The 115,343-nt window shown below is 64.2% G+C and carries 107 protein-coding genes (1 of these 107 running past the window's edge); 62 read left to right on the top strand and 45 right to left on the bottom strand.

Annotated features, from left to right (window positions below; all coding sequences use genetic code 11):
* The 12 genes from CD928_RS20490 to CD928_RS20435 all read left to right on the top strand — a co-directional run.
* On the top strand, positions 1–1,121 hold the 3' portion of the coding sequence (locus CD928_RS20490; protein ID WP_095388939.1) for an MBL fold metallo-hydrolase RNA specificity domain-containing protein. It extends 319 nt beyond the left edge of the window; only the last 1,121 of its 1,440 coding nucleotides appear in the window; its start codon lies beyond the left edge, outside the window; it ends in the stop codon at positions 1,119–1,121.
* Positions 1,118–2,662 carry a thymidine phosphorylase family protein gene (locus CD928_RS20485; RefSeq protein WP_095388938.1) on the top strand — a complete coding sequence of 515 codons (1,545 nt, stop codon included), beginning with the start codon at positions 1,118–1,120 and terminating at the stop codon, positions 2,660–2,662. The genes CD928_RS20490 and CD928_RS20485 overlap by 4 nt, the downstream gene beginning before the upstream one ends.
* On the top strand, positions 2,659–3,585 hold the full coding sequence (locus CD928_RS20480) for a ribose-phosphate pyrophosphokinase (protein WP_095388937.1): 927 nt from the start codon (positions 2,659–2,661) through the stop codon (positions 3,583–3,585). Before CD928_RS20485 ends, CD928_RS20480 begins: the two co-directional genes overlap by 4 nt.
* Complete coding sequence (locus CD928_RS20475; protein ID WP_095388936.1) at positions 3,578–3,790, top strand: DUF2933 domain-containing protein; 213 nt, start codon at positions 3,578–3,580, stop codon at positions 3,788–3,790. The genes CD928_RS20480 and CD928_RS20475 overlap by 8 nt, the downstream gene beginning before the upstream one ends.
* Entirely contained in the window at positions 3,787–4,449 is a 663-nt protein-coding gene (locus tag CD928_RS20470; protein WP_095388935.1) for an isoprenylcysteine carboxylmethyltransferase family protein, read from the top strand. The genes CD928_RS20475 and CD928_RS20470 overlap by 4 nt, the downstream gene beginning before the upstream one ends.
* A 24-nt stretch (positions 4,450–4,473) precedes the next feature.
* Positions 4,474–4,803: a YHS domain-containing protein gene (locus CD928_RS20465; protein ID WP_095388934.1), complete on the top strand. Its 330-nt coding sequence runs from the start codon at positions 4,474–4,476 to the stop codon at positions 4,801–4,803.
* Entirely contained in the window at positions 4,793–5,074 is a 282-nt protein-coding gene (locus CD928_RS20460; RefSeq protein WP_095388933.1) for a DUF5676 family membrane protein, read from the top strand. The genes CD928_RS20465 and CD928_RS20460 overlap by 11 nt, the downstream gene beginning before the upstream one ends.
* Positions 5,075–5,170: 96 nt before the next feature.
* The gene (locus tag CD928_RS20455; protein WP_095388932.1) at positions 5,171–5,527 is read left to right on the top strand and encodes a hypothetical protein; all 357 of its coding nucleotides are present in this window, start codon (positions 5,171–5,173) and stop codon (positions 5,525–5,527) included.
* 15 nt (positions 5,528–5,542) lie between these two features.
* Positions 5,543–6,490, top strand: coding sequence for an HlyD family secretion protein (locus CD928_RS20450; RefSeq protein ID WP_176473655.1), 948 nt, complete (start codon positions 5,543–5,545; stop codon positions 6,488–6,490).
* A 7-nt stretch (positions 6,491–6,497) separates the two neighbouring features.
* Positions 6,498–8,186: an ATP-binding cassette domain-containing protein gene (locus tag CD928_RS20445; RefSeq protein WP_095389079.1), complete on the top strand. Its 1,689-nt coding sequence runs from the start codon at positions 6,498–6,500 to the stop codon at positions 8,184–8,186.
* Positions 8,183–9,280 (top strand): ABC transporter permease, encoded by a 1,098-nt coding sequence (locus tag CD928_RS20440; RefSeq protein ID WP_095388930.1) that lies wholly within the window; start codon positions 8,183–8,185, stop codon positions 9,278–9,280. The genes CD928_RS20445 and CD928_RS20440 overlap by 4 nt, the downstream gene beginning before the upstream one ends.
* Positions 9,280–10,383, top strand: coding sequence for an ABC transporter permease (locus tag CD928_RS20435; protein WP_095388929.1), 1,104 nt, complete (start codon positions 9,280–9,282; stop codon positions 10,381–10,383). Before CD928_RS20440 ends, CD928_RS20435 begins: the two co-directional genes overlap by 1 nt.
* 116 nt (positions 10,384–10,499) lie before the next feature.
* Here the strand turns inward: CD928_RS20435 and CD928_RS20430 are convergent, their stop codons facing one another.
* The 11 genes from CD928_RS20430 to CD928_RS20385 all read right to left on the bottom strand — a co-directional run bounded on the left by CD928_RS20430 (position 10,500) and on the right by CD928_RS20385 (position 22,562).
* The gene (locus CD928_RS20430) at positions 10,500–10,823 is read right to left on the bottom strand and encodes a DNA-binding protein (protein WP_095388928.1); all 324 of its coding nucleotides are present in this window, start codon (positions 10,821–10,823) and stop codon (positions 10,500–10,502) included.
* 4 nt (positions 10,824–10,827) lie between these two features.
* Positions 10,828–11,166: a type II toxin-antitoxin system RelE/ParE family toxin gene (locus CD928_RS20425; RefSeq protein ID WP_095388927.1), complete on the bottom strand. Its 339-nt coding sequence runs from the start codon at positions 11,164–11,166 to the stop codon at positions 10,828–10,830.
* 61 nt (positions 11,167–11,227) lie between these two features.
* On the bottom strand, positions 11,228–12,493 hold the full coding sequence (locus tag CD928_RS20420; RefSeq protein WP_095388926.1) for a site-specific integrase: 1,266 nt from the start codon (positions 12,491–12,493) through the stop codon (positions 11,228–11,230).
* Positions 12,494–13,456: 963 nt separating this feature from the next.
* The gene (locus CD928_RS20410; protein ID WP_095388924.1) at positions 13,457–16,684 is read right to left on the bottom strand and encodes an efflux RND transporter permease subunit; all 3,228 of its coding nucleotides are present in this window, start codon (positions 16,682–16,684) and stop codon (positions 13,457–13,459) included.
* Between the two features lie 3 nt (positions 16,685–16,687).
* Positions 16,688–17,836 carry an efflux RND transporter periplasmic adaptor subunit gene (locus CD928_RS20405; protein ID WP_095388923.1) on the bottom strand — a complete coding sequence of 383 codons (1,149 nt, stop codon included), beginning with the start codon at positions 17,834–17,836 and terminating at the stop codon, positions 16,688–16,690.
* Between the two features lie 4 nt (positions 17,837–17,840).
* Positions 17,841–19,112, bottom strand: a complete 1,272-nt coding sequence (locus CD928_RS20400; RefSeq protein WP_095388922.1) for a TolC family protein — start codon at positions 19,110–19,112, stop codon at positions 17,841–17,843.
* Between the two features lie 62 nt (positions 19,113–19,174).
* Positions 19,175–19,483, bottom strand: a complete 309-nt coding sequence (locus tag CD928_RS23155; protein ID WP_141237216.1) for a hypothetical protein — start codon at positions 19,481–19,483, stop codon at positions 19,175–19,177.
* 20 nt (positions 19,484–19,503) lie between these two features.
* The gene (locus CD928_RS23935; protein WP_255247277.1) at positions 19,504–19,638 is read right to left on the bottom strand and encodes a DUF3703 domain-containing protein; all 135 of its coding nucleotides are present in this window, start codon (positions 19,636–19,638) and stop codon (positions 19,504–19,506) included.
* Positions 19,601–19,804 (bottom strand): DUF3703 domain-containing protein, encoded by a 204-nt coding sequence (locus tag CD928_RS23930; RefSeq protein ID WP_255247287.1) that lies wholly within the window; start codon positions 19,802–19,804, stop codon positions 19,601–19,603. The genes CD928_RS23935 and CD928_RS23930 overlap by 38 nt, the downstream gene beginning before the upstream one ends.
* A gap of 155 nt (positions 19,805–19,959) precedes the next feature.
* Entirely contained in the window at positions 19,960–21,903 is a 1,944-nt protein-coding gene (locus CD928_RS20390) for a cytochrome c/FTR1 family iron permease (RefSeq protein ID WP_095388921.1), read from the bottom strand.
* A gap of 5 nt (positions 21,904–21,908) precedes the next feature.
* Positions 21,909–22,562, bottom strand: a complete 654-nt coding sequence (locus CD928_RS20385) for a cation transporter (protein WP_095388920.1) — start codon at positions 22,560–22,562, stop codon at positions 21,909–21,911.
* A gap of 104 nt (positions 22,563–22,666) precedes the next feature.
* Between CD928_RS20385 and CD928_RS20380 the strand changes: the two genes are divergently transcribed.
* Positions 22,667–23,089 (top strand): helix-turn-helix domain-containing protein, encoded by a 423-nt coding sequence (locus CD928_RS20380; protein ID WP_095388919.1) that lies wholly within the window; start codon positions 22,667–22,669, stop codon positions 23,087–23,089.
* Positions 23,090–23,174: 85 nt separating this feature from the next.
* Here CD928_RS20380 and CD928_RS20375 read toward each other — a convergent pair whose 3' ends face one another.
* The 12 genes from CD928_RS20375 to copC form a co-directional block, all read right to left on the bottom strand.
* Positions 23,175–23,543 carry a copper-binding protein gene (locus tag CD928_RS20375; protein WP_011542714.1) on the bottom strand — a complete coding sequence of 123 codons (369 nt, stop codon included), beginning with the start codon at positions 23,541–23,543 and terminating at the stop codon, positions 23,175–23,177.
* Positions 23,540–26,674, bottom strand: a complete 3,135-nt coding sequence (locus CD928_RS20370; protein ID WP_095388918.1) for an efflux RND transporter permease subunit — start codon at positions 26,672–26,674, stop codon at positions 23,540–23,542. Before CD928_RS20370 ends, CD928_RS20375 begins: the two co-directional genes overlap by 4 nt.
* Positions 26,671–27,900 (bottom strand): efflux RND transporter periplasmic adaptor subunit, encoded by a 1,230-nt coding sequence (locus CD928_RS20365; protein WP_095388917.1) that lies wholly within the window; start codon positions 27,898–27,900, stop codon positions 26,671–26,673. The genes CD928_RS20370 and CD928_RS20365 overlap by 4 nt, the downstream gene beginning before the upstream one ends.
* Positions 27,897–29,123 (bottom strand): TolC family protein, encoded by a 1,227-nt coding sequence (locus CD928_RS20360; RefSeq protein ID WP_095388916.1) that lies wholly within the window; start codon positions 29,121–29,123, stop codon positions 27,897–27,899. Before CD928_RS20360 ends, CD928_RS20365 begins: the two co-directional genes overlap by 4 nt.
* 66 nt (positions 29,124–29,189) lie before the next feature.
* Complete coding sequence (locus CD928_RS20355) at positions 29,190–29,456, bottom strand: hypothetical protein (protein ID WP_095388915.1); 267 nt, start codon at positions 29,454–29,456, stop codon at positions 29,190–29,192.
* Between the two features lie 65 nt (positions 29,457–29,521).
* Positions 29,522–29,887, bottom strand: a complete 366-nt coding sequence (locus CD928_RS20350; protein WP_095388914.1) for a hypothetical protein — start codon at positions 29,885–29,887, stop codon at positions 29,522–29,524.
* A 156-nt stretch (positions 29,888–30,043) separates the two neighbouring features.
* Positions 30,044–30,502, bottom strand: a complete 459-nt coding sequence (locus CD928_RS20345; protein WP_095388913.1) for a DUF4440 domain-containing protein — start codon at positions 30,500–30,502, stop codon at positions 30,044–30,046.
* Positions 30,503–30,557: 55 nt separating this feature from the next.
* Complete coding sequence (locus CD928_RS20340; protein WP_255247276.1) at positions 30,558–32,885, bottom strand: heavy metal translocating P-type ATPase; 2,328 nt, start codon at positions 32,883–32,885, stop codon at positions 30,558–30,560.
* 156 nt (positions 32,886–33,041) lie between these two features.
* Positions 33,042–33,719, bottom strand: coding sequence for a class I SAM-dependent methyltransferase (locus CD928_RS20335; protein ID WP_095388912.1), 678 nt, complete (start codon positions 33,717–33,719; stop codon positions 33,042–33,044).
* Positions 33,720–33,849: 130 nt separating this feature from the next.
* The gene (locus CD928_RS23925; protein WP_255247286.1) at positions 33,850–34,071 is read right to left on the bottom strand and encodes a helix-turn-helix domain-containing protein; all 222 of its coding nucleotides are present in this window, start codon (positions 34,069–34,071) and stop codon (positions 33,850–33,852) included.
* Positions 34,072–34,573: 502 nt separating this feature from the next.
* Positions 34,574–35,542 carry a copper homeostasis membrane protein CopD gene (gene copD / locus CD928_RS20325; protein ID WP_095388911.1) on the bottom strand — a complete coding sequence of 323 codons (969 nt, stop codon included), beginning with the start codon at positions 35,540–35,542 and terminating at the stop codon, positions 34,574–34,576.
* A 6-nt stretch (positions 35,543–35,548) separates the two neighbouring features.
* Positions 35,549–35,932: a copper homeostasis periplasmic binding protein CopC gene (gene copC / locus CD928_RS20320; RefSeq protein WP_067186769.1), complete on the bottom strand. Its 384-nt coding sequence runs from the start codon at positions 35,930–35,932 to the stop codon at positions 35,549–35,551.
* Positions 35,933–36,062: 130 nt separating this feature from the next.
* Between copC and CD928_RS20315 the strand changes: the two genes are divergently transcribed.
* The 9 genes from CD928_RS20315 (at position 36,063) to CD928_RS20280 (ending at position 44,709) form a co-directional block, all read left to right on the top strand.
* Positions 36,063–36,329, top strand: a complete 267-nt coding sequence (locus tag CD928_RS20315; protein WP_062767653.1) for a hypothetical protein — start codon at positions 36,063–36,065, stop codon at positions 36,327–36,329.
* A 2-nt stretch (positions 36,330–36,331) separates the two neighbouring features.
* A complete protein-coding gene (locus tag CD928_RS20310; RefSeq protein WP_095388910.1) occupies positions 36,332–36,769 on the top strand; it encodes a periplasmic heavy metal sensor in 438 nt (145 codons plus the stop codon).
* Entirely contained in the window at positions 36,766–37,350 is a 585-nt protein-coding gene (locus CD928_RS20305) for an RNA polymerase sigma factor (RefSeq protein ID WP_095388909.1), read from the top strand. Before CD928_RS20310 ends, CD928_RS20305 begins: the two co-directional genes overlap by 4 nt.
* 113 nt (positions 37,351–37,463) lie before the next feature.
* Positions 37,464–39,314, top strand: a complete 1,851-nt coding sequence (locus CD928_RS20300; protein ID WP_095388908.1) for a copper resistance system multicopper oxidase — start codon at positions 37,464–37,466, stop codon at positions 39,312–39,314.
* A complete protein-coding gene (locus CD928_RS20295; RefSeq protein WP_095388907.1) occupies positions 39,311–40,528 on the top strand; it encodes a copper resistance protein B in 1,218 nt (405 codons plus the stop codon). Before CD928_RS20300 ends, CD928_RS20295 begins: the two co-directional genes overlap by 4 nt.
* A gap of 92 nt (positions 40,529–40,620) precedes the next feature.
* A complete protein-coding gene (locus tag CD928_RS20290) occupies positions 40,621–41,010 on the top strand; it encodes a DUF305 domain-containing protein (protein ID WP_255247285.1) in 390 nt (129 codons plus the stop codon).
* A gap of 1 nt (position 41,011) precedes the next feature.
* Positions 41,012–41,536: a DUF411 domain-containing protein gene (locus CD928_RS20285; RefSeq protein WP_095388905.1), complete on the top strand. Its 525-nt coding sequence runs from the start codon at positions 41,012–41,014 to the stop codon at positions 41,534–41,536.
* A gap of 28 nt (positions 41,537–41,564) precedes the next feature.
* The gene (locus tag CD928_RS23150) at positions 41,565–41,897 is read left to right on the top strand and encodes a hypothetical protein (protein ID WP_141237215.1); all 333 of its coding nucleotides are present in this window, start codon (positions 41,565–41,567) and stop codon (positions 41,895–41,897) included.
* A 340-nt stretch (positions 41,898–42,237) separates the two neighbouring features.
* On the top strand, positions 42,238–44,709 hold the full coding sequence (locus tag CD928_RS20280) for a TonB-dependent siderophore receptor (protein ID WP_095389077.1): 2,472 nt from the start codon (positions 42,238–42,240) through the stop codon (positions 44,707–44,709).
* 36 nt (positions 44,710–44,745) lie between these two features.
* On the opposite strand, the gene CD928_RS20275 is transcribed toward CD928_RS20280, so the two are convergent.
* Positions 44,746–45,651, bottom strand: coding sequence for a LysR substrate-binding domain-containing protein (locus CD928_RS20275; RefSeq protein WP_095388904.1), 906 nt, complete (start codon positions 45,649–45,651; stop codon positions 44,746–44,748).
* Between the two features lie 55 nt (positions 45,652–45,706).
* Here CD928_RS20275 and CD928_RS20270 point away from each other — a divergent pair, with 55 nt between their 5' ends.
* The 7 genes from CD928_RS20270 (at position 45,707) to CD928_RS20240 (ending at position 55,389) form a co-directional block, all read left to right on the top strand.
* The gene (locus CD928_RS20270; RefSeq protein ID WP_255247275.1) at positions 45,707–46,777 is read left to right on the top strand and encodes an amino acid ABC transporter substrate-binding protein; all 1,071 of its coding nucleotides are present in this window, start codon (positions 45,707–45,709) and stop codon (positions 46,775–46,777) included.
* Positions 46,774–48,966 (top strand): ABC transporter permease subunit, encoded by a 2,193-nt coding sequence (locus CD928_RS20265; RefSeq protein WP_095388902.1) that lies wholly within the window; start codon positions 46,774–46,776, stop codon positions 48,964–48,966. The genes CD928_RS20270 and CD928_RS20265 overlap by 4 nt, the downstream gene beginning before the upstream one ends.
* Positions 48,956–50,203 carry a cystathionine beta-lyase gene (gene metC / locus CD928_RS20260; RefSeq protein ID WP_095388901.1) on the top strand — a complete coding sequence of 416 codons (1,248 nt, stop codon included), beginning with the start codon at positions 48,956–48,958 and terminating at the stop codon, positions 50,201–50,203. The genes CD928_RS20265 and metC overlap by 11 nt, the downstream gene beginning before the upstream one ends.
* Positions 50,200–50,952, top strand: a complete 753-nt coding sequence (locus tag CD928_RS20255; RefSeq protein WP_095388900.1) for an amino acid ABC transporter ATP-binding protein — start codon at positions 50,200–50,202, stop codon at positions 50,950–50,952. The genes metC and CD928_RS20255 overlap by 4 nt, the downstream gene beginning before the upstream one ends.
* A gap of 284 nt (positions 50,953–51,236) precedes the next feature.
* Positions 51,237–53,942 (top strand): TonB-dependent receptor, encoded by a 2,706-nt coding sequence (locus tag CD928_RS20250; RefSeq protein WP_095388899.1) that lies wholly within the window; start codon positions 51,237–51,239, stop codon positions 53,940–53,942.
* 11 nt (positions 53,943–53,953) lie between these two features.
* Positions 53,954–54,658, top strand: coding sequence for a PepSY domain-containing protein (locus CD928_RS20245; protein WP_095388898.1), 705 nt, complete (start codon positions 53,954–53,956; stop codon positions 54,656–54,658).
* On the top strand, positions 54,655–55,389 hold the full coding sequence (locus CD928_RS20240; protein WP_095388897.1) for a PepSY domain-containing protein: 735 nt from the start codon (positions 54,655–54,657) through the stop codon (positions 55,387–55,389). Before CD928_RS20245 ends, CD928_RS20240 begins: the two co-directional genes overlap by 4 nt.
* An 11-nt stretch (positions 55,390–55,400) precedes the next feature.
* Here CD928_RS20240 and hutC read toward each other — a convergent pair whose 3' ends face one another.
* The 11 genes from hutC to CD928_RS20185 form a co-directional block, all read right to left on the bottom strand.
* Complete coding sequence (hutC, locus tag CD928_RS20235) at positions 55,401–56,237, bottom strand: histidine utilization repressor (RefSeq protein WP_255247274.1); 837 nt, start codon at positions 56,235–56,237, stop codon at positions 55,401–55,403.
* A gap of 57 nt (positions 56,238–56,294) precedes the next feature.
* Entirely contained in the window at positions 56,295–57,050 is a 756-nt protein-coding gene (gene arsH / locus CD928_RS20230; RefSeq protein WP_095388895.1) for an arsenical resistance protein ArsH, read from the bottom strand.
* Positions 57,051–57,055: 5 nt separating this feature from the next.
* Positions 57,056–58,123, bottom strand: a complete 1,068-nt coding sequence (gene arsB / locus CD928_RS20225) for an ACR3 family arsenite efflux transporter (protein WP_095388894.1) — start codon at positions 58,121–58,123, stop codon at positions 57,056–57,058.
* Between the two features lie 10 nt (positions 58,124–58,133).
* Positions 58,134–58,562: an arsenate reductase (glutaredoxin) gene (gene arsC, locus CD928_RS20220; protein ID WP_095388893.1), complete on the bottom strand. Its 429-nt coding sequence runs from the start codon at positions 58,560–58,562 to the stop codon at positions 58,134–58,136.
* Positions 58,563–58,575: 13 nt separating this feature from the next.
* Entirely contained in the window at positions 58,576–58,905 is a 330-nt protein-coding gene (locus tag CD928_RS20215) for a helix-turn-helix transcriptional regulator (protein WP_095388892.1), read from the bottom strand.
* 55 nt (positions 58,906–58,960) lie between these two features.
* Complete coding sequence (locus CD928_RS20210; protein WP_095388891.1) at positions 58,961–59,557, bottom strand: cation transporter; 597 nt, start codon at positions 59,555–59,557, stop codon at positions 58,961–58,963.
* 117 nt (positions 59,558–59,674) lie between these two features.
* A complete protein-coding gene (locus CD928_RS20205; protein WP_095389076.1) occupies positions 59,675–62,836 on the bottom strand; it encodes an efflux RND transporter permease subunit in 3,162 nt (1,053 codons plus the stop codon).
* 17 nt (positions 62,837–62,853) lie between these two features.
* Positions 62,854–64,116, bottom strand: a complete 1,263-nt coding sequence (locus CD928_RS20200; RefSeq protein WP_095388890.1) for an efflux RND transporter periplasmic adaptor subunit — start codon at positions 64,114–64,116, stop codon at positions 62,854–62,856.
* A complete protein-coding gene (locus CD928_RS20195) occupies positions 64,113–65,348 on the bottom strand; it encodes a TolC family protein (RefSeq protein WP_095388889.1) in 1,236 nt (411 codons plus the stop codon). The genes CD928_RS20200 and CD928_RS20195 overlap by 4 nt, the downstream gene beginning before the upstream one ends.
* A gap of 65 nt (positions 65,349–65,413) precedes the next feature.
* A complete protein-coding gene (locus tag CD928_RS20190; protein WP_058802268.1) occupies positions 65,414–65,752 on the bottom strand; it encodes a hypothetical protein in 339 nt (112 codons plus the stop codon).
* A 49-nt stretch (positions 65,753–65,801) separates the two neighbouring features.
* Positions 65,802–66,335, bottom strand: a complete 534-nt coding sequence (locus CD928_RS20185) for a DUF3703 domain-containing protein (protein ID WP_255247273.1) — start codon at positions 66,333–66,335, stop codon at positions 65,802–65,804.
* A gap of 286 nt (positions 66,336–66,621) precedes the next feature.
* Between CD928_RS20185 and CD928_RS20180 the strand changes: the two genes are divergently transcribed.
* The 13 genes from CD928_RS20180 (at position 66,622) to CD928_RS20120 (ending at position 82,296) form a co-directional block, all read left to right on the top strand.
* Positions 66,622–66,984, top strand: coding sequence for a hypothetical protein (locus CD928_RS20180; RefSeq protein WP_054731791.1), 363 nt, complete (start codon positions 66,622–66,624; stop codon positions 66,982–66,984).
* Positions 66,985–67,172: 188 nt separating this feature from the next.
* Entirely contained in the window at positions 67,173–68,357 is a 1,185-nt protein-coding gene (locus CD928_RS20175) for a TolC family protein (protein ID WP_255247272.1), read from the top strand.
* A 109-nt stretch (positions 68,358–68,466) separates the two neighbouring features.
* The gene (locus CD928_RS20170) at positions 68,467–69,636 is read left to right on the top strand and encodes an efflux RND transporter periplasmic adaptor subunit (protein WP_095388886.1); all 1,170 of its coding nucleotides are present in this window, start codon (positions 68,467–68,469) and stop codon (positions 69,634–69,636) included.
* 3 nt (positions 69,637–69,639) lie between these two features.
* Complete coding sequence (locus CD928_RS20165) at positions 69,640–72,882, top strand: efflux RND transporter permease subunit (protein WP_095388885.1); 3,243 nt, start codon at positions 69,640–69,642, stop codon at positions 72,880–72,882.
* 12 nt (positions 72,883–72,894) lie between these two features.
* Positions 72,895–73,239: a DUF190 domain-containing protein gene (locus tag CD928_RS20160; RefSeq protein ID WP_095388884.1), complete on the top strand. Its 345-nt coding sequence runs from the start codon at positions 72,895–72,897 to the stop codon at positions 73,237–73,239.
* 81 nt (positions 73,240–73,320) lie between these two features.
* Complete coding sequence (locus tag CD928_RS20155; protein ID WP_095388883.1) at positions 73,321–73,791, top strand: SRPBCC family protein; 471 nt, start codon at positions 73,321–73,323, stop codon at positions 73,789–73,791.
* 190 nt (positions 73,792–73,981) lie between these two features.
* The gene (locus CD928_RS20150; RefSeq protein WP_095388882.1) at positions 73,982–76,522 is read left to right on the top strand and encodes a heavy metal translocating P-type ATPase; all 2,541 of its coding nucleotides are present in this window, start codon (positions 73,982–73,984) and stop codon (positions 76,520–76,522) included.
* Positions 76,523–76,566: 44 nt separating this feature from the next.
* Positions 76,567–79,746 carry an efflux RND transporter permease subunit gene (locus tag CD928_RS20145; protein ID WP_095388881.1) on the top strand — a complete coding sequence of 1,060 codons (3,180 nt, stop codon included), beginning with the start codon at positions 76,567–76,569 and terminating at the stop codon, positions 79,744–79,746.
* A 13-nt stretch (positions 79,747–79,759) separates the two neighbouring features.
* Positions 79,760–80,245 carry an SRPBCC family protein gene (locus tag CD928_RS20140; protein ID WP_095388880.1) on the top strand — a complete coding sequence of 162 codons (486 nt, stop codon included), beginning with the start codon at positions 79,760–79,762 and terminating at the stop codon, positions 80,243–80,245.
* Positions 80,242–80,676: a disulfide bond formation protein B gene (locus CD928_RS20135; protein ID WP_095388879.1), complete on the top strand. Its 435-nt coding sequence runs from the start codon at positions 80,242–80,244 to the stop codon at positions 80,674–80,676. The genes CD928_RS20140 and CD928_RS20135 overlap by 4 nt, the downstream gene beginning before the upstream one ends.
* On the top strand, positions 80,673–81,317 hold the full coding sequence (locus CD928_RS20130; protein ID WP_095388878.1) for a thioredoxin domain-containing protein: 645 nt from the start codon (positions 80,673–80,675) through the stop codon (positions 81,315–81,317). Before CD928_RS20135 ends, CD928_RS20130 begins: the two co-directional genes overlap by 4 nt.
* Positions 81,318–81,507: 190 nt before the next feature.
* Positions 81,508–81,813: a hypothetical protein gene (locus CD928_RS20125; RefSeq protein WP_095388877.1), complete on the top strand. Its 306-nt coding sequence runs from the start codon at positions 81,508–81,510 to the stop codon at positions 81,811–81,813.
* Positions 81,814–81,882: 69 nt separating this feature from the next.
* Positions 81,883–82,296 carry a hypothetical protein gene (locus CD928_RS20120; protein ID WP_217983793.1) on the top strand — a complete coding sequence of 138 codons (414 nt, stop codon included), beginning with the start codon at positions 81,883–81,885 and terminating at the stop codon, positions 82,294–82,296.
* Between the two features lie 26 nt (positions 82,297–82,322).
* Here CD928_RS20120 and CD928_RS20115 read toward each other — a convergent pair whose 3' ends face one another.
* Together CD928_RS20115 and CD928_RS20110 are read right to left on the bottom strand one after the other, a co-directional pair.
* Positions 82,323–82,982 (bottom strand): class I SAM-dependent methyltransferase, encoded by a 660-nt coding sequence (locus CD928_RS20115; protein WP_095388875.1) that lies wholly within the window; start codon positions 82,980–82,982, stop codon positions 82,323–82,325.
* 46 nt (positions 82,983–83,028) lie between these two features.
* Positions 83,029–83,718 carry an AraC family transcriptional regulator gene (locus tag CD928_RS20110; RefSeq protein WP_095388874.1) on the bottom strand — a complete coding sequence of 230 codons (690 nt, stop codon included), beginning with the start codon at positions 83,716–83,718 and terminating at the stop codon, positions 83,029–83,031.
* 180 nt (positions 83,719–83,898) lie between these two features.
* On the opposite strand from CD928_RS20110, the gene CD928_RS20105 reads away from it, so the two are divergent.
* From CD928_RS20105 to CD928_RS20045, 15 genes are all read left to right on the top strand, one after another.
* Entirely contained in the window at positions 83,899–86,016 is a 2,118-nt protein-coding gene (locus tag CD928_RS20105; RefSeq protein WP_095388873.1) for a ParB/RepB/Spo0J family partition protein, read from the top strand.
* Positions 86,013–86,171 (top strand): hypothetical protein, encoded by a 159-nt coding sequence (locus CD928_RS23520; RefSeq protein WP_176473654.1) that lies wholly within the window; start codon positions 86,013–86,015, stop codon positions 86,169–86,171. Before CD928_RS20105 ends, CD928_RS23520 begins: the two co-directional genes overlap by 4 nt.
* Complete coding sequence (locus CD928_RS20100; protein WP_095388872.1) at positions 86,164–86,655, top strand: hypothetical protein; 492 nt, start codon at positions 86,164–86,166, stop codon at positions 86,653–86,655. The genes CD928_RS23520 and CD928_RS20100 overlap by 8 nt, the downstream gene beginning before the upstream one ends.
* Positions 86,648–87,157, top strand: a complete 510-nt coding sequence (locus tag CD928_RS20095) for a hypothetical protein (protein WP_095388871.1) — start codon at positions 86,648–86,650, stop codon at positions 87,155–87,157. Before CD928_RS20100 ends, CD928_RS20095 begins: the two co-directional genes overlap by 8 nt.
* 64 nt (positions 87,158–87,221) lie before the next feature.
* On the top strand, positions 87,222–87,866 hold the full coding sequence (locus CD928_RS20090; protein ID WP_095388870.1) for an antitoxin of toxin-antitoxin stability system: 645 nt from the start codon (positions 87,222–87,224) through the stop codon (positions 87,864–87,866).
* 93 nt (positions 87,867–87,959) lie between these two features.
* Positions 87,960–92,315, top strand: a complete 4,356-nt coding sequence (locus CD928_RS20085) for a strawberry notch-like NTP hydrolase domain-containing protein (RefSeq protein WP_095388869.1) — start codon at positions 87,960–87,962, stop codon at positions 92,313–92,315.
* An 11-nt stretch (positions 92,316–92,326) separates the two neighbouring features.
* The gene (locus tag CD928_RS20080) at positions 92,327–93,358 is read left to right on the top strand and encodes a toprim domain-containing protein (protein WP_095388868.1); all 1,032 of its coding nucleotides are present in this window, start codon (positions 92,327–92,329) and stop codon (positions 93,356–93,358) included.
* Positions 93,359–93,668: 310 nt separating this feature from the next.
* Positions 93,669–94,601 (top strand): DUF2493 domain-containing protein, encoded by a 933-nt coding sequence (locus tag CD928_RS20075; RefSeq protein ID WP_095388867.1) that lies wholly within the window; start codon positions 93,669–93,671, stop codon positions 94,599–94,601.
* Between the two features lie 243 nt (positions 94,602–94,844).
* Entirely contained in the window at positions 94,845–95,588 is a 744-nt protein-coding gene (locus CD928_RS20070) for a LuxR family transcriptional regulator (RefSeq protein ID WP_052208764.1), read from the top strand.
* Between the two features lie 91 nt (positions 95,589–95,679).
* Positions 95,680–96,297 carry an acyl-homoserine-lactone synthase gene (locus CD928_RS20065; protein WP_095388866.1) on the top strand — a complete coding sequence of 206 codons (618 nt, stop codon included), beginning with the start codon at positions 95,680–95,682 and terminating at the stop codon, positions 96,295–96,297.
* Between the two features lie 13 nt (positions 96,298–96,310).
* Positions 96,311–97,222, top strand: a complete 912-nt coding sequence (locus tag CD928_RS20060) for a phytanoyl-CoA dioxygenase family protein (RefSeq protein ID WP_095388865.1) — start codon at positions 96,311–96,313, stop codon at positions 97,220–97,222.
* A 14-nt stretch (positions 97,223–97,236) separates the two neighbouring features.
* Complete coding sequence (locus CD928_RS20055; RefSeq protein ID WP_176473653.1) at positions 97,237–97,842, top strand: GntR family transcriptional regulator; 606 nt, start codon at positions 97,237–97,239, stop codon at positions 97,840–97,842.
* 97 nt (positions 97,843–97,939) lie between these two features.
* Positions 97,940–98,074: a hypothetical protein gene (locus CD928_RS23920; RefSeq protein WP_255247271.1), complete on the top strand. Its 135-nt coding sequence runs from the start codon at positions 97,940–97,942 to the stop codon at positions 98,072–98,074.
* A 45-nt stretch (positions 98,075–98,119) separates the two neighbouring features.
* Entirely contained in the window at positions 98,120–98,779 is a 660-nt protein-coding gene (locus CD928_RS20050) for a lasso peptide biosynthesis B2 protein (RefSeq protein ID WP_095388863.1), read from the top strand.
* Positions 98,776–100,476 (top strand): asparagine synthase C-terminal domain-containing protein, encoded by a 1,701-nt coding sequence (locus CD928_RS20045; RefSeq protein ID WP_095388862.1) that lies wholly within the window; start codon positions 98,776–98,778, stop codon positions 100,474–100,476. Before CD928_RS20050 ends, CD928_RS20045 begins: the two co-directional genes overlap by 4 nt.
* Before the next feature lie 81 nt (positions 100,477–100,557).
* Here CD928_RS20045 and CD928_RS20040 read toward each other — a convergent pair whose 3' ends face one another.
* From CD928_RS20040 to CD928_RS20010, 7 genes are all read right to left on the bottom strand, one after another.
* Entirely contained in the window at positions 100,558–102,534 is a 1,977-nt protein-coding gene (locus CD928_RS20040) for an Atxe2 family lasso peptide isopeptidase (protein ID WP_095388861.1), read from the bottom strand.
* Positions 102,528–105,452: a TonB-dependent receptor gene (locus CD928_RS20035; protein WP_095388860.1), complete on the bottom strand. Its 2,925-nt coding sequence runs from the start codon at positions 105,450–105,452 to the stop codon at positions 102,528–102,530. The genes CD928_RS20040 and CD928_RS20035 overlap by 7 nt, the downstream gene beginning before the upstream one ends.
* Before the next feature lie 87 nt (positions 105,453–105,539).
* Complete coding sequence (locus CD928_RS20030; protein WP_095388859.1) at positions 105,540–106,460, bottom strand: FecR family protein; 921 nt, start codon at positions 106,458–106,460, stop codon at positions 105,540–105,542.
* Positions 106,457–107,101: an RNA polymerase sigma factor gene (locus CD928_RS20025; protein ID WP_141237213.1), complete on the bottom strand. Its 645-nt coding sequence runs from the start codon at positions 107,099–107,101 to the stop codon at positions 106,457–106,459. Before CD928_RS20025 ends, CD928_RS20030 begins: the two co-directional genes overlap by 4 nt.
* A gap of 233 nt (positions 107,102–107,334) precedes the next feature.
* Complete coding sequence (locus CD928_RS20020; protein WP_095388857.1) at positions 107,335–108,147, bottom strand: TerC family protein; 813 nt, start codon at positions 108,145–108,147, stop codon at positions 107,335–107,337.
* Positions 108,148–108,361: 214 nt separating this feature from the next.
* The gene (locus CD928_RS20015; RefSeq protein WP_095388856.1) at positions 108,362–109,288 is read right to left on the bottom strand and encodes a lipid kinase; all 927 of its coding nucleotides are present in this window, start codon (positions 109,286–109,288) and stop codon (positions 108,362–108,364) included.
* 176 nt (positions 109,289–109,464) lie between these two features.
* On the bottom strand, positions 109,465–110,304 hold the full coding sequence (locus CD928_RS20010) for a cation transporter (protein ID WP_095388855.1): 840 nt from the start codon (positions 110,302–110,304) through the stop codon (positions 109,465–109,467).
* Positions 110,305–110,315: 11 nt separating this feature from the next.
* On the opposite strand from CD928_RS20010, the gene CD928_RS20005 reads away from it, so the two are divergent.
* From CD928_RS20005 to CD928_RS19995, 3 genes are all read left to right on the top strand, one after another.
* Positions 110,316–110,780, top strand: coding sequence for a helix-turn-helix domain-containing protein (locus tag CD928_RS20005; protein ID WP_255247270.1), 465 nt, complete (start codon positions 110,316–110,318; stop codon positions 110,778–110,780).
* 305 nt (positions 110,781–111,085) lie between these two features.
* Entirely contained in the window at positions 111,086–111,409 is a 324-nt protein-coding gene (locus CD928_RS20000; RefSeq protein WP_095388854.1) for a DUF736 family protein, read from the top strand.
* Positions 111,410–111,492: 83 nt separating this feature from the next.
* Entirely contained in the window at positions 111,493–112,422 is a 930-nt protein-coding gene (locus tag CD928_RS19995; protein WP_095388853.1) for a HEPN domain-containing protein, read from the top strand.
* 6 nt (positions 112,423–112,428) lie between these two features.
* Here the strand turns inward: CD928_RS19995 and CD928_RS19990 are convergent, their stop codons facing one another.
* Positions 112,429–112,659, bottom strand: coding sequence for an EexN family lipoprotein (locus tag CD928_RS19990; RefSeq protein ID WP_037553321.1), 231 nt, complete (start codon positions 112,657–112,659; stop codon positions 112,429–112,431).
* 209 nt (positions 112,660–112,868) lie between these two features.
* On the opposite strand from CD928_RS19990, the gene CD928_RS19985 reads away from it, so the two are divergent.
* Both CD928_RS19985 and CD928_RS19980 read left to right on the top strand, forming a co-directional pair.
* On the top strand, positions 112,869–113,945 hold the full coding sequence (locus CD928_RS19985; protein ID WP_062767690.1) for a PIN domain-containing protein: 1,077 nt from the start codon (positions 112,869–112,871) through the stop codon (positions 113,943–113,945).
* A gap of 163 nt (positions 113,946–114,108) precedes the next feature.
* A complete protein-coding gene (locus CD928_RS19980) occupies positions 114,109–115,278 on the top strand; it encodes a MarR family transcriptional regulator (protein ID WP_141237212.1) in 1,170 nt (389 codons plus the stop codon).
* Positions 115,279–115,343 lie beyond the last annotated feature (65 nt).

Genomic DNA, 115,343 nt, shown 5'->3' with positions numbered 1-115,343 from the left:
GGCAGGTTTTCTGTACGGATGCAACGGCGGATCTGTGCCGGTTGTTGCTGCCCGACAGCGGCTACCTGCAAGAAAAGGATGCCGACTACTCAAATCGCCGCCGGAGTTCGCGTCACCATCCGGCCCTGCCGCTTTACACCGAGGACGACGCCTGGTCGGCGCTTGAGCATTTTTCGCCGGTTTCTCCGGGAGACGACGTCGAACTCAGCGATAACCTGCGCTTCCGCTTCCGCAGGGCCGGCCATATCCTTGGCGCCTCGTTCCTCGAACTGACGGCAGGCGGGACGAAGATCACGTTCTCGGGTGATCTGGGGCGTTACGACGATCCGGTCATGTGCGATCCCGAGATTCCCGGCGCCACCGACTATCTGGTCGTGGAATCGACCTATGGTGATCGTCTTCACGAGAAGGTCGATCCGCAGGAGATACTGGGCGAACTCATTGAAAAATGCACAGGTCGCGGCGGAACGGTCGTCATTCCGGCATTTGCCGTCGGCCGTGCCCAGACACTGCTGTATCACCTGTCGCGCCTCAAGGCAGCGGGGCGGTTGTCGAACGTGCCGGTCTATCTCGACAGCCCGATGGCGATTGATGCCAGCGAGATCATGTGCAGCCACCGATCGGAACACCGGCTTGGTCCCGAGCAATGCAGGGCCGCCTGCAACGTCGCGCATTACATTCGCGAGGTTGAGGAGTCGAAGCAGATCTCGCGCGATCCGATGCCGAAGGTCATCGTGTCGGCCAGCGGCATGGCGACTGGCGGACGGGTGGTGCATCATCTCATGCAATATGCGCCCGATCCCCGTAGCCTGGTGCTCTTTGCCGGGTATCAGGCGGCCGGAACGAGGGGTGCGGCCATGTTGGGCGGAGCTCCCACCATCAGGATCTACGGCGAGACAATCCCGGTGCGCGCCGAAGTCGCAAGCTTGCCCATGCTCTCGGGACACGCCGATGCGAATGAAATCATGCGCTGGCTTCGCGGGTTTCCGCAACCGCCCCGGATGACCTTCGTGACGCATGGCGAGCCGGAATCATCCGAAGCGCTCCGCCAGAGGATCGCAGAGGAACTGGGTTGGGCCTGCAAGGTGCCACTTCAGGGCCAGAAAATGTTTCTGGCATGACGGCTGACGCACCACTCGCGATGCCGGCTTCCGAGTCGATGCATCAGCATCGGCTGCATGCCAGGCGGATGGGAATTACCACTACCCAACACGAGCCGGTTGTCTTCATGCGGGAAGACTGCTTCCTCTGCCGATCCGAAGGGCTGACCTCGCGTCCGGAAATCCTGGTGGTGGCGGACGGGCGCGAAATTGTCGCAAGTGTCTTTCGTACGTCAGGCGACGTGTTGGCCGAAGACGAGATCGGAATGTCCAAGGCGGCTTGGGACAGGCTTGGTGTGGAAGCCGGACAATTGGTAGCGGTACGGCACTCGCCACCGGCCGGATCGCTCAGTGCCCTGCGCAGCCGGGTTTACGGCAACCGGCTCGACGATGCCGCCTTCCACGCCATTATCACTGACATCGTCGCCGGGCGTTACAATGACGTGCATCTGTCCTCGTTCGTCACGGCCTGTTCGGCCCTGCCGCTCGATCATACTGAAATGGCGGGACTGACGCGTGCCATGGTCGATGCCGGCGATCGTCTTGCATGGGGCGATGGTCCGATTGTCGACAAGCACAGCGTCGGCGGATTGCCGGGTAACCGGACAACCCCGATCATCGTGGCGATCGTTGCAGCCAACGGTCTCGTCATGCCCAAGACGTCATCGCGCGCGATCACCTCGCCGGCGGGCACCGCTGATACCATGGAGACGCTTGCCCCGGTGGACCTCAACCTTGCCGCCATCCGCCGGGTCGTGGAGCAGGAAGGCGGGTGCATCGCCTGGGGCGGTTCGGTGCGGCTCAGTCCCGCCGATGACACCATCATCGGTATCGAACGTGTCCTCGATCTCGATGCAGTCGGGCAGATGGTGGCTTCGATCCTTTCGAAAAAGGTCGCCGCCGGATCGACGCATCTGGTCATTGACCTTCCGGTCGGCCCGACCGCCAAAGTCCGCACAGCACAAGCCGCAGCCACTCTGTCCGATGCCCTCGTCTCGGTCGGAAATGCATTCGGGCTGCAAACCCGTGTGCTCGAAGGATCTGGACTACAGCCGATCGGCCGTGGCATCGGGCCGGCGCTGGAAGCGCGTGATGTGCTTGCTGTGCTCCAACAGCAGGACGGCCCGCAAGATCTGGGCGAACGCGCTGTCCAGTTGGCTGGCGCCATTCTCGAACTCGGCGGGAGGTCTGCTGCAGGCCAGGGCGAAGCGCTGGCGCGCGAGACGCTCGTCGAGGGGCGCGCCTGGGCGAAATTCCAGCGCATCTGCGAAGCCCAGGGCGGTATGCGCGTGCCGCCAGTGGCCGCTTGGCGCCACACGCTTGTCGCTCCGCACGCCGGTCGGCTCAGCGCGCTCGACAATCGACGCCTGGCCAAGCTTGCCAAGTTGGCCGGTGCACCAGCGGCACCGGCTGCCGGGGTCGAGATGCATGCGCGGCTGGGCGATCAGCTTGAGGCTGGAGCGCCTCTATGCACAGTTCACGCGGAGAGCCGCAGCGAACTTAGCTACGCACTCGATTATGTGGCCGCCGGAGGCGCGATCTTCGCGCTGGGCCAGCAATGACAGAGGCGATTGTCCTGTCGCTGCCGGACGACGCAGCATTCGGCCAAGCGCTTGCGGGTGCGCTGGGCGTCGAACACGGCGAGTTGTTGTGGCGCCATTTCCCCGATGGCGAGAGCCACATCGCGCTGCCGGAGAGCCTGGCAGGACGACGGGTCGTCATCAACTGCACTCTCGCGCGTCCCGACCCGAAACTCGCTCCCCTGCTGTTCGTCGCGGATGCCGCGCGCGATTTCGGAGCGACGCAGGTCGGCCTTGTTGCTCCCTACCTTGCCTATATGCGCCAGGACCGCCGCTTTCACGCCGGGGAAGCTGTCACCTCGCGGACCTTCGCCCGCGTGTTGTCGTCCGCCTTCGACTGGCTCGCGACTGTCGATCCGCACCTGCATCGCTATGCCTCGCTCGACGAGATCTATGCCATTCCCTCGCGGGTCGTACACGCAGCGCCGCTTCTCGGATGCTGGATCGCGGAAAACGTTGGCAATCCGCTCATTCTCGGGCCCGATGCCGAAAGCGAGCAGTGGGTTTCCGAGGTCGCGGCCGGCATCGATGCGCCCTATGCCGTGTTCACCAAGACGAGGCTCGGTGACCGGCAGGTGCGGATCGATCCTCCCGATCTTAGCCGCTACGCTGGACGCCAGCCCGTGCTTGTCGATGATATCGTGTCGTCAGGACGAACGCTGATCGAGGCGGCACGGCTTCTCGATATCGCGGGCTTCGCCAAACCTGTGTGCGCCGTGACGCACGCGCTATTTAGCCAGAATGCCCATGCCGATCTCACGAGATCGGTTGCTTCGATCGTGAGCAGCGACACGGTTCCCCATCCGACCAATGCCATCAGCGTGGTGCAGGAACTGGGGTTTGCCGTGCAGTCGCTGCAGAGTTCCGAAAGCTCATTATCAACGGGGGGACGTGACCATGCCTGACCATTCCGGGAACCGTGGCGAGGTGCCGCGCTGGCGAGCCAATATCGTTCTGATCGGCTTTATGCTGGTGGCGGGCTTTTACCTCATCACCGAGCATCGCGCCCATCTTCTGGGCTTTCTGCCCTTCGGAATTCTCCTGCTTTGCCCGCTCATGCACTTCTTCATGCACGGCGGGCACAAGCACGGCGCAGGAGACGGCAAATGAACCACAACGATGCACCGGCATATGGCCTCTGGGGCCTGGCCCTGGTCAACGCCGCAATCTTCATTTTCTTCGCCTTCAGCTTTTTCAAGCCGGAGACGAAGCGGGATTGGCGCAGCTTCAGTGCGTTCAGCGCCTTTCTTGTTGCGCTATTTGTCGAGATGTATGGATTCCCCCTGACGATCTACCTGTTGTCAGGCTGGCTGCAGAGCCGGTTCCCGGGGATCGACTGGTTCTCGCATGACGCGGGGCACTTGCTTGAGATGATGTTCGGCTGGAAGGTTAATCCGCATTTCGGACCCTTCCACATCGCCAGCTTCGTCTTCATCGGCGGCGGCTTCCTTCTGATCTCTTCGGGATGGAAGGCGCTCCACGCAGCCCAGCAGAAGCGCCAGCTGGTCACGACCGGGCTCTACGCCCGGATGCGCCATCCCCAATATGTCGGGTTCATCGCGGTGATGTTTGGCTTCCTCCTGCAATGGCCGACGCTTCTGACGCTCGCGATGTTCCCGGTGCTGGTGGTGATGTACGTTCGTCTCGCCCGCCATGAAGAACAGGATGCGATCAAGGAATTCGGGGATGAATACCGCCGATACATGGCGCGTGTGCCCGGGTTCATCCCGAAACTTGGCGGCCCCGATCGAAACCCAGGCTGTCATTAGTCTAATAGCTGAGAGGAGGTTGTCATGGAGACCGTTGCCTATCTTTTGTTCTGGGCTCTCTTGTTCATGTTCATGATGCGCTTTGGATGCGGCGCTCATGTCATGGGTCATCGCCACCATGGGCATCATAGCGAGAGCGGCGGTGGAAGCGACCGGCTATCCCAGCCGGCGCAGGCCGTCGATCCGGTCTGCGGCATGACCGTGGCGACAGCAGGTGCCAAGAGCACCATCTTCGAGGGCAGAGCGTGGTATTTCTGCTCCGCTTCATGCCGCGACAAGTTCGAAGCGGCTCCGCAGCAATATGCCAAGGCAGACGCCGCGCATTCAACAGGAGAACCGCACCATGCCGCATGATCCGCACCGTCCGGCACTCATACCGGTCGTCACCCTGGGCCTTGCGCTCAGTCTGTTCCTGACATTTTCCTATGTCCTGTGCATCCTGGGATATCTGTTGCTGCCGGGGATGCCCGTCCAGCATTCCGCTCTCTCGATCTTTCTGCCCGGCTTCGAGCTGCTGAGCTGGCGCACCTTCTTCCTCGGTCTTGGCGAGAGCTTCGGCTGGGGCTGGTACATCGCGCTGGTCTTCGGACCACTCTACAACTTCCTCGTCTCGCGCCGGGCGTAACCCGGGAACTTGAGGGGCTCGCGATCGCCCTGCGTATGACTGAGGAAGAGTCGAAGATTCCCGCCCTGACCGAAGGGCTCAAGTAAGGAGGATCCCATGAAGTTCATTTTGCCGCTCGTGGCCATTGCCGCTTTCGCCGCCGTGCCGGTTCAGGCGCAGACCAAAACCGCCGATCCTCACCAGCATGCCGCTGGCGAAGCAGCGGCCGGCCAGCCGGCCACGCCTCCTGCCCCGAAGTCCGGTACGGCCCAACCAGGTCATGATCACGCAGCCGGACCGGCAGCCGGCGGCCAAGGCAACCAGATGATGGACGGCAAATGCTGCTGCGATGAGGCAAAGATGCGGCAGATGATGAGTGAGATGATGCCCCAGATGATGCGTCAAATGATGGGCCACGGCGCTCAAGGCGGCGCGGGGCAGCAAACCGGTCACGCCGACCCCGCCAAGCCGTAACCAGGTATGAGGCGGGTGGGGCTAATCGCGGTCATTCTGACGCTGCTCGCGGCGCTGTCCTGGTTTGCCTATCTCCGCCTCCAGCCTGAACCACCGCCGGCACAGGTTGTCTACGGCAGTGGACGCATCGAGGTCGACGAGGTGCGGTTAGCCCCGCAGTTTGGCGGCCGACTGCTGGATAATCTCGCCATCGAGGGGACGACCGTTGCCTCGGGAACGGTCGTCGCCCGTGTCGATCCTGCCGACTACAAGCTCCACGCCGAACAGGCGGATGCCCAGCGCACCGCCACCCAGATCGCGGTTTCGCAGTTCGACGCCCAGATCAGTCTAGCCCAGCACCACGCCCGGACCGCACTGACGGACCTGAGGCGCTTTGAGTCCCTGAAGTCGAATGGCTGGATTACGGCCCGCCAACTCGACACTGCGAGAAATTCCTATGAGGCCGCAGCGAGTCAGGTTTCCGTCCTGATACGCCAGCGCGCCGAAGCGAATGCACAATCCCAGGCGGCGGGCAAATCCGCCGCGCTCGCCCGGTCGCGCGTCACCAATACGCAGGTTATCGCGCCTCTGACGGGCGCTGTGCTCGAACGCCTGGCCGAGCCGGGAGAGATCGTCGCCTCCGGACAGCCTGTGGCAATTCTCGCCAATCTCGGTCGCGTGCGGTTGAAGATATTCATTCCGGAGACCGACCTCGGAAAGATTCGGCTAGGCGCACCCGCGCGCCTCAAGGTCGATGCTTTTCCCGATAGAACTTTCGCCGCACGTGTGTCGCAAGTGGACGCACAGGCGCAGTTCACGCCACGCGACGTCCATCTCCAGGAAGAACGGAGCCGCACGGTCTATGGGGTGACGCTGGAAGCGGAGAACCCGAGCGGCCTGCTCAAACCCGGAATGCCCGCTGACGCCTGGATTCTCTGGGATGCCGGCAAAGGCTGGCCCGCGCGGCTGCGCGTGCCCGAGTAGCAGGGACGTGGCGCCCGAGCCAATCGTGGAGACGAGCGCCCTTGGCCGGAGCTTCCATGGGCGGCCCGTTCTGCAGGATATAAGTCTGACGTTGCGCGAGGGCGAGTTGCTCGGGATTGTCGGTCCCGACGGTGCCGGCAAGACCACCCTGCTGCAGATGATCGCCGCAATACTGCGACCGTCCACCGGCGAGTGCAGGGTTTTTGGATCCGACGTTGTTCGGGAGGCAGCGCAGATCCAGGCACAGGTCGGCTACATGTCGCAGGGCTTTTCCCTGTATGACAAGCTGAGCGTTGCCGAAAATCTCGCTTTCGCCGCCGACATACGCGATGTCCCGGAGGAGTCGTTCGAGGAACGAAAGGCGGAGTTGCTTGCAATGGCGGGCCTCGGACGCTTCGAGAATCGTCAAGAAGGCGACCTGTCGGGGGGAATGCGCAAGAAACTCGCGCTCTGCACGATCCTCATCCACGAAACCCGCCTGCTGATTCTCGATGAACCAAGCCTCGGGGTGGACCCGCTCTCGCGCCGCGAATTGTGGAACATCCTCGATCGGGCGCGGGCACAGGGAAAATCGGTTATCTTCGCAACGTCCTACATGGATGAGGCCGACGCCAGCGACCAGGTGTTGCTGCTGCGCGAAGGGCGTCCACTGGCGATGGGAACACCGGCCGAATTGCGTCGGCGTGCGCAGGGCAAGGTCTATCAGCTGGCTGCCGGCACCGGCTTTTCGGAGCGGGCGCTCGAAGCATCGGACGATGTAATCAGCTTTCAGAAAGTGGCGGTCCGGGAATACCGGGTTCAGACGCTGACGGCCCAATCTCCGGTGATAGTCAACGCTGACGTTTCACCCACCGACCCGACAATGGAGGATGTTTTCACCGTCGAATCGACCAGCAATATAGATCAGGGCGAGGGTGTATCGGCCGTCCGGCCCGCCCTGACGGATGACATCAGCGTAAAAAGCGTGGGCGTTACCCGCAGGTTCGGCAAGTTCGTGGCCGTTGACGCGGTCGATATGGCCATCCGCAAAGGCGAGATCATCGGACTGCTTGGCCCCAATGGCGCCGGCAAGACCACTCTGATCCGTATCCTGTGCGGATTGCTGCCGCCATCGGAGGGCCATGCGACATTGGCAGGTTTCGATGTCGCGAGGCAAAGCCATGAGGTCCGCAGCCGGATTGGCTATGTCTCCCAACGCTTTTCGCTGTTCACCGACATGACGCCGATGGAGAACTTGCGCTTTTTCGCGCGCGCTTACGGCGTGCCTCGATCGCAAATGGAAGAACGCATAACCTCGGCGGCACGCCGGGCCGGACTTGACGCACTCAGCGAGCGCCTTGTCGGCAGCCTGTCGAGCGCTCTGCGCCAGCGCCTCGCGCTGGCCTGCGCGATCGTCCACCGGCCGCTCGTCCTATTTCTCGACGAACCGACATCTGGCGTCGATCCTCTTTCCCGCTTCCGCTTCTGGCGCCTCATTTCGGCGCTGGCGGCCGAAGGCGTCAGCATCATCGTTTCGACCCATTATCTCGAGGAGGCGACCTACTGTGATCGCCTGGGGTTGATGATGGACGGTCGGCTGATCGCCATGGGCACGTTGGAGGAGCTACGGTCCCGACTTGGCTTGGAAGATGCCCGGGTAGAGGATGTGTTCCTCGGCTTCATCGCGCGCGAGCGCGCGCTGGAGAAGAAGTCATGAAACTCCGGCGAATGCGGGCTTTTGTACGCAAGGAAATGCTCGAGATCGCGCGCGATCCGATCACGATAGGCGTGGCTCTGCTCATGCCGATGGTGATGCTCTTCCTGTTCGGTTACGCGCTCACTTTCGACGTCGAGAATGCGCCGCTGGTTATCGTCGATCACGACAAGTCGGTGGCCAGCAGAGCGCTTTCACACCAGTTCCTGAATTCCGGCTATTTCAGGCTCGACAGCGCCCCAGAGAGCGAAGCGGTCGCAGAACACGCGGTGATGACTGGGAAGGTACGTGCCTTTCTCTATATTCCGCGCGACTTCGGTCGCCGGCTCGCCTCCGGGCGCAGCGCTCCCGTCGAATTCGTGGTCGATGGCACCTATGCTTCCACGGCCGCGGTCGTTTCGGCTTATGGACGGGCGATCCTCTATGCCTTTCCCTCTGGAAGGCTGGACATGCCCATCCAGCCTGAAGTGCGAGTCTGGTACAACCCCCAATTGCGTAGCCGCGATTTCATTGTGCCTGGCCTCTTCGCAGTGATCCTGATGGCCTTCCCGCCTCTGCTAACGGCGCTCGCCGTCGCACGCGAAAAGGAACTGGGGACGATCATGCAGATATATGCGTCTCCGCTTACGAAGGTCGAGTTCATCATCGGCAAGTTGCTGCCCTACGGATTGATCGCCTTTGTCGAGATGGCAGTCGTCTTCGCTGCCGCGTTCCTTTGGTTCGACATACCGATGCACGGCTCCATGCTGCTGCTGATCCTGCTGGGTGTGGTCTATGTCCTGTGCACGGTGGCGGTGGGCCTGCTCGTCTCGATCATCGTGCGCACGCAGCTTGCAGCCATGCTCGTCGCCCTGATCATGACCCTGATGCCTTCATTCCTGTTTTCGGGACTGATCTACCCGGTGGCAACGATGCCGCCATTCTTCCAGGCCTATTCTGCCAAAATCCCGACAATGTACTTCGTCAACATCTCTCGCGGAATCGTCATGCGCGGCGCTGGCCTCGACGAGCTCTGGTATGAAGTCGTGGTCCTGATCGCCTACACTCTGATCGTACTTGCGGCGGGTATTCTCCTGTTCAGGAAGCGGATCGGCTGATGCTACGGCGCTTGCACGGCCTGTTCGTCAAGGAATTCGCGCAGATGCTGCGCGATCCGGTGGTCCTCTTCCTGGTGTTCTGGCTCTACTCGGCGGAATTGGTCATGTGCACAATGGCGCTGGGCTTCGACGTCAAGAACCTGCGGCTCGGCGTGGTCGATAACGATCGGACCGTCGTGAGCCGCGGGCTCATCGAAGAACTGACATCTGCCGACACGTTTATCCTCAGCGGCCAGTATGCCTCGTTCGCGGCCGCAGGCGCAGAACTGCGCAAGGGGCGATTGGACGCCGTCCTCGAGATTCCGCCAAATCTCGGTGCAAGACTGCAAAGCGGAAGGCGCACCACTCTGGGGGCAGTTGTGGATGGTTCGAACGCCACCGTCGCGACGCGCGCGCGCGCCTATTTCATCGAGCTCGTTGCGCGTTACACGGCTCGGCACGCTCACAAGGAGGGACGAGCCAGGCCCGGTGTCGAGGCATCGGTGCGCATCTGGTACAATCCGGATCTGACCAATACGCGTTTCATGGCGCTTGGCATGCTGGCCCAGGCAGGCTTCATGCTGGCGGTGGTCCTGCCGGCTGCGGCGATGGTGCGCGAAAAGCAGAACGGGACGATGGAGCAGATCCGCGTCACACCGATCCGGGCGCACGAACTGTTCCTGGCCAAGGTCGTGCCGACCATCGTGCTCTCCGAAGGCGCGCTGTTCCCGGCATTGGTTGTCACCAGGCTCATCGGCGTGCCCATGGAAGGAAACCTGGGAACGCTGCTTGTGCTTAACGTGATCTTCCTGCTTAGCGCGGTTGCCATCGGCGTCTTCGTTGCCTGCATCACCCGTACTCTCCAGCAGTCGATGCTTGTCAGCTTCTTCAGCCTGTTCCCCCTCCTGTTCCTTTCGGGGAGCGTGGCTCCGGTGGAGAGCATGCCCAAGGCTCTCCAAGCCGCGAGCCTGGGGAGTCCGCTGAGGCATTTCACGGAGATCGTCAGCGGGCTGTTCCTCAAGGGCTCGGGGATTGCCGAACTCTGGCTGCACGCAGCCGCCCTCGGTTTCATCAGTGTGCTTATGTTTTCGGGAGCATGGCTCATATTCAGGCGCAGCTGGTAGGCGATGCCAATCCGGGTGGGTGTAGTAAATTCCGGCGCTACCTGCCGTCCAATGCGTCCTCGCAGATTAGCAAGTTCAGAATGAGTGAGCGCCAGTGCGGTCGATAATACCGGGCGTCAGCCAGCCTCAACCGCATGGGCCTCGAAATCCACACCTAGCCGCTTGCGGACCGCGCCAAAGATCGCAGCAAGATTGTCCATGCTTGGGTTGCCCTTCTCCGAGAGCATGCGGTGGAGGCTCTTGCTGGGCCGGTTGGTCTCGGCGGCCAGGTGCTCGAAGCCCACTGAGGCGTTGACCAGGTCGCGCAGGATCAGACGCGCGACATGGGGCTCGCCATTGAGGAAAGCGGTCGCGGCTTCGTCAAGCATGGCTTTGGCAAAGGCGGGATCGCGCGCCGCGCGTTCCTTCACTGTCTCCTTGAAATCCCGTGTCAGTACCACTTCGCTATCTCCTGGCCTTCTTTGCCTTGGCCTTTCGGCCCTTGTATTCGGCAAGCAGCGCGCTCGCCTGATTGATATCGGTCTGTTGCCGCTTCTTGGTTCCGCCCACGAAGAGGATGATCAGCTGATCCCCGTCCTGGGTGAGGTAGAGCCGGTATCCCGGCCCCCAGTCGATCCGGTATTCGCCAAGACCACCGCCGATCCATTTGACGTTCGACAGATTGCCCAGTTCCAGCCGGACGATGGACGTCGCTACCTTGGCCGCAGCCTGGACATCGAGATCATCGAACCAGCCCCGGAACGGGCAGGAGCCATCCTCGCAAATATACTCCTCAACAATCATACTGCGCCACTTTGGGTAACATATTCGTTACCTTCTGTCGAGGGATTCAGTTTCAGCACGATCAGGCCGCAAGGCTAGGGCGCAGGCCGGCCGCCCCCTCGTCAAGCAGGCGGGCGATCTCGTCCGAGGTGCGCCGCACTGCGAGTTTCAGCGCCTCGTCGATATGAATGTAGTCCTGCGTCACATTCTGCGATGCGTGGCCCAGCATGGCGCGGATGGTCAGCTCGGTGAAGCCGAGTTCGCCAGCGATGCTGGCGAAGGTGTGACGCAACGTGTGCAGCGTTGCGCCCTCGATCCCGGCCAACCGGCAGACGCGAATGAAGCATGCGCTGGAGGCCTGATAGGGGCCGGCGCCGGTCAACGACGGAAAGACATGGGGATTGCCGGCGACCTCTACCTGCGCGAGCACAACCCGGAGTGCCTCCGGTCCGATCGCGCGCACCTGGGCGTCGGTCTTGGTGTCGGGGAAGGCGACAAACCCGCCTTCGGCATGGACCCAGGCGCGCTTCATCGCCTGGCCTTCCTCTCGCCGAAAACCGGTCAGCACCAGGAGTCGGACAACCGCAAGTGCGGTCAGGTTTTCTCCATTGCGCTCGGCATAGGCCATCGCCTTGCCCAGTGCGCCGATCTCGACGGAACTAAGTCGCCGGGTCTTCTTGTTGGTGGCCAGCTTCTTGGCGCCCCGCGTCGGATGCTCTGCCAGCAACCCCTTGTGCTTGGCATGGCCCAGGATCGCCTGAAGCGTGCCAAGGCAGCGCGCCGCGACGCCCGGGCCGCCTGCCGCCTTGCCGCCGCGCCCGCCGCCACGCACCTTGGCGGTCTTGCCGTCCCGCACGTCGGACTGCATTTGCTCAACTTCGGCGATGGTCAGGTGCTTGGCGTGTCGCTTGCCCAGCAAAGGCTTGATATGCGTGTTGATCCGGCTCTCGTCCATCTTGAGCGAGGATTCCTTGATCGGCCGGTTCTTGCGCCCGAGAATATTCCCGGCGCGCGCCTCGGTCAGATACCAGTCGCACATCTGGGCAACCGTCATTCCCTTGCGGGCCTCGTGCACGGCGACTGCCGGGTCATCGCCTGCAGCCACTTCGCCGAGCTTGATCTTTGCCAGGTCGCGCGCGCGTTCGACCGTGATGACGCCGTACCGACCGAGGTTGATCCGCCGCTTGATGCCCTCGGCATTGCGGTACTGAACGATGAACGTCTTCAGCCCTGATGGCAGCGCACGGACGCCGAAGCCCCGAATCTCGCTATCCCACAGAACTGCCTGCGCCTGTCCGTCCGCGCTGAAGGCATCGACCGAGCGCTTGTTGATCTTTGCAGTCGGCATCGTTACCACTCCATTTGGAGACAAAGCCGAAATCGGGGCCTTCTGTCTCCATATTGTCTCCAGATTTTGCCGTTTCGTGGCGAAAACAAGAGTAAGGTGGCGCGGCATGGACTGCAACAACTATCGGATTTACCGTGCTATTTCGTAGATTCGGCTACAATGGCGAAACTACCTGAATCGTTTTGCCAAGGTTGGGGTCGAGGGTTCGAATCCCTTCGCCCGCTCCAATTTTCCGGCTAATTTCAGCCACTTACGCTAAAGGGCGGCGTAATATGCCGCGTTACGTCGAGGCGCATTTCGTCTCGCGTAATAAGGGCGTAATATGATGACGGCGAGCCGACGGGTGTCTCTAGGAAAGGATTGGCGCTTAGCGTGCCGCAACTACCGGATCGGGGCGCAAGCGCGCAGCAGGATGCGTCGGTCCCTCCGATCGGCTGAAATGCGTTAAAATTGCTGGAGTGGAACGCCAACGGCGTGACCCCTTCGGAAATGGCTGCCCGGCCAAGGCGGAAGAGGACGTTGTCATATTCTCCGGCAGCGATTCCCACTCATTCCAACCAAGCGGTTGCGGAGCAGATCGATGTTCAAACCGGTATAGGTACGCCGAACCGGGCCAAAATGTCTAACGCGCGGGGAAATCGGACAGGTCTAGCGCGCGTCTGCGATAATCGACTCGCTTCCACCGACGATGTCGGCGGAAGCGTGAAGATGCCCGCAGTGTACGACACTGCTCGTCCCGGCTCGTTGGGCGCTTCCGGTGACGAGCACCTCATCCGTTCCGGGCTGGACCTGGATCCAGATTTTTAGAATTCTGATCCCTTACGATGTGAATCACCAGGCAATGTGGCAACATGTTCACGAAGTCGTCGAGGATCGGCGCCCGGGCGCCAGCGGGCAGCATGGTTGCCCGCCGGTCCAAAAGAACCGCAGCCTTGCGCGCCGCGCGTCTTGTCGTGCTGATCATCAGGGGGTGCTCGCAGGTAGGCTGTCGTCGTACTGCAAATGATCTTCCCGCAGGTCCGCTTCCCGGCTGCCATAGCGGGCATAGAGGGTCGGAAGTACGAAGAGCGTCAGCAGGGTCGCCGAGATCAGCCCGCCGATCACCACAGTTGCGAGCGGCTTCTGGACTTCCGCGCCCGCACCGGTCGCAAGTGCCATCGGCACGAAGCCGAGGCTGGCGACGAGTGCGGTCATCACCACAGGGCGAAGGCGCATGAGCGCGCCTTGCCTTGCGGCTTCGGCCCGCGCCATGCCCGAGCGCATCAGCTCCTGGATCGAGGACACCATCACGAGCCCGTTGAGCACGGCGATGCCCGACAGCGCGATGAACCCGACCGCCGCCGATATGGAGAAATCCATGCCCCGGAGGAACAGCGCGAGCACGCCGCCGATCAGTGCCAGCGGCACGCCCGTGAATACGATCGCCGCATCGCGCGACGATCGAAGCGCGCCATAGAGCAGCAACAGAATTAGCACGAAACAGGCCGGGACGACGAGCTGGAGCCGATCGCGTGCGGAGGCGAGGTTCTCGAACTGGCCGCCCCATTCGAGATAGCTGCCGGCGGGCAAGCGAACATCGTTCGCGATGCCGGCCTTTGCATCGGCCACGACGTCGGAGATGGCACGCCCGCGGACATTGGCCTGTACGACGACGCGCCTCTTCCCGTTTTCGCGGCTGATCTGGTTCGGTCCCTCGACGATACGGATATCGGCGACGCTCGCCAGCGGCACGAAGGCGCCGCCCGCCACCGGGACCTGTACCTGTTCGAGCACCGACAGGTCAGCGCGCTGCGCGTCGGACAGCCGGATGACGATCGGGAAGCGCCGGTCGCCTTCGAAGATCGTGCCGGCCTCGCGGCCGCCGATCGTTGCGGTGACGACATCCTGCACGTCACGCGCGCTGACGCCGAGCCGCGCCATCGCGTCGCGGTTCGCCCGAATGTCGAGCATCGAGAGACCTTCGGTCTCTTCGACGCGCACGTCGCTCGCGCCTTCGGTCTTCCGCAAGATTGCGGCGACTTGCTGCGCGGTCGCGTTCATCGCGTCGAAGTCGTCGCCATAGACCTTGATCGCAATGTCACCGCGCACGCCCGCAATCAGCTCGTTGAAGCGCATCTGGATCGGCTGAGTGATCTCATAGGCATTGCCCGGGATCTTGTTCAGTTCCTTCTCCAGCCGCTCGACGAGTTCGGCCTTGGGGAGGCTTGGGTCCGGCCATTCTTTCCGAGGCTTGAGGATCACGAAATTGTCGGTCGCGTTGGGCGGCATCGGATCGGACGCAAGGTCCGCCGTGCCGGTCTTCGAGAAGACAATCGCGACTTCGGGCTGCCTTGCGAGCATTTTCTCGATTGGCACTTGCATGGCCTGGCTCTGTTCGACGGACGTCGAGGGCACGCGAAACGCCTGGATCAGGAGATCGCCCTCGTCGAGCTGCGGCAGGAACACCTGGCCGAGCGAGAAGAAGGCGAGGATCGCAACAAGGAACCCCCCGATGCCCGCGCCGAGCGTGACCTTGGGCTTGCTCATAGCGCGGTCGAGACCGGGCTCGTAGCGTTGCTTCAGCCAGCTCATGATGCGGCCCTCTTTCTCCTCGACCCGCTTCGACAGCCAGATGGCGATCGCGGCGGGGACGAAGGTGAGCGAGAGGATGAAGGCGAAAGCGAGGGCGATGATCACGGTCAGCGCCATCGGGATGAAGGTCTTGCCCTCGACCCCGCTGAGCGTGAGCAGCGGCACATAGACGAGGATGATGATCGCCTGCCCATAGACTGACGGGCGCACCATCTCGCGCGCCGCCGATGCGACGGTTGCGAGACGCTCTTGGACGGTCAGGATGCGGCCGTGGCGATGCTGGAGGTCGGCCATGCGCCGCAGCGCATTCTCGACGATGATGACGGCGCCATCGACGATGAGGCCGAAGTCGAGTGCGCCGAGGCTCATCAGGTTCGCCGAGACGCCGGCGCGCAGCATGCCGAAGCTGGTGAGCAGCATTGTGATCGGGATGACGAGCGCCGCGATCAGCGCCGCGCGGAAATTGCCGAGCAGCAGGAAAAGCACGACAATGACGAGCAGCGCACCCTCGGTCAGGTTCTTGCCGACCGTCCAGATCGTCGAATTGACGAGCTTGGTACGATCGAGCGCGGGCTCGATAACGACATCGGGCGGCAGCGAGGCGTTTACCTCCTTCAGCCGGTCTGCGACCGCGGTCGCGACCGTCCGGCTGTTCTCGCCGATGCGCATGACCGCGGTGCCGACGACGACTTCGGTGCCATTTTCAGAGGCTGAACCCATGCGAACCGCCTGGCCGGTGCGGACCGTCGCCACCTGGTCGAGCGTGATCGGAACGCCCGCGCGCGTTGCGACGACGGTGCGCGCCAGCTCGGCGGTGTCGCGGACCAGCGCGTCCGAACGAACGGCGAGCCCTTCGCCATTGCGCTCGACGACGCCGCCGCCGACCGCGCTATTGTTCCGTTCGAGGGCTTCGGCGAGCTCGGTGAGGCTGAGGTCGAGCGCGGCGAGGCGCTGCACGTCGGGAACGACCAGATACTGCTTCGAATAGCCGCCGATCGCATCGACGCCCGCGACGCCGGGAACCGTCCGGACGAGCGGCGTGACGATCCAGTCCTGCGTCGTGCGAAGATAGGTCGACTTGTCGGCCTCGGTGACGAGCCGTTCGCCTTCGGGGGTCACATAGCTGCCGTCGGGTTGCAGGCCGGGCTCGCCGGCCTTGTGCGCATCGTCCTTGCGGTGCGCGAGGCGGACCGTCCACATATAGACGTCGCCGAGACCCGTCGCGATCGGCCCCATCTCGGGGCGAACCCCGTCGGGCATATTCTCGGTTGCCTCGTTGAGGCGTTCGCCCACCTGCTGGCGCGCGAAATAAATGTCGGTCGAATCGTCGAAGACCGCGGTGACCTGCGCGAAGCCGTTGCGGCTCAGCGACCTTGTGTGATCGAGGCCGGGGATCCCCGCGAGCGCGGTCTCGATCGGGAAGGCGACCTGCTTCTCGACGAGTTCGGGCGACAGCGCGGGGGCGCGGACGTTGATCTGGATCTGGTTGTTGGTGATGTCGGGAACCGCGTCGATCGGCAGGCGCGACAATGCTGTCGCTCCGATTATGGCGGCGATGGCGGTGAGCAGGACGACAAGCCAGCGCTTCTCGACCGCCCAGGTAACGATACGAGCGATCATGGCTTAGTCCTCATCGCCTGCTTCGCCCTTGCCGATCTCGGCCTTGAGCGAAAAGCTGTTGGTGATGGCGATCTGCTCGGTGCCCTTGAGCCCGGAGCGGACGATGACATTGGCTCCCGCGCGGTCGCCGAGCACCACGGGGACAGCCTCGAACCCGTCCTTGGTACGCACGAACACGACGCTCTTGCCCTCGACGGTCTGGATCGCGGTCGCGGGAACGCTGATCGAGCCGTCGCCGCCGCTCGCAGCCAGCGCGACCGAGGCGGTCACGGCTTCGCCAACGCGCCATTGGCCGGCGCGATTGTCGAGGATCGCGATTGCGGGCACGAGCTTCGTGGCCGGATCGAGCGCGGGCGAGACGAAGCTGATCTTGCCGGTCGCCTGGCGTCCGGGTGCGCTTACCGAGACGGTGGCGCCGGGCCGGATACGACCGGCGTCGGCGGGCTGGAGGTTCAGCGAGAGCGAAACGCTCGAGAGGTTGGCGATGCGATAGAGTTCTGCATCGGCGGGGACCGTCTGACCGAGCACCACGCTGCGCGCGATTACCTGGCCCGAAATCGGCGCGGTAATGGCAATCCGGTTGAGCTGGCCGCCGCCGCCGCCTGCGGCGGATACCTGCTGCTGTGCGAGTTGATAGGCGATCCTGGCTTCGGTCGCGGCGGTGCGTGCCGCAATCACATCCTGCTCGGGCGACACGCGCTGTGCGAACAGCCGTTCCTCGCGCGCGAGATTGGAGTTGGCGAGTGCGAGCCGAGCGCGCGTCGCCTGCACCTCGCCCTGGAGCTGCGCGGCCTCGCGGCTTTCGATGATCGCGAGCGTCTGTCCGCGCCCGACGCTCTGCCCGAGATTGCGATTGAGCGCGACGACGCGCCCGCCGATCGCCGCCGACACGGCCTGCGTTCCTTGCGGATCGCCTTCGATCGTCGCGGGCAGTTGCAGCGCACCGGCGTTGCCGACGGTCGGACGGCCGAGCGCAATCCCGGCGATCTTGATCTGCTCGTTGGTGAGGGTGATCTTGCCCTCGTCGGCATGGCCTGCCTCTTCTTCGCCATGCTCGTCGGCGGGCTTGGCACTCTCGCCGCCACCGCAGGCGGCGAGGAACAGCGGCAGCGTCGCGGCGAGCAGCAGCTTTCGGTTTATAGTGATGGTCATGGGATCAATTTCCTTCGAGCGGCGCGGGAGCCGTGAGGCGTTCCAACCGGGCCTTGGCGAGTTGATAGGAGGCGAGGGCATCGATCGACGCGGAGCGCATCTCGGTCAGCGTCCGTTCGGCATCGAGCAGTTCGAGCTGTCCGAATTTGCCCTCGCGGTAGCCGATGCGCGCGATCCGCGCGGCCTCCATCGCGGAGGACAGAGCGGGGCCGCTGGCCACGCGTGCCGCGGCCGCCGCGTTGGCGGCCTCGACTTCGGCGTCGCTGATCTGTTGCTCGACATCGAGCGCGGTGACGCGGCGCTCGGCATCGGCGCGCCGCCGTTCGGCATTCGCCTGGTCGACCGCGGCGCGGCCGTTGTTGAACAGCGGCAGCGGCACCGAGACGCTGAACACCGCCGCGACATCATTGGTCGCCTCCAGCCGGCGAATGCCCGGGCCGACGGTGAGATCGGGCACGCGCTGCGAACGTGCCAGCTCGACGCCGGCATCGGCGGTGGCGAGGTCGACGTCGGCCGCCGCCAGCGCGAGCGTTCCCGCCGCCGAGGTCGGCCGCGGTGGCCCCATCGTCCCGGCGCCGGGTCCGCCGAGCACCGCGATATCGAGCGGGCCGGCGATCGGGCGGCCGATGCGGCGCGCGAGATTGCCGCGCGCGGCATCGGCGAGCCGGCGTGCTTTCTTGGCCTCGGCTTCCGCCGTCAGGCGCGCGACTTCGGCGCGTTCCTGTTCGAGCGGTGAGGCGCGCCCGGCCTGCACTCTTATGGTAGCGGCGCGCGCCGTATCCCCGGCAATACGATATTGGTCCTCGGCAATCGCGACGCGCACTTCGGCGGCTGAGGCCTGGATATAAAGCTCGGTCACCTGCAAGCGGATGTCGGCCTCTGCGATTGCCTGTGCGATTTGCGCACGGAGCGCCGCCGCATCGGCGACCGCGATCCGGGCTTGCCGCTTGCCGCCGAGTTCGAGCGGGATGGCGATGCTGGCCGTCACATCGGCGCCCTTGACGCCATTATAGGGGCCAGTGCCGACGAAATTCTCGACTTCGACCGAGAGAGCGGGGTTTGGCCTGAGACCCGCTACGCGCCGCGCGGCATTCGCGGCATCGACATTCGCCGCCGCCGCTTCCGCCGCGGGCGCGCTACCACCCGCGAGCGCGACCGCCTCGTCGAGCGTCAGGAGCGGGCCTGATATCTGCCGGCTTTCGGTGCCGGCCTCCTGTGCATGCGCGATTGCGACGCACGATGTGGCTGCCACGAGGGCAGCAACGTACCTGAACATAAAGATCCATCCTCGATTGATCGGAGAGATCGCCGCGGGAAAGCGGCGAGTGCGTCAAGGGGTCAGGCGAGAGGTGGATCGAGCAAGGGAGGCAGCACCCGCGACGGTCGTTGCACGACCGTCGCTGAAAATGGCGGTTCGCTGGCCGGAGCAAGCTGAGCCGTGCTGGCGACTTGGTGCTGGTCCGATGCAATGCAACAATGATCGTGACCGCTATGGGCGACCTTTTTCGCCGGCTCGCTTGGCCGTCGCTCATCGCTGTCCTGACCCAGCGAATAGGCGGCGCCTTGATCGGCAGTGTGGGCGGACGCGGGCTCGCAGAATTGCAACGTACAAAGCAGCACGCCCACAATCACCAGCAATCGCATCATTGCACCAGCCATAAAGTCCCTTACCGGCTCTTAAGCCGATCGTCGCCGCATGACATCGCGGCGGCCAGATCGGATGGAATTGCCATGGGCAAGAACGCGCTGACCCGGGCCCGCCCCCTATTTCCCGCAGGCAGTCGGCCCGTAAGCGAACCCATGGGGACCAGGGCGAGCATCGAAAAGCTGACCCGCCACCTCGCGCCAATCTCGGAGCACCAAGGCGAAGAGAGCCCTCCACCATTCCGTGACCAGATGGGGCGCAAAGTAGGGCTGGGCGATGATATGCGCGCGCTCCAGCGCACGCCACCCGGACGGCTGGTCCATCGCCTGCTTGGCGAAACGAAACCGATCCGTTTCAAAGGCAAGCAGAATCTCGGGCCGTTGACGTCTTGCCGAAGTCATCGAGTCCCTTACGAGCGCGCAATGCCTGACGCCGACACGTCTCCTTGTGATGGCATTTGCTGACGATTGCCGCACCGTTATCCATGCGCCGCCTCGTTCTGCCGGTGCTTTCGGCTGTTGTAGCGATAACCAGCCCAGAGAATCGTCAACGACAAAAACTGCAGCAAAAGGGATTCCATCGTTGGAAAAACCCCAAGCGTCGGGAGCCGGGGAACAAGGGCGAGCGGCGTAACGCCGAGGAGACCAGCTTCCTGCAGCGCGCCCGCGCCCTTGCCAGCCAGGATGACTGCCAGGATCGCGATCAGCGCAGAACTATAAGCGAAAAATTTCCCGATCGGCAGGACCCGGCTGTACCGAAGCATGACCCATGCGATTGCTGCGAGGATTACCAATGCGGTTCCAGCTCCGGCGGCGATTGCGCCGCGGCTTCCTTGCGCGGCAAGCGCCGCGAAAAACAGGATGGTCTCAAAGACTTCCCGATAGACCACCAGGAAGGCGAGCCCGAATAGAAACCAGGCTGAGCGGCGCGAAAGCGCCTTGCCCATCGCTTCGCGAATATAGCGCTGCCAGCTCTCCGCATGGGACTTGCCGTGCATCCAGATGCCAACCCAGACCAGAACCACCGCGGCGAAGAGCGAGCCGAACCCTTCGGTCAACTCGCGGTTCGCGCCGCTGATCGAGATCGCATAGGTCGCGACCGCCCAGGTTGCGCCGCCGGCCGCCAGGGCGGCGATCCAGCCGCCATGAACATAGGACAGGACGTCGGGTCGTTCAGCTTTTCGCAAGAAGGCGATCATCGCCACGATGATCAGAAGGGCTTCGAGACCTTCGCGCAGCAAGATGGTCAGCGCCCCGACAAAGGTCGACGCGTCGCTGGCTGCATCTGGAGACAGAGCGGCTTCTGCGTCGGTGAAAAGGGCTTCGACTGCGGCGGCTTTACCCGCGACCGCATCGACCGGCATTCCTCGCGTGATGGAGACGCGGTAATCGGACATCGCGGATTCGATTTGCGCCATAAGGGCCGAATCTCGCGTCGTCAGAATCGGCTCGACTGGTTCAAAACCATCAAGATAGGCGGACAACGCCAGACGCGCTGCTTCGCTCCGATTTCCCTTGCGGTAGGCGGCCAGGCTTTGCGCCAGTTTAGCCCGTGCAACCGCGAGCGTTGCGGGCGAGGCGGTGCTCAATGCCTTGGGATCGGAGCGCAAATAGGCTGTGAGCGCATCAGCCTTCTCGGGGTCGAGCATACGCCCAAGCGCTTCCGGGCTGAGGCTCGTCAAGGCCTGCAGGTCGGGGACCATTTCGCGAGCGGCGGGAGTCTGGTTCCAGAATTTCTGACCGGCCGCGATGTCGCGAAAGGCAAACCCACCAGCATAGGCTGCCACCGCCCAGCGATCGTCCGATGGCAAATTGGCAAAGCTGGGCATGGAGGTGCCCTCGAGCCCTTGGCCTATGACCTGGTAGAGAGCGAACAGGCTGCGCTTGCGAGCACGTGCGGCATCGGTGAAATCGATGGGTGCGGGGTCCAGCCCCTTAGCCTGAGGTCCGTTGCCATCGCCTCGTACCCCGTGACAGCTGGCGCAATTCTCGAGATAGATTTGGGCTCCGCGCCGGGGATCGGGAGCGTTGCGCGGGGCGAGAGGCACCGGATAGGCGGCAAGCAGGTCCGCCGCGAGTGCGCGTGCTTGGCCGGCAACCTTGCCGGGCTCGGTCTTCGACGCGATCGCCGCTTCGAGTTGCCCCGCTTCGGCAACCAGGCGAGCCCGCGCCGGTGATACCGGGAGAGCGGCGATACCTTTGCGAACAGTGGCCGCGAACTCCGTCATCTCGGCATATTCGACTGTGCTAGTTACCTCCCCATTCGCGACGGCCCCGCCATAATCGACGGCAATATAGTCCAGCAGGCGCCAGACGGTCTGGACTTCATCGGCATCGCTGCGCGCCTGCGCACCCTGCGCGGCGAGGCTGCCAATGGCGGCAAGCAAGACCAGCAAGAAGCGAAGGCCGCGAGTGGGTGGCATCGGTCCTATTGCCCGGTCACAGTCGACAATTCGCGCAGTTCGGTCCGGGCACTGCGCAGAATCTCATAGGCTGAATGAAGGAAAAGCGCTGCAATGATGGCGGCGACTGCAAGGTCGGGCCAGGCCTGGCCGGTCCATGCGACGAGGCCCGCAGCGATGATTACCGCGACATTAGCGACCGCGTCATTGCGGCTGAACAGCCAAACAGCGCGGACATTGGCGTCGCCTTCGCGAAACCGCGAGAGGACCGCCGCCGAGGTGAGATTGACGAGCAGTGCAACGAAGCCGATGCCGCCCATCAGCTCGGCTTCGGGCGGAACCGCTGTCAGGGCGCGCCACAGCGCGACGCCGATGACGCCGAGCCCGAGCGTCAGCAGGAACAGGCCTTGGGCAAGAGCGATGCGGGTGCGGGCGAGCGCCGTCCAGCCGATCGCGACGAGGCCGGCCAGCGTGATCGTGCCGTCGCCGATGAAGTCGAGCGAGTCGGCCTTCAGCGCCTGGCTGTTGGCGATGAATCCGCCGACGATCTCGATAGCGCCGAAGCCGAGATTTAGGATAACCACGATCCAGAGGGCACGGCGATAGGCGGGGTCCTTTTCCGCGCGCACCGGGTCTCCCGTGCATCCGCAGCCGTCACCGCTCTCGGATCCCTCCGCCATCGCGTCTTCACTCCATGGTGGCGGCGCGCTCTTCGCTTTGCCGCCTTCAACTTCGTACAGGGCGCGCCTATACATCCTCCAGTCACTGGAGGATCAAGCATAATATGACCAAGCGGCTCGCGATCGGCGACCTTGCCCGGGAGACCGGGACCAAGGTCAACACCATCCGCTTCTATGAAGAGATCGGGCTGCTGCCCGAAGCCCTGCGCACCGCTTCGGGACGGCGAAGCTATGATGCGGCCGACCTTCGGCGGCTCGCCTTCGTCCGCCACGGCCGGCAGCTCGGTTTTTCGATCCCCGAAATCCGCTCGCTGCTGGCGCTTTCGGATCAGCCCGACCGCGATTGCGGCGCGGCCGCGGCGATCGCGCGCGCGCATCTTGCCGATATCGGCATCCGCATCGCGCGGCTCGAAACCTTGCGCTCGGCGCTGACCGAAGTCGCGACCTCCTGCGAGGGCGGCCGGGCCGCCGAATGCCGGGTGATCGAGGCGATCGCGGGCACCGAACTCGCGCTCCAGACCGATTGATCGATCCGACCGGACGCATCCGGGTTCGGGGAAGGAAGGGGCTGGCGCGCGCGACGACTGGCTTCGCCGCGCGCGCCGGCGGATCTTACGGCGCCTTGTCGAGCTTGGTGATCGTCCCGGCCTTGCCGTTCCAGTCGAGCTCGAACGCGACCTTGTCGCCGACCTTGATGTCCTTCAGCAGCTCGGGCTTTGCGGCGAAGCCCATCGTCATCGGCGGCCATTCGAGTTCGGCGATCGCGCCATGATCGAGCGTGACCTGTCCCTTCGCGCTATCGATTGCGGTCACGGTCGCCGTGCCCTTGCCATGTTTGGTTTCGGCGGGCATCGCCATGGTTCCGGCGTCATCGGCCATCGCGGCCTTTTCTTCGGTCTTCGGCGCTTCGCCCTGCTTGCCGCAGCCGGCAAGTCCTGCGCTGAGCGCGATGCCCAGTGCGATGGCGGTCAAATTCTTCATGTCATTTCTCCTTCGGGTTGAACGGGATGGGCCGCGCGCCTGCGCATCAGCAGATAGGCGGCGGGAATGATGAGCATCGAGAGCAGCGGCGCGGTCAGCATGCCGCCGATCATCGGCGCGGCGATGCGGCTCATCACTTCGGAGCCGGTGCCGGTCCCGACGAGGATCGGGAACAGGCCCGCGAGGATCACCGCGACGGTCATCGCCTTCGGCCGGACGCGAAGCAGCGCGCCCTCGCGAACCGCGGCCAATATGTCGCCATCGCCGCGATCGGCGAGCGCATGCTTGAGGTAGATGAGCATGACGACCCCGAACTCGGCGGCGACGCCGGCGAGAGCGATGAACCCGACCGCGCTCGCGACCGACTGGTTGTAACCGAGCAGATAGAGCAGCCAGAGCCCGCCGGTGAGTGCAAAGGGCAAGGTCGCCATGATGAGCAGCGCCTCGTCCCAGCGGCGGAAGGTGAGGTAGAGCAGGATGAAGATGATCGCGAGCGTGACCGGCACGACCACCTTCATCCGCTCGGTCGCACGAACGAGGAACTCGAACTGCCCGGTGTAGGAGATGCTGACGCCGGGGGGCAGCTCGACATCGCGCGCGATCGCCCGCTGGATGTCGTGCACCAGACCCTGCAAATCGCGGCCGCGGCTGTCGACATAGATCCAGGTCACCGGGCGGCCATTCTCGCTGCGCAGCATCGGCGGCCCGTCGCTGACCTTGACGCTCGCCACCGTCCCGAGCGTGATCTGCTGGCGCGACGGCGTCAGGATCGGAAGGGCCGCGAGCTTGCCGATGCTGTCGCGCAGCTCGCGTGGATAGCGGACGCTGATCGGATAGCGCGCGAGCCCCTCGACCGTCTGGCCGATCGTCTCGCCGCCGATCGCGCCCGCGACGATCGCCTGCACGTCGGCGACGTTGAGACCATAGCGCGCCGCGGCGGCGCGATCGATGTCGACGTCGATATAACGGCCGCCAGTCAGGCGCTCGGCCAGCGCCGAGGCGACGCCGGGGACGGTCCTGACTACGCCCTCGATGCGCTTCGCGGTGCGGTCGATCTCGGCAAGATCCGAGCCCGCGACCTTGATGCCGACCGGGCTTTTGATCCCGGTCGCAAGCATGTCGATCCGGTTGCGGATCGGCGGAATCCAGAAATTGGCGAGCCCGGGAACCCGGACCCGCGCATCGAGCTCCTCGATCAGCTTCTCCTCGGTCATGCCGGGGCGCCACTGGTCCTTCGGCTTGAAGCGGATCGTCGTCTCGAACATCTCGAGGGGCGCGGGGTCGGTCGCACTGTCGGCGCGGCCGGCCTTGCCGAACACGCTTTCGACCTCTGGCACCGTCTTGATCAGCCGATCGGTCTGCTGGAGCAGGCTCGACGCCCGCGCTGCTGAGATGCCGGGAAGCGCTGAGGGCATGTAGAGGAGATCGCCCTCATGCATCTGCGGCATGAACTCGCCGCCGATCTGGGTCATCGGCCAGAGGCTGGTGGCGAAGACGAGGCCGGCGATGAGGAGCGCCTTTTTCGGCCGTTCGAGCACCCAGTCGAGTGCCGGGCGATAGATGCGGGTCAGCCAGCGGTTGACCGGATTGGCCTGTTCGGCGGGGATCTTTCCGCGGATCAGCCAGCCCATCAGCACGGGGATGAGCGTGATCGAGAGGATCGCGGCGGCCGCCATCGCATAGGTTTTGGTGAAGGCGAGCGGCGAGAAGAGCCGCCCTTCCTGGCCTTCGAGCGTGAAGATCGGCAAGAAGGAGAAGGTGATGATGAGGAGGCTGAGGAACAGCGCCGGACCGACCTCTGCGGCGGCGTCGGTGATGACGCGCCAGCGCACGGCGCCTTTCAGCTCCTCGCCAGGATGATCGCGTTCCCAATGTTCGAGATGCTTGTGGGCATTTTCGATCATCACCACGGCCGCATCGACCATCGCGCCGACCGCGATCGCGATGCCGCCGAGCGACAATATATTGGCGTTGAGCCCCTGCAGCCGCATGACGATGAAGGCGATGAGGATGCCGAGCGGGAGGGTCAGGATCGCGACCAGCGCCGACCGGGCGTGCCAGAGGAACAGTGCGCAGACGAGCCCGACGATGATGAACTCCTCGACGAGCTTCGAGGTCAGATTGTCGACCGCGCGGTCGATCAGCCCCGAGCGATCATAGGTGGTGACGATCTCGACACCGGGCGGCAGGCTGCGCTTGAGCTCGGCGAGCTTGGCGCGGACGCCGTCGATGACCTCGCGGGCATTCTTGCCTTCGCGCATGACGATCACGCCGCCCGCAACTTCGCCCTCGCCATTGAGTTCGGCGATGCCGCGCCTTGTGTCGGGGCCGATCTGGACCGTCGCGACATCGCCGACCGTCACCGGGAGTCCGCCGCCGGCGGTGCGGACGGGGACCGAACGGAAGTCGTCGAGCGACTTCAGATAGCCGCTCGCGCGGACGATATATTCGGCCTCGGCGAGTTCGAGGGAGCCGCCGCCGCTCTCCTGGTTGGCGCGCTTGAGGGCATCTGCCACCTCGGTTGCGGTCACGTCGAAGGCGGCAAGCTTCTGCGGATCGACGATGATCTGATACTGGCGCACCATGCCGCCGATGCTCGCGACCTCGGCGACGCCGGGAACCGACTTGAGTTCGAAGCGCAGGAACCAGTCCTGGAGGCTGCGCAGCTCGGCAAGATCGTGGCGGCCGCTCTTGTCGACCAGCGCATATTCATAGATCCAGCCGACCCCGGTCGCGTCGGGGCCGAGGCTTGCGCGTGCGTCCTCGGGGAGACGGCTTTGCACCTGGCTCAGATATTCGAGCACGCGGCTACGCGCCCAATAGGGATCGGTGCCGTCGTCGAACAGCACGTAGACGAAGCTGTCGCCGACGAAGCTATAGCCGCGGACCACACGCGCGCCTGGCACCGAGAGCATCGTCGTCGTGATCGGGTAGGTGACCTGGTCCTCGACGATCCGCGGCGCTTGGCCCGCATAAGTCGTGCGGATGATGACCTGGACGTCCGACAGGTCGGGCAGGGCATCGACCGGCGTCGTGCGTACCGCGGCGATCCCGAGCAACGTGAGGATCAGTGCCGCCGCGACGACAAGTCCGCGCGCCGCGACCGAGGCGCGAATGATCTTCGCGATCATTGCGCCGCCTCCAGCGGGCGGACGGTGAGGCCGGTCAGGCTCGCTTCGGAATCGAGCAGGAACTGACCCGACGCGACGACCTTCTCGCCGGGAGCGAGACCCTGCAATATCTCGGTCTTGCCGCCGCCTTCGCGTCCGGCGACCACCTCGGCGGGATGGTACCGTCCGTCGCCCTTTTCGAGCATCACGATGCTGCGCGTGCCGGTGCGGATCACCGCTTCGCTCGGCACCAGCAGCGCAGGCTTGGCGTCGCCGCCGAGCGCGACCACCGCGAACATGCCGGGGCGGAGGCGCCCGCCGCGATTGGCGAGCTCGACGCGCACCGTCAGCGTCCGGCTGTCGGCCGATGCGGTCGGCAGGATGGCGATGACCCTGCCGGTGAATGTTTCGCCGGGAAAGGCGGTGAGGGTCGCGCTCGCCCGCTGGCCGATCTTTACGAGTCCGGCTTGCGCCTCGGGAAGCGCGGCGTTGAGCCATACCGTGCCGAGCCCCGAGATTTCGGCAAGGGTCTGGCCGGCGGCGAGCGTCACACCCGCGCGCGCATTGAGCGTCTGGACAACCCCGCCGATCGGCGCGCGCACCGTCAGTCTGCCGCCGGTGCGCCCGGTCCGGTCGACCTCGGTTATCACGCCTTCGGGCATGCCCATCAGCCGCAGCCGCAGCCGCGCCGCCGCGGTGAGGTCGGGTTTGCCGAGCTTTTTGACGCTCAGATATTCGGTCTGGGCGCTGCCCCATTCGGGCAATTGCAGGTCGGCGATTGGCGTGCCGGACCCGATCACGTCGCCCGGCGCGAGACGATAGACGCGCTCAACGAAACCGCCCGAGCGCGCCTGGACGATCGCGACGTCGCGCTGGTTGAAATCGATACTGCCGTTGACGTCGAAGGTCGCCGCGAGGCTTCCCATTTCGGCCGCGACCACCCTTATGCCGAGGCTCTGCCTTGCGGCCGGATCGACCGACACGCCCGGTGCGATGCCGCTGCCGTCGTCGGCATATTTGGGCTCGAGCTGCATATCCATGAAGGGCGACTTGCCGGGCTTGTCGAACTTCTGGTTCGGGAACATCGGATCATAATAATAGAGGATCTTGCGCCCGCCGCTGCCGGCCGCCTCGGTTGGCGCATCGCCCTGGCCGCTCTGTCCGAGCCAGTAACCGCCGCCGCCCGCGATCAGCACCGCGGCCAATATTCCGGCGCGCCAACGCGCCGCTGATGTTGCATCGGTCATCGACCTGCCTCCCCATAAACATAATTGATCCGGATCGCGTCGCGCGCGACCTCGGCTTCGCGCGCCAGCGCATCGACTTCGGCCTCGGCGAGCGCGAGGGTCGACAGCAGTGCGGTCCCGAGGTCGAGCTTTCCGGCGGCGTAACTTGCAAGATCGAGCTCGGCGCGCTTCTTCGCGAGCGGCACGAGCCGCGTGCGCGCATTGGCGAGCTGCTCATGATGCATGCGGTGATCGGCGAGATCGGCGTCGAGCGCCGCCGCGATGTCGCGCTTGGCCGCCTCGCGGTCGAGCCGCGCGCGCGCCGCTTCGCTGGCGCGCGCGGCAATCTTCGGGTCCTGCCGTTTCTTCGAGAAGAAGGGCAGGTCGACGGTAACCCCGACCGTGACGAGGTCGCCAAAATTGGGTTCGCGCCGCCCATAGGCCGCATTGACGCTCCAGTCGGGGCGCTTGTCGGCGCGCGCGAGACCGGTCTCGGCATCGGCCGCGAGCGCGCGGGCGTCGAGCGCGCGTAGCCTTGGCAGGGCGTCGATCCCGGCGCGCAATCCTTGCTCGTCGATCATCTGCGGCGGCAAATCGCCGAGCGTATCGGCGGCGGGGTCGCCGGTAAAGCGGGCGAGCTGTGCGCGGGCTCGGGCGATCTCGGCGGCGAGCGCGCTGCGGCGATCGGCGATCGCGGCGCGAAGCTGGTCGGGCTCGAGCGCGTGCGCCGGGCGCGCCGCGCCGCTGGCGAGCCGCGCGGTCACCGTCGCTTGAAGGTCTTCGAGGCCGGTATCGAGCAGGTCGAGTTCCTTGAGGCGCTTCTTGGCGTAGAAGAGATCGACCCAGGCGAGCGCGGTCGCGAGCCTGATGTCCTGCGCAGTGACCGCCTCGTCGGCGCGGGCGATTCCGATATCGGCCTGCGCGCGCGTTGCGCGCGCGCGGCGCTTGGCGGGGTTCGGAAAATCCTGGCTGACGCCGATGACCTGCATCGTGAAATCGTCGCGATTGAACCGGCCCGCATCGGGCCCGGTCACCGGGAAGTCCTGCAGGACGATATTGAGTTTCGGGTCGGGCAGCCGGTCGGCGGCGATCGCCGCCGATTGGGCGGCGTCGATGCCGGCTTCGCGAGCTTGCAGTTCCGGCGCGCGCGTCGCTGCCAGCCCAAGCGCCGTGTCGAGCGTCATCGGCTCGGCGTGAAGGGCCGTGGGCAGCGCGAGCAAGGCTGCCGTAAAGAATAGGCGCATGATGTCCCCCTGTTGTGGACTGGACGAATGCCTCCCCGGCGGATGTACGCCGGGGAGGAAAGACCGTCACCCTTGTGGGGGCATCTTATGGTCGCCGGACATTTTCTTCATGCAGTCAGCCGGACTCACCTTCATCATGTCGCAGTCGCAATGTGCCATCTGTCCCGGCTTGTCTTTGACCCAGACGCGGAATCGCGAGTTGGTATTGGACTTGTTCGGTCCCGGCACCTGGCGGGTCTGCCATTCATAATGGCCGCCCGATTGCTCTTGAGCGAAAACGGGAGCTGCAAGGGTTGCTGCCGCGAACGCGGCAACGGCAAAAAACGGTTTCATGTTGAATTCCTCAGTTGAAAAGGCAGGAAACGCGCGCCGGAACGGGCCAGCGCGCGTCGCGCAATTCAGCCGAGAATTAGCGGTGGATCGGGCTCGGGGCCGAATGTCCGGCCATCCAGTCGCTGGATCGGAAGCGGATCGAGCAAGCCCGGCACGTGAGTCGCTGCCGCTATCATCATTGGCGGCGATACGACGATGGGCGGGAGCGCACAGCCCATCTTGGCGATGCAGTCGAACGTCAGGCCCTTGCAGGGCACGCCGTCCCCGGATTTGTCGATGCCCATCATTTCCGCGCATTCATCGCTCATCGCTGGCGCTGCGATCGTCATGCCGGACGCCGGGATTGCCGGAGCAGACGCGAACGCGGCCTCTTGGCCCAAAAGGCCCAGTACGGCTCCGAAAAGCAGCAGGAAGGAAAGCCAGCGTTTCACGGTTGAAGCATGATCCTTGTCAAACTTGGCGTCAATTCGAAACTGGAACTGCGGGCCTATTCGCCGACAGGCCCGCCGCGGTTACATCCGAACCCGACCTTCTATGACCCACGGTCCTGACCGCGGCGCGAACAGTATCCCGCGCCGCCAACGCGCTCAAGCCTTCGGCTTGCGCGAGGAGCTATGCAGGCTGATGATCTGCCATTTGTCGCCCATCCATTTGAGGACGCTCGTCGCGACGCCGTCGCGCGCGATGGTCTCGCCGTTCGGGAGGACGATCGTGTAGGAATAGGTCTCTGTGGCAATCGCGACCTCGCCTTCGCCGCGCACCGCGACTTTATAGTCGCGAAATGCGAAAGATTTGAAAGCCTTGAGCTCGGGCGCGAGATGATGGTCGCGGTAATGCGCAAAATTGCCCTCGATGCCGCCCGACTCGAAGATCTGAGCGCCAGGCGCAAACAGCGCTTCGACGCCCGACAGGTCTCGCTTCTCGATCGCCTGCTTATATTGCGCCAGCGTCGCGGTCGCCGTTTCATAATCCGGAGCCTCGGCAGCATGGGCGGGAATCGCCATGACCAGCGCCAGCCCGATTGCCGCCATTGTGAAACCTCTCATCCTCATTCTCCCTTTTTGTGATCGCCGCGACCCAAAGGCTGCGGCAGTGCTTTGATCAGATTTTCACGAACCGCAGGCGCAGCGAATTGGCGATGACGCTGACCGAGGAAAGCGCCATCGCGGCGGCGGCGATGATCGGCGACAGCAGCAGCCCGAAGACCGGGTAGAGCACGCCCGCCGCCACCGGAATGCCCGCGACATTATAGGCAAAGGCGAAAAAGAGATTCTGGCGGATGTTCGCCATCGTCGCATGGCTGAGGTGCCGTGCCCGCACGATACCCATAAGGTCGCCGCGCAACAGCGTGACGCCCGCGCTTTCGATGGCGACGTCGGTTCCCGAACCCATCGCGATCCCGACATCGGCGGCGGCGAGCGCAGGGGCGTCATTGACCCCGTCGCCCGCCATCGCGACCACCCGCCCCTGCTCGCGCAGCCGCTGCACGACGGCGCTCTTCTGGTCGGGAAGGACGTCAGCCTCAACATCGGTGATGCCGAGCCGCCGGGCGATCGCCTCGGCGGTAACACGATTGTCGCCGGTCAGCATGATGACGCTGATTCCCGCGTCGCGCAGTGCCGCGAGCGCTGCACCCGTCGTCTCCTTGACCGGGTCGGCGATCGCAATGACGCCGGCCGCCGTCCCGTTGACGGCGATGTAGATCGCCGTCGCGCCGTCCGCACGCAGCCGGTCGGCCGCCTCGCCGAGCGCGCCGGGATCGACATCATATTCTTCGAGGAAGCCGGCGTTGCCGAGGACGATGGCCTTGTCGTCGACCGCCCCGACGATGCCCTTGCCGACCGGCTGGTCGACCCCCGACGGCTCGACGAGCGCGAGGCCCCGATCTTCGGCGGCCTTGACGATCGCGGCCGCGAGCGGATGCTCGCTGCTGCGCTCGAGGCTGGCGGCGATCCGGAGGAGGTCTGTCTCATCAAATCCGTCCGCGACCTCGATCGCCACGACCGAGGGCCTGCCTTCGGTCAGGGTTCCAGTCTTGTCGACGACAAGCGTATCGACCTTCTCCATCCGTTCGAGGGCTTCGGCATTCTTGATCAGCACGCCGGCTTCGGCGCCGCGCCCGACCCCGACCATGATCGACATGGGCGTCGCAAGGCCGAGCGCGCACGGGCAGGCGATGATCAGCACCGAGACCGCCGCGATCAGGCCATAGGCCATGGCGGGAGAAGGGCCGACAAGCGACCAGATGATGAAGGCGATGACGGCGACGACGATGACGCTGGGTACGAACCAGCCCGAAACCGTATCGGCAAGCCGCTGGATCGGTGCGCGGCTCCGCTGCGCATCGGCGACCATCTGAACGATGCGCGCCAGCATCGTGTCGCGGCCGACCTTCTCGCTGCGCATCAGCAGCCCGCCGGTCTGGTTGATCGTGCCGCCGATGAGCGCCGCGCCTGCTTCCTTGGTGACCGGCATCGATTCGCCCGTGACCATTGACTCATCGACCGTGCCGCGGCCTTCGAGCACGACCCCGTCGACGGGAACCTTCTCGCCCGGGCGGATGCGCAGCACGTCGCCGACGGCAACTGCCTCGAGTGCGACTTCTTCGTCGCTTCCATCGCCCCGGACGCGCCGCGCGAGCTTGGGCGTCAGGTCGAGAAGGGCGCGGATCGCTCCGCTTGTCGTCTCGCGCGCCCTCAGCTCGAGCACCTGTCCGAGCAGGACCAACACCGTGATGACCGCCGCGGCCTCGAAATAGACCGCGACCGACCCGTCGGCCGCGCGGAACGCGTCCGGGAAAATCTGCGGTGCGAGCGCCGCGATCATGCTGTAGCCCCAGGCGACGCCCGTCCCCATCGCGATGAGGGTGAACATGTTGAGGCTCTTGTTACGGATCGAGAGCCATGCTCGCTCGAAAAAGGGCCAGCCTGCCCACAGCACAACCGGAGTGGCGAGCAGCATCTGGATCCAGTTGCTCGTCTGGCGGCCGAGGATCTCGTGAAGGCCCGTCATATGGCCGCCCATCTCGAGCGCGAAAACCGGAAGGGCGAGCAGGAGCCCGACCCAGAAGCGTCGCCGCATGTCGCGATATTCTTCGCTCGGACCGCTTGTCGCCTCGGGCATGAGGGGCTCGAGCGCCATGCCGCAAATCGGACAGCTTCCGGGCCCTGGGCGCTGGATCTCGGGATGCATCGGACAGGTCCAGATCGCGCCCTCGACCGCTTTGGCCTCGGTCGGCTCACGCCCGGTAATGTAGCGCCCTGGGTCGGCCTCGAATTTCGCGAGGCAGCCCGCGCTACAGAAATAATGATGCGCGCCGTCATGCGTCGCGACATGCGGCGTGGTCGCGGGGTCGACCGTCATGCCGCAGACCGGATCGGTCGTGTTGTCGCTGCCTTCTCCTGCGTCCTGATGATCGTGCACCGCCATCGCTCCTGTCGCTGCCTCGGCGTGGCCGGGAAAGGTCGCGCGCGGGCTTGCCGGTCGGGCTTCCCGACCGTGGCCATCGTTGCGGCAGCAGAATGAGGCCGCTCCTATCGATACGCAAGGCAAGCCGTTGCCCCTTGGATTTTCTTGGCGGTGCCGTCAGGCTACGCGCTTTCTGGCGCGCAGAATGCCGATGGCGCCGGTGGGCGTCCGAAAATTCTCGAGTTCGCGAATATCGTCAAAACCGGCTTCGCGCATGAGGACTGGCAGCAAGCCATCGGCGTTGGGCCGGGTATCGTGGACACCATCGAGCTGCTGGATCGTCAAGCGGAACAGACAGCGCATCAGGCGGCTGCGCTGTTCGCCATAGTCGGCGATATAGAGCGCGCCGCCAGGGGCGAGCTTGTGCCAGGCCTCGCGCAGCAGCCGGGCCTTTTCCTCCATTCCCACCTGGTGGAGGACGAGACAGATTGCGATCGTCGACGGGGGCGGCCAGTCCGCGACCGCTGGCGCCGAGAAAAAGCCGACGCGAAACTCAGGCAGGGGATCAAGCTGCGCCGTCTTGGTTCGGGCAATGCGCGTCGCGGCCTCATCGGGGTCGATGCCGAGATAGCGCACGCCGTCAGTGCGCCGGGCAATCGCCAGCGCGAGATTCCCCGTTCCCGAGCCGATATCGAGAAGGATCTCGCCCTTGGCTAGCGCCATATGGTGAACGAGATGGTCACGCCACAGGCGTTCGCGCGTTGTGACGGCGACGCCGAAATCATAGAGCGGCGTCAGAAAATGATAGCCGGCCGCCGGCGTGTAGCTTCGGTCAGCGCCTGCGGGTTCGGGCATCGTTCCACTCCTCCCTGCTGCTTGACTCGCTGCGTTATGCCGCCGATGCCAGCATGGATAAGCCGCATAGAAGCCGGTCACGGCTCCGGTCTTGAACGTTTCGCCGGGGCAGCGCTGCGGGTGCCGCCGCTCAGGGGACGATTTCGAAAGCGAACGCCGCGAGGCCTGCCGAAGGCGTCACCCCGAGCCATTGCGCACAGCGGCGGGTGAAGTGCGACTGGTCGGCAAAGCCGCCCGCCGCGGCCGCGTCGGCGAGGCCGCCGCCGCCGCCGACAAGCGCGCGCAGCGCCCGCTGAAGCTGGAGCCATTGCAACAATTTCGCTGGCGGCACGCCGAAGTCCCGGCCGACGATTTCGCGCAGGCGCGAAGGCGAGAGACAGGCGACATCGGCGAGCGCGCGGGCGGTCGACAGATCGCCGGGGTTCGCGAGCGCCGAGGACAGGCGCGAATCGATCCGATCTCCGGACGTCCGGTCGAGATGGGAGGAGGCCCAGCACTTCGCATGTCACCATTGGCGATCGCGCCGAGGCCGGCCGTTTCCGCCGGTGGCAGCAGCCTGGGTGCCGATCCGGCCGACATCCGCGCACCGGCGCGAAAGAGCGGGTCGAGATAGAAAGACCGCACCATTGCGCCCTGCGGCCCCAGATGGTGCGGAACATGCGACGCGAAAACGACCGCCTGTCCGGCCGGGACCGTCATGTCGACGTCGCCGGAAATCTTGAGATCCTGTTCGACCGCGAGGCTGATCTGATGCGCCAGATGGCTATGGGGGCGGCTGGTTCCGATGCGGGCATCGATCAAAGCCCAGCCGGCCCCGAGCGTGATCGAACCCGACCAGGGCGCGGTGCCGGCGGTCAAGCCGCGTCGGCGCCGACAAATGGTTCGAGCGTGCCGAACCACGCGACCAGCGCGAGAATGGCGAGGGCGGCCAGCGCTTCGATGATCAGGCTCCTGCGCATGGCCGCGAGCGCAGCGTCTGGATCGGTATCGATGTCTTCGGCATCGCCGCCCGCCACCGCAGCGGCGAGCGCCGGCGTGAGGCGCCAGCGATTGGCGGCGGCGAGGGCCAGCATCAGTCCGAACAGCGCCAGCTTGGCAAGGAGCAATTGTCCATAGGGCGAGCCGAGCGACCGGCCGATGTTCTCGGCGCCGACGATGAGCTGGCTGTTGATGAGCCCGGTCACGGCAATGATGAGGACGCAGACCGTACCGACCAGGGAAAATCGATCGAGGCTGCGTGCGGCAACAGCGAGCCCGTCCGGCCAGTCGCGGACGCGTCGCGGCGAAATCAGGAGAAGAAAGGCGCCGATCGCGCCAACCCAGACCGCGGCCGCGATCATATGCAATATATCGCTGATCCGGTGGATGGTGCCCGCGGTGCCTTCGGTCGCGCCGGCGTGGCCGGACCAGACCAGACTCGCGACGGCCACCGAGCCTGCGCCCGCGAGTACGGCGGCCGAAGTGGTCGGCCAGCGGACCATCCAGATCGCGACTGCCAGCGCGAGCAGCAGCGCTGCGCTCCGGTAGACCCAGGCTGTGCCGACGTCGGTCTCGCGAACAAGGTCCCAGAATGGCTGGAATTCCAGGGAGAGGATGCCCACGCCCTGCATCGAGGCCGCGAGCACGCCCATTCCGAGGGTGGAGACGAGGAGCCCGATGGTGCAGAGCCACCGTTCTGCGCGCCAGATCGCGGCCATCATCGGCTGCGGCGCAAGGCGTTCGCTCCGTGTCAGCGCAAAAAGCGGGAACGCACCAAGACCGGCGATGAGCATCAGGTCCGCATAGAGTGCGAACCTGATGCCGATCAGAACGGGGTCCCCCACCGTCTTTTACTTTACGGTGAAGCTGAATTCGCTGCCCATGCGGTGGGTATCAGCGCCCGCCGCCGACCATGTGACCTTGTAGGTTCCGGCTGTCAGCGGCCGCTTGAGCATCAGCATCGCCGACTTGCCCTCTTTGCCCATCATCGACGAGTAAGGCACCTTCATCGGTGCATGATTGGCCATGCCGGGCATGCCGGTCATGACCAGCTCGGTCTTGAGGGTCGAGGCGACGATCTTTTCGTTGAACTGCAGATTGACCGACGTGACCTTCGAAACGGTCGAATTGGCGGCCGGCGTCGAGCTGACGAGCTTGGTGTGGGCGCTCGCTGCGACCGGCGTGATAAGCAGTGCGAAAGCCGCGGCTGCAGAGGGGAGAAGAGACTTGAACATGAACACCTCCAATTGCGTGTCTGTCCTGCTAATACGCAGGATATCGGCATGGCCCTCAAATATTCCGGTGTGAGGGGTGAAGCGTTTCGGCGCGTATGTACAATGATGGAAAGGTTTGAAGAGACGATCGATGGATGAGGAGCTTCGCATTTTGAACAGGATCGATCTGCCCGCAGCGCTCGACGCGCTCGACGATCGCATCATGGGTGCATTGGCGATCCGCCGGCGCGAAGCGGTTGCGACGCGCCGCCTGATGGCGCTCGCGGCCTTTGTCTCGCTTGGCGGCGGTATTTTTGCGGGGAGCGCGATTTCCCAGCCGGCGGTCGCGGCAAGTCCGCTTACCCCGTTCGGTCCGCCTAGCGCATTGGCGCCTTCCACCTTGCTGGATGTGCAGTAGCAATGCCGTCGCGCCGTCTTCTTCTCTTAGGGCTCATTGCTTTCGCCGCCGCGATTGCCGGCGTGTTCATCGGCCGTCTGGTGGCCGATGCGCCCAGAGCCAGCGAAACCGAACTTCATGCGCTTCTCCACGGTCAACTCGACCTGACCCCGGAGCAGGAAGTGAAACTCGAGCGGATCGAAGCCGACTTCGCCGGTCGCCGCCAGGCGCTCGAACTCGAGATGCGCGCCGCCAACGTCCGGCTTGCGCAGGCGATCGAAGCCGAACATGGCTATGGACCGCGCGTCACCGAGGCGATCGACGAGACGCATGAGGTGATGGGGACATTGCAGAAGGAAACGCTCCAGCATCTCTTCGCGATGCGAGGGGTTCTCAACCCCGATCAAGCGGAAATGTTCGACAAGAGCGTGGTCAAGGCGCTGACCGCCGATGCGCGGTGAGCGCCGACCTATCGCAATATAGCGACCAGGATTTAGCGACGTTTGCGCGCGCGCACCGCGAGGACGCCTATCGCGAGTTGCTGCGCCGTTACAAAACGGGCGTATACCGGCTCATCGCAAAGCAGATCGGCGATACCGACGAGGCGATGGATTTAACGCAGGAGACCTTCGTCTCCGGTTTTTCTGCGCTTGATCGCTATGATGGCGATCGGCCCTTTCGTACCTGGATCGCGCGTATCGCGCTCAACAAATGTCGCGACTGGGCACGACGGCGAAAGGTTCGGGCCTTTTTCTCCCGCGCGCTCCCACTCGAGAGCGCGCATCACATAGCGAGCGATGGTCCTGCGCCCGATTCCGCTGCGACCGACAGGCGAGAGCTTGCCAGGGTTCGCGGGGCGATCGACCAGCTGCCACAGAATTTGCGCGAGGTGTTGCTCCTCCGCGGTGTCGACGAGGTCAGCCAGGCCGAAACCGCGGTGATTTTGCGCGTCAGCGAGAAAACGGTCGAAACCCGTCTCTATCGAGCGCGGACCAGGCTCCGGGAATTGCTCGCGGGAACATCCGCGAGCGCCGAGGGTTGAGGGTTCGACTGCTCGTTCAGGCGGCATCTCCTCATCGTCCGGCATTTTTATTGAGGGGCAGCGGTGCCGCCTGCGTATAGCTTTAGGAACAGTCAGTAACGGTCGGAAAGAATATGCAGATGGAAAGGCGCCGGTTCGTCAGTGGAGCTTTGGGCGGAGGGGCGGCTGCGGCGATGGCCGCATGGTTCCCGGCCTGGGCCCAGCCGGTGTCGTCGGGCATCACCGCGCCTCTTCCGACCGTATCCGGCAATGACATCACGCTGCGCATCGCGCGCCAGACTATGCGCATCGACGGCAAGGTCAGCCGTGCGATCGGGATCAACGGCACCGTGCCCGCGCCGCTCGTCCGGCTGAAGGAAGGACAGACCGCGCGCCTGACCGTCGTCAACGATCTCGACGAGGACAGCTCGATTCACTGGCACGGCCTGATCCTGCCGTTCCAGATGGACGGCGTGCCGGGCGTCAGCTTTCCGGGGATCAAACCGCGCTCTCAATTCGTCTATGAATTCCCGGTCGTCCAGTCGGGGACCTACTGGTATCACAGTCACTCGGGTCTCCAGGAGCAGCTCGGCCACTATGGCCCGATCGTCATCGATCCTGCTGGCGCCGACCCGATCGGTTATGATCGCGAGCATGTCGTCGTCCTGTCCGACCACAGTCAATTGTCGCCCGAGGCGATCTTCCGCAAGCTCAAGGTCAATCCCGGCCATTTCAACATGCAGCGCCAGACGCTGAGCGGTCTCCTTGCCGGTAAGGACCAGCCGCTGAAGGACCGGATCGAGTGGGGCGCGATGCGGATGGACCCGACCGACGTCGCCGACGTCAATGGTTCAACCTACACTTTCCTCGTCAACGGCCACGGCCCGCGCGATAACTGGACCGCGCTCTTCAAGCCGGGGGAGCGCGTGCGGCTGCGTATCGTCAATGCGTCGGCGATGACGATCTTCAACGTCCGCATCCCGGGCCTCAGGATGACCGTGGTGCAGGCCGACGGCCTCAATGTCGTGCCGACCGAGATCGACGAGTTCCAGATCGCGGTTGCCGAGACCTACGACGTCATCGTGACCCCGGTCGAGGACCGAGCTTATACGCTCGTTGCCGAGGCCAATGACCGCTCGGGCATGGGGCGCGCGACGCTCGCACCGCGCGCCGGCATTGTCGCCGAGGTGCCGCCGCTCCGCGAGCGGCCACTCGCGACGATGAAGGACATGGGCATGGGCGACATGGATATGTCGGGCGGCTCGATGGCGGGCATGGACCATTCGGGCGGCGGCGATATGGGCGCCATGCCCATGCCGGCGAGCGATCCTTCCTGTCCCCCTGAACATGCCAAGATGGGCCATTGCACGCCAGCGGGAGAAAGCGGCGCGATGGCGGGCATGGATCATGGATCGGGCGGAGGCATGCAGCACAGCATGCGCGACTTCAGTGTCGCGCCGCAGGTCAAGCGCGACCCGAGCGTCCAGACGATCTCGCCGATGCCGATGGATCGCATGGGCGAGCCAGGACAGGGACTTGAAGACGTCGGGCACAAGGTGCTGACCTACCACGATCTGGTGGCGCTCGAGCGCAATCCTGACGTGCGCGCCGCCTCGCGCTCGCTCGACATCCATCTGACAGGCAACATGGAACGCTTCATGTGGTCGTTCGACGGCGTGAAGATGTCCGATCATCACGAACCCATCCCCTTCATCGAGGGCGAGCGGGTGCGTGTGAACCTCATCAACGATTCGATGATGAGCCACCCCATCCACCTGCACGGCCATTTTTTCGAGCTGGTCACGGGGAGGGGCGACCGGTCGCCGCGCAAGCATACGGTGCTGGTCCAGCCGGGCGGGACCGCGAGTTTCGACTTCACCGCCGACGCGCTCGGCGACTGGGCGTTCCATTGCCACCTTCTCTATCACATGCACGCGGGGATGATGCGCGTCGTCAGCGTCCGTCCGAAGGGAGACGGCGAATGACCCGGGTCGCGCTTCTCCTCGCGGGTATCGCCCCGCTGACATTTGCTGTGCCCGCTGCCGCGCAGTCCATGAATCATTCGATGCATGGCGCGGCGCCCGCGCCGACACCCGTTCCCTCGCCAACGCCAGCGCCAGCGCCGGTAGCGCAGCCCGCGCCCGAAGCGCCCGCCGAAGGGTCGATGGAGCAGATGGACCATGGGAACATGCAGGGCATGGACATGGAACCCGAGGCTTCAAGCTGCCCGCCCGAACATGCGGCGATGGGTCATTGTACGCCTGAGGCGGAGGCTCCAGACAAGGGCGCTTCGGACATGGGCGCGATGGATCATGGCGCACCGCAGCCGTCCGATCCCGATTGCCCGCCCGAACATGCCAAAATGGGCCATTGCACCCCGAAGGGCGGATATGCGGACCCCGTGGCGGGAATGGAAGGCATGGCGACCACGACCAGCGCTAGCGGCACCGATTTGCCGCCGGGAGATGCTACCGCGCCTGCGCCTCCCGGCGACTGGTATGCCGATCGCATCTACCCCAAAGCCGAAATGGAGCATTCGCGCCACGACATGATGAAAGAGAATGGCGCGCAGACCATCGCTTTCATCAGCTTCAACCTTGCCGAATTTCAGGCGCGCAAGGGCCGCGACGGGTTCCGCTGGGACGGTGAGGCCTGGTACGGCGGCGACATCAACCGGCTGACGATCAAGAGCGAAGGCGAGGGCGTGTTCGGCGAAGGCATCGAAGGCGCCGAGGTACAGGCGCTGTACAGCCGGGCGATCGGACCCTATTTCAACGCGCAGGCGGGTATCAGGCAGGATCTCGGACTCGGCCCCGATCGCACCTATGCGACGATCGGTTTCGAGGGGCTCGCGCCCTATTGGTTCGAAGTCGAGGGCGCTCTGTTCCTTTCGAACAAGGGTGACCTGCTCGCCCGGCTCGAAGGCTATTACGACCAGCGCATCACGCAGAAGCTGATCCTGCAGCCGATGGCGGAGGTCAATTTTGCGCTCCAGGATGTCCCCGAGACCGGCGTTGGCTCGGGCCTCTCCGACTTCGAGCTCGGGCTTCGCCTGCGTTACGAGGTCGTGAAGGAGTTCGCGCCTTATGTCGGCGTCGAATGGGCCGGCAAGGTCGGCGATACCGCGCGTTTCGCCCGCGCCGCTGGCGAGGATGCGAGCGGTGTCAGTTTCGTGATGGGGGTGCGGGCCTGGTTCTAGAAGTTTCGCGGGGTGGCGACACGTCGAGGAGAAATGCCGTGAAACCAGCCTATCGCAGCCTCGCGCTGCAGACAATCATCAGCGGCGTCATCATGTATCTGGTGATGTTCGTCATGATCGACCGCCTCTCGAGCTTCTACAATAATCTCAACATGCTCTACATGACGCTGATGATGGTTTCGCCGATGGTCGTACTGATGATCGTCGCGATGCCTGACATGTTCCCGTCGAAACGCCTTAACACGCTCCTGCTGCTGGGATCGGCAGTCGCCTTCTTCGGAAGCTTCGCGCTGATTCGGACTCAGACGACCATCGGCGACACGGCCTTCTTGCGTTCGATGATCCCGCATCATTCGGGCGCGATCCTCATGTGCGAACAGGCTTCCCTCAGGGATGCCGAAATACGCGAACTTTGCCGCGGCATCATCGCAGGGCAGGCGGCCGAAATCGAACAGATGAAATCCATTCTCGCGAGGAAATGACATGAAAAGTCCGATGACGCGCCGTCACCTTCTCGGTCTGATTGCCGTCGGCTCGGGGATGGGGCTTGCGGCATGCAATTCTTCCCCGGGACCGGCGGCAACCAGCGACAAAGACGGCGGGGCTCGCGAGCCTCGCGCCGATGCGGCGAACATCCGGCAGATGCTCGTCTATCGCGATCCCGAATGCGGATGCTGTGAAGCCTGGGCGGATATTGCGCGCGCGGCGGGCTATGCGGTGACCGTTGAGAACCGTTCCGACATGCCTGCCGTAAAGGCGCGATATGGTGTGCCCGACGAGCTAGCTTCGTGTCACACCGCGATCGTCGGTGGCTATGCCATCGAAGGCCATGTGCCGATGCCACATGTCGCGAAGCTGCTTCGCGACAAGCCGCGCGACATTCGCGGGATCGCCGTGCCTGGCATGCCGCGCGGATCTCCGGGCATGGAAATGCCGGATGGAAGAACCGACGCCTTCGAAGTGATGGCGTTCGCTGGCGACGGCAAGGTTGCGCAATTTCGCGCATGAGCTGTCGCAACGACAAGTGGAGATTGATATGACGAGATATATTCCCCTCGCGAGCGCCGCAGCGCTGATGGTCGCACTGGCGGGATGCGGCGCGGAGTCTGCGCAGAAGAGCGACACGGCGCCGGAACAAAGCGAAGTCCCTGCCGGTGAGGCCCCGGCAATGGTCGAGACCACGCCGGCTGCCGACGAGACGCCAACAGCCCCTGAAGCGGCACCGACAGAAGCAGCAAGGCCGGCGGAGAATTCCAAACTTGCCGCAAAACCTGCTGTTCCGCCGCGGGCTAAGGCCGCGCCGGAAGCGCCGAAGCCCGTAGAAACCGAGCCCGATCCGCACGCCGGGCACGATATGGATAAAAAGTAAGAGATCATTTGCCGATGAGGCTTGTCGGCCGGCCACCCAAGGACAGCCGGCATGAAGCGCCCGCCGGGACTGGTAATCACCCGCGGGACCGGCCGCCTGTTCGCCGCAATGGCGGGCGGCCCCCGCAGATCACGCTGTTCGCGCCGAAGCCCGTCCGGGAGAATGGAACGGCGAGGCCGGGTTGGGCGCGGCGCGCCGCCGTGCGGCACGGAGCGAGAGATATAACTATATGGAATAACCATCTCGTTTTTAGCGATGAGTCGTGATTATTTCTGGTCATGCCACGGTCACAGAGATAGCTCGGTGGCGAAGCCGAGAGCTTTCGCAAATGGAGGGGACCATGAGGAAATTGCTTCGCACGAGTGGCTCGATTATCGCCGTCCTGGCAGGATTGTCGGCCGCCGCCGCCTTCGCGCAGGATAACGCCAAAGAGGCGCCGCAGTCAGGCGCGTCGCAGGGCGAAATCGTCGTGACGGGCACGCGGCGGAACGATCTCAAGGCGGCCGATTCCGCTCAGCCGATCGACATCATCTCCGGCGCCGAACTGCTCGAAAAGGGCACGGCCGACATGAACGATCTCCTCCGCACCGAGGTCCCGTCGCTCAACGTCCAGCGCCTCGTAAGCAACGACGGCGCCGTCTTCACCCGGCCTTTCTCGCTCCGCGGCCTGCCGCCGGACCAGACGCTGGTGCTCGTGAACGGCAAGCGGCGCCATCGCGGCGCAACGGTCCAGTTCACCAATGTTCCCTATATCCGAGGATCGCAGGGACCCGATCTTTCGGCGATCCCGTCGATCGCGATCGGCCAGCTCGAGGTTCTGCGTGACGGCGCGTCGGCGCTCTATGGATCCGATGCGATCGCGGGCGTACTCAATTTCGGTCTGCGCCGCGACCGCGAGGGCGGATTGCTGATCGCCCGCTATGGCCAATTCTACAAGGGCGACGGCGAGGATTTCCTCGTTCAGGGCAATGTCGGGCTTCCCTTCACCGACGCGGGTTTCGTCAACATCAGCGGCGAATATGTGAACGCCAGCACGACGTCGCGCGGTATCCAGCGTCCCGACGCGCAGGCGCTCATCGATGCCGGCGTTCAGGATGTCCCGGTCCCGGCGCAGCGCTGGGGAAATCCCGAATCCGAGGCGGCGCGCATCTTCGTCAACGCAGGCATCGAACTGTCGGACGAGATGGAATTCTACACCTTCGGCAACTATAGCTGGAGCCGCGGCACGACGGCCTTCTTCTACCGCAACCCCAATGCCAGCTTCATTTCCACCTCGATTCCGCTCACCAATACGCCCGGAGGACAGCGGTTCAGCTTCCGCCAGCTCTTTCCCGGCGGCTTTACCCCGGATTTCGGCGCGACGGTAACCGATGCCGCGCTTGCGGCCGGCCTCAAGGGCGAATTCTCCTCGGGCCTGACCTATGATCTCAGCGCTTCCTATGGTCAGAACCATGCTTCCTACCGGATCGACAATACGGTCAATCCGTCGCTTGGCCTCACGTCGCCGACGTCGTTCAAGCCGGGGCAACTCAAGCAGCGCGAACTCGCTTTCAATCTCGATCTCACTTACCCCATCGCGATCGGCACCTCCGATCCGCTGACGCTTGCCGGCGGTCTTGAGTATCGGCGCGAGACATATGAGATCACGGCTGGCGACATCGCATCGTGGCAGGTTGGGCCTTTCGCGTCGGTTATCGATCCCGATACCGGGAACCGCGTCGGACTGCCGGTCGGCTCGAACGGCTTCCCGGGCTTCAGTCCCATCCAGGCAGGTGAGTTCGCGCGCAGCAATTGGGCTGCCTATGCGTCGATCGAGGGCAATCTCACCGACGCGCTCCAGTTCGGCCTTGCCGGCCGCTACGAGAATTATTCGGACTTCGGCTCGAAATTCACCTGGAAGGTCAACGGGCGATATGATTTCTCGGACGTCTTCGCGGTGCGCGGATCGGTCAACACCGGCTTTCGTGCGCCGACGCCGGGCCAGTCGAACGCCTCGCAGGTCCAGACCAACATCGACTCGATAACCGGGGCGCCGCTGACCGCAGGCATTATCGCGCCCAACAATCCGGTCGCGCAATTCTTCGGCGCGACGCCGCTCAAGCCCGAGAATTCGTTCAACTTCACCGGTGGCATCGTGGTGAAACCTTCTAATCGGGTCACCCTCACCATCGACTATTTCAACATCAAGGTCGAAGACCGGATCGCCGTTTCGGGCAACTTCAACCTCACCCCGGCGCAGCGCGCGCAGCTCGCGGCGCTTGGCATTCCCGGTGGGGATTCCTTCCAGCAGGTGAGCTTCTTCACCAACTCCTTCGACAGCCGCACCCAGGGCGTCGATGCAGTGCTCACCGTGGGCTTCGACCTCGGCGGCGGCAAGGCCACGCTCGGTCTCAACGGCAACTATACCAAAACCGATGTCATCAAGGCCTCGCCGGTGATCACTGCGGACCGCGAGCGGCTGCTCGAACTCGAGGGCTTCGTTCCGAAGTGGAAGGGCAATGCGTCCTTCACCTATGCGGGTGAGCGCTTCGGCTTCGTCGCGCGTGCAAATTATTACGGCAAATGGACCGACTATGGCGCCGCACCGGCTGCCGACCAGACGGGCGCCGCCGAACTGCTGGTCGATCTCGAGCTGTCCTACAAGGTCAGCGACATGCTCAAGCTTGCGGTCGGCGGCGAGAATATCTTCGACAATTACCCCGACGTCGAGGCGCGGCAATCCCAGATCAACAACGGGATCCGATATCTCCGCTTCGCGCCGACCGGGTTCAACGGAGGCTTCTGGTACGTCCGTGCGACCGCCTCCTTCTGATCGGTGGCCGTGAAGGCCGTGCGGCGACCTGTGTCTTCAGCTGGCGTCGGAGCCGAACATCGCGTCTCGGTGGGATTCGAGCACCGCTATAAAGGCCGCAGCGACTTGGGACATCGGCCTCAACTTCGGCGTGAAGAGCATATATTCGAAATGGACCTCCGGCGCGAAATCACGGACCGTAAGGCCCCGCTCGGCATAATCCGCTGCGGTCACGGGGTTGAGAATCGAACATCCGACCCCCTGCATGACAAGCGCGCAGATGGTCATCGCATATTGGGTTTCGATGACCATCTCGCGGTGGACGCCTGCGTCTTCGAAAATGCGGTCGATGCGGTGACGCACACCGTCCTCGAGCGCGAGCGAAATGAAGGGCTCGCCCTCGAGATCGGCCGGCCGGATGACGTCCTTGACAGCCAGCCGGTGGCCGGCGGGGAGAACGCAGGCGCCGGGGCAGCGCAGGAAGCGCTCCATCCTTATGCCTGGCAGTTCGCGCGCCGGCGTTGCGAGGCCGATGTCGAACTGCTGGTTCGCCATCCATTGCCGCACCGTCGAGGAGCTGCGGGTCTGGAGCTGAACGGTGACGCCGGAATGTGTCTCGCGAAAGGCCGCGATCACGCGCGGCAGGAAACTGACCGCGAGCGCCGGGAGGGCCGCGATCCGGAGCGTACCGGTCGCCATGTTGCGAATGTCTTCCGCTACCCGCTTCAGGGCCGCAATGCCCGAGAAACTCCGCTCGACTTCGTAGAAAAAGGCGTCGGCTTCGGGCGTCACAGTGAGCGCGCTGCCGCGCGAGCGCAGGAAGAGCTGAAAGCCCAGCTGATGCTCGAGCTCGGCAAGCATCTTGCTCACTGCGGGTTGCGACAGGTTGAGCGACTGTGCGGCCTGAGTAACCGATCCGGAGAGCATTACGGCTCTGAAGGCTTCGAGGTGACGCAGGTTCATTGGACATCGCTCCCTATAGCTATTTCTTATGGCGCTAGCATCGAAAGCCTCGTTCATGAATAGGTCGCACGCACCGCGCCGCTGGCTTCCGGCGCTGCTCGCCGCCGGCGCCCTGCTTCTTGGCGGCTGCGACCGCGAGCCGGCCGGCACCGGCGGATATGAGATTGCCGCGGCGAAGGGATCTACGCTCGCGCGGATTCGTGCGCGCGGAACGCTCAATTGCGCCATTCATACGGGGCAGCTCGGTATGTCCTATCTCGACAAGCGCGGGCGCTGGCAAGGGTTCTTCGTCGATTATTGCCGGGCGCTCGCCGCCGCGGTCCTCGGCGATGCCCGCAAGGTCCGGTTCATGCCGGTCGCCTCGAACAAGCGCTTCACGATCGTGCAGACGGGCGAGGCCGACGTCCTGTCGCGGACGACGACATGGACGCTGACGCGCGACACCGACCTCGGGGTGAATTTCGTCGGCACCATGTATTATGACGGGCAGAGTTTTCTGGTGCCGCGTCGGTCGGGCGTGCGGCTGCCCGCAGATCTTGACGGCGCGTCGATCTGCATCACCAAGGGAACGACTTCTGAACTCAACACCGCCGAATATTTCGAGCGCAAGGGGCTGCGCTTCCAGTCGGTCGTGTTCGAGAATCCCGAGGAAGCCAAGCTCGCCTTCTTTGCCGGGCGGTGCGACGCGATGACCACCGATGCCTTCACGCTGACCGTGATCCGTCTCGCCGATACCGCGCATCCGGACGATTATGTTGTGCTGCCCGAACGACTCACCAAGGAGCCGGTAGGTCCCGTCGTGCGCAGCGACGACGAGCAATGGTATGAGATCAACAAATGGGTGCTGAACGCGCTCTTTGCTGCCGAGGAAATGGGGGTCACCCGCGCGAATGCAGCGCGCATGCGCGTGGCCTCGCGTGACCCCGAAGTGCGCAAGATGCTCGGCGGCCTGCCCGGATTCGGCAAGTCGCTCGGCCTCGACGATGACTGGGCGTATCGGGCGATCGAGGCGACGGGCAATTATGGCGAAATCTTCGACCGGCACATTACGCCGCTCGGCGTCGAGCGCGGGCAAAATAAGCTCTATCGGGACGGCGGGCTGATCTACCCGTTGCCGATGCGATGACTCATAAACACAGGCGGCTTGCCATCGCTGCGTTGCCCTGGCTGCTGATCGCGGGCGGGCTAGTGGTCGCCTACGGCCTCTTTGCGACATTGGCGGACAATCTCGCGGACCGAAACATCCGGACGGGGTTCGGTTTCCTGTTCGACCGGGCGGGTTTCGCAATCGGCGAAACGCTGATCGCATACGCGCCGGGCGACTCCTATGTCGCGGCGCTGGCGGTGGGTCTTCTCAACACGCTTCTGATATCGGCGCTCGGTATTATCTTCTCGACCTTGCTCGGCCTCGCGGTCTGCATGGCGCGCCTGTCGTCCAACTGGCTGCTTGCGAGGCTCTCCGGCCTTTACATCGAACTTGTTCGCAACATTCCGCTGCTGCTCCAGATGTTCGTCTGGTACGCGGTCCTGCTTTTCGGTCTACCCGGCCCCGGTCCGGACGCCATCGGTGCGTTCGACCTCGACAATCGGGGCTTGCACATCCCCGCGCTCACCCTGGCCGGTCCGGGAAGGGCGGCCCTGCTCATCGCTATCGTTGCCTGTGCGATCCTGCTGGGTGCCGTGCGGCGAGGAGCCGTTCGCACACGCACCGCGCTGGCCTTCGCCGGCATCTCCCTGGCTCCGCTCCTGCTGTGGGGCGGGATCGATCTGCCGCGGGCGGGGCGCTTCGGAACCGTGGGCGGGCTGTCGCTCTCCACAGAGTTTCTGACGCTGGTCGCCAGCCTTTCGGTCTATGCCTCGGCCTATCTGGCCGAGATATTCCGCGGCGCGATCCTCGCCGTTCCTGCAGGGCAGAGCGAGGCCGCCAAAGCGCTCGGCCTGTCAACCGCGCAAACGATGAGACGGATCGTGATTCCGCAAGCGCTGCGCATTGCCATCCCGCCGATGACGAGCTGGCATCTCAACACGATCAAGAACAGCTCCCTGGGGGTAGCGATCGGTTATCCCGAGTTTGTCTCGGTAGTCGATACCGTTATCAGCCAGACAGGGCAGGCGATCGAAGGTGTTGGTCTGATCGTCGCGACTTTCCTCCTGCTCTCGCTGTCCTTGTCGTTCGTTACCGGCCGCTATGCCCGCCGGTTGGGCTGGAACGTTGCCGGGCAGCCCGGCCGGAGCATCCCGTCGGCGCCCCTCGAACCCTTTCCGCTGCGCTCGGTAGTCGCCTGGCCGTCGTGGATGCGGCGCAATCTCTTCGGGGGAGGGCGCCAGTCAATATTGACCATCGCGATCCTCGCCATGACCGCGGCTCTTGCCGGCAAGGCACTCTCGTGGCTGCTGTTCGACGCGACCTTCGCCGGGGGCGCGGCCGATTGCCGTTTGGCCAGCGGTGCCTGCTGGCCATTCCTCCGCGAAAATGTGCGGCTTATATTGTTCGGGACCTATCCCGAAGCCGAGCAGTGGCGGTCCGCAGCAGCGGCGGCGGCGCTGCTTTCCTGCCTCGCGTTCTCCTTCGTTCCGCGATTTTGGCGTAGCCGCCTCGGCCTAGCCTGGCTCGGCGCGATCGCGGTGGCGGTACTTCTGCTGCGCGGCGGGTTCGCGGGCCTTTCCTATGTGCCGATGGAGAAGTGGAGCGGCCTGCCGGTCACATTGCTGCTCGCGAGCCTAGCGGTGGTCGGCGCGTTTCCGCTGGCCATACTCCTCGCATTCGGCCGCAGGTCGTCGCGGCGCGGGATTAGCTGGCCGAGCATCGCCTTCATCGAGCTGGTTCGTGGAACGCCGCTGATCGGCGTGCTCTTCCTCGCCGCGGTCCTGTTCCCGCTGTTCGTGCCCTCTTATCTCTCGATCGACAGCCTGCCGCGCGTCCAGCTCGCGCTCATATTCTTCACCGCCGCCTATATGGCGGAGGTCATCCGGGGCGGCCTGCTGGCGGTTCCCGCGGGGCAGGCCGAGGCCGCGCAGGCTCTTGGCCTCGCCAAATGGCAGGCGCGGCGCCACATCCTGTTGCCGCAGGCCCTGAAAGTCAGCGTACCCGGACTGGTCAACACTTCGATCAGCGAGGTGAAGAACACGACGCTCGTCCTCATCGTCGGCGTCTTCGATTTGTTGCAGACGACCCGCCTCTCCTACGTCGAGGCGCAATGGCGACCCTATTTCGCCGAAGCCTATCTTTTTACCGGGACAATCTTCTTCCTCCTCTGTTTTTCCCTGTCCCGGCTCAGCATGAAGATCGAACGGAAACTAAACTATGCAGGATAATCACGACAGAAAATGGCCCGGGGAGCCGGCAAGCCCGAAAGGGCACGCCTGGCAGGACCCGACGCGTGCCGTTCACGGCGGTCCCCGCCCGCGCGATCAGCGGGGCCTCATCAATCCGCCCGTCGATCGAGCCTCCACCATTATCTACGGCAGCGTCGAGGCCTATATGGACCGGCACCAGGGTCTCTACGATGAGGTCATCTATGGCCTGTACGGAACGCGAACGACCTTTGCGCTCGCCGAGGCCGTCAGCGAACTCGAAGGCGGCTGCGCCACCGTCATCACCTCGTCTGGAACCAGCGCGATCGCGCTAGCCCTCACGGCTTTCGTGGCCGGGGGCGATCATCTGCTCGTTGCGGATTGCGTCTATGGGCCGACCCGCAAGTTTCTGACCGACGTTCTCGCGCGCTTCGGGGTCGAGGTGGAGTATTTCCGGCCCGATATCGGAGCGGAGATTGCCGGGCTGTGCCGCAGCAACACCCGGCTCATCTACATCGAGACCCCGGGCTCGCAGACATTCGATATGATCGACGTCCCCGCGATCACGGCGGTTGCACGCAGCCGGGGCATATTGACCGCTCTCGACAACACCTGGGCGACGCCGCTTTTCTTCAAACCCTTGGCCCATGGGGTCGACATCTCGCTTGCTTCGGCAACCAAATATCTCTCGGGGCACTCCGACTGTCTGCTCGGCACGATGACCGCCGCCAGCGATGCCGTCTACCGCCAGCTCAAGGATGCGGCGGCGCGCTGGGGCAACTGCGCGAGTCCCGACAATTGTTATCTCGTCCACCGGGGCATCAGGACGCTCGATGCCCGCCTTGAACGCCACCAGCGTACCGCAGCGACGCTGATCGAATGGTTCGCCCAGCAACCCGAAGTGGTCGCGGTCCGCTATCCGGCCCATCCCGCCGATCCCGGCCATGCGATCTGGAAGCGGGATTTCACCGGAGCGTCCGGATTGTTCGGTGTTCAGCTCGATGGTCTTACCCCTCCGGAAACCAGCGCCTTTTTCAACGAATTCTCGCTGTTCCAGCTCGGTTCGAGTTGGGGCGGCTTCGAAAGCCTCGCGGTTCCGGCGTGGCCCGCTCCGATCCGCGACTTTCCCAATGGCGAGGCAGATGGGGCGCTGATCCGTATTCACGCCGGCCTCGAAGCGCCGCAGGATCTGATCGCCGACCTCGCCGCAGCCTTCGCGCGGGTACGGGCGCTACGCGGCCGGGGGCAGGCGTCATGACCGACGCCTCGGGCCACGCGGCCGTCAGCTTGCGGCAGGTCGACAAATATTATGGCGCCTATCATGCCCTCCGCTCGATCGACCTCGAAATCGCCCCGCGCGAGCGGATCGTGATTTGCGGCCCTTCAGGCTCCGGCAAATCGACGCTCATTCGCTGCATGAACAGGCTCGAAGTGCCCGACTCCGGTGCCGTTTTGATCGAGGGAACCAAGATAACCGACGCGTCGCGGGAGGCCGTTGCGGCGCTCCGCGCCGTCGGCATGGTCTTTCAACTGTTCAATCTGTTCCCGCACAAGACGGTGCTGGAGAATTGCACCCTCGCGCCTGTCCTGCTCGGCGGCTTGTCTCTTCCGGAGGCGGAGGCGCGGGCCATATCCTATTTGGACAAAGTGAGGATTGCCGACCAGGCGGACAAATATCCGGGGCAGCTCTCGGGAGGGCAGCAACAGCGGGCCGCGATCGCCCGCGCTCTGACGATGGAACCCCGGATTTTTCTCTTCGACGAGCCGACATCGGCGCTCGATCCCGAAATGATCAAGGAGGTACTAGATGTGATGACGGCCCTTGCCGGCGAAGGACGGACGATGGTGTGCGTGACGCACGAAATGGGATTCGCGCGCGAGGCGGCCGATCGCATTCTTTTCATGGATCAGGGCCAGATCATCGAAGACGCGAGGCCGGCCGATTTTTTCGCGGCGCCGAAAAGCGAGCGCGCACGGACCTTTCTCGAACAGATAATTTCGCATTGAACGGCTCATGTCGGTCGCCCCAAGCGGTGCCGACCTACTTAATCATGTCATTTCATGAGCAAGCCGAGGGAGAGACCAGCCGGCTCCTTGCGCCAATAGGCTCGGGCCAGCAAAAAAATTTCAAAATCGATGAGGGGTAGAGCTTTGGGGTGCGTATCTAATAGGTATCATGCGCCCGGAATTTCCTTCATAACTAATTGATATGATTCAATAAATTCCTATTGACCTGTATATACATTTGATGCTCTCTGAGGGGAATCAGCTAACCATCAGGGGGTTTCGCTATGATGACCAGGACAATTTTGCTCGCGAGCGCCGCAGCGGTCGCCACCTTTGCAACGCCAGCGCTCGCGCAGAGCGATGCAGCGACGCAGTCACCCGCTGCGGAGGATGCTCCGAACGGATCGGACATCGTCGTGACCGGCTCGCGCATTCGTCGCCAGGACCTCGCGGGCGTGGGGCCTGCGACGGTGGTATCCGCCGAACAGATAGAAAATACCGGTGTCGTCAATATCGAGACGGTGCTGCAGCGCCTGCCGGCCAACGCCGGTTTCGCGGGCAACCAGACCTCGGCCTATTGGGCGAACAATGGCTATGGGACGGCGCAGGTGAACCTGCGCGGCCTCGGTATCAAGCGCACCCTTGTGCTGCTCAACGGCCGCCGTCTCGTCGCGGGTGGCACCGGGGCGAACTCGTCGCCCGACCTCAACATGATCCCGGTCGCCGCACTCGCGCGCACCGATGTGCTGAAGGACGGCGCCTCGGCGATCTATGGCGCCGATGCGATGGCGGGTGTCGTCAACCTTGTAACGCGCACCGACTATGAAGGCCTCGGCCTCAGCGTCCGGCAGGGGATCACCGAAAAGGGCGATGGGTCGGATTTCACCGCCGATCTCCTCTGGGGTATCCGCAACGACCGTGGCGGCTTCATGGCAGCCGTCACCTACCAGAAGACGAAGGCCGTCAACATGGCCTCGCGAGCGCCCTGTTCGCTCGCGGAAACGACGCCGGGATCGCTGAGCTGCGTCAACAGCGCTTCGACCATCGGTGGGCGTGCGGTGCTGCCCAACGGTCAGCAGATCAACTTCAACCAGGTGCCGGGCGGCAACGGCAATTTCTTCGAGCCGTACAGCGCTGCGAAGCACAACTTCAACTCGAACCCGTTCCTGAACGCGGTCAGCCCGGTCGAGCGTGTCAGCACGGCCTTCTTCGCCGATTATGACCTGACCGACAATATCGAGACGTTTGGCGAGTTCCTCTACACCTTCCGCAAATCGAACCAGATCGCGACGCCGGGAACGCTGCGCAACCTGTCGATCGCGGCGAGCAATCCGACCAACCCGACCGGACAGAATATCGTCCTCATCCAGCGCCGCCTCGCCGAGCCCGGCCCGCGTCAGTTCTTCCAGGAAACCGATACCTGGCAGGGCACCTTCGGCCTCCGCGGCAAGCTGTCGAACAATTGGGGATGGGAAGTCGCGGGCGCGTTCGGGCGTAACACCGCGGTCGATGGTTCGACCAACATCGCCAACCTCGAGCGCGTCGGCAACACGCTCGATACGACCAAGTGCAGCCTCGCGGCGGGGGCTTCGATTCCCTGCGCCGACTATCTGGGGTTCGGCGACCTGACGCCCGAAGTTCTCGACTATATCCTGTTCACCTCGCGCGATCGTGGCGGTAACGAACTGGCGACGGTCACGGCAGACATCAACGGCGACCTGTTCAAGCTGCCCGCAGGGCCCGTCTCCTTCGCGGCGGGCGTCGTCTATCGCAAGGAGAAGGGCTGGCGCGATCCCGATCCGCTGACCGTGCTCGGCATCGCCAACACCAACCAGCAAAGCCCGATTTCGGGAACGAGCATCGCCAAGGAAGCCTATCTCGAACTGTCGGTGCCGATCCTCGCCGACAAGCCCTTCTTCCAGTCGCTTACGCTCGATGGTGCGGTTCGCTACTCGAACTACGACCTGTTCGGCAGCGACTGGAACTACAAGGGTAGCGTTGACTGGGTCATCAATGACAGCTTCCGCCTGCGCGGGACCTACGGCACCGGTTTCCGCATTCCGAACGTCCCCGAACTGTTCGGGGGTGTGTCGGAGGGCAATCTGACGACGACCGATCCTTGCTCGCGCTACGCGACCAGCGGCAATGCGACGCTGATCGCGAACTGCCAGGCATCGGGCGTGCCCGCCAACTATGTCCAGCTCGGCACCACGATCCTCACCACGGTGGGCGGGAACGAGAATCTCCAGCCCGAAAGCTCGACCACCTGGACGGTCGGCACCGTGATCTCGCCGAAGGGGCTGGTCCCCGGCCTGTCGCTCACCGCCGACTGGTTCGATATCAAGATCAAGGACGCGATCCGCGCGATTCCGGGGTCCACGAAGCTGTCGATCTGCTACGCGAGTACGAACCTGTCGCATCCCTTCTGCGATGATTTCACGCGCAGCCCGCTGACCGGCGAAGTGACATTCCTCTCCGCGCAGCCGATCAACACCGGCCGCGAGGAAATGAACGGGCTCGATCTCGGTCTCGTTTACGCGGGTGGCATCGGCAGTGTGAACATCTCGCTCGACGTCAATCTCACCTATCTCAATAAATATGTCGTCCTGCCCTTCCCGGGCGGCGCGCCGATCGATTTCGACGGCTTCATCGGCGGCGGCAACGGCGGCTATTCGAAGTGGCGCGGCTATGGCGTACTGACCGCCGAGAAGGACGGCATCAGCGCGACCTGGTCGACCCAGTGGATCGGCAAGGCGACCGACTTCAATGCGTCGCCCGGCGAAATCGGTTATCGCACGCCGAACGTCTTCTATCATAATCTCCAGCTCGCCTTTGAGATCGACGAGAAGACCCGCTTCCAATTCGGGGTCGACAACCTCTTCGATCGCAAGGCGCCGTACATCCAGAGCTTCACCGATGCGAACACCGACACGATGACCTACGACCTGCTCGGCCGGCGCTTCTATGTCGGCTTCCGCACCGCCTTCTGAGGAATTGGGAGATGGCGATACGTTGGCCGCTGCTCGTTCGGCGAACGCATAAATGGCTGGCGCTGGTCGTGGGCGTCCAGGCTTTGCTCTGGACGTTGACCGGCTTCTACATGGTGGTCGTTCACATTGACACCATCCACGGCGATCATCTGGTGCGCTCCCCGGTGGCCCAGCCCTTCGACCTCGACGGCCTCGCAGCGCCGTCGAAGGTCGTCGCGGCCACGCCGGGGGTGTCCGAAATCCGTCTCCAGCGCTTTTCTGGCCAACCGGTCTGGCGCGCCGAGACTCCTGAAGGCGCGCGCTTGTTCGACGCGCGTTCGGGTGCGCCGCTGCCTGCCCTGACCGAGTCCCAGGTCCGAGAACAGGCACGGCGCCTCTACACCGGTGACGGCAAGATCGTCTCAGTGCGACTTTTGACCGAGGCACCTCAGGAAATGCAGGCGCGCAAGCCACCCTATTGGCAGGTCGAGTTCGAAGGCTGGAACCGCCCGACGCTCTATCTGTCGCCGACGACCGGTGAGCTTATCTCGCGCCGCCACGCATTGTGGCGCGTGTTCGACTTCGCGTGGATGCTCCACATCATGGACTATGATGAGCGCACGGACGTCAACAACCCGTTGCTCCGCGTCGCGACCTGGAGCGCCTTTGCGATGGCGCTGACCGGTGCGTGGTTGCTGATCTGGTCCTTCAAACGCCGCAAGAGGAAGCAGGCATGAAGAAGATCCGCCTGACGCCGCTTTTCTTCCGGCGCATCCACAAATGGGTCGGCCTGATCCTCGGGCTCCAGTTCCTGCTCTGGGCGCTCAGCGGCTCGGTGATGGCCCTTCTCGACAAGGACAAGGTCGGCGGCCACGGCGGCGGCATGTCGCACGGGCATCCGCTGCCTCCGGGGGAATATTTCGACGTTGCGGCCTTGCCGCGGGGCGAGCCCGTCACCGGCGTAATACTCCGCGATCTCGGAACCCGGCCGGTCTACGAGGTGCGCTCCGCGAAGGGCGTCCGCCTCGTCGATGCGACGAGCGGCGAGACTATTCGCGTCGATGAAGCCATGGCGCGCGAAGTCGCGTCGATGATGAACGAGGCGCCGATCCGGGAGGTGAGCGTGATCGCCAAGCCGAACCTCGAATCGCGCGATCATGAGGGTGCCATGTGGCGCGTCGATTTCGCCGATGCCGAGAACAGCAGCGCCTATGTCTCGCTCGACACCGCGCGTTTTCTTGTCATGCGCGGCGACACGTGGCGAACGTGGGACTTCTTCTGGATGCTTCACAATATGGACTATGTGAACCGGAAGAGCTTCAATCACCCGTTGATCATTTTCGTCGCGTTCGGGGTGCTCTGGTTGTCCGGGACCGGCTTCTACCTTTTGTTCAAGAGCTTCAGTCGCGCCGATTTTCGCTGGCTGCGGCGCCGCCGCAAGCCCGTCGTGATCCGCCGCACAGCCTGACGCGCCCGCGGTCAGTCGTCGATCGAGAAGGCGGCCGACAGTTCGAAGCGCGAGCCCGGATGCGTCAGCCATGCGTGGCTGACGAGCCGCGAGTGGCTCCAGGTCCGACGGGTCATCCGCAGTACCGGTTCGCCATCCGACAGGCCCAACATGCTGTGAGTCTGCGCGTCGGGCACTTCGGCGCGAACGCGATGCTCGACCCGCTCCAACGGTGCCGTGCGCGTCAGATATTCGTTCGGCGTCATTTGCGTGAAGTCGATCTTGCCATAGTCGGGCGCGGCCGACGCCAGCACGAAACGCTCCTCGAGCTGAATCGGGAACTCGGCTTCGTGATGCACGATGATCGAGTGGAACAACTTCGTGCCGACCGGAACCTGAAGAAGGGCCGCGGTTTCAGCGTTTGCCCGTATCTCGTCATTCTGGACAACGCGGGCGCGATAGACATGGCCGCGATCGCGGATTTCCTCGGCGATATTCCGTATTTCGATCATCTGGCCGATCGGCTTCGGTTCCGCGACGAAAGAACCGCTGCCAGCCCGGCGGACGAGGACACCCGCGGCCTGAAGCTCGCGAAGCGCCCGGTTCGCGGTCATTCGCGAGACATCGAATTGCTCGACGAGTTCGGCCTCGGATGGCACGCGATCGCCCGGTTTCAGTTGACCGTCGCGCACGGCATCGCAAATGCTCTGCTTGATTGCGGCATAGCGGCGGGGAGGCTGGTTCTCCTTCTCATCGGGGCTGGGGCGCCGCGCCGGTGTGGACTGGTTTGAAGGCCGGGACCCGTTGCCCGAGGTGCGAGAGGGAAAATCCATAACCCGTCTATACAGGTTGGCCTCGGTCTTTTCCAAGCGTTCGGAAATAAAAATTGCGCGACGCCGGATAGCGGAAGGTTTGCAACGAGGCGGCTAGGCTCCGGGTAGTTTGGCGAGCTCGGCGGGCGTGATGACCGGCTCTTTCCGATCCTTCCGTTCCGAATAGCGATCGACGAGCTGGTCGGCATGGACGCGCGTGAGCACGGTGAATCGCACCAGTTCCTCGGCGACATCGACGATGCGATCATAATAGCTCGACCGGATCATGCGCCCCGATTCGTCGAATTCCTGATAGGCTTTGGCGACGCTCGACTGGTTGGGAATGGTGATCATCCGCATCCAGCGGCCGAGGATGCGCAGCGTGTTGACGCTGTTGAACGATTGCGATCCTGCCGACACCTGCATCACCGCGAGGGTCCGGCCCTGCGTGGGACGAAGACCCTTATAGGCGAGGGGAAGATGATCGACCTGCGCCTTCATGATGCCGGTGATCTGGCCATGGCGCTCGGGGCTGCACCAGACCTGGCCTTCGGACCAGATCGAATGCTGTCTGAGTTCCTCGACCGCGGGATGATCGTCGTCGGCGACCTGATCGGGAAGCGGGAGATCGGACGGGTCGAAGATGCGCGTCTCGCAGCCGAAGAGCCGGAGCAGGCGCGCCGTCTCTTCCACGACGAGCCGCGAGTAGGACCTTTCTCGCAAGCTTCCGTAAAGGAGGAGGATGCGCGGGGCAGGATCGAGCGGCCCGAGGCCGAGCGCGGGCCGCGCGTGAAGATATTCGGGGCTGAGCGCGGGAAGATGATCGGGATCGCCAAGCGTGCGCAGGCGACCGTAGGTTTGTACTGTCATGTTACTCAGACTTTTGAAGGAACGGTTGCGGGAAACCAGCGGCGGCCGAGGCGGAATGCAACGCCGACGAGCAGAATGAGGACGGGAACCTCGACGAGCGGGCCGATCACGGCGGCAAAGGCCACCGGCGAGGCGAGACCAAAGGCGGCGATGGCGACAGCGATCGCAAGTTCGAAATTATTGCCCGCGGCGGTGAAGGCGACCGCGGTCGTGCGCGGATAATCGGCTTCGATAAGCTTGCCCATCCAGAAGCTGATGAGGAACTGCACCACGAAATAGATGGTGAGCGGGATGGCAATCCGGACGACGTCGCCGGGAATGGTGACGATCTCGCCGCCCTTGAGGCTGAACATCGCGACGATGGTGAAGAGCAGCGCGACGAGCGTGATTGGACCGATCTTCGGTAGGAAGCGTGCCTCGTACCACTCGTCTCCCTTGGCGCGCGCGAGAAATCGCCGCGTGAGGTATCCGGCTAGGAACGGGATGCCGAGATAGATGAGAACCGCCTCGGCAATCGTCCAGAAACTCACGTCGATCACGCTGCCCTCGAGGCCGAAGAGCGGCGGCAGCACGGCGAGGAAGAACCAGGCGTAAACGCTGAAGAAGAGGATCTGGAAGATCGAGTTGAAGGCGACGAGCGCGGCGACATATTGATTGTCGCCTTTCGCGAGCTGGTTCCAGATGATCACCATCGCGATGCAGCGCGCGAGGCCGATCAGGATCAGGCCCGTCATATATTCGGGCTTGTCCGATAGAAAGAGGACCGCGAGCGCGAACATCAGCGCCGGTCCGATGATCCAGTTCTGGATGAGCGAAATCGCAAGGACGCGCTTGTCCTCGAACACGCGCGGGAGCTCGTTGTAGCGCACGCGCGCGAGCGGAGGGTACATCATCAGGATCAGGCCAATCGCGATCGGGATATTCGTCGTCCCGATCGAAATCGCGTCGATAGCGGCGGGAAGTCCCTTGAAAAGCGATCCGAGTGCGACGCCGAAGGCCATCGCGAGAAAGATCCAGAGGGTCAGATAGCGGTCGAGGAACGACAGGCGTTCCTGCTTCGCGGCAGAGGACATGATGCTCTCCTCAGGCCTGGACGCGATGGCCGTCGGCGTCGACGACCTGTTCGCCATCCTCCTTGGCGAAGGCGCCGAGCTGCGGCGCGGGAAGAATATCGAGCACAGCCTCGGACGGGCGGCAGAGCCTGACCCCCAGCGGTGATACGACAAGCGGGCGGTTGATGAGGATGGGATGCGCCATCATCGCATCGACGAGTTCGCTATCGCCGAGGCCGGGGTCGCCGAGGCCGCGGTCCGCATAAGGCGTGCCTTTTTCGCGAAGCAGGTCGCGTGGCGCGATGCCCGCGCGTTCGATCAGCTGTTCGAGCAAGGCTCGCGACGGCGGGGTCTTCAAATATTCGACGACGTGCGGTTCGATCCCGGCATTCCGGATCAGCGCGAGCGTGTTGCGCGAGGTGCCGCAGTCGGGATTGTGGTAGATGACGATGTCGGTCACGCGGCTGGTTCCTTCAGCAGCAGGTGAGTTCGGCAAGCAGCGGCTCGCATAGCTCGGGGCGGCCTTGGCAACAGTCCTTCGCAAGGAAGAGCATCAGTTCGCGGAGCGTGTCGATATCGGCTCGCTGTATCTGCTGCCGCCCAAGCTTCTCGGACTTTACGAGACCGGCTTTGGCGAGCACGGCGAGATGCGTCGAGAAGGTGCTCTGCGTGAGACCCGATGCGTCAACAAGCTCCCCGGTCGACAGGCCTTCCGGCTCATGCCGGACGAGCAAACGGAAGGCCTCGAGACGCGTCGGATGAGCGAGGGCGGCGAGAGCGGGAAGCGCGGTGTCAACGTTCATGCATCGGAATTATCCGATGTGTTTCATTCTGTCAAATCGCATCGGGAAAACCCGATTAGACGGGCGACTTCTTAGTCTCGGCGCGAGCATCGCGAAGAATTTCGATCCCGCCCTTGATCGCGATCAGCGCGGTCGCAAATCCAACCAGAAGGTCTGGCCAATTCGTGCCGAGCCACCAGACAAGGACACCCGCGATCAGGATGCCGCCGTTCGAGATGAAGTCGTTGTAGCTGAAGGTTGTCGCGGCTCTGAGGTTGACGTCCGGATCCTGAATGCGTTGCAAGAGCTTCAGGCAAGCATAGTTCGCCACCGCAGCGACCGCCGACATGATCATCATCGTCGGACCGATCGGTTCGCTGCCTTCGAAATAGCGGCGTCCCACATCGAACAGGACGCCGGCCGCGAAGACCAGCAGCATGACGCCCGATGCCGTGGCAGCACGGGTTTTCCATTTCAGGCCGTGGCTGAGCGCAACGAGGCTCAAGGCATAGACCGCGGCGTCGGACAGATTGTCGAGCCCATTGGCGATGAGCGCGCTTGAATCACCGAGCCCGCCCGTCACGAGGAAGGCGATCGCGATAGCCGCGTTCAGGACGAGAACGATCTGGAGCGTTCGCTTTTCGCGTTCGCTCCCGGATGCTTTTTCATTCATTGCAAGCTCCTCCATCCTCACCATCCCTAAAAGGAGGCGGAACCCGCTTGGGTTCCGCCCCAGTCAGCACTCCCGGTTGCCGCCGACAGGGGGGAATGGCAGCCATCCGGGAGGGTCTCAGCCTGCGGGGCTGGGCACGCCGCTCGGACGCGCCAACTCTTCCTCTTCGGCCTTCGCGGTCCGTCGATGGACCAGGAGGTAGAGCGCAGGCAGCACCAGGAGCGTCAGGATCGTCGACGAGATGATCCCGCCGATGACGACAGTCGCCAGCGGCCGCTGCACCTCGGACCCAGCCCCGACATTGAGCGCCATCGGTACGAACCCGAGCGACGCCACCAGCGCGGTCATCATCACCGGTCTGAGGCGGGTCAGAGCGCCTTCGCGGATCGCCTCGACGAGCGCTTTTCCGCGTTCGCGCAGATCCTTGATGAAGGAGAGCATCACCACGCCGTTGAGCACCGCGACCCCCGAGAGCGCGATGAAGCCGACGCCCGCCGAGATCGAGAGCGGAATGTCGCGCAGCGCCAGCGCCGCCACCCCTCCCGTCAGCGCCAGCGGCACGCCCGAGAAGACAATCGCCGCATCGCGCACCGTGCCGAACAGCATGAACAGCAGGCCGAAGATCAGCAGCAGCACCAGCGGCACGACGATCTGGAGGCGCTCGGTTGCGGACTGAAGCTGTTCGAACGTGCCGCCATATTCGATGTAGTAGCCATCGGGCAGCACGACCTCAGCTTCGACCTTTTGCGTGAGCTCGTCGATGAACGAACCCAGATCGCGCCCACGAACATTCGCCGTGATCACCGCGCGGCGCTTGCCATTTTCGCGGCTGATCTGGTTCGGCCCCGCCGCGAGCGAAATCTCCGCCAGCTCGGAAAGCGGCACGAAGCCGCCAGCCGGAAGCGCGACAGGGAGATTGCCGAGCGACGCGAGATCGGTGCGAATGGCCTCGGGAAGCCGGACGATCACGTCGAAGCGGCGGTCACCCTCGAAAAGCTCGCCCGCCTGGCGGCCGCCGGTCGCGGTCGAAACCGCATCCTGCACCGTTTCCATGCTGACGCCGTAGCGCGCGAGCTTGTCGCGGTCGGGCGTGACCGAGAGCATCGGCAGGCCGGTGACCTGTTCGAGCTTCACGTCCTGCGCGCCCGCAATTCCGCCGGCAACTTCCTCGATCGCCTGCCCCGATTCGAGCAATTGATCGAGATCGTCGCCGAACAGTTTGATCGCCACGTCGGCGCGAACGCCGGCGATCAGCTCGTTCATGCGCATCTTCACCGGCTGGGTGAACTCATAATTGTTCCCCGGCACCTCGTTCACCGCCTTGTTGAGTTCGGCAACGAGCTGGTCGCGCGTCTTTCTCGGATTGGGCCATTCCTTCCGGTCCTTGAGCATGATGAAATTGTCGGCGACCGATGGCGGCATCGGATCGGTCGCCACCTCGGGCGTGCCGATCTTCGCGAACACCCGCTCGACTTCGGGGAACTGCCTGATCCTCTTCTCCAGCGCCTCCTGCATCGCGATCGACTGGGTGAGGCTCGTCCCCGGAATGCGCATCGCGTGCATCGCGATATCGCCTTCGTCGAGGTCCGGGATGAACTCGGACCCGAGACTGGTCGCCGCCACGCCGCTCAGCGCGACAAGCGCCAAAGCACCAGCCAGCGCAGCCTTCGGCCAATTGAGGACGCGGTCGAGCATCGGGCGATAGCCCTTGCCGAGACCGCGCATCAGCCAATTTTCCTTCTCCTCGACCTTGCCGGTCACGAACAGCGCCACCGCGGCCGGAACCAGCGTGAGCGACAGCAGCAGAGCGGCGGTAAGCGCTAGGACGACGGTGATCGCCATCGGATGGAAGGTTTTGCCCTCGACGCCCTCGAGCGCGAAGATCGGCAGATAGACCGCAGTGATGATGATGATGCCGAAGATGCTCGGCTTGATCACCTCTGCGCTCGCCGAGGCGACGAGACCGAAGCGTTCGCCGCGATCGAGTAGGCGCCCGAGCCTGTGCTGGGCCTCGCCGAGCCGGCGGAGGCAGTTCTCGACGATGATGACGGCCCCGTCGACGATGAGGCCGAAGTCGAGCGCCCCGAGGCTCATGAGGTTTGCCGATGTCCGCGTCTGGAGCATGCCCGTCAGCGTCATCAGCATCGCGACCGGAATGACAGCCGCCGTGATCAGCGCCGCCCGGAAATTGCCGAGCAGCAGGAACAGGATCACGATGACGAGCAGCGCGCCCTCGGCGAGGTTTTTCTGCACCGTCGAGATCGTCCGCTCTACGAGCGCGGTGCGATCGTAGAGCGGCTTGGCAACGACGCCCTTCGGCAACGCACGCGAAGCCTCGACGAGACGTTCGGCCGAGGCCTGCGCCACCACGCGCGGATTCTCGCCGATCAGCATCGAGACCGTGGCAAGGACGACTTCCTTGCCATTTTCCGTCGCGGCGCCTGTGCGGAGCCCCGAACCGATCGCGACATCGGCGACGTCGGAGATCCGGATCGGAACCCCGCCGCGAGTGGTGACGATGATCTGCGACAGGTCGCGCTCATTATTGGCCTGACCCGGCACGCGGATCAGAATCTGTTCGCCGCTGCGCTCGACATAACCGGCGCCGCGATTGGCATTATTGGCCTCGATTGCGGTGACAACATCGTTGAGCGAGAGATTGAGCGAGGCGAGCGAGGCCGGGTTGGGTGTCACATGATATTGGCGGGCGTAGCCGCCGATCGTGTTGATCTCGGCGACCCCCGGAATCGTGCGCATCTGCGGCCGGATGACCCAGTCGGACATCGTCCGGAGGTCTTCCGCCGTATAAGGCGTGCCGTCGGGTTTTCGCGCGCCCGGTTCGGCCTCGATCGAGAACATGAAGATTTCGCCGAGACCCGTCGAGATCGGCCCCATTTCGGGCTCCATCCCGGGCGGAAGCTGGCCGCGCGCGGCCTGGAGCCGCTCGTTGACCTGCTGGCGCGCAAAATAGATGTCGGTGCCGTCCTCGAAGACAACGGTGACCTGGCTGAGGCCATAGCGCGAGATCGATCTCGTATAGTTGAGGTTCGGGATGCCCGCGATCGCGGTCTCGATCGGATAGGTGATGCGCTGCTCGGACTCGAGCGGCGAATAGCCTTCCGCCTTGGTGTTGATCTGGACCTGGACGTTGGTGATGTCGGGAACGGCGTCGATGGGCAATTTGGTCGCGCTCCACGCGCCGATCGCGCAGAGGAGCGCGACGACCGCGAGGACGAGCCATCGTTGCCGGATCGAAAAGCCTATGGTTCTGGCTAGCATGTTATCCTGCTCCCCGATCAATGGTCGTGGCCCGCGCCGGACTTTTCGATGTCGGCGCGAACGAGGAAACTGCCCTTGGTGACATAGGCGGTGCCGGGCTTGATGCCCGACAGGACCTCGGTCCATTTGGGCGACGAACGACCGAGCTTCAGCATCCGGACCTCATAATCCTGCCCGAAATTGGCATAGACCACCTTGAAGTCGCGGAAGGGCTGGATCGCCTCGGTGCGCACGGCGAGCGGCACAGTGACGGGGTTGACCATCACGCGGCCGCGCAAGGCCATGCCCGGGCGGAGCGTTCCCGAACGGTTGGGGATCGTCGCGCGGATGAGCGCGGTGCCCGCCTCGACATTGCCGTCGGGCAGGAACTGCCCGAGCGGCGCGGTCGCGATTTCGGCGCCGTCCTGCGTCTCCACCGTCACCCGCATACCCGGACGGATAATCGCGAGGTCGCGGGGGAAGATGTTGAAGACGACCGTGGTCTGCGCCGGGTCGGTGACCACATAGAGCGCGCGCCCGTCGGTGACGTCGCCGGGGTTGGCGTTGCGCTCGGCAACCACGCCGCCGACCGTCGCATATACCGGATAGACCTGGAGGCTCTCGCTCGACTCGATGCGCGCGAGAAGCTCTCCGCGCCGGACGCTGTCACCCACCGCCTTGGTCACCGAGACGACGCGGCCGGGGAATTGGCCGCGAATTTCGGAGCGGGCGGTCGGTGACAATTGGACGGTGCCGTAGAGTTCGCGCATTTCGCCCACCGTCGCCGGTCCGACGACCGCGGTTTCGATGCCCCCGGCCTTGGCGGCGTCAGCCGCGATCCGCGTGCGGCCTTCGGGGTTCGCATATTTCCAGACGTGCCGCTTGCCGCCCGTCACCGCAACGACCTCGACATCGAAGCTGTGCGGTTCGGTGACGACACCTTGCCCTGCGAGGAATTTGCCCTGCGGGCGGAAGGTGAAGCGATCGACGTCGCCGCCAAGCCGCGTGAGCGTGATGGCGAGCTGGACATCCTTGGGGTCGACCGGCTTGCCGTCCCGCGTCGCGAAGACGCGGAATTGCGGCTCGGTGCCATTCTCGAAGATCGTGACCTCGACCGCGAAATCGCCATTCTTGAGCAATTTGCCACCGTTCGGGCCTTTGGCATCTTCCTCGCCTTCGCCCTCGGCGTGGCTTTCGCCTTCTTCATGCTTGTCTTCGCCCTCGGCTCCGCCGCCGCAGGCAGCGAGAGGCACGGCAAGGAACAGCGCCGCAGCCGCGGCGGGAAATGGAAACTTCTTCATGGAATATTCTCCGCAAGGGGGGCCGCATCGAAGCGGCCGGTCAGGCGATCGATCTCCGCGAGCAAATCGCGGAAGCGCGTCATGGCCTCGGCCCACTGACCCTGGATCTGGATGATGACGTCGGCGGCATCCTGTACGTCGGCGAACAGGAACCCGCCGCGGGCATAGCCTTCGCGCACCTGGCCGAGCGTCTTCACCGCCTTGGGATAGACGTCGTTCATGATGCCCTCGGCCCGGACGCGTGCGGCGTCGGCGTCGGCGCGCAGCGACGCGAGGCGCCGCAGCCGCTCGAGCCGGCTCGCTTCGGATTGGAACTCGAGCTGCCGCCGTTCGGCCTGCGCCCGGGCGATATTGCCCTGGTTGCGGTCGAACCGTCCGAGCGGGATGGAGATGCCGCCGAGAACGGCGACATCGTTGGTCTCGCGAAGGAAGCGGGTGCCGCCCGAGACCGTATAGTCCTGGTGCGCGCGGCTTTGCTCGACGACGACCTGCGCGCGGGCCCGGTCGACGGCGGCGTCGAAGACCGCCGCGTCGGCTTCGGCAAGCGGCGGATCGCGCGGATCGGGTTTCTCGATCCCCTCGGCGATAACGAGACTGTCAGGCGTGCCGCCCCAGAAGGAGGTGAGCAACGCGCGTGCGGATTGCCGCTTCGCCTGGGCTTCCTTCAGGGCCAGCTCGGCTTCGAGAATGCGGGCATCGGCGCGCGTCTCGACGAAGAGCGGATCCTTGTAGCCGCGCACGCGCCGGATCGCTTCGGTCCGCATCTCCTTTTCGAGTTTGACGCGATCCTCTGCGATCCAGACCATCTGCTCGGCGATCTGGACGTCGATATAGGCGCGCTGCACTTCCTGGGCGATGTCGAGCCGGACGAGCCGCCACTGCGCCTCGGCGAGTACGACGCCGCGCTCGGCAAGCGCCATCCGTGCCTCGCGCTTGCCCCCGCGTTCGAGCGGCTGCGAATAGGTGACGGTGAGTTCCGATTGCCGGAACAGGCCATAGCCGCCCGTTCCGACGCCATTTTCCATGTCGACCGACACGGTCGGATTGGGACGGACGCGGGCTTGCAGCTGGTCGGCGCGCGCGGCGTCGACCCCCGCTTCGCCGGCTCTAAGCTCGGGCGATGCAGCGATGGCCCGCTCGACCGCCTGGTTGAGCGTTAGCGGCTGGGCCCAAACGGACCCCGCCAGCAGCGCAGCCCCGGCCAACAGGGCGGCGCGCATATGGATATGCATGAATGATCACTCCTGAACGGTTCGACTGAGCGCAGGCCGAAAAGGAGCCGCGCGGCAGGCGTCGTTCAGGCGAGGGGAGGGTTCAGGGGAGGTGCGAGCGCGCGCGAAGCGAGGCGCGTCGCGGGCAGCGCAAAGTGCAGGCCGCCGGAAAAACAGGACAGATCGTCATGACCCGAAAGGGCCTGATCGGATGCGACCGGGCAATTATGGTGACTGCCGTGGAGGTCGGCGTCCTGCTGACCTTTTTGCGTGTCCTTGTCCGACGCATGGCCCGGCTCGACATGGTGCGAAAGATGCGAATCCGTCGCATGGTGCGTCATGCCCGCCATCGCCGGCGCAGCATTGTGGAGCCCGCTGAGCAGCAGGATGAACACAAGCAACAGGCGAAGGGGAGCGCCGGACATGGTCGCGCCCCTAACAGCGAATGCCCTGTTCCGGAAGTCCAAAACCGGATCAATCGGTTCGCGCAGCGCCGCTCTCCCTCGATCGGGCCGCTTCGATCAGCGCTTCCAGGGCGTTCGGCATTGGCATCGGCTCGAAGGCGCTCACCCGCGCGCGGCCATTGTTGCCCGCGGGGAGGCGACCGGTCAGCGAACCGAGCGGGACGAGCAGGAACCGCATCGCCTGACCGGCAGCTTCACGGGCATCGCCGAGCTCGATCGCATAGCGAAGCATGTGCCAGTGGGAGGCGAGATGCGCGCCCATATAGGGCTGGCTCAATATATGTTCCCATTCCAGCGCCTGCCACGCAGCGGCTTCATCTCCGATTCGGCGTGATTCGCAAAACAGGCGATATTGATCGCGCAGCAGCGGCTCGATGACGGCCATGCTCACGGGATTTACTGTCGGCGGCACCATGTCCATTCCCCCTTTTTGTGCAGGGCAGGCTTTTGCACCCTGTAGTAGATACAGGGTCAAGCCCTGATGTTCCGGCGGGACGCTGTGCCGCTCGGCTTCCGATTTACGCCCTCGTCTCACGGGAAGCATATCGCTCGAATGTCGTCCCGAACAAAGGAGGCGGCAGCCAATAGCGAAACGATAGAAATAACAGCAAAAGACAATCGTAGAATTATTGTGCTTAACGCGCGATTGTTCGGCGGATATCCTGTTTCTTTAGACGCTTCTGCAACTATAGAGGGGCAAGATGCACTGCTCCCTTACCTCCATGAGATAATATTACGGAGCCGGTTCGGGGGTTCGAAGAGTGCCGCCGAAGTTGATTGAAAATCTTCTACTTTTCACCGCGCCGTTTCGATGCTAGGGGCCGGTTTCAATGCGACGGGTGATCCTCTTCCTCCTGACCCTTCTCCTTGCATCCGGAACGGTTGCGGGGTCGCTCGCACATGCGACCGAGGATCGGGCCGAAGCGAGCCTTTTTGTCGCGGCGATCGAGGCCGGCTGCGTTTCCGCACCGGCGATCGAAAGCGCCGAAGTCGACAAGAAAAAATCCTCTCCCGGCGAAAAACAGCAGGTGCCAGCCGCCGCTCATGGTTGCCATGGTCACCATTCGGGCGTCCCGGCGGAAACGCTGTCGGCAGCGACCGAAACCCCTGCTCCTGAAGCGCACACGCGCATCCTGACGGCCGCCTTGCCGCCCGTCGCCTATATCGGGACGTTCCGCCCTCCAATCGCCTGACGCTTTAGGTCTGCGCGCGCCCTTCGCGTGCGCTTCTCCCTGGAAACGTCAGGAGTCTCTTTTTCATGAAATCCATAGTTGTCGCCGCGAGTCTCGTGGCGCTCGTTGCAGGCGCAAATTCCGCGCCCGCCGCTGCCCAGTCGGCAGCGACGGAGCTGGTGGGACCGCCTTCTTCCGCAGGCGAGGCCGTGCGTACCGGCCCGCTTCCCGCTCGATTGTCCCTCGCACAGGCGATGGAGGAAGCCGACGCCCGATCGCCGCGCGTGGTTGCCGCCGAAGCCGAAGTGGAGGCCGCGCGCGGTCGCCAGCGTCAGGCGGGCTATCGCTACAATCCGACGCTCAATGTCGATGTCGAGAATTTCGCAGGCACCGGCCCCTATTCGGGCCTGAACGGTCTCGAGACGACCGTTTCGGTAAACCAGCGCCTCGATATCGGGGGCCGGCGCCGGGCGCGCATGACGCTCGCCGACGCCGAGTTTCTGGCAGCGAAGTACAGGTTGGAGATTGCACGCGCAGATCTTGCGCTCGATGTCCGCAACCAGTTCGCGACCGCTCTTGCGGCGCGCGATAGCCTCGCGCTCGCACGCGAAAATGAAGCGCGTGCCCGTGAACTCGTTCGCGTGGCACAGGCCATGGTCGATACCGGCAACGAGCCGCCGCTCCGCGCGTTCCGCGCCAACGCGGCTCTCGTTCAGGCCACCGCCGAGCTGCGCACGGCCGAGGCCGAAGAAAGAACCGCCCGGCGTTCGCTCGCGGCGCTCCTCGGAAGCTCGGTCTCGCCTGCCGAGTTGATGGAAGGCGATATGTGGGTGGCACCGGAGACGGTGGACTCGCTTGCGACGCTCGACGTTCGCTTGGCAGAAACCGAGAAGCTGATTGCCGAAGCGCGGCTCCAGGGGCAGCGCGCCGATGGCCGGCTCGATCCGTCGGTCGGCTTCGGGGTGCGTCAGCTTCGCGACACCGGCGATCGCGCATTGATCGCCAACGTCTCCGTGCCGCTCCCCGTCTTCGATCGCAACCGCGGCAACATCTCGGCAGCCAAGTCCGATGTCGCCGCCGCCATTGCGCGGCGCGAGAATGCGGTGGTCAACGCTCAGGCGGAGATCGCCAATGCGCAGGCCGAACTCGAAGCCGCAGAGGCCCGCCTCGCGGCGCTTGAGGGCAGCGGCATCGAGCAGGCGCGCGAGGGCGTCCGGCTCGCCGAACTCAGCTACCGCGCCGGCAAGTCCTCGCTCGTCGAATATATCGACGCGCAGCAAGCCTATGCGGCAACGCAGGCCGAGCTGATCGCGGCGCGCCAGGCCCGGGCCGAAGCCCGCGCCATCCTCTCGCGCCAGGCAGCCGCCGACGGCGATGCGGATCATCAGCCATGAGCGCGCCGAGCCTTCCAGTGGACGGAGGCGCCTTCGCCATCGTCCTTCCAAGTCAACAGGGGTGCGCCGCCGGTCGGCGCGCGAACCGCATCAACAGCGGAGATAGAATATGATCACCAAGGACAAGCGTCTCCTCGGCACTGTCGCGGGCGCCATGATACTCGCCGCCGTCACGGGCTTCGGCGTTGCCCGCTGCACCGCCGACCCGGCCGCCGCACCGGCTGCCGACGGCGAAAAGGAAGCGGCGAGCGAAGCTCTTCCGAGCAGCCTCGCCATCACGCCCGAAGCGATCAAGGCCGCCGAGATCGGCGTCGAGACGATCGGCGCCGGCGGACTCGGTTCGGAAATCATCTCGCAAGCGACCGTTACCGCCGCGCCGAGCGGCGAGGCGATCGTCACCGCCCGCGCGGGCGGCGCGGTCACCCGTCTCTTCAAGCGGCTCGGCGATCCGGTCAGCGCCGGTGAGACGATCGCGATCGTGCAAAGCCGCGACGCCGCCCAGATTGCGGCCGAACGGATTGCCGCCGATGCGCGCTCGACGCTCGCGCAGAAAAATCTCCACCGCGAGAAGACCCTGTTCGACCAGAAGGTGTCGGCGCGCGTCGACTATGAGCAGGCGCAAGCCGAAGCCGCGGCCGCCGCGGCCGAAGCGCAGCGCGCGCGTGCCGCAGCGAGCGCCGCGCAGGTCACGCGCGATGGCAGCAGCGTCATCGTGGCAAGCCCGATCTCGGGACGGATCACGGCCGAGAACGCCAGCCTTGGCGCCTTCGTTCAGCCCGAAACCGAATTGTTCCGCGTTGCCGATCCCAGCAAGGTGCAGATCGAGGCGGCCGTCGGCCCGGCCGATGCACAGCGGCTCTCGCCCGGAGACCGTGCGATCATCGAACTTCCCGACGGACGCACGATCGATGCCCGCGTGCGGGCTGTGACCCCCGGCCTGTCCGGCGATACGCGCTCGGCAACCGCCGTGCTCGACGTACCCGGGGCGCTCCAGCCGGGCCTTGCGGTCCGGGTGCGGTTGCTCCCGAGCCGCGGCGCCGAAACCGGTGGGCCGGCCCGGATCGTGATCGCCGACGAAGCCCTCCAGACGCTCGAAGGCCGCGACGTGGTGTTCGTCCGCACGAAGGACGGCTTCCGGGCGCAGCAGGTCACCGTCGGCCAGCGCAGCGCGGGCCGTGTCGAAATCCTCTCCGGGCTGAAGCCGGGCCAGATCGTCGCGACCAAGAACGCTTTCCTGCTCAAGGCCGAACTCGGCAAGGGCGCGGGCGAGGAGGAATAAACCGTGATCGCGAAACTGATAGCGCTATCCGTCCGCGCGCGCTGGGCGGTGCTCTTCCTCTTCCTCGTGATCGCGGGCCTCGGCGTCTGGCAGCTCACCAAGCTGCCGATCGACGCGGTTCCCGACATCACCAACAAGCAGGTGCAAATCAACACGATCGACCCGCGCCTTTCGCCGGTCGAAATCGAGAAGCTCGTAACCTACCCGATCGAAATCTCGCTGGCAGGCATTCCGGGGCTCGAGACAACACGCTCGATCTCGCGCAACGGCTTCAGCCAGGTGACGGCGATTTTCACCGACGAGACCGATCTCTATTTCGCGCGCCAGCAGGTGGGTGAACGCCTGCTTCAGGCGGGCGAAAATCTGCCCGACGGCGTGCAGCCGCAAATCGGGCCGGTGACGACGGGTCTTGGCGAAGTCGTCATGTACACCGTCGGCTACAAGAACCCAGACGGCAAGGGCGCGAAGAAGGTCGCTGGTCAGCCCGGCTGGCAGCCGGATGGCAGCTATCTGACCCCCGAGGGCGATATCCTAACCGACGAAATCGCTAAATCGGGGTATCTGCGCACGGTCCAGGACTGGATCGTGAGCCCGCAGCTGAAGTCGGTTGGCGGCGTGGCTGGCGTCGACTCGATCGGCGGTTACGCCAAGACCTTCGTCGTCGAACCCGATCCGACCCGCCTCACCAGCTACGGCATTTCCTACAGTGAACTTGGCGAGGCGCTCGAACGGGCCAATCTCGCAGTCGGCGCCAACTATTATAACCGGGCGGGCGAAGCCTATCTCGTGCGTGTCGACGCGCGCGTGCGTTCGGTCGATGAAATCCGCAACGCCGTTGTCGCGACGCGCGGCGGGGTTCCCGTCACCGTCGGACAGCTCGCCAATGTGAAAATTGGCGGCGATCTTCGAACCGGTGCGGGCAGCATGAACGGCAAGGAGGCCGTGATCGGCACCGTGCTCATGCTGATCGGCCAGAACAGCCGCACCGTCGCCGAAGACGTCTCGGCGAAAATCGCGCAAGTGTCGAAGACCCTGCCGCCCGGCGTCGAAGTGAAGGTGGTGCTCGACCGTGCCAGCCTCGTCAATGCAACGGTCGGAACGGTCGAGAAGAACCTCACCGAAGGCGCGCTGCTCGTGGCGGCCGCGCTCTTCTTCCTGCTCGGCAACTGGCGCGCGGCGATCATCGCGGTGCTCGTCATCCCCTTCTCCTTCCTGATGATGGCGATGGGCATGAACGCGTTCCGGGTCCCCGGTAACCTGATGAGCCTCGGCGCGCTCGACTTCGGTCTGATCGTCGACGGCGCGGTGATCATCATCGAGAACTGCTTGGCCAGATTGGCGCACCGGCAGGAACATGAAGGGAGATTGCTCGACCTTCGCGAACGTCTCGAAGAGACGATGCGCGCCAGTCAGGAGATGATCAAACCGACTGTCTTCGGCCAGGCGATCATCCTGCTCGCCTTCGCACCGCTGCTGATGTTCACGGGCGTCGAGGGCAAGACCTTCTCGCCGATGGCCATCACCATCATGCTCGCGCTCGTCGCCGCCTTCATTCTCGCGATCACGCTTGTCCCGGCGCTCGTCGCGCTGATGATCCGCGGCAAGGTCGCGGAGAAGGAAGTCTGGGCAATCCGCAAGTCGAAGGAGCGTTATCTGCCGCTGCTCGACAAGGCGATCGCCAAGCCCTGGGCTTTCATCGCCGGTGGTTTCGCCTTCTTCCTCCTCGCCATCCCGGCGTTCGGACTGCTCGGCTCGGAATTCATTCCGCAGCTCGACGAAAAGAATATGGCCCTCGCTTCCACTCGCGTTCCGTCGGTGAGTCTCGAACAGTCTCTCGCCATGCAGCGAAACGTCGAGACGGCCATCTCGAAGCTGCCCGAAGTCGAGTTGATGTTCTCGAAGACGGGTACGGCGGAGGTAGCGACCGATCCGATGCCGCCGAACATCTCGGACGGCTTCGTGATCCTGAAGCCGCAGGATCAATGGCCGGCGGGCGTCGACTCCAAGGCCGATGTCGTCGAGCGGATCGAGAAGGCCGCTGGCGGCCAACTCGGCCAGCTCTATGAAGTAAGCCAGCCGATTGAACTTCGCTTCAACGAACTGATCGCGGGTGTCCGCGGCGACGTCGCCATCAAGCTTTACGGCGACGACCTTGACAAGATGTCGCTCGCCGCGAACGAGATGGTGAAGGTGCTCCAGGGCATCCCGGGTGCGGGCAGCGTCAAGGCTGACCAAGTCGGCGGCGCTCCCATGCTGGACGTGCAGCTCGATCGCAATGCGATCGCACGCTACGGCCTGTCGGTGCAGGAGGTGGCCGACACCGTGTCGGCCGCACTCGGTGGGCGGGAATCGGGTCTCCTTTACGAGGGCGATCGCCGGTTCGACATCACCGTGCGCGTGCCCGATGCGACCCGCGTCAATCTCGACGACATCCGCGCGCTGCCTGTTCTCCTTCCCTCGGAAGGCGGCATCCGCGGACAAGTGCCGCTCGCTCAGGTGGCGCAGATCCGGCTGACCGAAGGGCTCAACCAGATCAGCCGCGAAAATGGCAAGCGGCGCGTCGTCGTGCAGGTGAACCTCGAGGGCCGCGATGCCGGCTCCTTCGTGGCCGAAGCGCAGGCGAAGATCGCCAATGTGAAGCTTCCGGCTGGCTATTACCTCGAATGGGGTGGCCAGTTCGAAAGCTTGCAGGCGGCGTCGAAGCGGCTCTCGATCGTGGTGCCGCTCTGCTTCGCAGGCATCTTCATCCTGCTCTACATGGCACTCGGCACCTTCGGACGCGCGACCGCCGTGTTCCTCGCGGTGCCGCTTGGGCTCGCTGGCGGCGTGTTCACGCTCGCGCTTACGGGCATCAACTTCTCGGTCTCTGCGGCAGTGGGCTTCATCTGCCTTGCCGGCGTCGCGGTGCTCAACGGTCTCGTCGTCATGACGGCGATCCGAGAGCGGCTCGAGAATGACGTCCCGCTCGCGGAGGCCATCCGCGAGGGCATGACCGAGAAGATGCGCGCGGTGATCATGACCGGCTTCGTGCCCGCAATCGGCTTCGTGCCGATGGCGATTGCGACCGGCACGGGTGCCGAAGTGCAGAAGCCGCTCGCGACGACCGTCATCGGCGGCCTCATCGCGGCGACCATCCTGACGCTGCTTGTTCTCCCAGCGATCGCAAAGGTCGTTCTCGGGGCGGACTGGCAGCCGAAGTTCCTGAAGCGAAAAGCGGAGCCGGCGGCTCAGCCGGTCACGGAATAGGGAGAGACTGTCATGACAAAAGCATCCAAGCTCTTGCGCATCTACACCGACGAATCCGCCTTCTTCGGCGATCAGCGGGTTTTCGAGTTCATTGCCGAACTCGCTCGCCAGCAAAAGCTGGCAGGCGTTACGGTGCTCGAAGCGGTTCTCGGTTTCGGTCGCTCGGCGCATCTCCATCGCAAGCATGCGCTGGAGAATGACCGGGCGGTGGTGATCGAGATCATCGACGAGGAGCAGCGGCTCCGCGACTTTGCGGCGCAGCTGACCGAGATACCGGACATCGGGCTCATCACGCTCGAAGCGGTCGACATCCTCGGCGGGAAATCCGCCGCGGAGCCCCCCGATGTTCAGAGCTGACCGGCATCTTGCCGGTCTACACCGCGGCGCAGGTCCCCGGCCTGCGTCGCGGACCAGCTCGCGCGAGCGAGGAGGTCTCCGATGTTCTCGGTAGGCACCTCGCTCCGCTTGCCGGTCCCGATCGGGCGCGTCTGGCGTCTGCTCGTCGATATCGAGCGCTACGGCGACTGGCATCCGACGCTTCGCTTCACCGATCGCCCCGGAGATGAAGAACGCGTCGACTATGTCTACTCGCCGCGCGGACCGCGCGGGCCGGAACTGTCTGCCGAGGGCCGGATCACGGGGCTCGACTGGCTCTCTGGCTTCTCCTGGCGGACGGGTATGCGCGGCCTCCTCGTCATCGAGGAAAGCTACCGGCTCGAAAAGCTCGGGCAGGGTGTCGAGGTGACGCACCGGCTCGATTGCCGCGGTTTCTTCTCGTGGCTCGGCTATCCCTTCCTGCGCCGCGCCTGCTCGGTGTTCCTGCGCCGCTCGAACGCTGCGCTCGAAAAGCATTTCCGCCGCACGACGGTCCAGTCCCGCTACGCGCGGCCGAGCGGACGTCGCGCATGATATGGAATTCGAAACCTGGCCGTCGGAGGCCCCTCTCAATCGCCCCCCTCACCACGGGCAGGGATCTCCGGCTGTCAGGGAGGTGCGGGAGCCGGGTCGCATCCCGCAAAGGCTCCCGCACCTCATCCTGCCGGGCGTTTCGTGTAAGTCCGGATCGCAGTGCCGATCGCCAAGAGAAAAGGATGGCATCATGAGTGACCAGTTGCGGCTCGATATTCCGCTTCTCCTCCCTGAGGTCGCTGACACCGCCGACCGCTGCGTCGCGCGCCTGATGGGCGAACTCGAAGGACGCGAAGGCGTCGACAAGGTCCATGTGGTCCGCTCGAGCGACGGTTCGCTGCCGCAGCTCTGCATCCATTACCGTCCGGATATTCTCCCGCTCGAACGTGTGCGGCAGCTCGCGCGCAGCGCCGGTGCCGAGCTCACGGACCAATATCAACATCTCTTCTGGGACGACCTCGAAGGCGTCGGCCACGCCCGTCGCGCGCGGACGATCGGACTGAAGCTTCGCGAAATGCCGGGCGTGATCGAGGCCGAAGTCGGCGCCGCCGGTACGCTGCGCGCCGAGTTCCAGCGCTCGGAGACCTCCATCGAAACGATCAGAAAGACACTCTCGGATATGGGCGTCACACAGAAATCGGCTACCGTCGCCGCGGCTACCCCGGCACAGGCCCCCCATCAGCATGGTGATGATGGCCATGACCATGGACCGGATCATGCGCATGGGCCTGATCACAAACATGGCCATACGGGCGAGGACAGCCACGACCATGGCCATGATCATGGCGGCATTTTCGGCGAGCGGACCGAGTTGATCTTCGCGCTGCTGTGCGGTCTCGTCCTCGGCATCGGCTTTGCGATCGAGAAGCTCGCCGCGGCACCGGAGTGGGTGCCGCTCGCATTCTATATTGCCGCTTATGGCTTCGGCGGCTGGTTTACGGTCCGCGAGGCCATCGAGAATCTGAAGCTCAAGCGCTTCGAGATCGACACGCTGATGCTCGTCGCCGCGGCCGGCGCTGCCGCGCTCGGGGCGTGGGCCGAAGGCGCGCTGCTCCTCTTCCTCTTCAGCCTCGGCCATGCGCTCGAACATTATGCCATGGGCCGCGCCAAGCGCGCGATCGAGGCGCTTGCGGAGCTGGCGCCGCAGACCGCGACGGTGAAGGATGCCGACGGGACGGCTCGCGAAGTCCCCGTCGAGCAGCTGGCGATTGGCGACACCGTCATCGTCAAGCCCAACGAGCGTCTTGCCGCCGACGGCTTCGTCGTCGTTGGCCGCACGGCGATCGATCAGGCCCCGGTGACCGGCGAGAGCGTCCCCGTCGACAAGGAACCGGTAGCCGATCGCGCGCAGGCCGCGGCAAAGCCCGATGCACTCGACGCGAAGTTTCGCGTCTTCGCGGGCACCATCAATGGCTATGGCGCGATCGAGATCGCGGTAACCCGTCTTGCGGCCGATACCACGCTCGCCAAGGTCGTGAAGATGGTGAGCGAGGCGGAAACGCAGAAATCGCCAACCCAGCGCTTCACCGACAAATTCGAGCGCATCTTCGTGCCGAGCGTGCTCGCGCTCGTGTTCGTCCTGCTCTTCGCCTGGGTCGTTGTCGATGAGCCGTTCCGCGACAGCTTCTATCGCGCCATGGCGGTCCTCGTTGCGGCAAGCCCGTGCGCGCTCGCGATCGCGACGCCGAGCGCCGTCCTGTCGGGCGTTGCGCGGGCGGCGCGCGGCGGCGTGCTGGTCAAAGGCGGTGGCCCGCTTGAAAATCTCGGCTCGCTGACCGCGCTGGCGTTCGACAAGACGGGCACGCTCACCGAAGGAAAGCCGCGCATCACCGACGTCTTGCCGGCCAGCGGCGTGCCGAAGGAGGAACTGCTGCGCATCGCCGTGGCGGTCGAGCGACTGAGCGATCATCCGCTTGCCGCTGCCATCGCGCGCGATGGTGAGGCCATGCTGACGTCGACGCGCGTACCGGTAGCGGACGACCTCAACAGCCTGACGGGTCGCGGCGTCACGGCGAAGGTCGAGGGCGAGACCGTCCTGATCGGCAAGGCCGAAATGTTTGGTGCCGACGGCATCGCGCCGATCGGCGGCGAAGTGGCAGCTGCGATCGCCGGCCTCCGCGAGCAGGGCCGCACGACGATGGTCGTTCGAATGGGCGACCGCGACCTTGGCGCGATCGGTCTGATGGACACGCCGCGCGAAGCGGCGCGCACAGCGATCGCCAAACTGCGCGAACTCGGAATCGGCCGGATGATCATGATTTCGGGCGATCACCAGAAGGTCGCGGAATCGATTGCCGCCGAAGTCGGGATCGACGAGGCTTGGGGCGACCTTATGCCCGACCAGAAAGTCGACGCCATTCGCGACCTCAAGGCGCAGCAGCCGGTCGCAATGGTCGGTGACGGCGTGAACGATGCGCCGGCGATGGCGAGCGCCACCGTCGGGATCGCGATGGGCGCCGCGGGGTCCGATGTCGCCCTCGAAACCGCCGACGTCGCGCTGATGGCCGATGACCTCGCTCATCTCCCGTTCGCGATCGGGCTCAGCCGCCAGACGCGCCGCATCATCCGCCAGAATCTGGTGGTCAGCCTCGGCGTCGTCGTGGTCCTCGTGCCGGCGACGATCTTCGGGCTCGGAATCGGTGCGGCGGTCGCGGCGCACGAAGGCTCGACCCTCGTCGTCGTCGCCAATGCGCTTCGCCTGCTCGCCTATCGCGATCGCAGCATGGGCTGAGAGCGCACAGTCGCGGTGGGATCGAACCGGAAGGGGGAGAGAGGATGAACTTCAAGAATATCTCGGCCTGGTCCATCCGGAACCCGATCCCGCCGCTCGTCATGTTCTTCGGTCTGACGGTGGCGGGCATCGTCTCCTTCCTCATGATGGGGGTCCAGAGCGATCCCGACATCGATTTTCCGGGCGCCATCGTCATCATCGCCCAGCCGGGCGCCGCGCCGACCGAACTCGAAACCCAGGTCACGCAGCGCGTCGAGGCGGCGGTGCGGACGATCGAGGGGATCGACGAGCTCAATTCGACGGTTACCGAAGGCCAGTCGCAGACCTTCGTCCAGTTCGCGATCGGCACGCCGATCGACCGAGCGGTGACCGACATCCGCGACAAGATCACCCAGATCCGCAGCAACCTGCCGAACGGAATCCTCGAACCGCAGGTTATCCGCCTCTCGACCTCGGGCAACACGCTTGCCTATTGGTCGGCCTCGGCCACCGACATGACGCTCGAGGAATTGAGCTGGTATGTCGATAATGTCGTCGCGAAGCGGCTGATCGCGGTCCCCGGCATGGGCGACGCCTATCGACGGGGCGGGGTCAGCCGCGAAATCCGCGTCATCCTCAACCCCGAGCGAATGCGTGCCTATGGCCTCACCGCTGCCGCGGTGAACACCCAGCTCGTCCAGCTCAACGTCAATGCGGCCGGCGGCCGGATGGAGGTCGCGGGGTCCGAGCAGGCGGTGCGTATCCTCGGCAACGCCAGCAGCGCCAACGCGCTCGGCGAGACGCTGATCTCGGTCGGCACCAACCGGACCGTGCGCCTCGCCGATATCGCCGAGGTCAAGGATCTCTACGCCGAGCAGCGCTCGGTCTCGAAGCAGGACGGGCGGCAGGTGCTGACCTTCGGCTTCGAGCGCGCCAAGGGCGCCTCGGATGTCACCGTTTACGACGCGGCGGTCGAGGAGCTGCGCAAGCTCGAGAAGGAAAACCCCAAGGTCAAATTCACCGAGCTGTTCAGCGATATCGAATATACCAAGGGCCAATATCATTCGGCGATCAATGCGATGGTCGAGGGCGCGATTCTCGCGGTCGTCGTCGTCTTCCTTTTCTTGCGCGACTGGCGTGCGACGCTGATATCCGCGCTCGCTATCCCGCTGTCGGCGGTCCCGACCTTCCTGTTCATGGACCTCATGGGCTTCTCGCTCAACATGATGACCTTGCTCGCATTGAGCCTCGTTGCCGGCGTGCTGGTCGACGATGCGATCGTCGAGATCGAGAATATCGTGCGCCACATGCGGATGGGCAAATCGGCCTATCAGGCCTCGATCGATGCCGCCGACGAGATCGGCCTCGCGGTGCTCGCGACAACCATGACGATTGTCGCGGTGTTCCTGCCGGTCGGGCTCATGCCGGGCGTCGCCGGGCAATATTTCAAGAATTTCGGACTGACGGTCGTGGCCGCGGTGCTGATGAGCCTCGCGGTCGCGCGCATGATCACACCCATGCTCGCCGCCTACTTTCTCTCCGCGCAGGGTCCGCAAAAGCATGGCGAGGGCCCGCTGATCGACACCTATATGCGCATCTTGCGCTGGAGCCTCGATACCAGCGGGGCCGCTGCCGCGCGTGCGCGCGGCGGGCGCTGGAAATGGCTCGGTTACATCAAGGACCATCGCGTCTGGGTGGTCGGCATCGGGGTGCTGGCGCTCTTCGCGACCATTTTCAGCTTCTCGCTCCTCCCGATGACCTTCCAGCCGTCGATCGATTCCGACACGAGCCGCGTCGCCATCCAGCTCGCCCCGGGTGCAACGCTCGAACAGACCGAGGCGGTGGCCGACGAGGTGACCGATCTCATGAAGCGCGACCCGCTCGTCGAATCCGCCCTGTCGCGGATCGATGTCGGCACGGCGACGGTCTATCTGAAATTGCGCAAGGATCGCGAGCTCACCTCGACCGAGTTCGAAAAGGACCGCGCGCCACGGCTCGCGCAGGTTCCCGATGCCCGCATCAACTTCCAGTCACAGCATGGCGGCGGCGGCGGGAGCAGCCGCGACATCTCGATCACGCTCGGCAGCGACGACCCGAAGAAGCTCGAAGATGTCGGCAACCGGCTGCTTGCCGAAATGGCCAAGGTGAAAGAGATCCGCTCGCCGCGTGTCGAGGGCAATCTTCAGCGCCCGGAGATCGTCATTCGCCCGCGCTTCGCGCTCGCGGCGCAGCTCGGCGTCACCACCCAGGCTCTCAGCCAGTCGATCCGCGTCGCGACGCTTGGCGAGATCGACCAGAATAGCGCGAAATTCTCGCTGTCCGACCGGCAGATACCGGTGCGCGTCGCGCTTGCGGAAACCGCGCGCGAGCGGCTCGATACGCTGCGCAACATGCCGGTTCCGACCCGGAACGGGGGAACGGTGCCGCTCTCGGTCGTGGCCGAAATCGGCTTCGGCGCCGGCCCGACCCAGATCAATCGCACCAACCAGGTGCGCCAGCTCACCATCGGGGCCGACCTTGCTCCGGGTCTCGTGACCGGTCAGGCGATGGATAAGGTCGAGGCGCTGCCGGCGCTCAAGACGCTGCCCCCCGGGGTCACGCGGCTGGTCCTCGGAAGTGCCAAGTGGCAGGCCGAGATGCTGCGCAACTTCGCGATCGCGGTCGTATCGGGGATCTTCCTCGTGCTGGCGGTCCTGATCCTGCTCTATCGCAAGATCATCCCGCCCTTCGTCAACATGGGCTCGCTTCTGCTCGCCCCGCTCGGCGGTGCGGTCGCGTTGCTGCTGACCGGCTATCCGCTCTCGCTTCCCGTGTTCATCGGCGTGCTGATGCTGCTCGGCATCGTCGGCAAGAACAGCATCCTGCTCGTCGACTTCGCGATCGAGGAAATGGCGTCCGGGGTGCCGCGCGACGAGGCGATCGTCGACGCCGGACACAAGCGCGCGCAGCCGATCCTGATGACCACGGTCGCGATGGTCGCGGGCATGATCCCGACCGCGCTGTCGCTCACCGGAGACGGCGCATGGCGCGCGCCGATGGCGGTCACGGTGATCGGCGGGCTCATCCTGTCGACGATGCTGACGCTGCTGATCGTGCCGGCGTCCTTCAGCCTCGCGGCGGGCTTCGAACGCCGGATGGCCCCGCGCCTGCGCCGCTGGTTCACGACGGGCGGCGCGCACGCCGACCCATCGCCTGCGGGCGTCACCGTCATCGGCGCGGGGCAAAGCCCGGCGGCCGATCGATAGAGGAGTGAAGTTGATGGAGTTCGAGCTGGAGCATGACCTCCCCTATAGTCCGGAACAGATATGGGCGGTCCTCGGCGATTTCGAGAATCACCGGATCTGGAACCCCTATGTCCGGATCGAGCGGCTTGCCGAGGACCCGATCGCGATCCGCTATGCGATGCGTATGGATCCGCACAAACCCAAATTTCTCGAAGTCTCCGCGACGGTGATCTCCGCGCGCCCCGGCGAGGAGCTGATATTCGACGTCAAGCCGAGCTTCATCCTCCAGTTCGAGGAGAGTTATATCCTGACCCCGACGGCAAGCGGGACGAAGTTCGTTCACCGCTATCGTTGCCGCGGGCCCTTTGCCTGGCTCCGGCTTCCCGGCATCAAGACCAGCTTCCAGCGAATGATCGCGTCGATCGACGGCATCCTGCTCAGCTACCTCAAGTCCAAATACAGCAAGCCGCAACCGCCGCCGCGACGGCCCAAGTCCAAGTTCAAAGGTGGCCGGCGATGACGAGCTTTCCGCTGCTCGCGCCGCACAAATGGCGTCCGCTCGGCGCGGCCTGGGCCATCGCCCTCCTGTCGAGCCTCGCCGTCCTCTTCGTCGGCGAGGTCATGGGCCAGGCGCCGTGCGACCTTTGCTGGTTCCAGCGCGCCTTCATGTTCCCGCTCGCGATCATTCTCGGCATCGCGGCGTTCAGGTCGGACCGCGCCGTCGTTCCTTATGGACTGGCGCTGGCCTTCGGCGGCGGTCTCGTCGCGCTCTATCATAGCCTGCTCTACGTCGGCGTCATTCCGGCCCCGATCGTCCCCTGCACCGGCGGTCCCTCATGCTCGGGAGAGAGCATGGCCATCGGAGGCGCGCCGCTGCCCCTCCTGTCGCTGGCCGCATTCGCGCTCATCCTGACCCTCTTGCTCAACTTCCAAAGGAGACTGAAATCATGAACAGACGTATCGGAGTCGTGGCCACGCTTGTCCTCTCGGCACTCGCCTTCACCGGCGGCGCTATGCTCTACAGCGGAACCGCCGAGGGCGAACCCACGAAGAAGGTAGTGGCGGGGCCCGTCGACAGCCTCATTCGCCCGCACTCGCCGATCATCGGCCCCAAGAATGCGCCGGTCACGATCGTCGAATTCTTCGACCCGTCGTGCGAGGCCTGCCGCGCCTTCTATCCGACGGTGAAGGGCATCGTCGCCAAATATCCCAAGGATGTGCGTCTCGTGATGCGCTACCTGCCACTGCACCCCGGTTCGGCCGAGGCGATCGTGATCCTCGAAGCCGCGCGCGTCCAGGGCAAGCTCGAGCCGGTGACGGCGGCGCTGCTCGAGGCGCAGCCCGACTGGCACGACGGCAAGATGGACGGCGCCTGGGCCGCGGCCGAGAAGGCCGGCCTCAATGTCGCGAAGGCGCGCGCGATGCCGACCGCCGATGCGATGGCGTGGATGGAGCAGGACATTGCCGATGCGCGTGCGGTCGGCGTCAAGGGCACCCCGACCTTCTTCGTCAATGGCGAGATGCTCGTCCAGCCCAGCCCCGAACAGGTCGAGGCCCGAGTCCAGGCCGCGGTAGCGGCCAAGGGCAAATAAGGGCCCGCACCCGTCCCGCTTCGTCCACGCGGGACGGGTGCCTAGCATCCGTCGCGATGCTGTCTCACCCGCCATCGGCCTGTCGCATGGAGACGCCGGGTCACCGTCGAATCGAGTGTGAAAGAGCCAATATTCACAGCGCATTCAACGATGAAAGGGACTTTGAACGCCACGAAAAGGAGAGACTGACATGCGAAAACTGATGACGATCGCGGCCGCGATGCTCGCCTTCGCGCTCCCCGGAACGGCGCTTGCCCAGCACCATGGCGATCGCGGCGGATATAGCCGCGGCCATGATGCGCCGCGGGGCCACGACCGCGACTATCGTTCCAACCGGCACGGCATGCCCCATTATGGCAATGACCGCGGCTATCGCGGTTACGACCCCTATTATCAGGGATATGACCGCCGCTACGAACGCCGCGACCGCTACGAGCGGCGCTATCAGAAGCGCCGGATGCACCACCATCATCGCGGTCGCCACTGGCGCGGGTGAGCGGGCGGGGACCGTTGGCGCCGGGGTCGCGCTCGTCTAGGATGAGCCGCTTCTATGGGGGGATAGATGATGCGGCACCAATCCGAGACATGGCTTGCCTGGTTTTCGCTTTTCGCGATGACGGTCCATTTCACCCTCGAAACCTGGTATCATATGGTCTGGGGGCAGACGCTTCAGGCGTTGCTCGTCGACTATATCAGCGTGGCGCTGATGATTTTCGGGGCCGTGACATCGCTCCGCATCAGGCCGCGTAGTGCGGCCGGCCTGCTGGCCGCCGCCTGGACCTACAATCTCGGCTTCGGGTGGCGGAGCGCCTTTGGCAGACTGGAGGGGCTGGAGCGCGGCGCATCGCCGGTCAACGGCGAGGCGTCGTTCGTCCTCCCGATCGTCGCGGTCTCCCTCATGATCGTGGCGATCGTGATGGTCTGGGCGCTCTTTCTCGCCTGGAGGCAGGCGGTGAGCCCTTCACCGGCGAACGGCTGACGGCGGGCGCGGCACCCGGCTGATCGCTATCGCCGCGCGCGGTAGATCGAAATCGAGCCGGTCGGCGTGGGAATGATCCTTACCTCTTCGACCGCCTCGAAGCCCGCGTCCGTGAGGATTTCCGGGACGCAGCCCTTGGCGTTGGGCTCGGTATATTCGAACCCGTCGAGCAGCTGAATCTGGCGAAACAGCATGCGCATCAGGAGCGAGCGCTGCTCGCCATAGTCGGCGATGAAGAGGGTGCCGCCGGGCTTCAGGAGCCTGAACATCTGCGCGGCGATCGCTTGCTTGACGTCCATCGGACACTGGTGGAGGACGAGGCTTGAGACGATCTTGTCGCAGTGCTGGAGCGCGTCGATGGCGTCGAGTTCATCGCCCATCGCCTCGAACCATCGGATATCAGCGCTCGCTGCATCGGCCTTGGCGCGCGCGATCTCGAGGACCGCCGGGTCGGGATCGACCGCAAGCAGGTTACTCGCCGGCGCTGCGGCCTTGAGCGCGATGGCGAGCGTGCCGGTCCCGCAGCCGATGTCGACGATCCGCTCACCTGGCTTCGGATCGACAAATCGGACGAGGTCGCTGCGCCAGCGCTTTTCGCGGGTCATCAGGGCGATCGCGGCATCATAGCGATCGAGCGATCCGCTCTTCCCGAGCGCCGGCACGAAGTCTCTGTTTGTTTCGGTCATGCCCCTTCCTAGCAGGGCTGGGAGGCGACCGGCTTGAACGCAGCGGCTACGCCGTGAAATAGAGGTCGCTTGCTCGGATGCCGAACATAGCCTTGATCGTGCGGGCAAGGTGGGCACTGTCGCTGAACCCGGCAGCGTGGGCGGCCTCCGTAACATTGCGGCCCGCATGAAGGGCCTCGAAGGCCACGAGCAGCCGGCGCCACAAGACATAGCGCTGGAACGGCATTCCGACTTCGGCGGTAAAGAGGTGTCGGAAGCGGCCGAGTGACAGGCCGCTCTCCTGGGCCGCATCGGCGAGGCGGACGGATCCCGTCGCGAGCGCCCGATCGATCGTCTTCGCCGCCGCTACGATCCGCCTGTCGAGTGCCCCGCGGGGTTCTCGCGCCAGCCAGGTGGGCCAAAATCTGCCTGACCCGTCTCCGACGACATGGACTGGCCCTGCATGGCGCAGCCTTGTTTCGAGGTCATTCGGGGGACCGAAGCGGACGGTCGGCTCGATATACCAGAGCTCCACATCGTGCGCCGGATGCAGGCAGTGGACCGCGTCGGGCTCAATGAGCAGGCATCGGCTCGCGGATTGCCGGCCCGCGCCATCGGTCACAATGATGGGTTCATTGGCGATAACCGCTTGGGCGGCGAAGTGCCGGTGCGGAACAGCGTCGCCGACCGAACCCGACCAGCGGGCAATATAGTCGGCGACCTGAAGTCGGCCTTTCCAGTCGGGCGTGACAGTCATGGGCGTTCGATAGCATTGCCGAAGCGGAAGTCCGACCCTCTTCCCCGCGCTTCGGGGACCGCTTCACGCGCTTCCGGAAGCGGCTGGGCGAGCCCAGCCGAGAGGGAGAGGGGCCAGGTGCCGGGCGGCGAGTCAAGGGCCGAGAGAGTGTCTCGCGGCGACCCGCCACGGAGAAAAGCCATGGCTTCCAAGCAAAAGATCATACTCAGCCAGCCTCAGGCCATCCCCCTCGATCGGCTGCGCCTCTCGAAGGCGAATGTCCGGCGGGTGAAACCCGACGCGTCGGTTGCCCAACTGGCCGACAGCATCGCGCGGCGGGGGTTGCTGCACAATCTGAACGTGCGGCCGATCCTCGACAGCGAGGGCAATGTCACGGGCGACTATGAAGTCCCCGCTGGCGGGCGACGCATACGCGCGCTCGAACTGCTGGTGAAGCAGAAGCGGCTCGCCAAGGACGCGCCGATTCCGTGCAATGTGCGCCCCGCGAACGACGACATCCTCGCTGAAGAGGACAGTCTCGCGGAGAATGCGGAGCGCGTGAACCTGCATCCGCTCGATCAGTTTCGCGGCATGCAGTCGCTCGCGGAAAAGGGAAATGCCGTCGAGGACATCGCTGCGCATTTCTTCGTCACGCCCGCGGTGGTCAGGCAGCGCCTCAAGCTGGCGGGTGTCTCGCCGAAGCTTCTCGACATCTATGCCGAAGACGGCATGTCGCTCGAAGTCCTGATGGCCTTCACGGTTTCGGACGACGAGGAGCGGCAAATCCAGGTCTGGGAGATGGTGGCGAACGCCTATCAGCCGTCCCCCTCCTTCATTCGCCAGAAGCTGACCGAGAACAGCGTGCGCGCCGCTGACAAGCGCGTCCGCTTTGTCGGGATGGAGGCCTATGTCGAGGCCGGCGGCAGCGTCGTGCGCGACCTGTTCGAGGCCGATCGCGGCGGCTGGCTGACCGATCCCGCCTTGATCGACAGGCTGGTCGCAGCGAAGCTCGAGGCCGAGGGGCTGCGGATCGGCGCGGAAGGCTGGAAGTGGATCGAGGTCGCCGAGGAGCATCCCTGGAACCCGGGGCGCGGCCTCCGCACGATCGCTGGCGATGAAGTGCCGATGAGCGACGAGGAGGCGAAGCGTGCGGCCGAACTCGAGGCCGAAGGCGAAGCGCTCAGCGCCGAATGGAGCGATGTCGAGGATGTCCCCGACGAGGTGCATGCTCGCCTCGAAGCGATCGATGCCGAGATCAGCCGGATCAACGAGCGGCCGATCAATTTCGATCCCGCCGATGTCGCGATCGCCGGCGCCTTCGTGTCCATCGACAACGACGGGACGCTGCGGGTCGAACGCGGCTTCGTGAAACCGGAAGACGAAGCGCCGCCTGCGGAACAGGACGGCGGGACCGGCGGCGGCGAAGGGGCGGAGGCAGCCCCGAGCGCTGACGGCGCCGCTGGGCCGGGCGGCGGCGATGCTGCCCGCGAAGCCGAGGAAGACGAGAGTGGGCTGAAGCCGCTCTCCGAGCGCCTCGTCTCCGATCTCACCGCCTGGCGCACGCTCGCCTTGCAGGATGCGTTCGCGCAAAGCCCGGCGACTGCTTATATCGCGGTGCTGCACGCCTTCGTGCTGTCCTGCTTTTATGGCTACAGCCGGGAAAGCTGTCTTCAGACGTCGATCAATTCGGTCGGATTTTCCAATGCCCCGGCAGGTCTGCGCGACTGTGCGCCGGGTCAGGCGATCGCAGCGCGGATCGACGAATGGCGGGGCCGCCTGCCGAAGACCGACAAGGAGGTCTGGGACTGGCTGCTCGAGCTCGGTGACGACGATCGGGCGAACCTCCTGGCGCATTGCGCGTCGCTCGGCGTCAATGCGCAGGCCGAGATCGTGAAGGGCTACGACGGCCGCGTGTCGGCCCACGGCATCGCGCGCCGGCTTGCGCACAGCCACATCCTCGCACGGGCGGTTGGCCTCGATGTCGTCGAGGCGGGGTGGCGCCCGACCGCCGACGGCTATCTGAACAGCGTCCCGAAGCCGCGGATACTCGCCGACGTCACAGAGGCGCGGGGCGAGAATTTCGCGGGGATGATCGATCATCTGAAAAAGGGCGACATGGCCCGCGAAGCCGAACGCCTGCTCGAAGACGCCGGGTGGCTTCCCGAGCCTATGCGCACGCCCGAACTCGAAAGCGCGGAGCAGCCGGACGCCGGCTCGGTCGGTCCGGCAAATGACGATGCAGATGGCGAGCTTCCCGCCTTTCTCGCCGGGGAAGGAGGTGACGATGTCGGCGATCCCGACGCGATCGCCGCCGAATGATCTTCCGCCGCGCATGGCGGCGACCTGAACTTCACCTCGAAAGCCCGGTCATCGCGCCGGGCTTTCGCTTTTTACGGAGAATGAAAATGCGAAACGACTTTCTTGGCGGTGCGTCGGCGATGCTGGCGCTGGCGGCGGGAGGCAATCATGGCTGACCGCGTTTCTGTATCGTTCACGCTCGGCGGCACCTTGTCGCCCGACGCCTGGCTTGAACTTGCGGCGGTGATCGCGGCCGAAGGCCTGTCGATCGAATGGGATGGACCTTCGTTCGAACCTTCGCACCGCAGGCCGGGCGACGCGCTCGAACTGTTCGCGAATGAAGTCGCGTGGGGGAAGGTCGAACCCCTCGAGACCTTCTGTCAGGAGCATGGTCTGCCTTATCGCTTCTGGGCCGGCGGCTTCTTCGCGGAGTGGAGCGCCGAGCGGATCGTCTACCGCGGCGGCGGGACGCCCGACAGCTTCATTGCCGACGAATCCGACCGGGTGCTGATCGATCGGCACGAGATCGTCCGCCGCGGCAACATCGGGGCGATCCTTGGTTACTTCGACGAGGCCGAATTCACGGTGCCGCCCTTGGCCGTTGCGGGCGATCCTGACCTTGCCATCAGGGTTGGCGAGCAGGAGGCGGCGCATGGCTGATTATCATTCGCCGACGATCGTGCGCCCGGACATCCCGCGCGGCGCGATGACCCTGCTCGAGCACCGGCTACTGATCGGGATGTTCAGCCATGAGGGAGGAGAGGACGCGGTCTATTTCTTCGCGGAGGACTATGTGAACGACCTGCTTCACCTCGACCTTCCCGAGGTGCATCGCCTTCTCGAGGCCGATCCCTTCCCGGAGAGTTACGCTGCGAAGGTGATCCGCGAAGAACTCGCCAAACTCGACCCGGCAGAGGGAGAGCTCGCGCTCGACATGTCGGTGATCGGCTATGAGGAGATCTTTCGGGACATCGTGAAGCGCTGCGATGCGATCGACGATATCGAAGTCGTGGCCGCCTGGACCTGCACCAAGATGCGGCCTGACGGGTTCGGCGGGATGGCGACGCTGATCACCGCGGACGCGATCGAGACGATGTCGACCGGCTCGTTCCTCGACGAGGCGCGGCACCGCCTGCAGTCGGCCGGGCAGGCCGAAGCCTGACCGCTCGAACCGCTCACTCTGGCCCGGCCGCAGCGCCGGGCCATTTTCGTTTCAGGAGATTGTCATGGCCGAGATTATCGAGACGACGGTCTATCAAATGGAGGAATTGTCCGACGACGCGAAGGAAAAGGCGAGGGACTGGTATCGCGAGGGCGCTTTCGATCACGACTGGTATTGGGCCGTCTATGCGGACTTCGAACGGATATGCGAAATTCTCGGGATCGAGCTCGCCAGCGTGCCGGTTCGCCTCCACGGTGGCGGCACAAGGCGAAAGCCGTGCATCTGGTTCTCGGGCTTCGCAAGCCAAGGCGACGGCGCCTGCTTCGAAGGCGACTATAGTTATGCGCGCGGATGCGCATCAGCCATCCGCCGTTATTCGCCGAAGGACCAAGAGCTGCACAGGATCGCCGACGCGCTCTTGGCGATCCAGTGGAGCAATTTCTTTCAGCTCAGCGCGCGGGTCAGCCACCGCGGCCGCTACTACCACGAACATAGCATGGATATCGGGGTCGAGCGCGACAGCCATGTCTATCAGGCGATGACGACGACCGCGGAGGACGAAGTGGCCGAGGCGCTACGCGATCTTGCTCGCTGGCTTTACGGTAAACTCGAAGACGAATTTGATTATCTGAACTCGGACGAGGTCGTCGACGAAGCGATCGCTGCCAATGGCTACAGCTTCACCGAGGACGGAGAAAGGTTCGGATAGAGGAGAGGGTGGCCGGAAAGGGATGAGCCACCCGGTCCCAGAGAGAGCGGCCGGCGGCTTGTCCCCTTCCCGCTCTCCCAAGGATCTTCCGAAATGCAGCTTCTTCCCTCTCGCGCGGCGCCTGGTGGCGCCGCGCTTCCTGTCTCGACACCTGCCGCCGCCCTCGGCGCTGCTCGCCTGCTCGCGGCAGCGAAGGCCATTCTCCCGCTGCTTGAGGCCGGGCGGCCCTTCGACACGGCCGCGCTCCGCGCGGCGATGACCGGCGCTTTCGGCGCGAGCGATGCCGAGGGCGCGTGGGACTGGAAGGCCGCTTATGACGCTTGCGAGGTCGCACAGATCCTGTTGCTGCGCCGCTACGGCGTCACCCCGGCCGTCCGCAAGCTGACGCCGATCGCTCAGCTCGCGATGTGGCAGCGTCTCGCCAGCCGCATTCCAACGCATACGCGGCGCTCGCTCGAGAGCCAGTCGATGCAGCAATATTCGACGCCCTTGCCGCTCGCGTTCGTCGCGGCCCACGCCGCCTCGATCCAGCCCGGCGACGCGGTTCTCGAACCCTCGGCCGGCACAGGCATGCTCGCAATCCACGCCGAACTCGCTGGCGCCCGCATTGCGCTCAACGAACTTGCCGAAGCACGCGCAGACCTGCTCGATCTGCTGTTCGCAAAGGGCGCGGTCACGCGTCATGACGCCGCGTCGATCGACGATCGTCTCGATCCCGGCGTCCGCCCGACGGTCATCCTGATGAACCCGCCCTTTTCGGCGGTGGCGAAAGTCGAGCGCACTATGCGCGACACGGCCCTTCGGCATATTGCATCGGCGCTGGCTCGGCTGGAGGATGAGGGAAGGCTGGTTGCTATCGTCGGGGCGAACTATTCGCCGGATGCTCCCGCCTGGCACGATGCCTTCGTGCGCCTGCAGGCGCAAGCTACGCTGATCTTCTCGGCGGCGATCGACGGAAAAGTCTACGCCAAACATGGCACGACGACGAGCACGCGGCTTATCGTGATCGACAAGCGGCCCGCTGCCGATCCGTCGGCGATTGCGCCTTCACACGGCGAGGCAGCCGATCTTGCCACTTTGCTTCACTGGGTTCGGAGCGCCGTGCCGACCCGCACGGCACCACAGCCGCCCACAGCGCCGGCCCGGCCCGTTACTGCCCTTACCTCGCCCGAACTTTCTGGGCGCCCGACGGTTGCGGCGCGGCAGAACATTCTGTCGGCGAGCCCCGCTCTTGCTCCCGAACTGGCCTATGAAACCTGCGACTGGCAATCGCCCGAGGGGCAGCTCGCCGAGACGATCTACGAGCCCTACGCGCTGCAGTCTCTCGTTATTCCGTCGTCGAAGCCCCATCCGACTGCACTCGTGCAGTCCGCCGCCATGGCGTCGGTTGCACCGCCGCAGCCCTCCTATCGGCCGAACCTTCCCGAAAGGCTGATCGACGACGGCATTTTGTCGGACGCGCAGCTGGAAGCGATCATTTATGCCGGTGAGGCCCATGCCGGGCATCTGTCGGGTGCATGGACCGTCGACGAGACGTGGGACATGGTGACCGCGGCGAGCGACGACAATGACAATGCCGTTCGTTTTCGCCGCGGCTGGTTTCTCGGCGACGGCACCGGCGCCGGCAAGGGCCGACAGGTCGCCGGCATCATCCTCGACAATATGCTGAAGGGCCGGAAGCGTGCGGTCTGGCTGTCGATTTCGGACCGGCTGCTCGAGGATGCGCAGCGCGACTGGTCGGCGCTTGGGCAGGAACGATTGCTCGTCACGCCGCTGTCGCGCTACCGGCAGGGAAGTCCGATCAAGCTGGCCGAGGGCATCTTGTTTACGACCTACGCGACCCTGCGCAGCCAGGGACGCGAGGGCAAGGCGAGCCGGGTCGACCAGATCGTCGAGTGGCTCGGCGCCGACTTCGACGGGGTCATCATCTTCGACGAGGCGCATGCGATGGCGAACGCCGCCGGCGGCAAGGGCGATCGCGGCGAGCAAAAGCCGTCGCAGCAAGGGCGCGCGGGACTCCGGCTGCAGCACGCGCTGCCCGATGCCCGCATCGTCTATGTGTCGGCAACCGGCGCGACGACCGTACAGAACCTCGCTTATGCGCAGCGGCTCGGTCTCTGGGGCGGCAGTGATTTCCCTTTCGCGACGCGGAGCGAATTTGTCGCCGCGATCGAGGACGGCGGCGTCGCGGCGATGGAGGTGCTCGCGCGCGATCTGAAGGCGCTCGGGCTCTACGCCGCGCGATCGCTGTCGTTCGATGGCGTCGAATATGAGCTGCTCGAACATGCGCTTACGCAAGAGCAGCGGCGAATCTACGACAGCTATGCCGGTGCTTTTCAGGTCATCCACAACAATCTCGACGCGGCGATGGAAGCGGCCGGGGTCACCAGCTCGCTCCACGGCACCCTCAATGCGCAGGCGAAGTCCGCGGCGCGCTCGGCGTTCGAGAGCACCAAGCAGCGTTTCTTCAATCATCTGATCACGGCGATGCAGACGCCGGCGACGATCGCGAGCATCGGTAAGGATCTTGAAGCGGGGCATGCGGCGGTGGTGCAGATCGTCTCGACCGGTGAGGCGCTGCAGGAGCGGCGGCTCGCCGAAATTCCGACCGAGGAATGGGGCGACGTGTCGGTCGACATCACGCCGCGCGAATATGTCCTCGACTATCTCGCGCACAGCTTCCCGGTCCAGCTCTATGAACCGTGCACCGACAGCGAGGGCAATCTCTCGTCACGTCCTGTGTTCGACGGTGAGGGAAATCCCGTCGTCAACCGCGAGGCGGCGCGCCACCGCGATGCGCTGATCGAAAAACTCGCCGCGCTGCCCCCGGTGCCGGGGGCGCTCGACCAGATCGTCCAGCATTTCGGCGCGGATGCGGTGGCCGAGGTCACCGGGCGTTCGCGGAGGATCATTCCAGTCGGCGGCGACGATGGCGCGGTTCGCTTCGCCGTCCAGAACCGGCCCGGCAGCGCCAATCTTGGCGAGACCCACGCCTTCATGGACGACGAGAAGCGCATCCTCATCTTCTCGGAAGCGGGCGGGACGGGGCGATCCTATCATGCCGATCTCGAGGTGAAGAACCAGCGCCGCCGAATCCACTATTTGCTCGAGCCCGGCTGGAAGGCCGACACCGCGATCCAGGGCTTCGGGCGCACCAATCGCACGAACCAGAAGCAGCCGCCGCTCTTCCGGCCCGTCTCGACCGACGTGAAGGCGCAGAAGCGCTTCATCTCTACCATTGCGCGGCGCCTCGACACGCTGGGTGCGATCACCCGCGGCCAGCGGCAGACCGGCGGTCAGAACATGTTTCGGCCGCAGGACAATCTGGAGTCCTTCTATGCGCGCGATGCGCTCCGCCAGCTCTATCAGCTCCTCGCTGACGGCAAGGTCGAGGACTGCTCGCTGCTCACCTTCGAGGCGGCCACGGGACTCTCGCTCCTCGACGACGGAGGTCTGAAGGACGAGCTGCCGCCGATCACGACCTTCCTCAACCGGATGCTCGCGCTGACGATCGATCTGCAGAACATCCTTTTCGAAACCTTCGAGGGCCTGCTCGCGACCCGCATCGAAGGCGCGATCGCGGCGGGCACCTATGAAATGGGGCTCGAGACCCTGCGCGCCGAGAGCTTCACGGTGACCGCGCGCGAGACCATCTATGCGCATCCCGGCACCGGCGCGGTGACGCAGCTCCTCACGATCGAGCGCAAGGACCGCGTCGCACCTCTGTCGATCGAGGATGCGTTGGGCATCGTCTCGGGCTGGGGCGGCGAGCTCGTCGTCAACGCGCGCTCGGGGCGGGCCGCGGTGAAGGTCCGGGCCCGCAGCCTCGTCGACGACGACGGCCGCGTCCATCGGCGGGTCGGGCTGCAGCGACCCCTCGAGAAGATGAAAATGCTCGCCGAGGACTTCGAGCATTCGCACTGGCGACCGGTCGATGCAGGCACCTTTGGCGCGGCCTGGAGCGCCGAGCTCGCCGAGCTCCCGGAATTTGAACTCTCGACGCTGCATATCGTCGCAGGTCTGCTCCTGCCGATCTGGAAGCGGCTGCCGAAGGAGTCGACGCGTGTCTATCGCCTGCAAACTATCGCCGGCGAGCGGGTCATCGGGCGCAAGGTTTCGCAGGGATGGGCGGCTTCTGTGACCGGGGAAGCGCCGGCGAAGTTGCCCGTCGCCGATGCCTGGCGCATGGTGCAGACGGGTGAGGTCATACTTGCGCTCGCCGAAGGGCAAAGCTTGCGGCGGGTTCGCGCGATGAATGACTGGCGTGTCGAGCTTGTCGGCTTCAACGATCTCGGCGTCGAGCGCCTGAAAGCAATGGGCTTGATCTCCGAGATCGTCTCGTGGAAACTGAAGCTCTACGTGCCGGCAGGGGCTGCTGGCGCCGATGTGTTCACTGCGCTCGTCGATCGCTTTCCGATCGTTCGGGTTCAGGATCGCAAGGCCGCCTGAAGGAGCCCCTTATGTCCAGTCCAGCATCCGACATATCGCGCCGTCTCGGGGAAAATGCCGAGGCGGTGTGTCGCCGCTACCTCTCACGCGGACGCCGCGAGGGCCATTATTGGATGGTCGGCGATATCCGTAACACGCCCGGGCGCAGCCTTTACGTCCGGCTTGCGGCGAGCGGCGACGGCGGTGCGCCGGGCAAATGGACCGATGCCGCGAGTGGAGATCATGGCGATCTGCTCGACATCATCGCGGCAAGCTGCGGCCATTCCAGTTTCCGCGAAACGCTCGAGGAGGCGCGTCACTTTCTCAGCCTGCCGCCGCCGCCGGACGCTCCCCGAAATCCTGCACCGGCAAAGGCTCCGACCGGCTCGCCGGAATCGGCACGCAGGCTCTGGGCGGCATCGAAGGCGCTTGGGGGGAGCATCGCGAGCTTCTACCTCGCCGGACGGTCTATCATCGACGTGCTGCCGAGCGACCCCTTGCGATTTCATCCGCACTGCTTTTATCGGCCGTCCGACGATGATGCGCCGGGCGGCCGTCCGGCGTGGCCAGCCATGATTGCCGCGGTGACTGATCTGGCCGGAGCAATCACGGGCGTGCATCGGACGTGGCTCGATCCCGAGGCGATGGACAAGGCACCGGTCGCCTTTCCCCGGCGCGCCATGGGCCACCTTCTCGGAAATGGCGTGCGCTTCGGGGCGGCGGGTCCCGTCATGGCGGCCGGCGAAGGCATCGAGACCATATTGTCGCTACGCCAGATCATGCCGCGGTTGCCGATGATCGCGGGGCTTTCCGGAGCCCACCTTGCCGCAATCGCGTTTCCGGCTGCACTCAGACGCCTTTACGTTGCATGCGACGACGATCCGGCGGGCGTGATCGCGCTGGCGACGCTCCGGGAACGCGCGTTGGAACGCGGAATCGAGGTTTGTCCGCTGGAGCCGCAGCACGGCGACTTCAACGGTGATCTCCAGACCCTCGGGCGGAGCGCGTTGGCCGCCAGCCTTCGCAGGCAGCTGGTGAGTGCGGACCGCCTGACGCATCTCTGATCGCGCCGGGTTTGCCGGAACGGGCGGGTGGCAGCATGAGGCCGCGTTGGCCTTCCACTGGCGCGGCGCGCGCCCGGCCTTCTTGAGAGGGCGACTGCGGCAGGCAGCGCGGGGCAGCAACGGCGGGTGCGCGGCTATTTTCCGCCGGGGCCTGCCGGCCCCTTTGCATCGCGAAGCAAAATAGCCGCGCACCCGCCATCCTCCGCTTCGCTACGGTCGCGGCGCGCCGCGATGCAGCCCCGCCCCGCATGCCGCTCTCCGTCGCCGCGAAGGCCGCACGAGGCGCGGCTGGCACAGACGGAGATCCAAGATGCGCGACGATACCGCCCCTCACGACCACCCTGCAGAACCCGGGACGACGGCCTATCTGCTCCAGGAGATGCAGCTCTTCGGCCACAGGCCCTTCGAGGACGAGCCCGATCCGCGGCCGCTCCCCGACGCCCATCTCGCCGGCGGCGCGGTTGCCGACATGTTCGAGGCGCTTGCGGGATGCCTCGTCGAAACCCGTATCGAACCCGACCTCGAGGACCTGCTCTGGAATCTCGTCAACATCTTCCACCGCGCCGGCGAGCGGGTCGAGCGGCAGCTCGACGACAATGAACAGGCGCAGCGCCGACTTCAGCGCGAGCAGGACGGCAGCGAGATCCGCTCGGTCGAGCTCGAACGGGCGACGCGCGAGGGAATTTCCCTCATCGAGCGCCGGGACGCGATGGAATTCTTCCGCGAATGCGCCGCCGACCAGTTCCGGACCCTTTGCCGCAAGGCCTGGGCGCCGCGCACCGGATCTCGCGCGCAGCACCGCTCAATGACCGCGTCGATGATCGACAGCCGCGACTTTCTCGACGCGCGATTGCGCCAGAAAGCGGCCGCACTTCTTCCCGAGGGCACGCGCATCCTGTTCACTGGCGGCGCCGATGTCGACGATCATAGGGCGATATGGGATGCTCTCGATCGCGCACGCGACCGCCATCCCGACATGATCCTGCTCCATGGCGCGACACCAACGGGGGCCGAGCGTATCGCCGCCTGCTGGGCCGAAACCCGCAAGGTGACGCAGGTGGCCTTCCGGCCCGACTGGAGCCGCCATGGCAAATCCGCGCCATTCAAGCGCAACGACCGGATGCTCGAAGCTCTGCCGGTCGGGGTTATCATCTTCCCCGGCACCGGCATTCAGGACAATCTCGCCGACAAGGCTGCGAAGATCGGCCTTCCCGTCTGGGATTTTCGCAAGCGGGGCCGATGATCGCAGTCGGGGCATTCGGAGGCTTTCGGCAAAATGGCCCCAATCTGGTTCTATCTCCCGAATATATTTGAAATATATTCGTAACATCCGCAAATTTGCATCATTGTAGATCGCTATGACCAGCGGCGATCACCCGTCGCCGGCGGGACGGCCCATTGAGAGGGCACCGCTCGCAGGCCATGACGAGGAGCAGGGACGGTCGGCCGACTTGGCGACGACTGCCGTCCGCTGCCATGGGTCGCAATGCCGACGATGGACGCTGCGCATGCTTTTGCGCTCGACGTCACGCGGGTGAAGGATGCGGCGGGTCTGGCCGATCTGCTGGCGGAGGCCTGCGCGCGCATGGGCTGTTCCTGGTTCGCGCTGAGCCACCATGTCGATTTCCTCGCGGCTCCCGACAGGGGTGTTCGCGTCCACAACTATCCCGAGGATTGGGCGCGCTGGTTCGACGAGCGCGGACTTGGGCTCACAGATCCCGTGCATCGCGCCAGCCACCGCAGTCTCGAGGGTTTCTTTTGGCGCAACATGAAGCCGCTCTCGGGCGAACGCCCCGAGGACGAACTGGTTCTCAGCGAGGCGCAGCGGCACGGAATAGGAGACGGGCTTACCATACCGGCGCACATTCCTGGCGAGGCGCATGGCTCGGTGTCCTTCGCCTGGACGCCGGGGATCGCCGCCAATGATATGGCGCTGCTCTTTGCTAGAATGATCGGTGGGCCGGCCTTCGAAGCCGCGCGCCTGCTCGCCAATCCCGAACTCGCGCAGGTCGGGCCGCGACTGACCGATCGCCAGCGCGAATGCCTGATCCTGTCGGCCAAGGGGAACAGCGCTCCGAAGGTCGGTCGGATCCTCGATCTCAGTCCCGACACGGTTCGCGAGCATCTTCGCAACGCGCGGCAGCGTTACGACGCGAATGGCGGGATCACGCTGACCGTGCGCGCGCTTTATGCCGGCGACCTCAGCTACGAGGATATCGCCAAGCGCTGAACTTTTTTCGTCGACACCCCCCGATCGTGCTATGGTGGAGCCGCAAAAAGCCGTTCAATTGGATGGTCTCTTTCGAAAAGGAGACACATCCATGCTTTCGGTAATCGACCATTCCAACCGCGCACACGAGCATCAATTGCTCCGCGCGATGTTCGAGGCGCGCAAGCGCGTCTTCATCGATCTTCTGAAATGGGACCTGCCGGTGCTCGCCGACCGGTTCGAGATCGATCATTTCGACGATCCCCACGCGACCTATCTGATCGTCGGCGATCAGGACGGCGGGCATCTCGCCTCGGCGCGCCTCCTTCCCACCACGCGCCCGGCCCTTCTCGACGGTCTCTTCCCCGGCCTCGTCAACGGCATCCCGCCGTCCGGTCCCGATATCTTCGAGATCACCCGCTTCTGCCTGTCGCCGGGGATCGGTGCGCGTCAGCGCCGCATCGCTCGCGACACGCTTCTTGCCGGGCTGATCGACTATGCGCTCGCTAACGGCATCCGCTCCTACACCGGCGTCGCCGAGCTCGACTGGTTCGCTCAGATCCGGACCTTCGGCTGGGATTGCACGGCGCTCGGCGAACCCGGCATTTACGATGGCCGCGCGCTGACTTCGCTGCGGATCGAGATCGACGCCGACACCCCCGCAAGGCTCAAGGCGGCGGGGATTGTTTCGGGCAGCGCTGCGACGCCGGTCGCGGCCAATGCAGCGTGAAAGGAGCGGGGCCATGAGTACCAATATTGCTGCGGCAGAGAGCCATCAGCCGCCCTCCGCCTCGATGCGGGCGCTCAAGGAAGACGGTTATGCGATCGTCCGCTCAGCCGTTCCCGCCGAGCTGATCGCGGCGATCGATCGCGACCTCGATCCGCGCTACGCCGCGACGCCCTTTTGCGAGGGCGGCTTCTATGGCGAGCGCACCAAGCGCTTCGGCCGCCTGCTCATCCGCTCGCCGCACGTCGGCGCGCTGGTCATGAACCCGGCGATCCTCGCCCTCGCCGAGGCCGCGCTCGGCGACTGGTGCGAGCGTATTCAGCTCAATCTCGCCCAGGCGATCGAGCTGCATCCGGGAGCGCTTCCGCAGTTCCCGCATCGCGATCAGGACATGTGGCAGGGGACGCTCGGAGAGGTCGAGTATCTCGTGAATGTGATGTGGCCGCTGACGCCCTTCACCGCGGAGAATGGCGCCACGATCATCTGGCCGAACAGCCATGGGCTCGAAGCGCTTGTCGAGGAGCCGGCGGAAGCGCCGATCATTGCCGAGACGATGCCGGGTGACGCTATCGTCTTCCTGGGTTCGACGCTCCACGGCGCCGGCGGCAATTGCAGCCCGGCGGCGCGGCGCGGGATCATCATCAGCTACTGCCTCGGCTGGCTGAAACCTTACGAGAACCAGTGGCTCGCCTATCCACCCGACGTCGCGAAGGACTTTCCGCCCGAGCTGGCGGCCTTGACCGGCTATGTCCAGCATCGCCCAAACCTCGGCAACTTCGAGGGTCAGTGTCCCTCGATCCTGTTCCGCGGCTATCCCCCCGACCCGATCGCAGCCGTGGATGCTCTTCGCCCAGATCAGCAGGCGCTTCTTGCTGACTATATCGGTGAGCAGCGATCGTTGGGCGAGGACGGGACGCTGGCGGCATGAGCCCCGGCGCTACGATGGAGCGGGTCTACATCGACCTAAAGGTGCGCATTATGAGCGGCGCCTATCCGCCCGGGACGCGCCTCGACCCGCGGCAATTGGCCCGCGCGTTAGGTGCGAGCGCAACGCCGGTGCGAGATGCCCTTCATCGCCTGTCCGGAGAACGCATCGTCGATAGCTGGCACCAAGAAGGTTTTCGACAGCCCTTGCTGGCTGAGGCAGACCTTGTTGAGTTGTACGAATGGGGTGGGATGCTACTCGCACTTGCGCTGAAGGGCAGGCACCCTTCGCCGAATCTCCGGGCGGGACTCAGCGAACTGCAGCGGATCGAGCCTTATCCGGAGGCGATTGATTCGCTGTTTGGTGTCATCGCCGTCGGCGCTTCGAATCGCGAACTTCGATACGCCATCGTGAACTTTATCGAGCGAAGTAGGGCTTTTCGTTCGGCGGAGCTACGTATCGACGCCGCATCGCGCGCCACTCTGGCTGCGATGGAGGAAGACTACCGGTTCGGCCGTTGGACAAGTTTACGCAGCAAAATCACGAGCTTCCATCGTCGGCGTACCCGGCAAGCCGGACGTATTGCTGCGGCAGTGAGGCCGCGCAGCGACCCGCTCCGATAACATTCGGGTTATAGCAAAACTATAAAATTCCTATTCCAAATCAAAGGCGTAGCTTTGACCTTGCCGCAATTCCGCGGCATCAACCAAGGAGGGTCCCATGGACCGCATCGACAACGCCGAAATCGAAGAACTGGGCGTCGCCAGCGTCGAAACGCTCGGCGGGCTTCTGCCCTATCCCGAGGATGGCTCGGTCATCCACTTCAAGCCGGACGGCGCGATCACCGCCGACTGACGGGATGGCGGACGCGGCGCACCGCGCCGCGTCCGTACTGCCTCAATGGACCATCATCTCCCACCCCACATCAGCTTCGCCTTCCTGGGCGGCGGTGCAGTTCTCCTCGACATTGAGGCGGACCGCTACTTGATGCTCCGAGGTGCCGAGGTTGGCGTCCTCGAAGCGCTCGGCGCTGGGCTCACGACGGCGGCTATCGAACCTGCGTTAGGCAGGCTGTCCAGACGCCGCCTCATTGGCGACGGGCCGGGCCCCTCAATCGCTCCAATTTCCGCGCCCATCGCAACGAGCAGCGCACTCGAGCTGGCAGGTCCGAGCCAGCGTGCTGGCGCGCTGGAGATCGCACGTTACCGGCTCGATGCGGCTCTCCGGCTACGTTTGCGCGGTCTCGGACAAACCATAGCCCAATGGCGCCGCTTGAAGAATAACCTCCTTACCGCGGAGACAATGGTGGATCGCCGACATGCCTGTGCGGTTGCCCGTGGATATGCGGCTGCGCGCGTCCAGCTGCCTTGGCGGCGTCTTTGCGTGCCCGATAGTCTGGCCTTGGCTCGCTACCTCTGGCAGCGCGGAATACCCGGCCAGGTCTATTTCGGTGTCAGGCTTGATCCCTTTGCGGCGCACGCCTGGGTTCAACACAATGAAATGGTGCTGTCCGACAACGTCAATGTGGTCGCTGACTATACGCCGGTGTTTCGGCTGTGACGTTACGTATCGCCCTCATCATCGGCCCGAGCGATCGCAACATTCCCGTCGGCTTTGTCGAGGCCGGGACGGTCGGGCGAGCCCGGCTAATTGTGGAAAAGGATACACCCGCCGAGATCTCGAACGGCACTGCGCTTATTGGCTGGGCCTTTCATCGGCAGAGTTCGGGAGTTTGCGAGCATTTGACCGCGATCGAGGTGGACCGGCTCGTGTCGAGCGAAGGGGCATGGGCCATCAAGGAGCTATGGGGCAACTTCCTGCTCTTCTGGGCTGACCCGGAAGGGCGCATTTTGCTGCTTCGCTCCCCAATGACCGGACCAGCCCTATTCTGTTTTGAAGATCGCGATGGGCGTGCGATCGCTTTCACCGATCTCTCACTCGCACGCAGCCTCGGCTTTCGGCTCGATCAGCCTGACCCCGAACGCATCGACGCGTGGATGCGCTTCCCTCTACTTCGCGGCCCTGATGCTGAATTGCGCGGTGTGCGTGAACTCCTTCCGGGGGAGGTTATCGCCTTGGGGTCGGTGCGGCCGCTGGCCACAAGCTGGTCGCCATGGGCCCACACGCGCCGCTCGCCTGCTCGGATCGATCCCGAAGATCTGCGCAACAAGGTCAGTCGGACGGTGTCGGCCTGGAGCATGCGCTTCGAGCGTATCCAGCTTGAGCTGTCGGGAGGGATCGACAGCAGCATTATGGCGGCATGCCTCGCCGGCCGACGCAGACCTTGGCGCGCCCTGACAATGGCGACCAGCGATCCCGACGGCGACGAGCGTCCCTATGCGCGCGCCGTCGCCGAACGTGTCGGAACGCCCCTTGCGGAATGGCAGCGTCCACCGTTCGGGGATCCGATGGCTCCGCTCGAAATTCTGCGCGCGCGTCCGGGCGGCTTCGGCCTGCTAGGACCAAGTGACCGCGCTTACCTCCAAGGCGCCCGAGAGTTCGAGGCAGATGCGATCTTCACAGGCACCGGCGGCGACAATGTCTTCGGCTATCTGACATCGGCGGCGCCCATTCTCGACGCGCTACGTTACGCTGGGCCGGTCGAAGCATGGCGCGCTGCCGGCGACCTTGCCCGCCTTGCCAATGACAATATGTGGCGTGCCCTTGGCTATTCGGCAAAGCGACTGCTGAGACCGCCGCCAATGTGGCCGGTTGATCACAGCCTCCTCACGCGTCGCTATGCGCGAGACTATCCTGAGCACCCCTGGATGGCTGACGCAGACCGGGCATCCCCCGGACAGCAGGTCTATGCGATCAAGCTTCTCATCGCACAGCCGTTCCTCGACGGCTATGATCGCGCCTTGGCAATGCCGATGATCGCCCCGTTGCTCTCGCAGCCAATCATCGAATTTACGCTCGGCGTGCCGAGCTGGCAGTGGGGCGAAGGCGGCCAGAACCGCGCGCTGGCGCGCAGGGCCTTTCGCCAAGACCTGCCAGAGATGGTAATCGAGCGACTGGGAAAGGGGCGTATATTGTCGGTATTCCTGCCGGCGTTCGAGGCGCATCGCCGTCGACTACGTTCCTACCTCCTCGACGGGTGGCTGGCGGGAGCGGGCCTTCTTGACCTCGAAGCTGTCGGGGCATTGTTTGCCGACAACGTGCGGCCAGACCCCGTGATGGTGACGCGAATATTGAGCTTCGCCGACATTGAGCGCTGGGCGCGGTCGGTGTCGGGCCATCCGGATGTCGCTATTTAGCGGCGATGGACCGGAACATCGGCCGCGATCCAGCAGATGTCGTGCCGGGCGGCCCCCGGGGAAGGCCCGCCCGGCACGAACCTACCGCGCGGGCACAGGCAAGGACGGTCCCGCGCGATAATGGCGCCAGCGGTTATATTGTTTGGATTTCCCGGGAGCTGGGTCCTCCTCGCCGGTCAGCCAGAAACGGAACCAGTCGAGGTTGCGTTCGTAAACGGCGCGCTTGTGCCGCAGCTGATATTTATTGTGCAGCTCGTCCGGATAGACGACCATTTCCGCAGGCTTTCCGGCGCGTTTGAGCTTGGTATGGAGCTCCGCCGTCCAGGCTGCTTCCGCGTCGGGCAATTGCATTAGGATGGGAGTGTTGATCGCTTCAACATTGTGAACTGCAGAGGCGAGACGCCAGCGGGCGGGGTCGGCATCCGGGTCGCCGATGCTCCAGTAATCCTTTAGCATGGCTTCAAAGCCTCGATCCGGAACTGCGTTGGTCCAGAAATAATGAGGCGAAATCTGACCCGTGCCTATCGTCGCGGCTTTGAAATTCGTGCTGTGCCGGACCGCCCAGAGCGCTACACCCGAGCTGTGGCTGAAACCGGCGATGCCGACGCGGTTCGGATCAACGAGTTTGCGTTGCCCAAGGTCGGCGATCGCGGATGCGATGACCGTGCGGGCAAGTTCATATGTTCCATCGGTTCCGCTTCCGGGCGGGCCCCGAAACGGATCAATGCAAAGGACCGCGATTCCATGTTCCGCAAGGGGCAGCATCGGCAATTCTTCGCCCGTGCCGCCCTTGAGGAACCCGGCACAATGATAATTCTGGACCACGACGGGTGGCGCTTTCGCCCGTGGGGGGCTGAGCAATATCGCGGAGTATCCGCCTGGCAGCTCAAGCGACTTCGCCTCCGCGTCAATTCTGGCGGCAAGCGCAGAGTTCGGTTCGAATAGTGGTCGGCGCTGCCCTGTCGCAAGGTCGATCCGGACGAGGCGTGGCGGAATGAGCGGCATGCTTTCGGCGCAAATCAGCGCGCGCATGGTGACGGCGCATCGCGATGGCCGGTCGGCGAGACGCAATGCTCCGTCGGTGATTGCGACTTTGCGAGCCGTCGCAGCCCCGACTTTCCATAGCCAGACGGCTTCGCGGGCGCTTCCTTCGTCGACAAACGCCAGCAAGATGTCCTGATTTGGCAGCCACGTGGTTGCGAGCAGCTTTGGCGAACGGCAGAACTCCGCCTCGCATTGGATCCGCTCTCCGCCGGGGCGCGTGACCACGAGGGAGGCGCTGCCTGCCTTACGCAATATCTCTGCTTTGCTGCCATCGGGCGCTGCAGCCCACGGACGTTGGGATGCGGAGTGGAGCGAGAATTGGTCATTGGGCGCGGAATGGGGGGTGGCGCCGACGCTCGGCACAAAAATCTCGCGGCGCGGCGCATCCCACAACAAACTTTTTCGGTCGAACCAGGGTCCGGAAAATCTCTGCATGACGCGCTTGCCGTCTTCGATCACACCGCCCGCAATCGCCTGGTTGAGGTCGACGCGTGCGTCGACCAGCACGCCCCCTTCGTAGGCGGCGGTCTGTGCGCGAGAGATCTCGGCACGCGTCGCACCGACAGTGTAGCGAAGTAGCCCCCCATCGTCCGATACGGCGAAGTCCAGGATGTCGGCATCGTTCCGAACCTCCATTTTGGCGCCGCCATCGTCGCGCCAGTGCCAGAGGGTCACTTCTCCATCGCGGAAGGCGAGAAAACGAAAGCCTTTACTGTCCTTGTCCCAGATCGGAGTCTGATCGGAGACGAGCCCTGCTCCATCGACGCGTGCGCTGCCTCCGCTCGCCGCAAGTTGGGGCGGCCCATCCACGCTCCCCACATACCACTCGAGCGTTATGGCATTGCTCTCGAGGGAAGCGCGGCTCACCCGGAAGGCGAAGCGTTCGCCATCAGGCGATAGAGTGGGGCCGCTGATCTCGGACACCTCGACGAGGTCGGCGGCCCCGACCGGCTCGCGGGGTGTCGCCGCCGCCGCGGGTGCGGCGACGGCCAGCAGTGCGGCGGCAATTACCACGCGATAACGGCCTGTAGCGCCATGGTCCTGCCGATCGCGCTCGCCTGCTCGGGATCATAGGCGAGCGCGTAGCTGGGGCCCCGGAACTGCGCATAGGGCGGATCCTTGTCGAACAGATTGTTGATGCTGAAGCCGAGTCGAAGCGAACGACCCCGCAGATCGCCGATTCGCGCGCCGAGTTGCAGATCGAGGGTCGTCCAGCTCTTCACTCGCTCCGCGGGCGTGACGGTCAGGTTGCGGTACTCGCCGACATGATTGACCGCGAGACCCCCGTCGAACGCGCCCATCGAGAAGCCGGCGCGGCCGCGAAGGCGCAGCTTGACCGGATTTCCGAGCGTACCGACGACGCGATCTCGCGGCGCGCTGGCCGTAATCTGGTTGTCGATCGCGAATAGCCGGGTGCCACCGACACTGAACGAAAAGATGCCTTCGCCAACGGGCCGCGAATAGGCGAGGTCGAAGTCGAGGCCGCGGATCGTCGAGGTCGAAAGATTGCGAGTTCTGAGATCGATAATCGCGCGCACATCGCCGGGAGCAACCCCGAGTGCATTTGAGAAGTTCGGACCAGTAAAATAGCCGGTTACCGTGGCGAGGGCGGGATCGTCCTCAATGATCGGTGAATAGAGATCACGCCTATTGAGAATGTTCCGGCTATCGCTCGAGGCCGACGCAATGCGGTCCCGATAACGTATGTCGAAATAGGTCAGCGAAAGCTTGGCGCCGGGAAGGGCGCGCGGTTCGAAGTCGAGCCCGGCCGTCCAGCTCTCGGCGCGCTCAGGCTGGAGCGCCGGTTGAAAGCCGAACAGGGCAAGCACGACGGTCTGCCCGGTCGGTGAGGACGGATCGGCGACCCGCAAGGTTTGGTAGAGCGCATTCGCCGTGCCGACCAGTTCGTCGAAGAAAGGAGCGCGGAACGATTTTCCGTAGGACGCACGCAACGCGACACCCGGCAGCGGCGTCCAGCGCGCTCCGAATTTGGGGTTCGCAGTGTCCCCGAAATCCGAATAATCCTCGTAGCGGGCAGCCGCCGATAGGGTCAGCGACCCAGGGAATGCGTCCCCGGCATCGAAGATTGGCGCGACCAGTTCGCCGTAAAAAGCTTTGATGATGCGCTTGTCGGGTAGGCCGGGGATGCCGATCACGAGCGGCGTATCGGTCACAAGATCGAGGGTCTGAGAAAAGGCGAAGCGGTCGCGGCGGTACTCGGCGCCGATTGCCATCTTAAGGTCGCCCGCGGGGAGAGACAACAATTTGCCGTCTGCGCGAAGCGCCGCCGTCCACACCTTGAATTGTGTTTCTGCGACGATGCTCCCGCGCAGGCTGTCGATGAGCGCTGGGTCGTTGACCGCGCCGTCGCCAAAGACATTGATCGCTTGCGCAGGACTGGTTGCCGCGACCGCCCGCGAGAAGCGGAGGCTATGCACGAGATTGAAGCTGTCATAGCGCTCCCGCTGCCGTCCGAACCCTCCGGTCAGTTCGATGACCCAGCTTCCGATGTCGGCCCGCGCTCCGACGACGTTGTTGAACGCCTTGGCTTTGCCACGCAGGCTTTCAGGACCGAACTCGGCGGCGGGATCATAGTAGACGGTGACCGGCTGCCCCGTTCCGATGGGGTCGACATAATAGGGATTGGCGCTCGTCACGCGGACAGGCGTCGGGCCGCTCACACGGCGTCGGGCCTCGAAGTTGCGTTCTGAGTAAAGCGAGCGGGCGAAGATCGTGATAGTCGAGCCAAGCGATTGCTCGATGGCCGCGTAGAGACCCATCGTCTCCTGTTTGGGCAGAATGTCGGTATGTCGACGTGCGTCGCCGCGATTGAAATCAGCGCTGGGCGTAAGGTCGGCAGGAGTGAGATTGCGCCCGTCCTGGCCGCGCGGAATCAGGAACTTTTGGCCGTTCGCCGCCACGACAGTGCCGGGATTATTGTAGTTCGACCGGAGGTCGGGGCCGCCGAATGGTCGCAGATCCTCGGTCGCGAAGGGCCGCTTCGTCGCAGCCAGATTGCCGCGCTGGCTATATTCCCCCGCCACGACGATGTGGCCCGTCGACCAGCCTTTTCCTAGCATCTGGCTAATCTGGACCTCGCCATAGTCACCGTCTGCCGTGCCGGCCCGCAGGCGAGTTTCAGCGCCTTCGAAGCGGTTGCGGAAGCGAATGTTCACCACGCCCGCGACGGCATCCGAACCATAAATTGCGGATGCGCCATCGGTCAGGATTTCGACACGATCGATTGCGATCGAAGGGACGAGCGAAACGTCGGCATAGGCGCCCGAACCGCCTCCAAGGGCCGGCCGGGATCCGTCGAACAGCGTCAGGGTGGCCCCTGGTCCCAGACCGCGGAGGTTGATGCCAGTGCCATAGGCTATGTTAGACGAGGCTTTGCCTCGGTTGCTGAAGCCGACATTCGCTTCGGTCGGACCGCCCGAGAAATTCTGCGGAATGGTCTGGATGAAATCGGCCAAAGTCGCGCGACCGCTCCGGTCGAGAACGTCGCGGTCGACCGTCGTCATGGGAGAACCAACTGGCCCTGCGCCACGGATACGAGAGCCTGTGACGACGATCGCTTCGTCGGTTCGATCAGTCGATCCAGTTTCCCGGGCATCGACGTTTCCCGACCGAAGCACCCATGCGCCTTCGACGAGTTCGATCGTCAGGCCCGTGCCGGAAAGGAGGCGCGAGAGGGCTTCGTCGGGAGAGAGTCGCCCGCGGACCCGGTTGCTGCGTCTGCCTTCAAGCAGGCTCGAAGCCGCGATGACCTCGCGGCCGGAAATGTCCGAATATTTGCGAAGCGCATCGCTAAGGCGCTGTGCCTCGATATTGTATGTCTGCTCGCCCGTCTGCGCACACGCGCTGGGTGCGTAAAATGCGGTCGCGGATACGCCCGAAGCCAGAGCGGCCGCGAAAAATTTCATCGTCATTCATCCCTCCCGTGCGGCCGATTTTGGCCGTCTGAAGGGAAAAAATGACGGGTGCTCCGAACACCCTATGGGTTTTTCTTGGGCGTCCTAGTCGGATTTCGCGCCGAGAATTGGTCCGTTCGCACCGAACTCGACCTTGAGATCAAGCGCGGCGCCGAGCTTCAGCGCAAGTTTCCGGGCATCGGTCATGTCGAAGCGCCCCGTCACCTGCAGCGATGCCAACGCCGGATCGGCCAAGCTGATCTTGACGCCATTCTCGCGGCCCGCGCGGTCGAGGATCGCACCAAGCGGGAGATTGTCGGCCCACAGCGATTTGGCCGGGGTGTTCGCTTCCTCACCCGTGATCGGCTGGGGGCCTGTCGACCTGACCTCGGCGCGTTCGCCGGGACGGAGGCGAAGTGCCTTGCCGCCCTCGAGGCGCCGCACCTCGACCGAGCCTTCGACCAGTGCGATGCGCGGGACATCCGCGCGGAGATCGACCTCGAAGATGGTGCCGAGCGCGCGGGTGACCGAATCTCCGGCCTCGACGAGGAAGGGACGCGACGCGTCGTGTGCGACCTCGAACCTGGCGCGGCCGTCATACAGAATGACGCGGCGTTCGCCGTCCGAGAAGCGCGTCTCGATGCGGGCACCGTCCATCAGCGTCACGCGCGTCCCGTCGGCGAGCCTGCTCTCGCCTTGCGCCGAATTGGTGGCGATGATCGGCTGATCGCTGTCGCGGCCAACCAGATACCAAGCGAACCCGACCGCGATCACCGCAGCGAGAATTGTGGCAAAAGCCCATCGCCGCCCGCCGGGTTCACGCTCCCGAGCATCGGCCCGAACATCGGCCTCGATCCGGGAAGGCGACATGGCGGCGGCCCAGGTCCAATTGTCGCGCGCTTCATCGTAGGCCTTGGCATTGCCCGGCTCGGCCAGCCACTCGTCGAACGCTTCCCGGTGCATTTCGGAATCGGGTCCCATCATTTTGTCGAGCCAGGCAGTGGCTTCGCTTTCGGCGCGGCTCACTGCTTACCCCGCGCGCGCTTGATGGCGGCAAGGGCTTTGGTCATATGGCTTTCGACCGTCTTCACGCTGATTCCCTTGATTCGAGCGATCTCGGGATAGCGTAGTCCTTCGAAGCGATGCATCAGGAAAATCTCGCGCGTGAGCGGAGATAGCCTCGAAATGGCTCTTTCTGCCCGGCGCAGGACGTCTCGCGCCTCGAGCGCGGCGTGCGGGTCGCTCGCTCCCTCATGCTCGTCACTGAAACTGTCGTGCTGCGACCGGTGGCGGCGCGCGTCGGCGCGACCATATTCGGCGAGGAGCATCCGGGCGCTCTTCACCAGATAGGCGCCGGGGCCTTCGACCAGCGCAGCGAGGCCGCCTCGCGCGCTCGCAAAGCGGCTGAAGACTTCCTGCACAAGGTCGCCGACATCCTGGTTCGGGGCGCGTCCGCGGAAGAAGCGGGTGATGTGCGGCCGGTGCTCGGAGTAGATCGCCTCGATGCGCGCCGAGCGCCCGACCCGCTCCCAATCCTCCGGCGGCAAGGGGTCGCCGCCGGCAATACCCGGTCGCTCGCTGTCCTTGTCCTCGAAGTCCATACCTGCCGCCTTCCCGTTCGGGACGAAGGCGGCAAGCCGGGCGTTGAGAACTTGCTTAGCGAACAAGCGCCGCCGCCTTTAGCCCTAAGGCTTGGACATGCGCAGCGGCCACCCGGCAGGATGGAATAGGAAGACTAAGCTAAGCAGGTTCTCACGCCTGGCACCGTGCGCCTTGCCCGATGCACTTCAAAGCATAGCCTTGCCGCTGCGGCATGCAAGCCGACTGCACCGAGATAGATCCAGATCGAGTCTATTCTCCGGAAACACGGCAGAACAGCTTCGGTGCTGCCGGGCTTCGACTATTTCGCCTCGGCGGTTTCGCCCGAGGCTTTTGCAAGCGCGACCCGCTCACGCCGGCGCCGCGCCCAAATATTGAGCCCTTCTACCCCGGCCGAAAATGCCATGGCGGTGTAGATATAGCCCTTGGGCACCTTTGCTCCGAAGCCGTCAGCGATCAGCACGACACCGATCATCAGCAGGAAGCCGAGCGCCAGCATCACGACGGTCGGGTTGTCGCGGATGAAGTTGGCCAGCGGGTCGGCCGCGAGCAGCATGACGAGGACCGCCGAAACCACCGCGATCACCATGATCGGCAGATGTTCGGTCATGCCGACAGCGGTCAGGATCGAGTCGACCGAGAAGACGAGATCGAGCAGCAGGATCTGGATGATGGCCGATCCGAATGTCAGCGCCTTCTTGCCGGCGTTGAAGACATCGTCGTTCGGGTTAGGATCGACATTATGGTGGATTTCCGAAGTCGCCTTCCAGATCAGGAAGAGGCCGCCGGCGATCAATATGATGTCGCGCCAGGAAAAGGCGGTCTCGAAGCTTGGCTTGCCATAGGCATCCGGCGCGCCCTGCAATCCGAAATCGACGACGATCGCCGTCAGCCCCACGAGCCAGGCAATCACCGAAAGCAGCGCGAGGCGCATGACCAGCGCCAGCGAGATGCCGATTCGCCGCGCTCTCTGTCGCTGGGCTTCGGGCAATTTGTTGGAGATAATCGAGATGAAAATGAGGTTGTCGATGCCGAGGACGATTTCCATCACCACGAGCGTCAGCAGTGCCGCCCACACTGCGGGATCCTGAAACAGGGTGACCAAGCCTTCCATGTCGAACGCCCTTCCTCAGCGATGCTGCCACTGAACCGGTCGCGCGAAGGTGCAGATCGATGGGAACGCAGACAATTGCACCGAGCGTCGCTCGATGCGGTCCGACATCACGGCCGTCGCTGTACGACCGTCAGAGGGGCCCGGCCCGCGCTTCGCGATTTACGGCAAAACCGTCCTTCTCACAAGGGCTTCGCGGCGGTCGCCGGTCCTTGGCTCAATGGTGATAGAGCGGGAATTGCCGGGCTGTGACGGGGCATTCGCACGGGGCCAGGACCGATATCGCGCGCGGTAAAACACGGAAATGCGCCGGCGTCGCGGTAACGATCTCACCGTCAGTGTTCACCGGCATCGGCCGCCGCGTCTCGATGTCGAACTCGACGCATTTGGCGGTGCGCACTTCCTTCCACGCGCCATGCGTGCCGGACCGGAAAGCGCGGAGCATGAGGGCGAGCTTCCAGAGGTTTTTCACCTCGAGACTATAAAGATCGAGCGTGCCGTCATCGATCGCGGCATTCTCCTCGACGACATTGCCGCCGCCATAGAGGCGCCCGTTGCCGATCGCGACCTGATAGGTGCTGACGGTCCTCGACTCGCCCTTCTCCCTGATCCTCGCCCGGAACCGCTGGGCAGCCAGGATGACCCGCAGCGCGGCGACGGCATAGCCGAGGCGCCCGAACCTTTTCTTGATCGCCGGGTCGAGCTTCTGCGCAAGCTCGCTGCTGATCCCGATGCTCGCGACATTGAAGAAGGCATGGCCATTGACCGTGCCGACATCGATCCGTCGGCTGTGACCTTCGACAATGACATCGGCCGCCGCCCCGAAATCGAGCGGGATCGACAGGGTGCGCGCCAGATCATTCGCGGTTCCGGCGGGAATGATTCCCAGCGGCAGGCCGCTCTCGATCACCGCGGGCGCAGCGGATGAGATCGAACCGTCGCCGCCGCACACGACAATGATATCGGCGGTCTGATGCAGGCGTGTCACGTCGCGTGCAATTTCGGGCAGGCTCTCGAACGATTCGACCGTCACCAGAAGGCCGCCCGCGGCGAGGCGCTCGCGAACGGGAACGAGCGCCTGCTCGCCCTGCCGCGCCTTGGCATTATGCAGCACGAGGGCGCGCGTTCCTTTGGGCCACGTCATCTGCTGATCCCTGTGTGGAGGAAAAATTCATGCCATCGCCGCGCGCTTTGAAAGGCGGCGCGCCGATGGGTGCGGCTTATACGTCGACGCTTGGACAGCGGGGTTGCGGCTGCGCGGGGCCGCTTGAGGTTCCTGCCGACGAGCTTCGGCGCGGCATGGACGACAGCGACAGGCGCTCAGTCCAGGGCGGCCGCTACCGTCGGTCGCGAGGCGCGAAATTGCGGCCATGCCTGGCTGAGAACACGGATCGCCGACCGGAAGAAGAGGACGGCAATGATGCTCCCAACCAGAATGTCGGGCCATCCCGACCCCGTCAGCCAGACGCCCGCGGCCGCCACGATCACACCGGTGTTGGCGATAACGTCGTTGCGCGAGCATTCGAAAGTGCTCGACATGTTCACGTCGCGGTTACGGTGCTGATAGAGCAGCGCGAGACAGGTGAGATTTGCTGCCAGCGCGATGAAGCCGAAAATGCCCATCGTTCCCGCCGTCGGCACGATGTCGCCGGTGAGTTTGAGAACAACCTCGATCGCCACCCAGATGCCGAAAGCTGCGATGATACCGCCCTTGAACAGGGCTGCCCCGGCGCGCCAGCGAATACTCCGTTCCAGGGCGTAAAGGCTGAGAATATAGACGAGCGCATCGCCCAGCATGTCGACCGAGTCAGCCATCAGCGCGGTCGAACGGGCGAAGACGCCGGCGGTGAACTCGGCGAAGAACATCACAAGGTTGATGACGAGCACGATCTGCAGAACGCGGCGGACGTCTGCATAGGCGCCAAGCGCCGCGATCTCGTCTTCCTTTGCCGAGCAGCAATCATCCCCGGCGAAATGGCGCGGCGCTTCGACGGCAGGCGCGTCGGACGCGGGGGCCTTCGCAGCCGTGCTGGAACAACCCGAGGCAGGTGCGCAGCAGCTGTCGATCACCGGCGGATTCGGGGCCGTCTCGCCGCAGCATCCGCTCTTTTCGGTGACAGGTTTCGAGACGGCATCGCCGTCGCCGCAGCATTTATCCATGATCGCGTTCCATGTTTGGCAAGTGGTTCGCGCAGGCCTATACGACCTATAGCAACTATAGGTTCAAGCACTTTATGCAGGAAAGTTTCTCGATCGGCGATTTGGGCAGGCTCACCGGCTGCCAGGTCGTGACCATCCGATATTACGAGAAGATTGGCATATTGGCCGAGCCGGGGCGCAGTAACGGCGGGCACCGCATCTATGGGCCAGAGCATCGCGACCGGCTCACCTTCGTGCGAAAGGCGCGCGAGCTGGGATTCTCGCTCGACACCGTGCGAAGTCTGTTGTCGCTGTCGGAGACGCCCGAAGGCACGCCCTGTGCCGATGTCGATCACATCGCCTCGCGGCATCTTGTCGAAGTGCGCGAGAAGATCGCTGCCCTGAAGTCGCTTGAGGGAACGCTCGAAGGACTGCTCGACATTTGCAGCCACACGACTGTGGAGCAATGCCGGGTCCTCGACGCACTGCGGGACTGAAGCGAAGCCCTATCCCGATTGTCGCGGGGCGTTCTTCCCGGGTCTTGCGCGCTATCCCCGTTAACGAGGCCAACCTGTCTCGAAACCAGCTCACGCCACCCAACGTCCTTCGCTGAATGTCCCGCGCGTCCGTGACCATCCTGAGGCGCTTCGCCAAACTGGACGGCGGCGGCCGCCGCGCAAGCGGGCCGTCGTCCCGCTCCGCCGCTTCGCTTCGGCCCTGCGGGTGCGCGCCTGCCTTGAACCGCCGTCCTGCCCGGCTTCACGCCCGGGATGGTCTCGGGTCGATCAGCAGGAGTATCGACATGGCGAGCATCGGCATCGTCAGCGGCAGCATCGAGAAGGGCTTTGCGGGCCAGCTCATCACGCTGTCTATCAAGGCACCGATCGAGATACGCCCCAACCGCGGCAAGGCGAGCGATGTGCAGCCCGACTATCGCGTTTGGTCCGATGGCGTCGAGATCGGCGCCGGCTGGATCCGCGTCGCCGAGCAATCCGGACGCCCCTATGTGTCGCTCTCGCTCGCGACCCCCGAGTTCGGGCCGCGGCGTATCTACGCCAATCTCGGGCGGGCCGCGGGGCAGGATCGCGACGATGTCTTCGCGATCATCTGGACACCCGCCGACTGAGCGGCAGCCAGCCTGCGGCATCCGTGCGCATCGGAACAATCTTCCGGGTGCAAGGGTGCCGCCACCTTGTTAGGGTGACCCCAATGCAGAGCAGCCTCGAACATCTTCCCCCGCACAAGCAACGCGAGATCGAGCGCGTCGTCGAGATCATCTTTGAGGAATTCGAGGATGCGCTGGCGCTCGCGACGCAGGACTGGAAGCGCAAGGGCCGGATTTCCAAGATCATCCTCTACGGCAGCTATGCACGGGGTGGGTGGGTCGACGAGCCGCACACGGCGAAGGGCTATCAGTCGGACTATGACCTGCTGATCATCGTCAACGACAAGCGGCTGACCGATCGGGCGGACTATTGGTCGAAGCTCGACGACCGGCTCATTCGTGAGCTGTCGGTAACGAAGCGGCTCCGCACGCCGGTGAACTTCATCGTTCACAGTCTCGACGAGGTGAATGCCGGACTGACGCAGGGTCGCTATTTCTTCATCGACGTCGCTCGTGACGGGATCGCGCTGTACGAGGCCGACGGGAAGGAGCTCGCAGAACCCAAGCCGATGACGCCGCATGCGGCGCTCGAGATGGCGCGCGAGTATTTTGATGAGTGGTATCCTAGCGGAGCGCAGTTTCTTCATCACTATCGAAGCGCGGTCGCTGAAGGTTGGTTGAACAATGCGGCCTTTCAGCTTCATCAGGCGACGGAACGATATTACCACTGCATCCTATTGGTATGCACTTTCCACACGCCGCACATCCATAATCTTGTTTTCCTGCGCACCCAAGCCGAGCGGATCGATGATCGATTGATCGAGGCATGGCCGCGAGAAGTTAAGGCCGACCGGTCGCGGTTCGAAAAGTTGAAGGAAGCGTACATCAAGGCGCGCTATTCGAAGCATTACGCGATCACCGCCGACGAACTGGAATGGCTCGGCGCGCGGGTTCAGCATCTCGCCGATATCGTCGAGACTATTTGCCGTGACCGCATCGCTGAGCTTGAGGCAACAGCGCGTCAGGCAGGTTGAGACCCGCTACTTTTTCCCGCGGAACCGCTCGAATTTGGCCTTTCCCTCGGCAGTCTCGACCGCGACATTGGCATTGCTGCATTCATCGCCGCGCTTGTCGCCCGCCGTGCAGCTTTGGACGACGTCGCGTGCCTCATCGAGATTGGCCTCGAAATATTGAACGCTGCGTGGCTCCGGCGGAGCACATGCTGTCAGGATCGTCAGGCTGGCGATCGCCAGCATCTTGAAAATGATCATCGTCACCTCCGACGATCAACTCTAGCGTCGGCGACCCGGTCCATGCAGTGGCGATTTGAGATTTAGAACCAAATTGAGGCTAGTTCTCCGTCCATCGGCCTATGTGAGCCAGTTTTGCGCCATTCTTAGCTCTCTCTCAAGCGTCGCATTGGGCGGCGAGGCTCAAGGGAACGATTGAGGAAATCCGTCGCAAAAGCTAGTTTGCAACGATGAGCGAACCACCAGCACCGCGCGGACAGCGCCTCGTCACACCATATGCTTTCATCGATACCGAGGCTTTTCGTGCAGCGGGTCTCGACTGGCAATCGCGAACTTGGTCCAGCCTGATCGATCTAGCGTCGAAGAGCACGCTCGAGCCGATCACGACTTCCATCACCACGCGGGAGGTTGAAGCGAGACTTTCGGAAGCGCTGGCGGAGGCGGAAGCAGCAGCGAAGAAGCACGGCGCGATTTTTGGCCAGCTTGGAGAAAGCGGTCCCTTTGGTGATACCGATCCAGCCGATCGGAAGGCACTGCTTCACGCGCGCTTTCGAGAATTCCTAGCGACAGCAAAATTTACCGAAATCCCCCTTGTTGCCGATCACAAAGCGATTTTTGACGATTATTTTGCTGGTGCTGCGCCCTTTGGGGAGGGCAAAAAAAAGAGCGAGTTTCCGGACGCCTTTGTGCTGTCGAGCCTCCTCGCCTGGATCCGGCCCGGTCGACCCAGAATATATGTGGTTGGCAAGGATCCGGACCTAGTGAAATTCTGCGAGGGACGGGACGATCTGATCCAATTGGACTCCGTTGCCCAGCTTCTCTCGCTGGCTCTGGCGTCAGCCCAGTTGGTGAAGCGTCTTGAAGCGCATGTCCGTGGAGACGCGTCCCTGCTCGAAAGGCTGAGGGCACGCCTTAACTCCTATCGTCCGCGCCGTGTCGATATCGAGGTTGAAGATGTCGAGTTCTTCGATCTTGAGATTTCGAGCGTGTTTCTCGTCGACGAATCCGAGGAGGGACAGGATTTTGTCCTTGAGGTCGAAGTCTTGGCTGAGGTCGAAGCCGACGTTCGTGAGACGGGTCATGAGTATGTCATCTCGCGGCGGGGAGAGCCTGATTTGGATATTCGGACTTACCATGCTCGTCCAACTTCCAGCGCGGCTATTTATGTTGAGGTGCTGGTGTCTGAGGACGATAGTGGCGAAGAGCCAGCCTTGGTGACGACCGATTGGGCTATCACATCGGGCGATATCGAGATCAAATTGCCATCTCAGTTCAGCAGGCGTGAAATCACCCTCGAGGCGCGGTGACGCCAAAATCCTTCGTTGACGCCACCGGAACGTTGCCAGTTTCGACGCTTTCCAGATTTCAGATGAAATTTTTTCCATTTTTTTAATGCAAATTTTCTGCGCAGCAAATATCAAGGTTTTTCCGAATATTCACTTTTAGGGTGATTTTTGCTGGGCACAAAATATGGCCGAATTTGAAAATTCTCAGCGCGAATTGCTCGATGCGCTTTTGGAGGCGCTTTTGGCGCTGCCGCAGTCGCACGCGCAAATCGAGCGATATGAGGTCGAAATCGGGCCTCGCGGCCGCGCCGACGCCCTGATCGGCGCATATATCGGCCGCCAGCCGCTCTTATTGCTTGTCGAAATCAAGGCGCAGCTTTTTCCGCGCGATGTGCGCGAAGCAATCTGGCAGCTTCGGAATAATCAGGCCCATCTCAGCAATTCCGGTGACGACCGGGAAATCATTCCTTTTTTTGTCGCCCGTGCGATCTCGCCGGGCGCTCGAGAGATTTTTCGGGAAGAGCGCGTCGGATATTACGACCTCGGAGGCTCGCTTTATATTCCGGGGAAAAAGACATTCATATTTCTCGATAAACCGGCTCCGAAAAAAGGGACGAAGAAGTTCGATTCCATTTTTCAGGGACAAAAGGCGCGCGCACTCCATGAAATTTATGAGAGGCGGCAGGACTGGCTGGGCGTGAAGGATCTCGCCGATGCGAGCGGGGTTTCGCCGGCTACGGCTTCCGAGACCCTCACGGAACTCGAACGGCGCGAGTGGGTCGATGTGCAGGGCGCGGGCCCGTCGAAACAGCGTCGCCTGCGTGCCGCACGGCCCCTTCTCGAAGCCTGGACCAGCTATGCGAGCGATCAAAAGGCACCGACGGTGCGGCGCTACTATGTTCCGAAAGGGAGTGACGCACTGGAGCTGGCGCTGCGCCTTGATCAGGCGTGCGACGAGGCGAAGGCCGCCTATGCGGTCACCGGCGAAGTCGCCGCTCAAATCTATGCCCCCTATCTTTCTTCCATCTCGCAGCTTCGTTGCCGGATCGAGCCTGGGCAGAAGCTGATCGAGGCGCTGCTCAATCTCGACGCGCGGCCGGTCGCAGAGGGGTGGAACCTTGGCATCATCGAGGCGAAGAGCCGGCGCGATGTCGCGGTGGGCCAACGGATCGACGGCGTCTGCTATGCGCCGCCGCTGCAGGTCTATCTCGACCTGCTGCAGGCGTCCGGCCGTTCCCGTGAAATGGCGATGCATCTTCGTAGCGAATGTCTGGATGTCAAACGGCGTTCAAAAGGGACCCCCTATCGGCGTCGAAGAGGGACCCCCTTTTCGGATATGATGCCGGTTAGTTGAGGGTCGCCTTGCGCTGCGTGCGGCGGAGGGCGGGCGTAGCCCGACCGGAGGCGCGCGCAGCGCAA

It is taken from the genome of Sphingopyxis sp. GW247-27LB, from assembly GCF_002277025.1.
Taxonomy (GTDB): domain Bacteria; phylum Pseudomonadota; class Alphaproteobacteria; order Sphingomonadales; family Sphingomonadaceae; genus Sphingopyxis.
This window is presented reverse-complemented; position numbering and strand designations above follow the sequence as displayed.

Bases quoted from the DNA above. Each gene is read 5' to 3' on its own strand.
- CD928_RS20485 (WP_095388938.1), top strand. From the start codon at position 1,118: ATGACGGCTGACGCACCACTCGCGATGCCGGCTTCCGAGTCGATGCAT.
- CD928_RS20480 (WP_095388937.1), top strand. From the start codon at position 2,659: ATGACAGAGGCGATTGTCCTGTCGCTGCCGGACGACGCAGCATTCGGC.
- CD928_RS20475 (WP_095388936.1), top strand. From the start codon at position 3,578: ATGCCTGACCATTCCGGGAACCGTGGCGAGGTGCCGCGCTGGCGAGCC.
- CD928_RS20470 (WP_095388935.1), top strand. From the start codon at position 3,787: ATGAACCACAACGATGCACCGGCATATGGCCTCTGGGGCCTGGCCCTG.
- CD928_RS20465 (WP_095388934.1), top strand. From the start codon at position 4,474: ATGGAGACCGTTGCCTATCTTTTGTTCTGGGCTCTCTTGTTCATGTTC.
- CD928_RS20460 (WP_095388933.1), top strand. From the start codon at position 4,793: ATGCCGCATGATCCGCACCGTCCGGCACTCATACCGGTCGTCACCCTG.
- CD928_RS20455 (WP_095388932.1), top strand. From the start codon at position 5,171: ATGAAGTTCATTTTGCCGCTCGTGGCCATTGCCGCTTTCGCCGCCGTG.
- CD928_RS20440 (WP_095388930.1), top strand. From the start codon at position 8,183: ATGAAACTCCGGCGAATGCGGGCTTTTGTACGCAAGGAAATGCTCGAG.
- CD928_RS20435 (WP_095388929.1), top strand. From the start codon at position 9,280: ATGCTACGGCGCTTGCACGGCCTGTTCGTCAAGGAATTCGCGCAGATG.
- CD928_RS20425 (WP_095388927.1), bottom strand. From the start codon at position 11,166: ATGATTGTTGAGGAGTATATTTGCGAGGATGGCTCCTGCCCGTTCCGG.
- CD928_RS20420 (WP_095388926.1), bottom strand. From the start codon at position 12,493: ATGCCGACTGCAAAGATCAACAAGCGCTCGGTCGATGCCTTCAGCGCG.
- CD928_RS20410 (WP_095388924.1), bottom strand. From the start codon at position 16,684: ATGATCGCTCGTATCGTTACCTGGGCGGTCGAGAAGCGCTGGCTTGTC.
- CD928_RS20405 (WP_095388923.1), bottom strand. From the start codon at position 17,836: ATGACCATCACTATAAACCGAAAGCTGCTGCTCGCCGCGACGCTGCCG.
- CD928_RS20400 (WP_095388922.1), bottom strand. From the start codon at position 19,112: ATGTTCAGGTACGTTGCTGCCCTCGTGGCAGCCACATCGTGCGTCGCA.
- CD928_RS23155 (WP_141237216.1), bottom strand. From the start codon at position 19,483: ATGATGCGATTGCTGGTGATTGTGGGCGTGCTGCTTTGTACGTTGCAA.
- CD928_RS23935 (WP_255247277.1), bottom strand. From the start codon at position 19,638: ATGGGTTCGCTTACGGGCCGACTGCCTGCGGGAAATAGGGGGCGGGCC.
- CD928_RS23930 (WP_255247287.1), bottom strand. From the start codon at position 19,804: ATGGACCAGCCGTCCGGGTGGCGTGCGCTGGAGCGCGCGCATATCATC.
- CD928_RS20390 (WP_095388921.1), bottom strand. From the start codon at position 21,903: ATGCCACCCACTCGCGGCCTTCGCTTCTTGCTGGTCTTGCTTGCCGCC.
- CD928_RS20385 (WP_095388920.1), bottom strand. From the start codon at position 22,562: ATGGCGGAGGGATCCGAGAGCGGTGACGGCTGCGGATGCACGGGAGAC.
- CD928_RS20380 (WP_095388919.1), top strand. From the start codon at position 22,667: ATGACCAAGCGGCTCGCGATCGGCGACCTTGCCCGGGAGACCGGGACC.
- CD928_RS20375 (WP_011542714.1), bottom strand. From the start codon at position 23,543: ATGAAGAATTTGACCGCCATCGCACTGGGCATCGCGCTCAGCGCAGGA.
- CD928_RS20370 (WP_095388918.1), bottom strand. From the start codon at position 26,674: ATGATCGCGAAGATCATTCGCGCCTCGGTCGCGGCGCGCGGACTTGTC.
- CD928_RS20365 (WP_095388917.1), bottom strand. From the start codon at position 27,900: ATGACCGATGCAACATCAGCGGCGCGTTGGCGCGCCGGAATATTGGCC.
- CD928_RS20360 (WP_095388916.1), bottom strand. From the start codon at position 29,123: ATGCGCCTATTCTTTACGGCAGCCTTGCTCGCGCTGCCCACGGCCCTT.
- CD928_RS20355 (WP_095388915.1), bottom strand. From the start codon at position 29,456: ATGAAACCGTTTTTTGCCGTTGCCGCGTTCGCGGCAGCAACCCTTGCA.
- CD928_RS20345 (WP_095388913.1), bottom strand. From the start codon at position 30,502: ATGAGAGGTTTCACAATGGCGGCAATCGGGCTGGCGCTGGTCATGGCG.
- CD928_RS20340 (WP_255247276.1), bottom strand. From the start codon at position 32,885: ATGGCGGTGCACGATCATCAGGACGCAGGAGAAGGCAGCGACAACACG.
- CD928_RS20335 (WP_095388912.1), bottom strand. From the start codon at position 33,719: ATGCCCGAACCCGCAGGCGCTGACCGAAGCTACACGCCGGCGGCCGGC.
- copC (WP_067186769.1), bottom strand. From the start codon at position 35,932: ATGTTCAAGTCTCTTCTCCCCTCTGCAGCCGCGGCTTTCGCACTGCTT.
- CD928_RS20315 (WP_062767653.1), top strand. From the start codon at position 36,063: ATGGATGAGGAGCTTCGCATTTTGAACAGGATCGATCTGCCCGCAGCG.
- CD928_RS20310 (WP_095388910.1), top strand. From the start codon at position 36,332: ATGCCGTCGCGCCGTCTTCTTCTCTTAGGGCTCATTGCTTTCGCCGCC.
- CD928_RS20300 (WP_095388908.1), top strand. From the start codon at position 37,464: ATGCAGATGGAAAGGCGCCGGTTCGTCAGTGGAGCTTTGGGCGGAGGG.
- CD928_RS20295 (WP_095388907.1), top strand. From the start codon at position 39,311: ATGACCCGGGTCGCGCTTCTCCTCGCGGGTATCGCCCCGCTGACATTT.
- CD928_RS20290 (WP_255247285.1), top strand. From the start codon at position 40,621: ATGTATCTGGTGATGTTCGTCATGATCGACCGCCTCTCGAGCTTCTAC.
- CD928_RS20285 (WP_095388905.1), top strand. From the start codon at position 41,012: ATGAAAAGTCCGATGACGCGCCGTCACCTTCTCGGTCTGATTGCCGTC.
- CD928_RS23150 (WP_141237215.1), top strand. From the start codon at position 41,565: ATGACGAGATATATTCCCCTCGCGAGCGCCGCAGCGCTGATGGTCGCA.
- CD928_RS20280 (WP_095389077.1), top strand. From the start codon at position 42,238: ATGAGGAAATTGCTTCGCACGAGTGGCTCGATTATCGCCGTCCTGGCA.
- CD928_RS20275 (WP_095388904.1), bottom strand. From the start codon at position 45,651: ATGAACCTGCGTCACCTCGAAGCCTTCAGAGCCGTAATGCTCTCCGGA.
- CD928_RS20270 (WP_255247275.1), top strand. From the start codon at position 45,707: ATGAATAGGTCGCACGCACCGCGCCGCTGGCTTCCGGCGCTGCTCGCC.
- CD928_RS20265 (WP_095388902.1), top strand. From the start codon at position 46,774: ATGACTCATAAACACAGGCGGCTTGCCATCGCTGCGTTGCCCTGGCTG.
- metC (WP_095388901.1), top strand. From the start codon at position 48,956: ATGCAGGATAATCACGACAGAAAATGGCCCGGGGAGCCGGCAAGCCCG.
- CD928_RS20255 (WP_095388900.1), top strand. From the start codon at position 50,200: ATGACCGACGCCTCGGGCCACGCGGCCGTCAGCTTGCGGCAGGTCGAC.
- CD928_RS20250 (WP_095388899.1), top strand. From the start codon at position 51,237: ATGATGACCAGGACAATTTTGCTCGCGAGCGCCGCAGCGGTCGCCACC.
- CD928_RS20245 (WP_095388898.1), top strand. From the start codon at position 53,954: ATGGCGATACGTTGGCCGCTGCTCGTTCGGCGAACGCATAAATGGCTG.
- CD928_RS20240 (WP_095388897.1), top strand. From the start codon at position 54,655: ATGAAGAAGATCCGCCTGACGCCGCTTTTCTTCCGGCGCATCCACAAA.
- arsH (WP_095388895.1), bottom strand. From the start codon at position 57,050: ATGACAGTACAAACCTACGGTCGCCTGCGCACGCTTGGCGATCCCGAT.
- arsB (WP_095388894.1), bottom strand. From the start codon at position 58,123: ATGTCCTCTGCCGCGAAGCAGGAACGCCTGTCGTTCCTCGACCGCTAT.
- CD928_RS20215 (WP_095388892.1), bottom strand. From the start codon at position 58,905: ATGAACGTTGACACCGCGCTTCCCGCTCTCGCCGCCCTCGCTCATCCG.
- CD928_RS20210 (WP_095388891.1), bottom strand. From the start codon at position 59,557: ATGAATGAAAAAGCATCCGGGAGCGAACGCGAAAAGCGAACGCTCCAG.
- CD928_RS20205 (WP_095389076.1), bottom strand. From the start codon at position 62,836: ATGCTAGCCAGAACCATAGGCTTTTCGATCCGGCAACGATGGCTCGTC.
- CD928_RS20200 (WP_095388890.1), bottom strand. From the start codon at position 64,116: ATGAAGAAGTTTCCATTTCCCGCCGCGGCTGCGGCGCTGTTCCTTGCC.
- CD928_RS20195 (WP_095388889.1), bottom strand. From the start codon at position 65,348: ATGCATATCCATATGCGCGCCGCCCTGTTGGCCGGGGCTGCGCTGCTG.
- CD928_RS20190 (WP_058802268.1), bottom strand. From the start codon at position 65,752: ATGTCCGGCGCTCCCCTTCGCCTGTTGCTTGTGTTCATCCTGCTGCTC.
- CD928_RS20185 (WP_255247273.1), bottom strand. From the start codon at position 66,335: ATGCTTCCCGTGAGACGAGGGCGTAAATCGGAAGCCGAGCGGCACAGC.
- CD928_RS20180 (WP_054731791.1), top strand. From the start codon at position 66,622: ATGCGACGGGTGATCCTCTTCCTCCTGACCCTTCTCCTTGCATCCGGA.
- CD928_RS20170 (WP_095388886.1), top strand. From the start codon at position 68,467: ATGATCACCAAGGACAAGCGTCTCCTCGGCACTGTCGCGGGCGCCATG.
- CD928_RS20160 (WP_095388884.1), top strand. From the start codon at position 72,895: ATGACAAAAGCATCCAAGCTCTTGCGCATCTACACCGACGAATCCGCC.
- CD928_RS20155 (WP_095388883.1), top strand. From the start codon at position 73,321: ATGTTCTCGGTAGGCACCTCGCTCCGCTTGCCGGTCCCGATCGGGCGC.
- CD928_RS20150 (WP_095388882.1), top strand. From the start codon at position 73,982: ATGAGTGACCAGTTGCGGCTCGATATTCCGCTTCTCCTCCCTGAGGTC.
- CD928_RS20145 (WP_095388881.1), top strand. From the start codon at position 76,567: ATGAACTTCAAGAATATCTCGGCCTGGTCCATCCGGAACCCGATCCCG.
- CD928_RS20140 (WP_095388880.1), top strand. From the start codon at position 79,760: ATGGAGTTCGAGCTGGAGCATGACCTCCCCTATAGTCCGGAACAGATA.
- CD928_RS20135 (WP_095388879.1), top strand. From the start codon at position 80,242: ATGACGAGCTTTCCGCTGCTCGCGCCGCACAAATGGCGTCCGCTCGGC.
- CD928_RS20130 (WP_095388878.1), top strand. From the start codon at position 80,673: ATGAACAGACGTATCGGAGTCGTGGCCACGCTTGTCCTCTCGGCACTC.
- CD928_RS20125 (WP_095388877.1), top strand. From the start codon at position 81,508: ATGCGAAAACTGATGACGATCGCGGCCGCGATGCTCGCCTTCGCGCTC.
- CD928_RS20120 (WP_217983793.1), top strand. From the start codon at position 81,883: ATGCGGCACCAATCCGAGACATGGCTTGCCTGGTTTTCGCTTTTCGCG.
- CD928_RS20115 (WP_095388875.1), bottom strand. From the start codon at position 82,982: ATGACCGAAACAAACAGAGACTTCGTGCCGGCGCTCGGGAAGAGCGGA.
- CD928_RS20110 (WP_095388874.1), bottom strand. From the start codon at position 83,718: ATGACTGTCACGCCCGACTGGAAAGGCCGACTTCAGGTCGCCGACTAT.
- CD928_RS20105 (WP_095388873.1), top strand. From the start codon at position 83,899: ATGGCTTCCAAGCAAAAGATCATACTCAGCCAGCCTCAGGCCATCCCC.
- CD928_RS23520 (WP_176473654.1), top strand. From the start codon at position 86,013: ATGATCTTCCGCCGCGCATGGCGGCGACCTGAACTTCACCTCGAAAGC.
- CD928_RS20100 (WP_095388872.1), top strand. From the start codon at position 86,164: ATGGCTGACCGCGTTTCTGTATCGTTCACGCTCGGCGGCACCTTGTCG.
- CD928_RS20095 (WP_095388871.1), top strand. From the start codon at position 86,648: ATGGCTGATTATCATTCGCCGACGATCGTGCGCCCGGACATCCCGCGC.
- CD928_RS20090 (WP_095388870.1), top strand. From the start codon at position 87,222: ATGGCCGAGATTATCGAGACGACGGTCTATCAAATGGAGGAATTGTCC.
- CD928_RS20085 (WP_095388869.1), top strand. From the start codon at position 87,960: ATGCAGCTTCTTCCCTCTCGCGCGGCGCCTGGTGGCGCCGCGCTTCCT.
- CD928_RS20080 (WP_095388868.1), top strand. From the start codon at position 92,327: ATGTCCAGTCCAGCATCCGACATATCGCGCCGTCTCGGGGAAAATGCC.
- CD928_RS20075 (WP_095388867.1), top strand. From the start codon at position 93,669: ATGCGCGACGATACCGCCCCTCACGACCACCCTGCAGAACCCGGGACG.
- CD928_RS20070 (WP_052208764.1), top strand. From the start codon at position 94,845: ATGCCGACGATGGACGCTGCGCATGCTTTTGCGCTCGACGTCACGCGG.
- CD928_RS20065 (WP_095388866.1), top strand. From the start codon at position 95,680: ATGCTTTCGGTAATCGACCATTCCAACCGCGCACACGAGCATCAATTG.
- CD928_RS20060 (WP_095388865.1), top strand. From the start codon at position 96,311: ATGAGTACCAATATTGCTGCGGCAGAGAGCCATCAGCCGCCCTCCGCC.
- CD928_RS20055 (WP_176473653.1), top strand. From the start codon at position 97,237: ATGGAGCGGGTCTACATCGACCTAAAGGTGCGCATTATGAGCGGCGCC.
- CD928_RS23920 (WP_255247271.1), top strand. From the start codon at position 97,940: ATGGACCGCATCGACAACGCCGAAATCGAAGAACTGGGCGTCGCCAGC.
- CD928_RS20050 (WP_095388863.1), top strand. From the start codon at position 98,120: ATGGACCATCATCTCCCACCCCACATCAGCTTCGCCTTCCTGGGCGGC.
- CD928_RS20035 (WP_095388860.1), bottom strand. From the start codon at position 105,452: ATGACGATGAAATTTTTCGCGGCCGCTCTGGCTTCGGGCGTATCCGCG.
- CD928_RS20020 (WP_095388857.1), bottom strand. From the start codon at position 108,147: ATGGAAGGCTTGGTCACCCTGTTTCAGGATCCCGCAGTGTGGGCGGCA.
- CD928_RS20015 (WP_095388856.1), bottom strand. From the start codon at position 109,288: ATGACGTGGCCCAAAGGAACGCGCGCCCTCGTGCTGCATAATGCCAAG.
- CD928_RS20010 (WP_095388855.1), bottom strand. From the start codon at position 110,304: ATGGATAAATGCTGCGGCGACGGCGATGCCGTCTCGAAACCTGTCACC.
- CD928_RS20005 (WP_255247270.1), top strand. From the start codon at position 110,316: ATGTTTGGCAAGTGGTTCGCGCAGGCCTATACGACCTATAGCAACTAT.
- CD928_RS20000 (WP_095388854.1), top strand. From the start codon at position 111,086: ATGGCGAGCATCGGCATCGTCAGCGGCAGCATCGAGAAGGGCTTTGCG.
- CD928_RS19995 (WP_095388853.1), top strand. From the start codon at position 111,493: ATGCAGAGCAGCCTCGAACATCTTCCCCCGCACAAGCAACGCGAGATC.
- CD928_RS19990 (WP_037553321.1), bottom strand. From the start codon at position 112,659: ATGATCATTTTCAAGATGCTGGCGATCGCCAGCCTGACGATCCTGACA.
- CD928_RS19985 (WP_062767690.1), top strand. From the start codon at position 112,869: ATGAGCGAACCACCAGCACCGCGCGGACAGCGCCTCGTCACACCATAT.
- CD928_RS19980 (WP_141237212.1), top strand. From the start codon at position 114,109: ATGGCCGAATTTGAAAATTCTCAGCGCGAATTGCTCGATGCGCTTTTG.